Origin of the sequence: Bacillus multifaciens, assembly GCF_030756675.1 — a bacterium.
GTDB lineage: Bacteria > Bacillota > Bacilli > Bacillales > Bacillaceae_G > Bacillus_A > Bacillus_A multifaciens.
The window spans coordinates 57672-173014 of the sequence record NZ_JAVBXD010000003.1; the positions used below are offsets into that span (position 1 = coordinate 57672).

At 35.1% G+C, this 115343-nt stretch carries 103 protein-coding genes, 5 pseudogenes and 4 other annotated features (2 of these 112 cut by a window edge); of the genes and pseudogenes, 56 read left to right on the forward strand and 52 right to left on the reverse strand.

The window, feature by feature from the left end; translation table 11 throughout:
• Both Q9306_RS03350 and Q9306_RS03355 read left to right on the forward strand, forming a co-directional pair.
• Window positions 1-88, forward strand: partial view of an ABC transporter ATP-binding protein gene (locus Q9306_RS03350; protein ID WP_306195274.1) — the final stretch only. The gene continues 848 nt to the left of window position 1, outside the view; only the last 88 of its 936 coding nucleotides appear in the window; its start codon lies off the left edge, out of view; its stop codon occupies window positions 86-88.
• Between the two features lie 327 nt (window positions 89-415).
• A complete protein-coding gene (locus tag Q9306_RS03355) occupies window positions 416-2056 on the forward strand; it encodes a peptide ABC transporter substrate-binding protein (RefSeq protein WP_306195276.1) in 1641 nt (546 codons plus the stop codon).
• Window positions 2057-2099: 43 nt separating this feature from the next.
• Here Q9306_RS03355 and Q9306_RS03360 read toward each other — a convergent pair whose 3' ends face one another.
• Window positions 2100-2303, reverse strand: a complete 204-nt coding sequence (locus tag Q9306_RS03360) for a hypothetical protein (protein WP_035437230.1) — start codon at window positions 2301-2303, stop codon at window positions 2100-2102.
• A 417-nt stretch (window positions 2304-2720) separates the two neighbouring features.
• On the opposite strand from Q9306_RS03360, the gene spx reads away from it, so the two are divergent.
• Complete coding sequence (gene spx / locus Q9306_RS03365) at window positions 2721-3116, forward strand: transcriptional regulator Spx (protein ID WP_020059817.1); 396 nt, start codon at window positions 2721-2723, stop codon at window positions 3114-3116.
• Window positions 3117-3406: 290 nt separating this feature from the next.
• Here the strand turns inward: spx and Q9306_RS03370 are convergent, their stop codons facing one another.
• Window positions 3407-4075, reverse strand: a complete 669-nt coding sequence (locus tag Q9306_RS03370) for a TerC family protein (RefSeq protein WP_306195279.1) — start codon at window positions 4073-4075, stop codon at window positions 3407-3409.
• A gap of 474 nt (window positions 4076-4549) precedes the next feature.
• On the opposite strand from Q9306_RS03370, the gene mecA reads away from it, so the two are divergent.
• From mecA to pepF, 4 genes are all read left to right on the forward strand, one after another.
• On the forward strand, window positions 4550-5221 hold the full coding sequence (gene mecA / locus Q9306_RS03375; RefSeq protein WP_306195281.1) for an adaptor protein MecA: 672 nt from the start codon (window positions 4550-4552) through the stop codon (window positions 5219-5221).
• A 75-nt stretch (window positions 5222-5296) separates the two neighbouring features.
• Window positions 5297-6841 carry a cardiolipin synthase gene (cls, locus tag Q9306_RS03380; RefSeq protein WP_306195283.1) on the forward strand — a complete coding sequence of 515 codons (1545 nt, stop codon included), beginning with the start codon at window positions 5297-5299 and terminating at the stop codon, window positions 6839-6841.
• A gap of 210 nt (window positions 6842-7051) precedes the next feature.
• Window positions 7052-8293, forward strand: coding sequence for a competence protein CoiA (locus Q9306_RS03385; RefSeq protein WP_306195285.1), 1242 nt, complete (start codon window positions 7052-7054; stop codon window positions 8291-8293).
• 46 nt (window positions 8294-8339) lie between these two features.
• Window positions 8340-10166 carry an oligoendopeptidase F gene (pepF, locus tag Q9306_RS03390; RefSeq protein WP_306195288.1) on the forward strand — a complete coding sequence of 609 codons (1827 nt, stop codon included), beginning with the start codon at window positions 8340-8342 and terminating at the stop codon, window positions 10164-10166.
• Between the two features lie 277 nt (window positions 10167-10443).
• Here pepF and Q9306_RS03395 read toward each other — a convergent pair whose 3' ends face one another.
• From Q9306_RS03395 to Q9306_RS03410, 4 genes are all read right to left on the reverse strand, one after another.
• Complete coding sequence (locus Q9306_RS03395; RefSeq protein ID WP_306195290.1) at window positions 10444-10617, reverse strand: hypothetical protein; 174 nt, start codon at window positions 10615-10617, stop codon at window positions 10444-10446.
• 229 nt (window positions 10618-10846) lie between these two features.
• Window positions 10847-11740, reverse strand: coding sequence for a ClpXP adapter SpxH family protein (locus tag Q9306_RS03400; protein ID WP_306195292.1), 894 nt, complete (start codon window positions 11738-11740; stop codon window positions 10847-10849).
• Entirely contained in the window at window positions 11740-12135 is a 396-nt protein-coding gene (locus Q9306_RS03405) for a globin domain-containing protein (RefSeq protein WP_098306218.1), read from the reverse strand. The genes Q9306_RS03400 and Q9306_RS03405 overlap by 1 nt, the downstream gene beginning before the upstream one ends.
• A 328-nt stretch (window positions 12136-12463) precedes the next feature.
• Entirely contained in the window at window positions 12464-13042 is a 579-nt protein-coding gene (locus Q9306_RS03410) for a CYTH domain-containing protein (protein WP_306195294.1), read from the reverse strand.
• 145 nt (window positions 13043-13187) lie between these two features.
• On the opposite strand from Q9306_RS03410, the gene Q9306_RS03415 reads away from it, so the two are divergent.
• The 4 genes from Q9306_RS03415 (at window position 13188) to Q9306_RS03430 (ending at window position 16260) form a co-directional block, all read left to right on the forward strand.
• On the forward strand, window positions 13188-13559 hold the full coding sequence (locus tag Q9306_RS03415) for a UPF0738 family protein (protein ID WP_306195296.1): 372 nt from the start codon (window positions 13188-13190) through the stop codon (window positions 13557-13559).
• 53 nt (window positions 13560-13612) lie between these two features.
• Complete coding sequence (gene yjbM / locus Q9306_RS03420; protein ID WP_306195298.1) at window positions 13613-14248, forward strand: GTP diphosphokinase; 636 nt, start codon at window positions 13613-13615, stop codon at window positions 14246-14248.
• A 21-nt stretch (window positions 14249-14269) separates the two neighbouring features.
• On the forward strand, window positions 14270-15067 hold the full coding sequence (locus Q9306_RS03425; RefSeq protein ID WP_020059803.1) for an NAD kinase: 798 nt from the start codon (window positions 14270-14272) through the stop codon (window positions 15065-15067).
• 305 nt (window positions 15068-15372) lie between these two features.
• The gene (locus tag Q9306_RS03430; RefSeq protein ID WP_306195301.1) at window positions 15373-16260 is read left to right on the forward strand and encodes an RluA family pseudouridine synthase; all 888 of its coding nucleotides are present in this window, start codon (window positions 15373-15375) and stop codon (window positions 16258-16260) included.
• A 274-nt stretch (window positions 16261-16534) separates the two neighbouring features.
• On the opposite strand, the gene Q9306_RS03435 is transcribed toward Q9306_RS03430, so the two are convergent.
• The 4 genes and pseudogenes from Q9306_RS03435 to Q9306_RS03450 form a co-directional block, all read right to left on the reverse strand.
• Entirely contained in the window at window positions 16535-16840 is a 306-nt protein-coding gene (locus Q9306_RS03435) for a monooxygenase (protein WP_306195303.1), read from the reverse strand.
• 253 nt (window positions 16841-17093) lie between these two features.
• Window positions 17094-17237: pseudogene (locus Q9306_RS03440) on the reverse strand (tyrosine-type recombinase/integrase); the annotation flags it as partial.
• A gap of 244 nt (window positions 17238-17481) precedes the next feature.
• Window positions 17482-18222 (reverse strand): bis(5'-nucleosyl)-tetraphosphatase PrpE, encoded by a 741-nt coding sequence (prpE, locus tag Q9306_RS03445; protein WP_306195305.1) that lies wholly within the window; start codon window positions 18220-18222, stop codon window positions 17482-17484.
• Window positions 18223-18299: 77 nt separating this feature from the next.
• Entirely contained in the window at window positions 18300-19463 is a 1164-nt protein-coding gene (locus Q9306_RS03450) for an FtsW/RodA/SpoVE family cell cycle protein (protein ID WP_306195307.1), read from the reverse strand.
• Window positions 19464-19733: 270 nt separating this feature from the next.
• On the opposite strand from Q9306_RS03450, the gene Q9306_RS03455 reads away from it, so the two are divergent.
• From Q9306_RS03455 to Q9306_RS03470, 4 genes are all read left to right on the forward strand, one after another.
• The gene (locus Q9306_RS03455; protein ID WP_306195309.1) at window positions 19734-21395 is read left to right on the forward strand and encodes a glycosyltransferase family 4 protein; all 1662 of its coding nucleotides are present in this window, start codon (window positions 19734-19736) and stop codon (window positions 21393-21395) included.
• Between the two features lie 47 nt (window positions 21396-21442).
• Window positions 21443-22225, forward strand: a complete 783-nt coding sequence (locus Q9306_RS03460) for an FkbM family methyltransferase (RefSeq protein ID WP_306195310.1) — start codon at window positions 21443-21445, stop codon at window positions 22223-22225.
• A gap of 96 nt (window positions 22226-22321) precedes the next feature.
• A complete protein-coding gene (fabI, locus tag Q9306_RS03465) occupies window positions 22322-23098 on the forward strand; it encodes an enoyl-ACP reductase FabI (RefSeq protein ID WP_306195312.1) in 777 nt (258 codons plus the stop codon).
• 404 nt (window positions 23099-23502) lie between these two features.
• Entirely contained in the window at window positions 23503-24162 is a 660-nt protein-coding gene (locus tag Q9306_RS03470) for a hypothetical protein (protein ID WP_306195314.1), read from the forward strand.
• Window positions 24163-24262: 100 nt separating this feature from the next.
• Here the strand turns inward: Q9306_RS03470 and Q9306_RS03475 are convergent, their stop codons facing one another.
• The 4 genes from Q9306_RS03475 to Q9306_RS03490 form a co-directional block, all read right to left on the reverse strand.
• The gene (locus Q9306_RS03475) at window positions 24263-25555 is read right to left on the reverse strand and encodes a glycosyltransferase (RefSeq protein WP_306195316.1); all 1293 of its coding nucleotides are present in this window, start codon (window positions 25553-25555) and stop codon (window positions 24263-24265) included.
• Between the two features lie 282 nt (window positions 25556-25837).
• Entirely contained in the window at window positions 25838-26455 is a 618-nt protein-coding gene (locus Q9306_RS03480) for a sulfotransferase family 2 domain-containing protein (RefSeq protein WP_306195318.1), read from the reverse strand.
• Window positions 26456-26489: 34 nt separating this feature from the next.
• Entirely contained in the window at window positions 26490-27095 is a 606-nt protein-coding gene (locus Q9306_RS03485; protein WP_306195320.1) for a hypothetical protein, read from the reverse strand.
• Window positions 27096-27204: 109 nt separating this feature from the next.
• On the reverse strand, window positions 27205-28050 hold the full coding sequence (locus Q9306_RS03490; protein WP_306195322.1) for a DUF7164 domain-containing protein: 846 nt from the start codon (window positions 28048-28050) through the stop codon (window positions 27205-27207).
• Window positions 28051-28488: 438 nt separating this feature from the next.
• Here Q9306_RS03490 and Q9306_RS03495 point away from each other — a divergent pair, with 438 nt between their 5' ends.
• Window positions 28489-29235 carry a sulfotransferase family protein gene (locus Q9306_RS03495; RefSeq protein ID WP_306195324.1) on the forward strand — a complete coding sequence of 249 codons (747 nt, stop codon included), beginning with the start codon at window positions 28489-28491 and terminating at the stop codon, window positions 29233-29235.
• A gap of 282 nt (window positions 29236-29517) precedes the next feature.
• Here Q9306_RS03495 and cysC read toward each other — a convergent pair whose 3' ends face one another.
• Window positions 29518-30123, reverse strand: coding sequence for an adenylyl-sulfate kinase (cysC, locus tag Q9306_RS03500; RefSeq protein WP_306195326.1), 606 nt, complete (start codon window positions 30121-30123; stop codon window positions 29518-29520).
• A 3-nt stretch (window positions 30124-30126) separates the two neighbouring features.
• Window positions 30127-31263, reverse strand: coding sequence for a sulfate adenylyltransferase (sat, locus tag Q9306_RS03505; protein ID WP_306195328.1), 1137 nt, complete (start codon window positions 31261-31263; stop codon window positions 30127-30129).
• Window positions 31264-31358: 95 nt separating this feature from the next.
• Between sat and Q9306_RS03510 the strand changes: the two genes are divergently transcribed.
• Complete coding sequence (locus Q9306_RS03510) at window positions 31359-32120, forward strand: sulfite exporter TauE/SafE family protein (protein WP_306195330.1); 762 nt, start codon at window positions 31359-31361, stop codon at window positions 32118-32120.
• Between the two features lie 179 nt (window positions 32121-32299).
• Here the strand turns inward: Q9306_RS03510 and Q9306_RS03515 are convergent, their stop codons facing one another.
• Window positions 32300-33022 (reverse strand): hypothetical protein, encoded by a 723-nt coding sequence (locus Q9306_RS03515; RefSeq protein WP_306195332.1) that lies wholly within the window; start codon window positions 33020-33022, stop codon window positions 32300-32302.
• A 139-nt stretch (window positions 33023-33161) separates the two neighbouring features.
• Between Q9306_RS03515 and Q9306_RS03520 the strand changes: the two genes are divergently transcribed.
• The 4 genes from Q9306_RS03520 to Q9306_RS03535 all read left to right on the forward strand — a co-directional run bounded on the left by Q9306_RS03520 (window position 33162) and on the right by Q9306_RS03535 (window position 36699).
• Window positions 33162-33563 (forward strand): hypothetical protein, encoded by a 402-nt coding sequence (locus Q9306_RS03520; protein WP_306195334.1) that lies wholly within the window; start codon window positions 33162-33164, stop codon window positions 33561-33563.
• 326 nt (window positions 33564-33889) lie between these two features.
• Complete coding sequence (locus Q9306_RS03525; RefSeq protein ID WP_306195336.1) at window positions 33890-34375, forward strand: hypothetical protein; 486 nt, start codon at window positions 33890-33892, stop codon at window positions 34373-34375.
• 635 nt (window positions 34376-35010) lie between these two features.
• Complete coding sequence (locus Q9306_RS03530; RefSeq protein WP_306195338.1) at window positions 35011-35922, forward strand: NAD-dependent epimerase/dehydratase family protein; 912 nt, start codon at window positions 35011-35013, stop codon at window positions 35920-35922.
• A gap of 150 nt (window positions 35923-36072) precedes the next feature.
• The gene (locus tag Q9306_RS03535) at window positions 36073-36699 is read left to right on the forward strand and encodes a CotO family spore coat protein (protein ID WP_306195340.1); all 627 of its coding nucleotides are present in this window, start codon (window positions 36073-36075) and stop codon (window positions 36697-36699) included.
• 53 nt (window positions 36700-36752) lie between these two features.
• Here the strand turns inward: Q9306_RS03535 and Q9306_RS03540 are convergent, their stop codons facing one another.
• Window positions 36753-37205 carry a CotY/CotZ family spore coat protein gene (locus Q9306_RS03540; RefSeq protein WP_306195342.1) on the reverse strand — a complete coding sequence of 151 codons (453 nt, stop codon included), beginning with the start codon at window positions 37203-37205 and terminating at the stop codon, window positions 36753-36755.
• 135 nt (window positions 37206-37340) lie between these two features.
• Here Q9306_RS03540 and Q9306_RS03545 point away from each other — a divergent pair, with 135 nt between their 5' ends.
• Complete coding sequence (locus Q9306_RS03545) at window positions 37341-37700, forward strand: DUF1360 domain-containing protein (RefSeq protein WP_306195344.1); 360 nt, start codon at window positions 37341-37343, stop codon at window positions 37698-37700.
• Between the two features lie 64 nt (window positions 37701-37764).
• Window positions 37765-37956, forward strand: coding sequence for a cytochrome C oxidase subunit III (locus Q9306_RS03550; protein ID WP_306195346.1), 192 nt, complete (start codon window positions 37765-37767; stop codon window positions 37954-37956).
• 121 nt (window positions 37957-38077) lie between these two features.
• Here the strand turns inward: Q9306_RS03550 and Q9306_RS03555 are convergent, their stop codons facing one another.
• Complete coding sequence (locus Q9306_RS03555) at window positions 38078-40135, reverse strand: ATP-dependent helicase (RefSeq protein ID WP_306195348.1); 2058 nt, start codon at window positions 40133-40135, stop codon at window positions 38078-38080.
• Window positions 40136-40359: 224 nt separating this feature from the next.
• Here Q9306_RS03555 and Q9306_RS03560 point away from each other — a divergent pair, with 224 nt between their 5' ends.
• On the forward strand, window positions 40360-40644 hold the full coding sequence (locus Q9306_RS03560) for a hypothetical protein (RefSeq protein WP_306195350.1): 285 nt from the start codon (window positions 40360-40362) through the stop codon (window positions 40642-40644).
• Between the two features lie 50 nt (window positions 40645-40694).
• On the opposite strand, the gene Q9306_RS03565 is transcribed toward Q9306_RS03560, so the two are convergent.
• The 3 genes from Q9306_RS03565 to Q9306_RS03575 all read right to left on the reverse strand — a co-directional run bounded on the left by Q9306_RS03565 (window position 40695) and on the right by Q9306_RS03575 (window position 42459).
• Window positions 40695-41117: a GNAT family N-acetyltransferase gene (locus Q9306_RS03565; protein WP_306195352.1), complete on the reverse strand. Its 423-nt coding sequence runs from the start codon at window positions 41115-41117 to the stop codon at window positions 40695-40697.
• A gap of 1 nt (window position 41118) precedes the next feature.
• Window positions 41119-41637: a YjcG family protein gene (locus Q9306_RS03570; protein WP_306195354.1), complete on the reverse strand. Its 519-nt coding sequence runs from the start codon at window positions 41635-41637 to the stop codon at window positions 41119-41121.
• 90 nt (window positions 41638-41727) lie between these two features.
• On the reverse strand, window positions 41728-42459 hold the full coding sequence (locus tag Q9306_RS03575; RefSeq protein ID WP_306195356.1) for an alpha/beta hydrolase: 732 nt from the start codon (window positions 42457-42459) through the stop codon (window positions 41728-41730).
• Window positions 42460-42915: 456 nt separating this feature from the next.
• Here Q9306_RS03575 and Q9306_RS03580 point away from each other — a divergent pair, with 456 nt between their 5' ends.
• Window positions 42916-43827 (forward strand): DMT family transporter, encoded by a 912-nt coding sequence (locus Q9306_RS03580; protein ID WP_306195358.1) that lies wholly within the window; start codon window positions 42916-42918, stop codon window positions 43825-43827.
• A 46-nt stretch (window positions 43828-43873) separates the two neighbouring features.
• On the opposite strand, the gene Q9306_RS03585 is transcribed toward Q9306_RS03580, so the two are convergent.
• Both Q9306_RS03585 and putP read right to left on the reverse strand, forming a co-directional pair.
• The gene (locus Q9306_RS03585; RefSeq protein ID WP_306195360.1) at window positions 43874-44251 is read right to left on the reverse strand and encodes an Ig-like domain-containing protein; all 378 of its coding nucleotides are present in this window, start codon (window positions 44249-44251) and stop codon (window positions 43874-43876) included.
• Window positions 44252-44412: 161 nt separating this feature from the next.
• Window positions 44413-45876 carry a sodium/proline symporter PutP gene (gene putP, locus Q9306_RS03590; protein ID WP_306195362.1) on the reverse strand — a complete coding sequence of 488 codons (1464 nt, stop codon included), beginning with the start codon at window positions 45874-45876 and terminating at the stop codon, window positions 44413-44415.
• A 303-nt stretch (window positions 45877-46179) separates the two neighbouring features.
• Window positions 46180-46418: a binding site (T-box leader), on the forward strand.
• Window positions 46419-46460: 42 nt separating this feature from the next.
• Window positions 46461-46695: a binding site (T-box leader), on the forward strand.
• Between the two features lie 51 nt (window positions 46696-46746).
• Between putP and trpE the strand changes: the two genes are divergently transcribed.
• Genes trpE through trpA form a run of 7 tightly spaced genes read left to right on the forward strand, consistent with a single transcriptional unit; the run spans window position 46747 to window position 53084 of the window.
• Window positions 46747-48165 carry an anthranilate synthase component I gene (gene trpE / locus Q9306_RS03595; protein WP_306195364.1) on the forward strand — a complete coding sequence of 473 codons (1419 nt, stop codon included), beginning with the start codon at window positions 46747-46749 and terminating at the stop codon, window positions 48163-48165.
• A complete protein-coding gene (locus Q9306_RS03600) occupies window positions 48162-48749 on the forward strand; it encodes an anthranilate synthase component II (protein WP_306195367.1) in 588 nt (195 codons plus the stop codon). The genes trpE and Q9306_RS03600 overlap by 4 nt, the downstream gene beginning before the upstream one ends.
• Window positions 48746-49771 carry an anthranilate phosphoribosyltransferase gene (gene trpD, locus Q9306_RS03605; protein ID WP_306195370.1) on the forward strand — a complete coding sequence of 342 codons (1026 nt, stop codon included), beginning with the start codon at window positions 48746-48748 and terminating at the stop codon, window positions 49769-49771. The genes Q9306_RS03600 and trpD overlap by 4 nt, the downstream gene beginning before the upstream one ends.
• On the forward strand, window positions 49772-50533 hold the full coding sequence (gene trpC / locus Q9306_RS03610) for an indole-3-glycerol phosphate synthase TrpC (protein ID WP_306195373.1): 762 nt from the start codon (window positions 49772-49774) through the stop codon (window positions 50531-50533).
• Window positions 50530-51132 (forward strand): phosphoribosylanthranilate isomerase, encoded by a 603-nt coding sequence (locus Q9306_RS03615; RefSeq protein ID WP_306195375.1) that lies wholly within the window; start codon window positions 50530-50532, stop codon window positions 51130-51132. Before trpC ends, Q9306_RS03615 begins: the two co-directional genes overlap by 4 nt.
• A gap of 2 nt (window positions 51133-51134) precedes the next feature.
• A complete protein-coding gene (gene trpB / locus Q9306_RS03620; RefSeq protein ID WP_306195377.1) occupies window positions 51135-52328 on the forward strand; it encodes a tryptophan synthase subunit beta in 1194 nt (397 codons plus the stop codon).
• Window positions 52329-52331: 3 nt separating this feature from the next.
• Window positions 52332-53084, forward strand: a complete 753-nt coding sequence (trpA, locus tag Q9306_RS03625; protein WP_306195379.1) for a tryptophan synthase subunit alpha — start codon at window positions 52332-52334, stop codon at window positions 53082-53084.
• Between the two features lie 208 nt (window positions 53085-53292).
• On the opposite strand, the gene Q9306_RS03630 is transcribed toward trpA, so the two are convergent.
• Entirely contained in the window at window positions 53293-53850 is a 558-nt protein-coding gene (locus Q9306_RS03630) for a DUF4240 domain-containing protein (protein ID WP_306195381.1), read from the reverse strand.
• Between the two features lie 455 nt (window positions 53851-54305).
• Here Q9306_RS03630 and Q9306_RS03635 point away from each other — a divergent pair, with 455 nt between their 5' ends.
• Window positions 54306-55802 (forward strand): L-lactate permease, encoded by a 1497-nt coding sequence (locus Q9306_RS03635; RefSeq protein ID WP_306195382.1) that lies wholly within the window; start codon window positions 54306-54308, stop codon window positions 55800-55802.
• A gap of 118 nt (window positions 55803-55920) precedes the next feature.
• On the opposite strand, the gene Q9306_RS03640 is transcribed toward Q9306_RS03635, so the two are convergent.
• Window positions 55921-57606: an MFS transporter gene (locus Q9306_RS03640; RefSeq protein WP_306195385.1), complete on the reverse strand. Its 1686-nt coding sequence runs from the start codon at window positions 57604-57606 to the stop codon at window positions 55921-55923.
• Between the two features lie 357 nt (window positions 57607-57963).
• On the opposite strand from Q9306_RS03640, the gene Q9306_RS03645 reads away from it, so the two are divergent.
• Both Q9306_RS03645 and Q9306_RS03650 read left to right on the forward strand, forming a co-directional pair.
• Window positions 57964-59034 (forward strand): ArsR/SmtB family transcription factor, encoded by a 1071-nt coding sequence (locus Q9306_RS03645; protein ID WP_306195386.1) that lies wholly within the window; start codon window positions 57964-57966, stop codon window positions 59032-59034.
• A 193-nt stretch (window positions 59035-59227) separates the two neighbouring features.
• Window positions 59228-60562 (forward strand): FAD-dependent oxidoreductase, encoded by a 1335-nt coding sequence (locus Q9306_RS03650; RefSeq protein WP_306195388.1) that lies wholly within the window; start codon window positions 59228-59230, stop codon window positions 60560-60562.
• Window positions 60563-60632: 70 nt separating this feature from the next.
• Here the strand turns inward: Q9306_RS03650 and Q9306_RS03655 are convergent, their stop codons facing one another.
• The 6 genes from Q9306_RS03655 to Q9306_RS03680 all read right to left on the reverse strand — a co-directional run bounded on the left by Q9306_RS03655 (window position 60633) and on the right by Q9306_RS03680 (window position 68822).
• Entirely contained in the window at window positions 60633-61196 is a 564-nt protein-coding gene (locus tag Q9306_RS03655) for a DUF2441 domain-containing protein (RefSeq protein WP_489670927.1), read from the reverse strand.
• Window positions 61197-61301: 105 nt separating this feature from the next.
• The gene (locus Q9306_RS03660) at window positions 61302-62132 is read right to left on the reverse strand and encodes a hypothetical protein (RefSeq protein ID WP_306195393.1); all 831 of its coding nucleotides are present in this window, start codon (window positions 62130-62132) and stop codon (window positions 61302-61304) included.
• A 277-nt stretch (window positions 62133-62409) separates the two neighbouring features.
• Window positions 62410-63663, reverse strand: a complete 1254-nt coding sequence (gene odhB / locus Q9306_RS03665; RefSeq protein WP_306195395.1) for a 2-oxoglutarate dehydrogenase complex dihydrolipoyllysine-residue succinyltransferase — start codon at window positions 63661-63663, stop codon at window positions 62410-62412.
• A 109-nt stretch (window positions 63664-63772) separates the two neighbouring features.
• A complete protein-coding gene (locus tag Q9306_RS03670) occupies window positions 63773-66628 on the reverse strand; it encodes a 2-oxoglutarate dehydrogenase E1 component (RefSeq protein ID WP_306195397.1) in 2856 nt (951 codons plus the stop codon).
• 789 nt (window positions 66629-67417) lie between these two features.
• Entirely contained in the window at window positions 67418-67810 is a 393-nt protein-coding gene (locus tag Q9306_RS03675) for a RidA family protein (protein ID WP_306195399.1), read from the reverse strand.
• A gap of 124 nt (window positions 67811-67934) precedes the next feature.
• Window positions 67935-68822, reverse strand: coding sequence for a DMT family transporter (locus tag Q9306_RS03680; RefSeq protein ID WP_306195401.1), 888 nt, complete (start codon window positions 68820-68822; stop codon window positions 67935-67937).
• A 382-nt stretch (window positions 68823-69204) separates the two neighbouring features.
• Window positions 69205-69434, forward strand: a binding site (T-box leader).
• Between the two features lie 46 nt (window positions 69435-69480).
• Window positions 69481-69708: a binding site (T-box leader), on the forward strand.
• Between the two features lie 102 nt (window positions 69709-69810).
• On the opposite strand from Q9306_RS03680, the gene Q9306_RS03685 reads away from it, so the two are divergent.
• Window positions 69811-71139, forward strand: coding sequence for an amino acid permease (locus Q9306_RS03685; RefSeq protein ID WP_306195403.1), 1329 nt, complete (start codon window positions 69811-69813; stop codon window positions 71137-71139).
• Window positions 71140-71340: 201 nt separating this feature from the next.
• Complete coding sequence (locus Q9306_RS03690; RefSeq protein WP_306195404.1) at window positions 71341-71994, forward strand: YdeI/OmpD-associated family protein; 654 nt, start codon at window positions 71341-71343, stop codon at window positions 71992-71994.
• 317 nt (window positions 71995-72311) lie between these two features.
• On the opposite strand, the gene Q9306_RS03695 is transcribed toward Q9306_RS03690, so the two are convergent.
• The 3 genes from Q9306_RS03695 to Q9306_RS03705 are packed head-to-tail and all read right to left on the reverse strand — an operon-like array spanning window position 72312 to window position 73652.
• Complete coding sequence (locus Q9306_RS03695) at window positions 72312-72839, reverse strand: permease (RefSeq protein ID WP_306195406.1); 528 nt, start codon at window positions 72837-72839, stop codon at window positions 72312-72314.
• Window positions 72836-73318: a hypothetical protein gene (locus tag Q9306_RS03700; RefSeq protein ID WP_306195408.1), complete on the reverse strand. Its 483-nt coding sequence runs from the start codon at window positions 73316-73318 to the stop codon at window positions 72836-72838. Before Q9306_RS03700 ends, Q9306_RS03695 begins: the two co-directional genes overlap by 4 nt.
• Window positions 73311-73652: a PadR family transcriptional regulator gene (locus tag Q9306_RS03705; RefSeq protein WP_098915760.1), complete on the reverse strand. Its 342-nt coding sequence runs from the start codon at window positions 73650-73652 to the stop codon at window positions 73311-73313. The genes Q9306_RS03700 and Q9306_RS03705 overlap by 8 nt, the downstream gene beginning before the upstream one ends.
• A 413-nt stretch (window positions 73653-74065) precedes the next feature.
• Here Q9306_RS03705 and Q9306_RS03710 point away from each other — a divergent pair, with 413 nt between their 5' ends.
• Entirely contained in the window at window positions 74066-74455 is a 390-nt protein-coding gene (locus Q9306_RS03710; RefSeq protein WP_306195410.1) for a hypothetical protein, read from the forward strand.
• A gap of 281 nt (window positions 74456-74736) precedes the next feature.
• On the opposite strand, the gene Q9306_RS03715 is transcribed toward Q9306_RS03710, so the two are convergent.
• From Q9306_RS03715 to Q9306_RS03740, 6 genes are all read right to left on the reverse strand, one after another.
• Window positions 74737-75174 (reverse strand): BclA C-terminal domain-containing protein, encoded by a 438-nt coding sequence (locus Q9306_RS03715; RefSeq protein WP_306195412.1) that lies wholly within the window; start codon window positions 75172-75174, stop codon window positions 74737-74739.
• A gap of 371 nt (window positions 75175-75545) precedes the next feature.
• Window positions 75546-76016 (reverse strand): hypothetical protein, encoded by a 471-nt coding sequence (locus Q9306_RS03720; protein ID WP_306195414.1) that lies wholly within the window; start codon window positions 76014-76016, stop codon window positions 75546-75548.
• 269 nt (window positions 76017-76285) lie between these two features.
• The gene (locus Q9306_RS03725; protein ID WP_306195415.1) at window positions 76286-78919 is read right to left on the reverse strand and encodes an ABC transporter permease; all 2634 of its coding nucleotides are present in this window, start codon (window positions 78917-78919) and stop codon (window positions 76286-76288) included.
• Window positions 78907-79608 carry an ABC transporter ATP-binding protein gene (locus tag Q9306_RS03730; RefSeq protein WP_306195417.1) on the reverse strand — a complete coding sequence of 234 codons (702 nt, stop codon included), beginning with the start codon at window positions 79606-79608 and terminating at the stop codon, window positions 78907-78909. Before Q9306_RS03730 ends, Q9306_RS03725 begins: the two co-directional genes overlap by 13 nt.
• Before the next feature lie 390 nt (window positions 79609-79998).
• Window positions 79999-80622 carry an NDxxF motif lipoprotein gene (locus tag Q9306_RS03735; RefSeq protein WP_306195419.1) on the reverse strand — a complete coding sequence of 208 codons (624 nt, stop codon included), beginning with the start codon at window positions 80620-80622 and terminating at the stop codon, window positions 79999-80001.
• Between the two features lie 18 nt (window positions 80623-80640).
• The gene (locus Q9306_RS03740; RefSeq protein ID WP_306195421.1) at window positions 80641-81579 is read right to left on the reverse strand and encodes a phosphotransferase enzyme family protein; all 939 of its coding nucleotides are present in this window, start codon (window positions 81577-81579) and stop codon (window positions 80641-80643) included.
• Between the two features lie 633 nt (window positions 81580-82212).
• On the opposite strand from Q9306_RS03740, the pseudogene Q9306_RS03745 reads away from it, so the two are divergent.
• The 6 genes and pseudogenes from Q9306_RS03745 to Q9306_RS03770 all read left to right on the forward strand — a co-directional run.
• Window positions 82213-82875, forward strand: a pseudogene (locus Q9306_RS03745) (site-specific integrase); the annotation flags it as partial.
• 852 nt (window positions 82876-83727) lie between these two features.
• Window positions 83728-84159, forward strand: coding sequence for a hypothetical protein (locus Q9306_RS03750; RefSeq protein ID WP_306195423.1), 432 nt, complete (start codon window positions 83728-83730; stop codon window positions 84157-84159).
• Window positions 84160-84175: 16 nt separating this feature from the next.
• The gene (locus Q9306_RS03755; RefSeq protein WP_306195425.1) at window positions 84176-85282 is read left to right on the forward strand and encodes a 3'-5' exonuclease; all 1107 of its coding nucleotides are present in this window, start codon (window positions 84176-84178) and stop codon (window positions 85280-85282) included.
• A gap of 317 nt (window positions 85283-85599) precedes the next feature.
• Window positions 85600-86664 (forward strand): SIR2 family protein, encoded by a 1065-nt coding sequence (locus tag Q9306_RS03760; RefSeq protein ID WP_306195427.1) that lies wholly within the window; start codon window positions 85600-85602, stop codon window positions 86662-86664.
• A gap of 1 nt (window position 86665) precedes the next feature.
• Window positions 86666-88411: an ATP-binding protein gene (locus tag Q9306_RS03765; protein ID WP_306195429.1), complete on the forward strand. Its 1746-nt coding sequence runs from the start codon at window positions 86666-86668 to the stop codon at window positions 88409-88411.
• A 501-nt stretch (window positions 88412-88912) separates the two neighbouring features.
• A complete protein-coding gene (locus Q9306_RS03770) occupies window positions 88913-89710 on the forward strand; it encodes a hypothetical protein (RefSeq protein ID WP_306195431.1) in 798 nt (265 codons plus the stop codon).
• Window positions 89711-89792: 82 nt separating this feature from the next.
• Here the strand turns inward: Q9306_RS03770 and Q9306_RS03775 are convergent.
• Window positions 89793-90160, reverse strand: a pseudogene (locus tag Q9306_RS03775) (recombinase family protein); the annotation flags it as partial.
• 22 nt (window positions 90161-90182) lie between these two features.
• Window positions 90183-91325: pseudogene (locus Q9306_RS24550) on the reverse strand (IS3 family transposase).
• Between the two features lie 165 nt (window positions 91326-91490).
• Between Q9306_RS24550 and Q9306_RS03795 the strand changes: the two are divergent.
• Both Q9306_RS03795 and Q9306_RS03800 read left to right on the forward strand, forming a co-directional pair.
• Window positions 91491-91997, forward strand: a complete 507-nt coding sequence (locus Q9306_RS03795) for a JAB domain-containing protein (RefSeq protein WP_306195437.1) — start codon at window positions 91491-91493, stop codon at window positions 91995-91997.
• Between the two features lie 48 nt (window positions 91998-92045).
• Window positions 92046-92351: a DUF960 family protein gene (locus Q9306_RS03800; RefSeq protein WP_306195439.1), complete on the forward strand. Its 306-nt coding sequence runs from the start codon at window positions 92046-92048 to the stop codon at window positions 92349-92351.
• Window positions 92352-92684: 333 nt separating this feature from the next.
• Here Q9306_RS03800 and Q9306_RS03805 read toward each other — a convergent pair whose 3' ends face one another.
• Together Q9306_RS03805 and Q9306_RS03810 are read right to left on the reverse strand one after the other, a co-directional pair.
• Window positions 92685-93740 carry a hypothetical protein gene (locus Q9306_RS03805; RefSeq protein WP_306195441.1) on the reverse strand — a complete coding sequence of 352 codons (1056 nt, stop codon included), beginning with the start codon at window positions 93738-93740 and terminating at the stop codon, window positions 92685-92687.
• Between the two features lie 319 nt (window positions 93741-94059).
• Complete coding sequence (locus Q9306_RS03810; RefSeq protein WP_306195443.1) at window positions 94060-96012, reverse strand: P-loop NTPase family protein; 1953 nt, start codon at window positions 96010-96012, stop codon at window positions 94060-94062.
• A gap of 637 nt (window positions 96013-96649) precedes the next feature.
• On the opposite strand from Q9306_RS03810, the gene Q9306_RS03815 reads away from it, so the two are divergent.
• The 9 genes and pseudogenes from Q9306_RS03815 (at window position 96650) to Q9306_RS03855 (ending at window position 106142) form a co-directional block, all read left to right on the forward strand.
• On the forward strand, window positions 96650-97108 hold the full coding sequence (locus tag Q9306_RS03815; RefSeq protein ID WP_306195445.1) for a hypothetical protein: 459 nt from the start codon (window positions 96650-96652) through the stop codon (window positions 97106-97108).
• 111 nt (window positions 97109-97219) lie between these two features.
• The gene (locus Q9306_RS03820) at window positions 97220-97432 is read left to right on the forward strand and encodes a helix-turn-helix domain-containing protein (RefSeq protein WP_306195447.1); all 213 of its coding nucleotides are present in this window, start codon (window positions 97220-97222) and stop codon (window positions 97430-97432) included.
• A gap of 63 nt (window positions 97433-97495) precedes the next feature.
• Window positions 97496-98656, forward strand: a complete 1161-nt coding sequence (locus tag Q9306_RS03825) for a site-specific integrase (protein ID WP_306195449.1) — start codon at window positions 97496-97498, stop codon at window positions 98654-98656.
• 597 nt (window positions 98657-99253) lie between these two features.
• Window positions 99254-100105: pseudogene (locus Q9306_RS03830) on the forward strand (bifunctional 3-deoxy-7-phosphoheptulonate synthase/chorismate mutase); the annotation flags it as partial.
• A gap of 26 nt (window positions 100106-100131) precedes the next feature.
• The gene (gene aroC / locus Q9306_RS03835) at window positions 100132-101304 is read left to right on the forward strand and encodes a chorismate synthase (RefSeq protein ID WP_306195453.1); all 1173 of its coding nucleotides are present in this window, start codon (window positions 100132-100134) and stop codon (window positions 101302-101304) included.
• Complete coding sequence (gene aroB / locus Q9306_RS03840; RefSeq protein WP_306195455.1) at window positions 101304-102395, forward strand: 3-dehydroquinate synthase; 1092 nt, start codon at window positions 101304-101306, stop codon at window positions 102393-102395. Before aroC ends, aroB begins: the two co-directional genes overlap by 1 nt.
• A gap of 16 nt (window positions 102396-102411) precedes the next feature.
• Entirely contained in the window at window positions 102412-103698 is a 1287-nt protein-coding gene (aroA, locus tag Q9306_RS03845; RefSeq protein WP_306195457.1) for a 3-phosphoshikimate 1-carboxyvinyltransferase, read from the forward strand.
• 254 nt (window positions 103699-103952) lie between these two features.
• Entirely contained in the window at window positions 103953-105170 is a 1218-nt protein-coding gene (locus tag Q9306_RS03850; RefSeq protein ID WP_306195459.1) for an MFS transporter, read from the forward strand.
• Window positions 105171-105197: 27 nt separating this feature from the next.
• The gene (locus Q9306_RS03855) at window positions 105198-106142 is read left to right on the forward strand and encodes an aldo/keto reductase (RefSeq protein ID WP_306195461.1); all 945 of its coding nucleotides are present in this window, start codon (window positions 105198-105200) and stop codon (window positions 106140-106142) included.
• 177 nt (window positions 106143-106319) lie between these two features.
• On the opposite strand, the gene Q9306_RS03860 is transcribed toward Q9306_RS03855, so the two are convergent.
• Window positions 106320-106760 carry a MarR family winged helix-turn-helix transcriptional regulator gene (locus Q9306_RS03860; protein WP_306195463.1) on the reverse strand — a complete coding sequence of 147 codons (441 nt, stop codon included), beginning with the start codon at window positions 106758-106760 and terminating at the stop codon, window positions 106320-106322.
• Window positions 106761-107425: 665 nt separating this feature from the next.
• On the opposite strand from Q9306_RS03860, the gene Q9306_RS03865 reads away from it, so the two are divergent.
• Window positions 107426-107683 carry an ArsR/SmtB family transcription factor gene (locus Q9306_RS03865; RefSeq protein WP_306195465.1) on the forward strand — a complete coding sequence of 86 codons (258 nt, stop codon included), beginning with the start codon at window positions 107426-107428 and terminating at the stop codon, window positions 107681-107683.
• Between the two features lie 6 nt (window positions 107684-107689).
• Here Q9306_RS03865 and Q9306_RS03870 read toward each other — a convergent pair whose 3' ends face one another.
• The 6 genes from Q9306_RS03870 to Q9306_RS03895 all read right to left on the reverse strand — a co-directional run.
• The gene (locus Q9306_RS03870; RefSeq protein WP_306195467.1) at window positions 107690-108895 is read right to left on the reverse strand and encodes an MFS transporter; all 1206 of its coding nucleotides are present in this window, start codon (window positions 108893-108895) and stop codon (window positions 107690-107692) included.
• A gap of 96 nt (window positions 108896-108991) precedes the next feature.
• On the reverse strand, window positions 108992-109885 hold the full coding sequence (gene rfbA, locus Q9306_RS03875; protein WP_306195469.1) for a glucose-1-phosphate thymidylyltransferase RfbA: 894 nt from the start codon (window positions 109883-109885) through the stop codon (window positions 108992-108994).
• A gap of 11 nt (window positions 109886-109896) precedes the next feature.
• The gene (gene rfbB / locus Q9306_RS03880) at window positions 109897-110943 is read right to left on the reverse strand and encodes a dTDP-glucose 4,6-dehydratase (RefSeq protein WP_306195471.1); all 1047 of its coding nucleotides are present in this window, start codon (window positions 110941-110943) and stop codon (window positions 109897-109899) included.
• Window positions 110944-111039: 96 nt separating this feature from the next.
• Window positions 111040-113283, reverse strand: coding sequence for a prenyltransferase/squalene oxidase repeat-containing protein (locus Q9306_RS03885; protein ID WP_306195473.1), 2244 nt, complete (start codon window positions 113281-113283; stop codon window positions 111040-111042).
• A 21-nt stretch (window positions 113284-113304) separates the two neighbouring features.
• Window positions 113305-114546, reverse strand: a complete 1242-nt coding sequence (locus Q9306_RS03890) for a glycosyltransferase (protein ID WP_306195475.1) — start codon at window positions 114544-114546, stop codon at window positions 113305-113307.
• Window positions 114543-115343: the 3' portion of an acyltransferase gene (locus tag Q9306_RS03895; RefSeq protein WP_306195477.1), read on the reverse strand. 258 nt of this gene lie beyond the right edge of the window; only the last 801 of its 1059 coding nucleotides appear in the window; the start codon falls outside the window, past its right edge — the gene reads right to left on this strand; it ends in the stop codon at window positions 114543-114545. Before Q9306_RS03895 ends, Q9306_RS03890 begins: the two co-directional genes overlap by 4 nt.

Here is a 115343-nt window from a genome sequence, read left to right on the forward strand (position 1 = left end):
AGTGCCGCAAATGCGTGAAGTTCGCCCAGGACATTTCGTTCTTTGCTCAGAAGCTGAGTATAAAAAATATAAAGAAATCTACCAATAAGAGAAACCGAGCACATGGACAATGTGCTCGGTTTTTTCGTTTTTATAAAAGCGAAGAGAGAAACGTCGTATTTTGCACAAAATATATATCATAAAAATCTTCTAATTATATTCAGATAATTTAAATAAGTTAAAGAATAGCAAAAATCAGTAAATATATTGATTTTAAATGAAAAAGAAGGAATAAAATGTTAACAGAAAATTTTTATAAAATAGAAAAATAAATATACAAATAATCAATTTGTATGTATAATATGAATTGTTAGAACTTATTTACTTTTTGTTATTTTCAATGAAAGGTCTAACATTTTGGAGGAGGGTATAATATATGAAGAAAAAGGTGCCGGTGCTATTAGCATCAACATTGACAGTAAGCATGATTCTAGGGGGATGCGGATATTCAAAAGATGATTCGCAAGCGAAAGCAAAAGGGGACACAAGTAGTGCGAAGCAGGTAATCAACATGATTGAAACAACGGAGCTTCCAACGATGGATACAACATTAACAACAGATGCAGCATCTTCAAGCGTAATGAACAATGCAATGGAAGGATTATATCGTCTTGGAAAAGATCAAAAATTAGTTACCGGTGTAGCTGAGTCATATGAAAAATCAGAAGATGGAAAGAAATATACGTTTAAATTACGTAAAGATGCTAAATGGTCAAACGGAGACCCTGTAACAGCAAAAGATTTTGTGTATTCTTGGCAACGAGCAGTAAATCCAGATACAGCTGCGAAATCTGCTTACATAATGTTTGATGTGAAGAATGCAGAGAAGATCAATATGAAACAATTGCCAGTAGATCAATTAGGTGTAAAGGCAGTTGATGATTATACATTCGAAGTAGAATTAGACAATCCAGTTCCGTATTTTGTAAATTTAACAGTATATCCGTTGTTCTTCCCACTTAATGAAAAATATGTGAAAGAACAAGGTCAGAAGCATGGATTAGAAGCGAATACAACATTATATAATGGTCCATTTGTATTAAGTGAATGGAAACATGAGCAAAGCTACCAATTAAAGAAAAATCCATCTTATTGGGATAATAAAAAAGTTAAATTAGAGGAAATCAACTATAATATCGTAAAAGAAGTAGGAACAGCGGTAAATTTATATGAAACAAAAGCAGTTGACCGTGTTCTTTTATCGGCAGAATTTGTAGATAAATATAGAAAAGATAGCGGTTTTAAAACGACAAGTGATCCAACAGTATTTTTCTTACGTTTAAATGAAAAGAATCCAGCTTTAGCAAATAAAAATATCCGTAAAGCGATTTCTTTAGGGTTTGAGCGCAACGGTATGATCAATACATTGTTGAATAACGGTTCAAAAGCAGCTGGCGGCTTAGTTCCAGCAGACTTTGTTAAGAATACTGACGGAAAAGATTTCCGTAAAGAAAATGGGAATCTTGTAAAAGTGGATCTGAAAGAAGCGAAAAAGTATTGGGAAGCTGGTAAAAAAGAACTTGGAAAAGACACAATTGAATTAACGTTATTAAACTCTGATACAGAATTAGCGAAGAAAATTAGTGAGTTTTTAAAAGGTGAATTAGAAAAGAATTTACCAGGCTTAAAACTAAATGTAAAAACACAACCATTTGCACAAGTGTTAAAATTAGAGAGCAGCGGTGATTACGATATCTCATATAGCGGTTGGGGACCAGACTACCCAGATGCAATGACATTCCTTGATTTATTTGTAACAAACGGTGCACAAAATAAAATGGGTTATTCAAATGCTCAATATGATGAACTGATTAAAAAGGCTAAGAAAGAAGGATCTGATATAAAAGGACGTTGGAATGATCTGTCGAAAGCAGAAAAAATCTTATTCGATGATGCGGCGATTGCACCAATCTATCAACGTGGAAGAGCATTTTTACAGCGTGAAACAATAAACGATCTTTACATCAATAAATATGGCCCAGAGCTAAGCTTTAAGTGGGCTTCTGTAGGAAAATAATACGCATTAAAAAAGAAGCAGGATTCGAGTCCTGCTTCTTTTTCTAATACGTATGTTTCTTATAAATTCCTTTACCGCCAACTTGATTCCAGCCAGTTTGCACTTCAGCAGATTTATTTACGAATTTCATCTTGTCTTTGCGGCCAAACAATTTTTCGCCAATCCCATTTGTAATAATCCCAATAGTTGCGGTGATCCCAATGACTAATGCTGCAACGATTACAAAATCAAGAAAAAAAGCTCCCATATGTAATCCCCCTTTGCATAAGTATATTTCTATTGTATGTTGGAAAAGGCAAAAAAAAAAGAATTGTTCGATAAAAAGATTGTATTTGCAGAAATTATATAGACAGTTGGAAAGTAGTTTGATAAAATAAATTAAGAACAAATGTTCTTTCGTTCTCTTATATACATATATTTCTTACAAAATGCACATCTTTTGCATAACTTTTATGTATATTATGAAGAAAAATTGTTGTATATTTCTGTTCTGTTCTATTGTATAATGATTTATAGAAGTTACTTATTTAAAATAATTATTTTTTTAGAGAAGTTCGTTATGTTTAGATAAGTAATTATGAGTAATACAAAATTTGTTTGAGTATAATTACTAAAATGTGGAATAGTACAGAATTTGTACTTTTATAAGGAGAGTGAGTAATGTATGGTAACACTATATAGTTCTCCAAGTTGTACGTCTTGTAGAAAAGCGAAATTATGGCTAGAGGAAAACCATATTCCTTATACAGAACGTAATATTTTCTCTGATCCATTATCGATTGAGGAAATTAAAGAGATTTTACGTATGACGGAAAGCGGAACAGATGAGATTATTTCAACTCGTTCTAAAGTTTTTCAAGAATTAAATATTAATTTAGAATCTTTACCTCTTCAAGATTTATATAAGCTTATTCGTGATTACCCAGGTATTCTTCGTCGTCCTATTATCATTGATGAAAAACGCCTGCAAGTTGGTTATAACGAAGATGAAATTCGTCGTTTCTTACCACGAACAGTGAGAACGTTCCAATTGCGAGAAGCACAGCGCCTTGTAAATTAATATAATATGACAAAGGAACTAATTCCCACTCCTGCTTTAGCAAGAATGTGCGAATTAGTTCCTTTTCGTTTTGTACGGAGGAGATACTGTATATAAATCTCGCTACTGTGTAGAAGAAACATGCCCTGCACTCGCTGTCTCTTTTTGTTTTAAATCCTGCCCGTGGCAGAAAAAGGCCCTGACCGCTGCTATGCATGGCCAGGTGCTCTCATCCCCACAAAAAGAAAAAGGTTTTTTCTTTGTATTTATTGCAGACATCCAAAGTCTGCTCATAATCAGTGAGTAATCGTTCAAGTATTTCGCAGCTTTACTTGGTTTACAACAATTCCAACTAGTAGCACAGTAATCATAAAAAGAAAGGGAATGCTTGCCGTGAAAAGTGGTTTTGTCTCGAAAAATGATCTAAGATTTTCTTCATGCATTACCATGCGACCGGCTGTGTAAGCTAAGATGGCAGCCCCGATATAAACGAGAAGAGGAAATCTTTCCATGCATAATAAAATAAGCTTACTTCCCCAAATAATAATAGGAATAGAAATGAGTAAACCGATAATAACTAATGTAATATTTCCGTGAGAAGCTCCTGCGATTGCCAGTACATTATCAAATCCCATAACAAGATCTGCAAAAACGATTGTTCGTACAGCTTGGAATAATGTTGTTTTTGCTTTAATACTAGAAAGATTATGGCTGTTATCTGTAAGAAGATTGATTGCAATGAAAGTAAGTAAAATGCCGCCTACTAATTGCAAAAAGGGAATGTTAAGCAAGTAAACGGCCATTATTGTGAGTAGGATACGTAATATGATGGCTAAACCAGTGCCTAAAACAATCGCTTTATTCCGTTCTGCTTCTGGTAAGTTTCGACTAGCGAGTGCAATGACAATGGCGTTATCGCCGCCTAATACAACATCGATACCAACGATGATAAAGATGGATGTGAGAAAGTCTAAATCCATTCAATTTGCCTCCATTTACTCAGTCCCAATAGGAAGAAAAATCATCTATCAGGAGCGGATTTGTTTTCATTCGCGTCATATGTAAGAGAAGTAGTTGTTTATGTATCGTAAGCTTGTTTCGTTTACATCATATGCAGGAAAAAAGAATATAGGACAATCATTTCCAGCGATAGCATGTCCAATATTTTTTTTGAAATAAGAAGAGGGGAATCCAATTTAACTTTTCAACGCTATTAGTTGCTCCTATGCATGGCTAGAAGCATTCGCCTAACTAAAAAAAGCGTTTTTTTCAATTTGCACATATATATTGAATGAGAAATTAGGTAAATGACTGTTTTTTTGGCAAATAAGGTGATTTTATTTCCATTCTGGCGCATCTTATCATAAAATGAGAGTACAAGATTCTAACTTTTTTTGTAATATGATTGGGGAGTCCCTTCATAACCATTCCAAATAGGAAGGGAGAGGTGCATTATGGATATTGAAAGAGTTAATGATCATACGATGAAATTTTATATCTCGTACATTGATATAGAAGACCGTGGATTTAACCGTGAAGACATTTGGTATAATCGCGATAAAAGTGAACAATTATTTTGGGAAATGATGGATGAAGCGCGTGACCATGATGACTTTTTTATAGATGGGCCGCTTTGGATTCAAGTGCAGGCGCTTGAAAAAGGAATTGAGGTACTTGTAACGAAAGCGCAGCTTTCAAAAGACGGACAAAAATTAGAATTACCAATTGGCCTTGATAAGATAATCGATATTCCTTTAGATGAACGAATTGAATCGTTATTTGAGCAGGAATTAGAAGAAGAAGCAGAAGCCATTTTTAACGAAGATGGTACATTCGGTTTTTTAATTAAATTTGCCGACTTTGAGCATGTGATTTCATTAAGTCATCGACTTATATTTGAAGAGATAAAAGATGAATTATATTCATTTGAAGACCGCTATTATGTATATGTCGAGTTTGATGAGGTCGTGCACGATGAAGAGGAGATTGACCGTATTTTAAGCGTGATCTTAGAATATGGAGAGGAATCCGCTTTAACAATTCATCGTGTCCGTGAATATGGAAAGCAAATTGTTGCTGAAAGGGCACTTGAAACAATTCGTCATCATTTTTCTCCTGGAATGTAGGCCGATTTCCTTATAATGAAATCGGCTTTTTAAATGCATATATACGAACAGTGATTGTAAGTAAGGGGGCCTTATATGAAAAATACGTTGAAGCTATTGTTCTTTTTAATTGGTTTATTTACGGTATTTATTTCGCTGCGTCTATTTATTGATGTAACATTTTATTCAGATGTAATTGGCATTAAAGATATTTCATTTTTAGGCATTTTAAGTGTTTTATTTACAATATCAGGTTTTTTAATTGGTTTTGTCATTTTTTTAGAAAATCGTCATCCATCGAAAACATTAACTTGGTTAATGGTGCTTGGCATTTTTCCGGTAGTTGGTTTTTTTGCATATCTTCTGTTTGGACAAAATTTTCGACGGAAACGAATGTTTCAAAAGAAAGCGCTTTTAGACGAGCAAGCATTTTTACAATATAAAGGGCATGAATACAATCAAAATCGTATATTGAAAAAGCATGGCCATCAAGAATTATTATTTCGTTTAGCTGATCGTTTAGGGGCATTGAATATTTCCTTTCATACGGAAACGAAAGTATTAACAAATGGAAAAGAGACATTTGAAGCTATTTTAGACGGATTGAAAAAGGCAAAACATCATATTCATATGGAATATTATATTGTGCGTGATGATAAAATTGGCACAAAAATTAAGGACATCCTTATCCAAAAAGCAAAAGAGGGTGTGGTCGTTCGATTTTTATATGATGCTGTAGGGAGTTTTAAACTTTCAAACACATATATTGAGGAATTGAACAATGCCGGTGTTGAAATGGTCCCATTTTTTCCTGTGCGTTTTCCGATTTTAAATGACAAAATTAACTATCGAAATCACCGGAAAATTATTGTTGTTGACGGAAATGAAGGGTTTGTGGGTGGTTTAAACATTGGTGACGAGTATTTAGGAGAAAATAAATATTTTGGTTTTTGGCGAGACACTCATTTATATTTACGAGGCGAAGCAGTGCGAAGTTTACAACTTATCTTTTTACAGGATTGGTTTTATATGACAGGGGAGGCTGTATTAACTCCTGATTATTTACAGGCGGATGTTGTAAAAGGGGAAGAACAGGGCGGAGTGCAGCTCGTTGCAGGCGGGCCTGATAATAAGTGGGAAACGATTAAGCATTTATATTTTGCGATGATTGCCTCGGCGCGAAAATCAATTTGGATTGCAACGCCGTATTTTATCCCCGATGATGATATTTTATCAGCATTAAAAGTAGCGGCCTTAGCAGGTATTGATGTTCGCTTGTTAATGCCGAGTAAACCGGATAAGAGGACTGTATTTTATGCGTCTCGCTCTTATTTTCCCGAATTGTTAGAGGCAGGCGTTAAAATACACGAATATGAAAAAGGTTTTTTACACAGCAAAGTTGTGATTGTTGATTCTGACTTAGCGTCAATTGGAACAGCAAATATGGATATGAGAAGTTTTCATTTGAATTTTGAGGTGAATGCTTTTTTATATGATACAAACAGTATTCGCAAACTTGTGACCGATTTTGAAGAGGATTTACAGGTGTCGAATGAAATTCATCTCGATCGTTTTAATAAACGCCGTCTTGTGATGCGAATTGTAGAATCGACATATCGTTTATTATCTCCGTTACTTTAAAGACTCATGGGAATGAGTCTTTTTTGTATCCTGCTACTTTAGGGCAGTAAATTTAGGTATTTCACGCTGGGAAACTGCCCGTAAGAGCCCGATTGGTGAGAGCTTTCCTCCAGTAGGGAAAGTCGCCTACTGAAAGGAAGTTTCACTTGATCTAGGCAGGAACTCGCCCGTCGTTGTCGAATAGTCCATACGGAAGAAAGGAGTGATTCTATGTTTGTTGCAAAGAGAGAAACTGGAGAAGAAATCCATCTTCTTCAAGGATGGAAGGAAAAGCAACTGATGATGCTACGGAAGAATGAGCGCTTTTTCTGTCCCATTTGTCACTTTGAAGTACAGTTGAAATTAGGAAAACAAAAACAGTGGCATTTTGCTCATAAGAAATCACATAGCTGTAAAGTTGAGTTTGAAAATGAATCGGCGTATCACTTGCGGGGGAAAGAGCAGTTATACAGATGGTTTCAGTCGCAAGTTTGTTCGATAAACATAGAGCACTATTTACCGGCGATTCAGCAGCGGCCTGATTTGTTTGTAACAATCGGAAATCGGCAAATTGCAATTGAATATCAATGCGCAAGTTTATCAGCAGAACAGTTGTTAAAACGAACGGAAGGGTATTGGAAAGAAGGGATTCAAATATTATGGATTTTAGGAGGGAATCAACTCAAACGTCATGGAGCATATTGGCTGTCGCTTTCCTCTTTTCATTCTTGCTGTGTGCAATATCACTCCAATCCATATCTCCTCTATTTTTGCCCCGATGCAAAAGCTTTTTTCAAATGTAATCTTCTTTTACCTTTTTCCTCGTCTATCGTTTTTTCACATGCAATATATTTTCCTCTTCAGATCACTACATTCAAAAATCTTCTTACAACATCACCGATTTCCATTGAACGTTTAGAAAAAGAGTGGATGAATAAAAAACAGCGCTTCCGAGCAAATAGCATTCATATGTGGAAGCAGGGCGAGCGCTCTTTTTTAGAGCTTCTTTATGAAAATCGCATATCCATTTCTTGTTTTCCTGCTGAGATCGGCGTTCCGTTACCATCGCTATTGGCATTTCGTACCCATTCTTTCATATGGCAAGCTTATATTTTAATTGAGCTAATCGGCAAATTTGCGGTAGGAGAATATTTTTCATTGCATACTGTTTTTCGGTATGTTGATCGGCATCAGGGGATTCGGAGACGCTTGCTGCCATATTTTCCAGAAATATTTTGGCAGCAAGCAGTGAGAGAATATATGCAATTTTTATGTGTAATTGGGGAAATTGAGCAAGTAGATGTATACAAATATCGAAAAATACGTTGTTTTATTATTCCTAAAACGGAAGAAGAAGTGCGGAATTTTGATTGCTTATTTTTAACGGAAGCTCTTAAGCTAATGGAAGCAAAGTACAACATGAGTGAAGCGAAAACGGATATAATAGAAAGGTACCCAGAAGGAATTACATAAGAAGAATCGAATTGTACTAGGAGATAGGAATAAGGAGGGTTTACAAATGACTGAACAAAAAACAGTAAAAGCATTGCCAGCACGTAGTGAAATTGAAGTAGAAAATACGTGGCGCTTAGAAGATATTTTCCAAACAGATGCAGAGTGGGAAACGGAATTTCAGGCGGTGAAAGAACTATTACCAAAGCTGACGGAATTTAAAGGGAAACTTGGAGAGTCAGCAAATGCATTGCTAGAGACACTGCAATATGAAGATGAAATATCAATGCGTCTTGGTAAATTGTATACATACGCACATATGCGCTATGACCAAGATACAACAAATTCATCTTATCAAGCATTAAATGACCGTGCGACAAGTTTGTATTCGCAAGTATCAAGTAGTATGGCTTACATTGTGCCAGAAATTTTAACCATTGCAGAAGAAACGTTGCAATCATTTTTACAAGAGAATAAAGAACTAAAGGTATATGAGCATGCATTAGAAGAAATTACGCGTCAGCGTCCTCACGTATTATCAGAGGCAGAAGAAGCGTTATTAGCGCAAGCTTCTGAGGTTATGAGTGCATCTAGTAATACATTTGGTATTCTAAATAACGCAGACTTGAAATTCCCATCGATTCAAGATGAAAATGGGGAAGAGGTTGAAGTGACGCACGGACGTTATATTCAATTTTTAGAAAGTGATGATCCTCGTGTTCGTCATGATGCGTTCCATGCAGTTTATGAAACGTATGGAAAGTATAAGAATACATTTGCGAGCACATTAAATGGTGCGATTAAACGAAATAATTTTTATGCGAACGTTCGTAAATATGATTCTGCTCGCCAAGCGGCACTAAGCAATAATAATATTCCAGAGTCTGTATATGATCAGCTTGTGGAAACAGTAAATGAAAACTTACATTTATTACACCGTTACATTGATATTCGAAAACGAGCACTCGGATTAGATGAATTGCACATGTATGACTTATACACACCGCTCGTACCAGAAGTGAAAATGAACGTCACATATAAAGAAGCGCAAGATATGCTTTTACAATCATTAGATGTACTTGGAGACGAGTATGTTGAAATCTTAAAAGAAGCGTATGAAAATCGCTGGGTAGATGTATATGAAAATAAAGGGAAACGAAGCGGTGCTTATTCATCTGGTGCTTATGGAACAAATCCATATGTATTAATGAACTGGCATGACAATGTAAATAATTTATTTACGCTTGCGCACGAGTTTGGCCATTCTGTGCATAGTTACTATACAAGAAAAACGCAGCCTTACGTGTATGGCGATTATTCAATTTTCGTTGCGGAGGTAGCGTCTACATGTAATGAGGCACTTCTCAATGATTATTTATTAAAAACGACTGATGATAAGAAAAAGCGCCTATACTTATTAAATCATTATTTAGAAGGGTTCCGTGGTACGGTATTCCGTCAAACAATGTTTGCTGAGTTTGAACATGTGATTCATCAAAAAGTGCAAGAAGGTCATGCAGTAACGCCAGATATGTTAACGGACATTTACTATGAGCTAAATAAAAAGTATTTTGGTGATAGCTTAGTGATTGATAAAGAAATTGGTTTAGAGTGGTCCCGTATTCCACATTTCTATTACAATTATTATGTATATCAATATGCAACGGGCTTCAGTGCAGCAACGGCTTTATCAAAACAAATTTTAGAAGAAGGTCAGCCAGCTGTAGAACGTTACATTAATGAGTTCTTAAAAGCAGGAAGCTCTGACTATCCAATTGAAGTATTGAAAAAAGCAGGTGTTGATATGACGTCATCAGAGCCTGTCAAGGAAGCAATGCAAGTATTTGAAGAGAAATTAAATGAATTAGAAGCACTTCTATTTGAAGAGAAGTAGGAAGAAAACGAGAGTCGCATGACTCTCGTTTCTGTTTTATATAAATACCAATTGAAAAAATGACATAAAAAACCTTTTCTTTTTCGGTGGGCGAGAGCATCTGGCCGCGCATAGAAACGGTTAGGGCCTTTTCCTGCCACATGCAAAGATTAAAACAAAAGGAGAAAGCAAGATAAATTAATATAACAACCCCTGATGTTCCCACAAAAAGTTTCACTTTATATAAATGCTTCTTTTTCTTTGTGTATTGGAATCAAATATTTGGCTTGTTTTTTGTTTAAAAACCTTTAAAACGTTTTTGGTTATTAAAATATGATACAACTAACACGATTGCTCCAAATAAAAGAGGCAGTGATAAAATAAGCGGAAACACTTGTAATAATGAGAGAACATATAAACAAAAAAACAGAAAAATAATACAGAGAAGTAATAAAAAATAGGATTTTTTCAATGGAAACCCTCCTAAAAAGACTCTTTGTATATTGTATTCTAAAATGAAAACGTTTAGAATGTGACAGAAATGTGAAATTCGACAAAAAAGGTTGTCAATTAAGGTCGAATCTTGTAATATAATAAACGTGAACGAATTCACATACAAACATATACCCCTTTGTTTGAACGTGAAATTTCTCCCATCCCCTTTAATATTTTTATAAGCCGTAAAGAAAACGACCTAGTGTTTACACTAGGTCGTTTTCCTTTGTAATCCATTGCCAATAACGTTCTCGTTTTATATCAATCATGCGCACTTTCCTCTTTAATAACAACTTTTTCATTTCTCGTTCTGCTTCGTTTTCAGAGTAATTATAAATAAAAGCAATTTCTTTTGTTGACATAAACTGAACATGCTCTAGGAATCGTTCTAGAGGAGGCAGAGGCTGCGGCTCGATGTCTTCTTTCACAATTTCTTTTAATACTTGTACGTATACATCGTAATGATAAATCCCGCCAATTTTAATTCCTTCTTCGTTTGAATTCGCATGAAAGAACACGAGAGAAGGAATTTCTGTAATGTGCATTTCATTCGTAAATTTTAAATCACATTGAAATGCTTTTGCTGCACTTACAGAATATAAATCTTGTTTGAATTCTTCCGCATCAATTCCACTTTGCATTGCACATGTGAGCAGCGTATCTAACGTTGGTTTCGCTATATTTTCAAGTAATATAGACTCTTGTAGTTTTCGTAAAAATTTCGAACCTGCTTTTCGACCTTGTAATTCTGCTGCTTTAATTGCAATTGAAGTGATATACGGAGTTGATGCGCCGCCGTGTGTATATACTTTTCCGTCACAAGAAAACCCTTGTAAACTTGTTGTTTTCTCCCACACAAATCGAATATTAGCAGGTTTATTCCATTTGTGTGATGGGGAAATAGCCCCTTCTACTTTACCAGTAACGATGTGACGGAGTGAAAAGTATTTTCCATATTCGAGCCATAATTTCATCATTAATGGCTCAATTTCCCAACAATCTTTACAGAGTGGATCAATAAATAAATAGGCTTCTACAGACTTAGGCTCACAGTTTGAAGGAGAGCCTGGGACAGTATACTTTGTTTCCTGTTTATCCATTAAGCTTCACCTGTTTCAGGAGTATTAACCATATGCTGTGCAGTTAATGTCAAACGTTCGAATACAAAGTCACGAATTGGTCCATGTACATCAGTATCATCCATTGCTTGCTCCATACATGAGAGCCAGGCTTTTGCCCGCTTTGGTGTAATTTCGAATGGTAGATGACGAGCGCGTAACATTGGATGACCATGCTCTTCTGTATAAAGGCTAGGTCCACCTAAATATTGCGTTAAAAATTGTTTTTGCTTCCTAGCAGTTTCTGTTAAATCGTCTGGGAAGATGGGAGATAAGTCAGGGTGTTTACTGACATAGGAATAAAATGTATCGACTAATTTTGCAATGCCTTGTTCACCGCCAATTGCTTCAAATGGTGTCGTTGGTTGCTTGTTCATCCTTGTAACTCCTTTTTCCATCAAATATATATCTATCCTCGCTATTATTTGTAGTAAGACAAAGAGATAGGCAAGAGATAATGTAAGGCGATTGGTGAGGGCTAACCTCTTGTGAGGAAAAACATCTCACAAGAGGAAGTTTCACTTTATCCCGCTCAAACGGGCAGTAAATGTAAGTATCTTAAGATGAAAAACTGCCCGTAAGAACCCGATTGGTTTAACTAACCTTCAGTAGGAAAAGGCGCCTACCGAAGGAAGTTTCACTTTATTGTAGCAACGGATTGTTATGAAGGGCAAATAAATAGCTCTTAATCAATCCTTTGCTAGTTTATTGTTCTTTTTGCTCTTTGGCAAGAAAAAAGCGTTGTACTTTATTTTTTGTAGGCCTAATTGGGATGTTATGCTCCTTTAAGAAAGAAGAAAATGCTGCTTGTCCAGCCTGCTCATCGCTTACTTCATATTCGATTTCATAATCATCATGCTCGTAATAAAAACTATGATCGAATACGAGTGTACCAACTTCAAATGTTGTTTCTGCCCGTTCTGTTGTTAAGCTTCCCATATACTGCAGTGAAGAAACAGGAATTTGGAGTTTTTTTAATTGCTTAGAGACGGCACCGTTGATTAATGTATTTGTTTCCATCATTTTGTTTGCTTCTTCTTCAGTTAAAGTTTGATGTGTCTCTAACAAGCCAATTTCTGCGGGCTGTTTTAGTGTTAGCGTATATGTATTGTTTTTATAACGAATACGAAGGGCAGCGCCGGCGTTTTTTAATGAAAATGCTGGTGTTTCGAAATAATGATTCACTTGTTTTGCAAATGTTGTAATGGAAAATGCGTGACATAAAGAATGGAATTCCTCTTTTGTAACTATATTTTTAAACTCAATTTCGATTTCTTGTTTCATATGTACGCTCCTTTATATGAAATATCTGTTACTCATTATCGCCTTTTCCTAAATTTCAATCAATGTTTTATTTGTTTCAGTGTATGTTATGTTACAATGAAAGTGTTGATTATGACAGGAAGTATGATTATGGAGGAGTTAAAGTATGCAAAATAAAATTCAAGTTAAGAGCGTAGAAAACAGAGAGAATGCTCTTATTTTTTGTGCGGAAAATACAGAGCTATGTGTAGATGGATTAAAAGCACGCAGCCATGTACTTGTGGATTCAGATAATTTATCATTTTTATATATTTTAGAGAATGAAACAGACTTTATTTACGTAAGCATCCCGCATACGTATTGGGTAGAAGTAAAAGAGGCAATGAAGAGTGATAAAACGATGCATGTTCGTATTCAAGACGTTGAAATTGAGTTAGAACAAATGAAAGAAGAATTAGAGTATTTGATTGGAAATATTGAAGGAAATGCAAATTACGGTGAGGAGCTCGTAAATGAAGTAGAAAGAGTGTTTCTATAAAGGCATACTTTCAGTGAGATAAAAGAAACTGATTTGTTTTGGTGGTGGTTACATTGGATCGGAATTGGGAAGAATTTTTAGCTCCTTATCATCAAGCTGTAGGGGAATTAAAAGTAAAATTAAAAGGAATGCGTTCTCAGTTTGAAATGTTGGCCGAACATTCGCCGATTGAGTTTGTAACAGGTAGAGTCAAATCTGTTGCAAGTATTATTGATAAAGCAGAAAAACGAAACATTTCGCTTAGTCGTTTGCAAGAAGAGATGCAAGACATTGCGGGTCTTCGGATGATGTGTCAATTTGTTGACGATATTAAGCCGGTTATGGAGTTTTTACGTAAACGTAACGATTTTGAAATTGTAGAGGAACGCGATTACGTGACGCAAAAGAAAGAAAGTGGATATCGCTCCTATCACGTTGTTATTAGTTACCCAGTGCAAACGATTCGCGGAGAGAAAAAGGTGTTAGTTGAAATCCAAATTCGCACGTTAGCAATGAATTTTTGGGCAACAATCGAGCATTCTTTAAATTATAAATATCGTGGACGTTTTCCAGAAGATATTAAAGTGCGTTTGCAGCGCGCAGCTGAAGCAGCTTACTTATTAGACGAAGAGATGTCTTCGATTCGTCTTGAAATTAAAGAAGCACAAAAGATTTTTTCGCGCAAGAAAGAATCAAAGGAAACAGAATAATAAACTAAAGGGTGTTGGGCGATGAAGTTTGCAATTATGTCAAAGGGAGATCAATCATCAAATGCGCTTATGAGTACGATGATAGAGTACTTATGTGATTTTAAATTTACAATGGATGAAAATGAGCCAGATATTGTAATTTCCGTTGGGGGAGATGGAACGCTGCTGCATGCGTTTCATCGCTACCAGAATCGGTTAGATAAAACAGCATTTGTCGGGGTGCATACCGGGCATTTAGGGTTTTATGCAGATTGGTTACCGACAGAAGTTGAGAAGCTTGTCATTGCGATTGCGAAAACGCCTTTTCAAGTTGTTGAATATCCATTATTAGAGGTCATTATTCGTTATATGAATGGGAATAAAGAATCGCAATATTTAGCGCTAAATGAAGCAACAGTAAAAAGCAGTGAAGGAACGCTTGTTATGGATGTAGAAATTCGCGGTGAATATTTTGAAACATTCCGCGGAGATGGTCTCTGCATTTCAACGCCTTCTGGTAGTACTGCGTATAATAAAGCGCTAGGCGGTGCGATTATTCACCCGTCTTTGGAAGCGATTCAAATTACGGAAATGGCGTCTATTAATAATCGTGTTTTCCGTACTGTTGGTTCTCCGCTTGTATTACCGAAGCATCATACATGTGTGTTAAGACCAGTTACTGGAATGAACTTGCAAATTACAATTGATCATTTATCGATGGTGCATCAAGATGTCAAATCGATTCAATACCGAGTGGCAGATCAAAGAGTTCGATTTGTTAGGTTTCGCCCATTCCCATTCTGGAAGCGAGTGCGCGATTCATTTGTTGCCGATCAGTAAGGGAAAACTTATAGCAGCGGGTGTTTTTTCCGCTGCTATATCAATATAAACTGAAAAAACAACACAAAACCCCTTTCTTTTTAAGGGGGGGACGAGAGCATCTGGCCAGGCATACAAGCGGTCAGGGCCTTTTTCTGCTACATGCAAAAATGAAAACAAAGGGAAAAAGCAAGTGTGGTTTCCTTTGTTTCCACGAGGCAGCGGCTTAGAAGTTGAAACATGTAGTTAGCCCGGCTCATTAGGTTCATACGGGCGTTTTTGCATTGTGAACACACCATTAGAGAGGGTTAGAAAGAGCTATGCAATTGAGAAGGTTTACGTTAACGTGGTGTATAACAAAAGCTGATGAAGGAATACTGATTCGAGAATTTTTGAAAGCGAAAGGTATTTCAAAAGCAGCGTTAACTGATATAAAATTTCATGGCGGTGCGATTGAAGTGAATGAACATCATGTAAATGTGCGTCATGTTTTGCAAGAAGGTGAAAAGTTAGCAGTATGTTTCCCGCCTGAGCAAAGAAGTGAAGGGATGTTAAGTGAGAATATCCCTCTTTCCGTTGTGTATGAAGATGATTCGGTCCTTGTTATTAATAAAAGACCTTATATGTCAACAATTCCGTCAAGAGAGCATCCAAGCGGAAGTGTAGCAAATGCTCTTTTGCATTATTATGATCAGCAAAATCTTGCCAGTACCGTACATATCGTTACTAGGCTTGACCGAGATACATCCGGTTTAATGTTAATTGCCAAAAATCGTTTTATTCATCATTTGTTATCGAAGCAACATCAGCAAAAACAAGTGAAAAGAACATACGAAGCGATAGTTCATGGAATGATAGTAGAGGATAGCGGAACAATTGACGCTCCAATTGCACGAAAGGATGATAGTATTATTGAGCGCATCGTGCGCGGGGATGGACAGCGAGCTGTGACTCATTTTCATGTGCAAAAAAGATGGAAAGATAAAACGCATGTCGCACTTCAATTAGAAACAGGGCGTACGCATCAAATTAGAGTACATATGGCGCATCTTGGTCATGCGTTACTTGGTGATGATTTGTACGGCGGGAAAACGGATGAAATAAAGCGACAAGCACTGCATAGCACAAATTTAACATTTTATCACCCGATATTAGAAAAGCAGTTTACATTTCATGCGGAGTTGCCTGATGATATGAAAAAGCTGATGGAATAAAGGATTATCAAGACCTAAATTAAAAAAAGATAAATAAATTAAAGGAGATTACATATTTTATATGACTAATATGTAATCTCCTTTCTTCTTCCTGTTTTATTTAAAAAATGTTTTAGACTATAGAAAAAAGAATTAGACTGAAAAGTTGTTTTCTGTACGTGAAAGCACTTTTTACTAACATAAAGTATAGTAAAACCTTTAATAGTCCCTTCAGCATCCTTTATTACGGGTAGTGACAACTCCGCTGATCCTACACCTATTTAAAGACTTAAAATTATTTAATAAATCCACGATTCAATTTTGTTAATGGTTCATTGATATCGAAAAATTTAACTCGAATTCCAGTCACGCCAAACGATTCAAGGCGCTTTTTATGCATTTCAGCATACTTTTCAGCATCTTTTTTTGTTTCAAATACATAGATGCCTCCGGCTTCTTTTGTCTCTTTATTTTCAGTCCAAATCTTCCAATAGAAGCCTTCTTCTTTATTAATGCTTTGTGCTACTTCTAGAAACCCTTTTGACATTTCATCTCCAAATACACCATCAAAAGGAAAATCAACTTGTAATAAACATGCCATCTTTAACTATCTCCAATCATATTAATCAATTCCTATTCAATATACCATATTGGGTATATTATTTTTTTCAATTCTAACATGGAAAAAAACTAAAAGTCTAATCATGTGCTTATGTTTAAAAAAGGGGTACCGCCACATCGCTATCAAGCTAAGATTTTAAAGTACCACCAAAACGAAAATTTTGTGGTTTTTATAGCATCGAAATTCATTTTTATCTTTTTGCGGCAATTCGTTCTGTTAAGTTGATGGGCATGTATGGTGACCCCCTATTAGGTCTTTTCCCTGTTTTATCTAAATACTTTATATATTTCATAACTGGCATAACGGGGAATCCTTCTTGATCCAGTAATATGTATCTTTTGCTGTTATTCTCTAAGACAACCTCTTGCACCCTCATAGCACTTCACCCCTAAAAAATATTAATGCTCGGTCTAAATACCTCACTAAGCCTCCCGCTATGGGCTACGTCCCCCGCCTAAAGTATATATACTTTTCTGAACATTGTATACATACTGAACTATATTTTCAATATCTGTATAACTAATCTAATATGTATAAGAAAAGAGGATATATGCTCATATATTGAACATAATACCCTCTTCTTAGTTTAGTCTATTTAATAAAGGTTCCATCAGCTTTTTTTAGTCAATAGAGCGAAATTTCTCAGGTACAAACGGCATCGAAGAAGGAACAGAAACGGTCTCCATTTCTGGATAACGAAGTCCGGTTAATTTTCCGCCAAATACAGATCCAGTATCTATATTTACCGTATGATTGACGAAGCGAGGTTCTTGTACTGGTGTATGTCCATATACAATCCAAGCCTCCCCTGTATAATGCTTCGCCCAGTCACGGCGGACAGGAGAGCCGTCAGGGTGCTTTTCACCTGTAATATCACCGTATAAAACGAAAGTTTGCACTTTTTTATCGCTACGTCCGATATAATCTTGGCGAATACCAGCGTGGCAAACAACGAGTTTGCCGTTATCTAGTACGTGATAGAGCGGTGATTGTTCGTAAAGGTCAATAAACTTTTTCTGGATCATCTTTTGATCGCGTGTGTTTAATGCCTCGTATTCTGCAACTGTAGTCTCTAGGCCGTGTGTTACTTGTACCTTACGCCCAAGAAAGTAACGATATAATTTATTACAATGATTCCCTGGGGCATAATATGCTTCTTTTCTATGTATGACAAGCTCCCATACAATTTCGATCATTCGCAGAGAATGAGGGCCGCGATCAGTAATATCGCCTACGAAAGCAAGCTGTCGTTTTTGCGGATGAACAGGTAAACCGCTATCCCATGTATAACCAAGCTGTTTTGTTAATGATGTAAATTCCTCTAAACAGCCGTGAATATCGCCAATAACATCATACTTCATATGAGATTACCTCCTCTTTTTTTGATTAGTATACCGCTAAGAGGGTAAGAAAAAAACCATATCCACTTGGATATGGTTTAATCAAACATAAATTTCTTCGTTCGTGACTGTACGTTTAGAATGAAGCCGATCGCAATCATATAGGTAACCAAGGAACTACCACCGTAGCTTAAAAGCGGTAAAGTGATACCGGTAATAGGAAGTAGTCCAATTGTCATGCCGATATTTTGGAATACTTGGAATGTAAACATCCCGATTGTTCCTGCGCATATATAACTGCCGTATGGATCATTACTTTCTAACGCAATGTGAATCATACGATAGATCAGTAGGAAGTATAGTGAAATAACGACGCTTCCTCCTAAAAATCCGAACTTCTCAGCGATATTTGTAAAAATAAAGTCTGTATGAGGTTCAGGGAAGTATACTTGTCCATTTCCCCAGCCTTTTCCGTACAATTCACCTGATCCGGTTGCTAAAAGAGACTGGGTTAACTGATAACCTTGTGTTGGGTATTCATAAGGTGCTAACCAACCATAGAAACGATCTAATTGGTACTCTTGTAAAATATGTGCTTTGAAGAATGCTGTGTGTGCAAAGTAAATATACACAAGAAGTGCGCCAACTCCAACGACAATGCCAGCTAAACCGAAAATAAAGCGCCAGCGAATCCCGGATACTAAAATCATAGCAGCAAGCATTGCTGAGATTACCATCGTATTTCCTAAATCCGGTTCTTTTGCAATTAATAATAGCGGTGGTAAACTTGCTGCAAATATTTTTCCAAGCAAGAGCAAATCTTCGTGCGGTGTTCGGATTGGATATTTCTCATTATGGTCTACAATCAGACGGCTAACAACAAGAATTAAAAAGATTTTCATGACTTCAGAAGGTTGGAAATTACCAAGGCCTGCTGGTAATGAATACCAAGCGGTTGCCCCTTTAATCGTTTGAGCACCAGGAATATGAAACTCAAGTCCAAGAAGAAGAACCATGGCAAATCCATATAAATACCAGCAAATTTGCTTGTAACGATCAAAGTCGATGACCATAACAGCAGCAATCGCAATAACTCCAATGACATACCATTGAATTTGTTTAGCCACGAAGTTAACCTTTTGTAAATTTGGTGGTAAGGACGGTTGTGCACTTGCAATAGCAAAACAACTTACGGTAGCAATTGCTAGTACAATCAGTATTAAAACGTAATCTATTTGATATCGAGAATTTTTATCTTTCACCGTACTGTATTCCTTTCTATTACTCATTGTTATTAAAAAAGACACTATTACCATCTTAGCTGATTTTTTGGTGTTTGCAAATATGTTGTTTACATTTAGGGAGGGGAATGTCAGATGAGGAAGTTACAAAATAATGGAATTTGGCAGGGGAAGTAAACTTTACAAAAAAAATCGTGTCTGAAACAACGATGAAATTTGGAGCATATAGGGATTATGTTATGAATAGAATGACATAGGCATAGTGGATTCATGCCAAAAGGGGGGACTACGGTGCCGAGTTCTTTTTATCAAGCAATTCCAGATCTATTAGAGCATATTATCGTAGAAGAACCTATGTCGATTTTAGATGTTGGGGCAGGGTTTGGAAAGTACGGGTTACTTCTAAGGGAAGCACTGGATGTGCCGTATGAGAGATATCATAAACAGGAATGGCAAGTTGTAATTGATGGTATTGAAGTATTTGCAGATTATAGAAATCCGATTCATGAACATATATATAATCATATGTATTATGATAATGTTTTTCGAAAAATAGATGATTTGAAAGAATATGATGTGATTTTACTTGCTGATGTTATACAACATTTTACGAAAGAGGAAGGAATACGTTTATTAAAACAATTACTTCATCATACAAATAAAGCGCTAGTTGTCTCAACCCCAATCTATCCTTCACATCAACTTGCATATAAAGGAAATTCTTTTGAAATACATAAAAGTAGATGGACAATTATGGATTTTCAAGACTTTGATTTCTCTTGTAAAGAATTACCGATAGGCGGAAATGGCTCGCAAATTATGAAATTATATCCTAAAAAAATGGGAGAGAATAAAGGAATAGAATTAGATCGGTACATAACAAAGGAGATAGAATATCAAGAAAAGAAGCTTTGTATCACGTATGTACTGCCGCATAAAAATCTTACAGGCGGATTAAAGATGTTAATTAGTCAAATGGAATGGCTGAAAAAAAGAGGCCATACTGTGCAAGGGATTCTTCGTTCTAACAATTCGAATAGCTCCATATTTCATGAGCATATGCAGATTGAAATAGATAAAGAGATTCATATTGATTGGAATGAATCTTACGTTCCGTATGTATTGGGATCAGATGTAGTTGTTGCTGGCTGGTGGCAGCAAATTGCAGAGCTTCAATATGCGATGCTACCAACTTTATATTGGGAACAAGGACATGAATGTTTATTTGGAGATATGCCTTTTCCTCTGTCCGATGTGACAGCAATTCGCAATCATATGCATGCGAGTTATCGAGGAAATATATTTTTATTTGCTGTATCTGATTTTGTCGCACGCGTTTTATGGGGAAAATTTGATCGGAAAGCTCCTGTAATCACCAATGGAATTGATTTGACTACATTTTATCCAACTAAAAAGGAGAAAAACAGAAATACCATTTTAGTTGTTGGTAATCCGTATTTGAAATTTAAAGGAGCAGAGGTTGCGATAGAAGCGCTTGAACATGTGCAGCGTAAAGGAATACCTTTTCAAGTGAAATGGGTCATGCCGTATTATATGGATTTGAAGTCCTCGTTATTTTCGATTGAATATGTGATGAATCCAGATCGAACCGAGCTCGCGAAGCAATTTCGCGAAGCAGATGTATTATTATTTCCTTCCTACTATGAAGGATTTGGACTACCGCCGCTAGAAGCAATGGCTTCAGGAACGCCTGTTATTTGTACGAAGTGCGGAGGAGTAGAGATGTATGCAAAACATCTCCACAATGCGTTGCTGTATGAACCGCGCGATATAGAAGGATTAGGAAGAGGCATAATTGAGGTGCTTACAAATAAAGCGATGAGAATGAGCTTAATTGATAAAGGGTTGGAAACAGCCGGCCAATTTGCTTATGAAGCAAAAATGGAATTGCTAGAAAAATATATACGAAAAGTGGCGTCTTACTCGTATTGATAACGTTTTGCGTGTGAAAAAGTGAGTGGAAGGGGAGATTGAACGATATGTTCGGTACATATATCGGGGATGACAAGATGTTAATTAAAATGAGTTACTGCGGCTTTTTAATGATTTCATCTAAAGATCTTAGCTTAATGCCTTCTTTAGTTACGACAGGAGCAATTGAGCCTTTACTCACAAAATTTTTTATTCAGGAAGTAAAACCAGGCAATACAATTGTAGATATTGGAGCGAATGTCGGCTATTTTACCATATTAGCTGGTTACTTAGTTGGAACACACGGAAAAGTTATCGGATATGAGGCAAATCCTACTGTTTATGAAATGTTGCAAGATAATATCGCCATGAATTGGATTACAACGCAAACGAAGCTTTATAACAAAGCGGTGTATTCAGAAGAAAAAGCGTTAAGTTTTCGTTCTTCGAATAAATTTCACGGTGATTCCTCTACACATTTTAGGCCCGAAAATGAAAATCGTGTAGAGGATTATACGATAATTGATGTAGAAGGTGTTACACTTGATCAAGAATTACGGGATATCCCGCAAATTGATTTATTAAAAATAGATATTGAAGGCGGAGAGTATCACGCCTTTTTAGGAATGATGGAGCTCATTAAACAAAAGAAAATAAAACGAATTGTATTTGAGTGGAATGTCGTTATGCTTGGGGAAGATAAAGACCCGTTTTTTAGACTATTACAAGAAATTCAGGAGAAACATGGTGGTTCATTTCACATCTTAGATCAAGAAGGAAGACCGGTTCAAGTAGCGCTTGAAGCGATCACATATTATGAATTTTATCCGTATGGCCTCATACAGTTTTAGGTATTTTTATTTTGCCTTCTTGATTATTTATGATATTATGAAAATAGTATCAGGTACTAACAACTACTGTTATTTGAAAAATAGGAGGATAAATATATGGATCTTCTCAATGTAAAAGGAAAAAATATCGTTGTAATGGGTGTTGCGAACCAACGAAGCATCGCTTGGGGAATTGCTCGTTCATTACATAGTGCAGGAGCAAACTTAATTTTCACATACGCTGGTGAACGCTTAGAAAAGAATGTACGTGATTTAGCAGAATCATTAGAAGGACAAAAATCACTTGTATTACCATGTGATGTAACAAATGATGAAGATATCGCAAGCTGCTTCCAAACAATTAAGGAAGAAGTTGGTGTTATTCATGGACTAGCTCACTGTATTGCATTCGCGGACCGCGATGATTTAAAAGGTGAGTTCGTTGATACATCTCGTAATGGTTTCTTATTAGCACAAAATATTAGCTCATTCTCTTTAACAGCTGTATCAAAAGCAGCAAAAGAAGTAATGACAGAGGGCGGCAGCATTGTTACATTAACGTACCTTGGCGGCGAACGCGTTGTATCAAACTACAACGTAATGGGCGTTGCAAAAGCATCATTAGAAGCAAGCGTAAAATATTTAGCGAACGACTTAGGAAAGCATAATATTCGTGTTAACGCTGTTTCAGCAGGACCAATTCGCACATTATCTGCAAAAGGTGTTGGCGACTTTAACAGCATCTTAAAACAAATTGAAGAACGCGCTCCACTTCGTCGTAACGTAACGCAAGAAGAAGTAGGGAACACAGCGTTATTCTTATTCAGTGACCTAGCAAGCGGTGTGACTGGTGAGAATATTCATGTGGATTCTGGCTATCATATTTTAGGTTAGTACGAAAAGATAAATTAACTATATTTAAAATAAAAAGCCCACTTGAATTGTAAAAAATACGATTCAAGTGGGCTTTTTAAGTGTAAAGTTTATAGGAAACGATACAAAGAGCAGTAGAGTTTATTAAATATGAGGCAGATTTAATAATAATGTTCGCAACTCCCGTATTGTGAAAATAGACTATAGAGTTACAGTAACCCATTGAAATTCTTTAACATACCTTAAAACATACAAACAATAAGATTTAAAAAGTCATCACAAATCTTCAACTCAATTACAGAAATGATTGGCGGATCCATTTAGTTACATCAAGGCTTATCCGCCTATTTGCATGCCCATACAACAACAATGATAATGACATAAAGTAATATAGTACCGAAATTTAAGTGAAGGAGGTGCTCGAAATGAATGGTTTGTGTAATCAATTATGTAACTTAAAACCAGGAACTGAGGTTGATTTTTTATTAAGAGGAGCCTCTAGAACAACCACCCTGACTTTTATAAATTTTGATCCTGAGAATGGGTGTATTACAGGGAAAGATTGTAATGGAGCTATTAGAACATTAAGTTGTCATTGTATTTGTGCGTTTTCACCCCGTATTCCTCGGGAAGAATTGTGTTGTAAAATTATAGTGGAGCATAAGACGCAACTGGTGCCTCCTGCAAAAAGGGGAACTGCCTGTGCCACTAAAACGGTAGTAGCTAACATTGAAAAGGTATGCCCGGAAGTGGTTGTTATTTGCGGTGTGATTCATAAAACCATAACCTATACGGCCGTAATAGATGGTTGCGAGGTTCCGAACCATGTAATTAAAGACGATGTCCCATTTCAATGTCTGATTGAACAAAATGATAACAAGAAAGGGGATGATCAATGCGGTATTATTCAACAGGATGGCATCAAGGAAGGGGATCAATTCCGTATTATCCAACAGGGGATTTTGTGCGAGGTTTTTGCGCATGAAGCGAATTTTGGTGGACAGGATCATTCAGTCGCCTTTAAGTTTGTAGAAAAAGATATTGTTAAGGTATGTATTGAAAAAGTAAGAAAAACCAACTATTGAGAGAAACCCCCATCAGTATTCGACTGATGGGGGTTTTATTTTGCTTTACGGGGTAGAATCAGCAACTGAACGACGAAGTGTAACAGCGAAAGATTAGCACTTAAAAGGGCTGCAACATAGGTTTTAGTTGATTAAACCATATCCACTGAGGGCTATAACGTTGTCTTGCCATTGTTTTTGCATGGATTACGTGATTTTCACGCATTAGATTGGTAATAATTTCTGCATGTTCTTTCAAATATGCTTCCTCGGAAGGATGGTATGTTTCGGCGGTATTATACCCAAAATTTCTTGCATCCCACTTCATAAAGTAGGAATTCAACGCTTTTCCAATTTCCTCCAAAGCTGGGACTCTTTCATTTAATACAATGAAATTCCCCTTACTTGCCGCCTCTAACACGGTTAATCCAAACGACTCAGAAAAAGAAGGACATATAAAAAGATTAGAAAGGGAAAATAATTCTAAAACACCCTTTCTAGGAAAGCCATTTTTAAAAGCTTTCATATCTGAAGTAAAAAACATATCATTATGCTCTAAACCGAATGCCGTACCTTGTGCCTGAATTAAAGCTTTATATTGTTTAGTCCCAATATCCGCGCTTGGAAAATCACAAAATATGACTTTCACCGTCTTTTCGCAGTTTTTCTTAATGGCTCCGCATAACGATGCGACTTTTTCAAATTTCTTTCCAGGTGTCAGTCTCCCCGGATAAATGACAAGTATATCAGGGGACATGAAGTCAACTTCCTGTCCGAGCAGCTTGACTTCATCGCTCATGTAATTTAACAAATCAAGGCTGTTATTGACTGCTCGGCAGTTCCCTTCTGGAGTATTATACTGTTTGGAGAGCGCAGAAAGTCCTGATTGGGTAGGATAGACATATAAAGTATTAGGCATGGGCGTAAACCTTGCTGAAAATGGCCATTTAGGATTTGAGGGACGATTCACAGGAGCAGAATGTGTAAAAGCGATAAATTTGACATGCGGCAGCTTTTCTTGTGCCTTTCTCACCGCAACATTGTGGAGTAAATGCCAGCCTTGATAATGAATATCATGCATAATACAGGCATCTACATCAGATAATTTTGTTACTAAATCATCCGCAATCACATCCACTTCCTGATAAAAAGTATCATGTACTTTTCCACTGGCCTGTGTATAGTCTCTCCAATGTATTTGATTGCCGTTGAGATGATTAACCACTTTTCTCCATTCAATCCGTTCATCTAAGAAAATTCCGTGCCGCGCATCATCAAGCGGACAACTTTCACTTACAAGCATGACTGGCTGATTATGATCATCCAACAACATCCTTATTTGTTCCGCTACAACATTTACTAATGAGTACGTACTATCTAAACCATTAAACATTGTTAGAAGCGCAACTTTCATTCGTCAAGCCCCCTTTTACAAACCCGTTGTTAAAAATATCTACCTTAGAATTTATATGAACTTTTAACAAAATTATACTCTCGTTTGATTTTTGTTCTTACTGTCAGTAGCGTTTAGCGTTTAAGATACATAGATAAGAAAAGGTCTGCAAACGGCTATCCAGACATCCTAAATCATCCCTCAAATTTTCTAGATGGATATATATAAGAAGTTCACAGGAGGAAATTCTTAATCAAACTGAACGATCAGTTAGCATTATTATTCAGTTTGACTAAAAAAGCTTCAATATTCATATCCGAGTAAATCAATTTCTTTTTTATAATAATGTTGGATTAATTCTTTTTGTTGTTCGTTGTAAACCGTTCTATAATGCTGATGATTTTTCCTGAAGTTACCTTTTGCCCTAGGTAACCAGCCATCAAAAGGTAAACCAATTTTATTACAGATCATCTTCAAATCATTCTCTAAATTTTCATATTTTCCAATATAGTCGACGGCTAACTGATCATGAATCGTATATCTAGGAAAATTATATGAACGCAGGAACTCCGATGATTTTAAAAAATCATCGAAAGTAACAGTGGCCGGATTGCTTCTATAGTGATAAAGCGATATGACTTTGTCCCACGGATTTCTATCAAAGCAAAACTTATAATATGAGTTCCATATTTCCTCTCCTATTAAATTCTTAACCTGTTTTGCCCTAATATGATTATAAAATTTACCTTGATAATTTTGTGGTTGTTTTCCAAATTCAGCCCTAATTTTCTCATCAGCAGGACTTATCGGAGTAATGATATCTTTATCGCCGCAATATCTTGACAATGAAATTTCGATACTGGTGCCGGCGGTTTTTTTCGTTTTTAAAAAGATAAATTTATGTTCATGAGATATAATCATTTTTCTTGACTAACCTCCTTTACTGTTCGAGAGATTACGTGGTTTTATATTCGTATAAATCACAAAAATTTTCCAACTCTAATACGATATCCTTATTACAATTTTCTTTTATAAAGGAGAACGTTAGAGCAGGATGATTTCTTGCATTTACTTTCTTCTCTATTTTTTCAACTGGTAATAATGACTCTTTATTCTCAAATCGTTTTAGAAAATAAAATAATTTTTCTTCTGGATTTTTATCGATGCAAACTTTTAGATTAGGTCTTTGCAGTTCTATTTTTTTATACCAATCAAGAACACTTTTTACAGCCACCTCTACCCTATTTAAACCTTCCAAATTCAGATGTTTTTTACGGTAATCTAAACTTATCCTAGATGGATTTTCTGTAAAATAACTGCTACTTATAATATCAACAGGATGTCTCAAATTCATTATAATGTAGTCAAAGGTGAAATTTTTCCGGTTAAGAGTATGGTCAGTATATACTTGATAATCATCCACTACAAACATCCAACTGCTAATTCCATCCCTGCCCATAATTTCATGTCCAATGTGATACCCAAATTGCCGAAATAGTTTCACCATAAATGCAGTACCACTTCTTGGATGTCCTAAAACTAAAAATTTTTTATTTTCCATTTAAATTCAGCCTTTCATAAGTAACTTATTAACCAAAAGAAATTAGATTCTTCTTTTCTAATATTCTTTAGGCTATTTGAAGTAATGTAAGTTTTTGGAATACGCTTGATTATTGAATATGGAAAAATTGCTTCGACTTTAAAGCTATAAACAAGCAGTAATCTCTAATTCTATTTATATCTAAATTATCGGTACTTAAATCATCATATTTTCCCGCTGTAAATTGAAACTTAGAAAACATATTATTTGTATGCCAGCAGTGTATGTGCGGATGATTATCGATTGATTCGGATGAGGCACTACCATAATCAAGTTTTTTTTGGTCTATTGTAATTTGATCTACAAAATGGTTAGCTGCAATTTCACAACCGTACATTGATGCAACCCCCCGATACCAGCTAGGCCATTTTCCCTCATCACCCTTAAATTCTTCTGTCAAAATATGTGCTGTAATAGTTGTCGCGAGTTTACAAACTTCCCTTACCAACGAGGCATTACCGTAATGAGTTGATCCTAGATTATGGAGTCCTTGATGGCGCAAATGAAATTGTGATGAGATTCTTTTTAGGTTGGAGCGTGTTTTTTCATCGTTTACATAACCGCCTCGTCCTACAGTATAGAGGGCAGGGTAAAAAGAATTCCATGCGGGTGTTAAAAATGTGTCCGCATCGGTTCTCAGAATATAATCGTAATTGTTTAAAAAAGCTGCTTGCTCTCCAGCTAAACAACTAATTGAATTAATAAATCGATAACGGAGGAATTCAGGAGGATTACTGGCTAACTCACACTCAACTTTTATACAGTCATCTGGAATTTTTTTCAAAGCTTCCTTTGTTCCAAATACAACAAGATCAGTATCATTTGACTGTATATATTTTAGAGAGGTATATAAGCACCCCAATTGAAGCAATAAATGCTTATTGTCCTCTACAAACACTACAACAGCTCTTCGCATTTCACACACCCTTTTTAAATTAATGTACAGAGGAGATATAGCTAGAAACAACCTAAAGATTATTACGTTTCAAAATGTTACTAATATTATTTATATGAAGATGGAAATGGAAGGGTGTAAAAATTAGATAGAAATTCCATTTCCATAAACAAAACCTAGATTTTGCATTTGAAAGCTAATTTTCGCTGTTACTTATGGTAAGGTTTCCTCTAATCGTTTTCATAACGGAAGTGAAGAAAAATGAACAAACAACCTATCGAACACTAAAAATATATTCGCATATAATGTTATCGTATATATTCGTCAACTATAGAAGCGTATCGGCATCATCCTCAATAAAGAATAATCTAATATATCAACTACACCTTTCATTTTTTTATATCGGAATGTAAATTTGATGTTTTTTTGGTATAACAAAAAAATCATAGGGGGAAAATCGTGGACTCGAAAAAATTTGTATTCATTTGTGGTTTACACCGGAGTGGCACGACCATTTTATCTAAATTACTTAGGGAACATGATGAAATAAGTGGTTTCCGTAATACTGGTTCTCCGATGGATGAGGGACAACATTTGCAAACAGTATTCCCGCCGGCAAAGAGATATGGCGGACCGGGTATTTTCGCTTTTGACAATGCTTCTTATTTGGACGAACATTCCAATATCATTACACCAGAAAACAAAAAGAAATTATTTTTTGAATGGGGAAAACATTGGGATTTGTCCAAACCTATCTTGTTAGAAAAATCACCTCCAAATATAATTAGAACCCGCTTTCTACAGGAGATGTTTCCTAACTCCTATTTTCTTATAATTAAAAGACATCCTGTCGCTGTTTCTTTAGCTACAAATGCTTTTTCAGGGAGAAATATTGAATTGGAAAAGTTAATTGATCATTGGATTTTATGCCATAAGCAGCTGGAAAAAGATCTACCACTACTAAAAAACACCATTATAATTAAATATGAGGAATTAGCGGCTAATCCAGAAAATATATTACATTCAATATCTAATTTTATTCAATGTAACCCTATCGACGTTGCACTTCCAATCAATTCAAACACGAATGAGAAGTACTTAAAAAAGTGGATGGCATTACCCGCTACTAAAAGAGCTAATATAGTGAATAAGTATGAAAGGGACATAAATGCTTTTGGATATAGCTTTAAAGAATTTTTTAAATAGACACTAAAAGCTGTTTTTACTGTAGATTTACAATTCCTTTAAACCATGATTTCCTGGGTTTCTCATAACAGTTCATTTTCTAGATGCTGACGAGGAAGTACGTTTTTGTGTTTCCTTGTCAGCATCTTTCTATATTATTCAAAGGAAATATAGAAAACCTGCATCTAGCTATTCACAGTAAACGTTTTAACTCTGAGTTCGTACCCTTAATAAAATTAGATAGAGTGCGAATTCAGAGTTAAAATAAAATCAACAATAAACTTTATTTCATTAAACAAAATACTAAATATATCCCTTATCCAACAAATAGCGAATGATTTGATCTGTACAATTGTCTATTGCCACACTCTCGGTATTGACCGTTATTTCAGGAGAAACTGGGGCTTCATAGGGTGAGGAGATACCGGTAAAATCGGTAATCTCACCCTTTCTTGCTTTTTTATATAAGCCCTTTGGGTCTCGTGTCTCACAAACTTCTAACGAACATTTTGTATATATTTCAATAAACTCTTCCTCTTCTAAAAGATCTCTTACTTTCTGACGATCTTCTGTATATGGAGAAATAAAAGCGGAAAGGACAATGATTCCACTATCAACAAATAGTTTCGCTACTTCACCAATGCGTCTTATATTTTCTTTTCGATCTTCCTCACGAAAACCTAAATCTTTGTTTAACCCGTGTCTCATATTATCTCCATCTAATAAATAAGTAGAAATCCCAAGAGAATGCAGCCTTTCTTCCACTTTATTCGCTAAGGTTGACTTGCCGGATCCTGATAATCCTGTAAACCATAGAACACAACTTTTTTGGCCGTGTAATTTCTGACGGTTTTCTTTTGTTATGACCGTTTGGTGCCAAATGATATTCTCTTTTTTTTGTTTATCCACGTGTTATTCCTCCAAACTTAGTCCTTTTATTAAGGCATCGATTACTTCGGGACGGCTGAATTCCATCGGAGGTCTTTCCCCGTTTCTTAACATTTCTCTCACTTTTGTTCCGGACAAAATGAATCGATCCGTTTCATCATGAGGGCATGTCTTTAAAGACGCCATCGCATGACATTTTTTACAATAAAAACTGTGTTCAAAAAAGAGCGGAACGATTTGTAATTCATCTTCTTTAAAACGGTTAAAAATGAATTGAGCATCATAAGTACCATAATAACTTCCGACTCCGGCATGATCGCGGCCGACAATAAAATGAGTGCAGCCGTAATTTTTTCTTACAAGCGCATGGAAGACGGCTTCTCGAGGTCCTGCATAACGCATGGGAGCTGGAAAAGCGGCTAACATCGTATATTTTTCAGGATAATAATGCTCGATTAACACTTCATAACTGTTCATTCGAATATGTTGCGGGATATCATCTTTTTTCGTCTCGCCGACTAATGGATGAATCAAAAGGCCATCGACTGTTTCAAGAGCTGATTTTTGAATATACTCATGGGCGCGATGAATAGGGTTGCGTGTCTGAAAACCAACAACCTTTCTCCATCTTCGTTTATCAAACTCTGCTCTAGTATCTATTGGATCCAAATCATACTTTTCAGCCACTTTTCTATTCGGACGTTTTATCATCGTAATCTTACCACCTACATAAATCCCTGAATGGTCATAAAGCTTTGCCACTCCGGGATGGTTGTGATCAGTCGTTCCATAAACATATTCAGCCTCTACTTTTTGATCCGCTGCATATATTTCTTCAATTTCAATCACTCCATAAACGTTGTTGTCATGAATAAGTTTCACTTTGGAACCACAGTGGATGGATTGTGCTTCTCCAGTAGAAATCGATAATGTAATAGGCAGTGTCCAAACCAAACCACTCTGTAAGCGCATATGATAAAGTACGTTTTCATAATCCTCTTTCCCCATGAAACCTTGAAGAGGACTAAATGCACCAATAGCTATACATTCTAGATTTGCAAGAGTAAACTCATCTATTTCGATTTGCTGCTCAATATCATCTACATTCAAATCGGGATTAAAACGATTGATTAATTGACCGCCGTGGGGGGATATTGCCATTGTTAAACATCACCTCTATTAGTAGTTAAAATCGATTATCTCTATAGAGTATGATGCTTTTAAAAAAATGATTAGACACTTGAGGTGAATAAGAAATGAGTATTGAATTTGTTTTTATCGGATTGCTGGTCGGATGGCTCGTTGGAATGACAGGGGTCGGTGGAGCTTCTTTGCTTACCCCATTATTGATTTTTATGGGCATTCATCCAACGATCGCTATCGGCACGGACTTTGCCTATAATTCAATTACAAAAATGGTTGGGACCATCCAACACATAAGGCAAAAAACAGTTCATTTTCAATTGGTGAAATACTTAGCCATCGGGAGTATACCATCTGCTGTTACGGCTAATATAGTATTTTATTTATTTTTAGCTGACTACTATAATAAAGAGTTTGTGATGCTCTTGCTTGGTTCTATTCTAATGATTGTTTCCATCATTACATTGATTCAAATGACTTTTGGTCGTCATTCAGTTAACCGTTGGAAAGAAAAGCCATTAGAAGAAAAGCGGCATTTGACCATCCTGGCGGGAGTCATCATCGGAGCCGTCGTAGGAATCACTTCGGTTGGATCAGGAAGCCTTTTTGCATTGTTTATCTTATATGTTTATAATATGAAATCTTCCGAATTAGTTGGTACAGATATCACTCATGCTTTTTTGCTTACTTCCGTTTCAGGCCTCTTGATGGCAGGATTTGGACACATCGATTATTTATTAGTGGGCAATCTTCTATGCGGATCCATTCCAGGAGCGATCATTGGCAGTAAACTTACAACAAAGATGCCGTCGAAATATATACGTATTGTCATGATTGTAATCATTTTTATTAGTGGAATGAAACTTGTTTTTTAGAGTGGAACACTTTTTAATGAAAGAAATAATCATGAAGGATAAAATAAAAGATTCATAGTGATGAATACATCCAAACCATTATTATTGTAAAGACATACTATGATTGGGAAACTGAGAAAATGCGATAAAGATTGTTTTTTCTTTTTTGCATTTAATTTTATTAAAAAGGAGTGTAAAATTTATATGACAGTAGTTGCTGTTATTACGGGAGATGGGCCATGTCCAGGTTCCCAACCTTTACAAGCGACCGTTACAGTAAACATCATAACTAGCGGACCAAATACCGGGTGCGCAGAAATTGTAGTAGCCAATAGTCCGAGTCCGCTGAGCACAGGTTTTGTAGGTTCTTTATGTTTAATTGTGACTAATCCTGGACCATTTACCCAGGTATCCGGTCCAGGACCAGAAGGCCCTCTAAGTGGAGGGAATTGTCCTGGAGGTTGTCTTCCGAATTCTAGTATTGTACAAAGGTTTACAGGGCCAGCGCAAAGAATTAATCCGGGTGAGTCGGGAACATTTATCATTTGTTCCACTACACCGTTTACGGAGGCACAGTTCCAAAGCGTTGGATTACATTTCCAAGGCATCCAGGGCTGTCCTTCAGGAAATGATAGTATTTGTTTAAGTGCCTTTTTTACTGGAGCTACAACATCAACAACAACATCGACGACTACTTCTACAACAACAACATCGACAACTACTTCTACAACATCGACATCGACAACTACTTCTACGACATCGACATCGACAACTACTTCTACAACATCGACATCGACAACTACTTCTACAACATCGACATCGACATCGACAACTACTTCTACAACAACAACATCGACAACTACTTCTACAACATCGACATCGACAACTACTTCTACAACATCAACATCAACAACTACTTCCACTACAACATCAACAACATCAACAACATCAACAACAACTGTATGTCCAATTCCAAACCCGCAAACTTGCTGTCAAGAAGCTGTTGAATTTAAAACACAGCTTGTTCCACCTGCATTAGTTGGAGGTTTCTTTAAAACTGAGGTGTTTTTCTCGCAAGCACCTGTTATTGAAGATGTTTGCCCTGAAAAAGTGATCATTTGCGGCACACTAACGAAAAAAATTACGTTTATATCGGTGGATGATCAAGGAAACCAATGTTTGAAAGTCATTTGTGACGAAAGAGCATTCCAATGTATCATTGACCGTGATGATGCAAACGAAGGAGAACGAGACCTTTTCGAAGTTTGCGGATTTGCCGTTTTATGTGAAGGTGCACCAAGACCACAGAACTTCGGAACACGCCCGGGACCGGGAGGACAAGGAACTGTCGAAGTGTTCTGGAAAATTACTGAAAAAGATATCGTCAAGGTGTGTATTAGAAAGAATAATTGCGACGTTTGTAATCCAATCCCACAATGTCCTCCAACCTCATTTTCTGACTAGTCTCTTTAAGTGAGCAATACGAAAACGCAGAGACCTCTCGACTCTTTATGATTCTTGAGGTCTTTTTTTTGCAAGGACAGAATAAATCTTTGATTGCCAGTTTATACACCATCATGAACAAGATAGGATAGATATCTATGACTTTCGGATAAGACCATTAAATTAATAGGCGAATGCATATTGTTTCTTTTTACAGCTGATTCTCGGCAACTACCTATACTGAATTGTCTGGTTTCACATATTGTATTTTAGCACAGTAGATTATTATCATACTTATTTTTTCCTGATTCCTTTGTCCCATACTCACAATATAAGGAGGAATAAAAATGGATGGATGTCCAATTGCGAATCCTCGAACTTGCTGTCAAGAAGCCGTTGAATTTAAAACACAGCTCGTTCCACCGGCATTAGCTGCGGATGGCGTTACAACTAAGGTGTTTTTCACGCAAGTACCTGTTGTTGAAGATGTTTGCCCTGAAAAAGTGATCATTTGCGGCACATTAGCGAAAAAAATTATGTTCACGGCTGTGGATGAACAAGGAAATCAATGTCCAAAAGTTATTTGTGACGAAAGAGCATTCCAATGTATTATTGACCGTGATGATGCAAACGAAGGAGACTATTTCGAAGTTTGCGGATTTGCCGTTTTATGCGAAGGTACGCCAAGACCACAAAATTTCGGAACACGCCCAGGACCGAACGGCCAAGGCACTGTCGATGTATTCTGGAAAGTTCTTGAAAAAGACATTGTCAAGGTGTGTATTAGAAAGAATGATTGCGACGATTGTCATCCAATCTCACCTTGTGACTAGTCTCTCTAAGTGAGCGATATGACGTCGTATAGACCTCTCGACTCTTTATGATTCTTGAGGTCTTTTTATATGCAAAGACAGAACAAAGCTTTGATTGCCAGTTTAAGAACCATCATGAACAAGACGATATGACATCTGTGACTTTTGGATAAGGCTATTAAATTGGCAGGTAAACAAATAAAAGAAGGAAAAAATCAACCGTTATTATACAGTCATCATTCGGATTTATATAAACTCTTGCGTCATATGCAGAAAAGTGTGGTTGTGAAATAGATAGAACAAACTGCTGAAACACAGGAAAACGAAAGTATTATTGTTTGTTAGCTGCTTTAAGCCGATAAACTATAGAGCATACTGTGGAAAAAGTTTACATAAATTGTAACAATATTGATTTTATCCCGCACTAACGGGCAGTAAGACTCCTACCTCAAGATTGTGAGAAAACAAAGAAGATAGGTGGGAGATAACTGCCCGTAAGAGCCCGATTAGTTCAACTAACCATCAGTGGGGGATGAAGAAAACCCCCACTGATGGAAGTTTCACTTTATAGAAATGATAACTTCATTAATTAAAAAAACAGAGATTTTTACTTGTCTAATATGTAAGGAAATATAGTTTTTGGGGAGGGTAAATATTTGAAAGTTTTAGTCACAGGCGGGGCAGGCTTTATTGGTTCACATATTGTTGAATTCTTATTGGAAAACAATATAGAGACAGTAGTTGTTGATAATTTAGTTAGCGGTCATAAGCATCATATTCCATCGGGAGTTGCTTTTTATCATTCTGATATACGAAATCCTGATATTGATAAAATTTTTATGACAGAAAAACCAGACTTTGTAATACATCAAGCGGCGCAGGTGTCTGTGCAGGAATCTGTAAAACAGCCACTCTACGATTGTAGTGAAAATATCATGGCGACTGTAAATATTCTACAATCTTGTCTAAAGCATAACGTGAAAAAAATTATCCATGCATCAACTGCTGCTGTATACGGTAATCCTAAATATTTACCTATTGATGAGAATCATGATCTTAATCCTGTATCATTTTATGGTTTATCGAAATGGACTAGTGAAACTTATATTCAATTATTCGCAAAGCTCTCGGGTTTAAAGTATACAATTCTTAGATATTCCAATGTTTATGGCGCAAGGCAGGATGCAAATGGGGAAGCTGGTGTTATTTCTATTTTTATTGACCGATTATTAAAGAATGAGAGTCCAATTATATATGGTGACGGAAATCAAACAAGAGATTTTATCTTTGTTAAAGATGTAGCATATGCTAACTTTTTGTCTCTTAGGAATGCTGACAATCAAATATGTAATATTAGTTCGCATCAACAAACTTCAGTCAATGAACTGCTGGATATAATCTATAGCTTAATGACAGTAGAAAATAAAAGAATATACAAAGAGGAAAGACCAGGGGATATTGTCCATAGCTATCTATTAAATAATAAAGCTAGAAAATACTTAAATTGGAATCCGAAGTTTTCATTACTTCAAGGATTGGAAGAGACGATTTCCTTCTTCCGTAATTAGGGATTTTCTTAGTTTTTAATCCTCTTGTTTATAAAAAATAGGGAATGTACCTTATGTAAATAGATAAAGAATAGATTTTTAATGAAACTTCTCCGCTCTGTATGAATATAACTGTAATAACGTACGTTTCAGTAAAGAGGGGGATTGGGGATGGCGACCAAACAAATAAAGGAAGGGGAAAATCAACCGTTATTATATACTCAACATTTGGATCTATATAAACTTCAGCCCCGTATGCAGCGGAGTGTGATTGTGAAACAGACAGAACAAACCGGTGTAACGGAGGAGAACGAAAAAAAATATGCTGAAAATAGAGAACAGACTCACCATCTTATAGAAGAGGTAAACGTGGTTGATCAACATAACATGCAAACGGATGTAACAGAGGAGAACGAAAAAAAATATGTTGAAAATAAGGAACAGACTCACCATCTTATAGAAGAGGTAAACGTGGTTGGCCAACATAACATACAAACGGATGTAACAGAAGAGACTCAGCAAAAACAAATTGATGAACAATTTGTAGAATCTTCTAATATCACATGGCAAAATAAATCGTTTAAAGATATGAATAACGAAGAGAAAGTTTATTTCTTATTAAATCGACCACATTATATATCAAATGTGAAATGTATTGTGAAAACAGAAAAAGCCTCTTATGTAGGGGTTATTACTTCTTATGAGAATAAGGTGCTGCAAATGGTGGTACCAAGCCACATTGGGGACTTTCTTTTGAACATAGAAGATATTATATCGATTCGCATGGCGGGATTATAATGTGGAAAAGGTGGTAGGATTCCTACCACCTCAATAGTTTTTTTGTTTACATATTATACGCCTGAAACGTGTGTGTCACGTAAGCATTGAATTGCACAGAAACAATTTAAATCAACAGTTACAATAGAATTTGTTGCATGTAGTGCAGCGTTGGGATGGTTTAAGAAGACACAAACTGGCTCTTCACAATCTTTTGGGTCTGGATTGTGTACTTCTAATGCACGTAATACTGCACAGCAGTCGTCTACACTTTCTACACGGAAAATGCTCGAAAAGCATTTCTTATCGTGACCAGAAGCAATAAATACCCGAAATGGATCTCCTTCGCTAGTAAATAAGACAAATGGGCGTGTATTTGCGAGTCTAGCTCCTTGATGTGCACCGAGAAATGGCACGTCACATCCTGTTGGGCATGTGCTTGTTGCACAATCTTGTAATTCATTGATGAAGTTTACAACATCACATACACAATTGATGTTAATCTTCTTGTCATCATTGTTACCCATTCTTTTCACTCCTTATCATAAGTTTTGATTACACTAATAGAATATTGAATGCGAGGTAAATCGGTTACTGCTCCCAAGTTGTTTTTTTCAAAGGATAAGCCTGTATTTATCTGAAAAGAAAAGGGGATGGGGAACTTGTTTTTTGAGAGTTGGCTTATGTTCTTTATTTTTTCGTGTGCGGTATTTCGGTTAACGCGCCTTTTGGTCTTTGATAAGATTACATCTTTTATACGTGCGCCTTTTATTGAAGAAATACAGGTTACAGAAGATGATGGTTCGGTTTCAACGTATATGAAAATAAAAGAAGCAGGTTTACGTAAATTTTTTGGGGAATTGTTAAGTTGCTATTGGTGTACAGGAATATGGGTGAGCGCTCTATTGCTTTTATGTTATGAATGGATTCCGAAAGTAGCAGAGCCTATTATTTTGTTGTTAGCAGTTGCTGGGGCTGCAGCGATTATTGAAACGATTGTAATTCGATGGCTGAATGAGTGAGAAATGGAGGCACGAAACAGACAGGTTGTTCATATAGTAAAGAGAGTGTTAAAAAATAGAGGAGATGTTTGCCATGGCGAAGTATCAGCAACCAAATCCGTATAATAATCTTGAACATTGGTATCAAATGCAGCAACAGCAACAAGGGCAGCAGGAAGAGCAACAACAAGGGCAGCAACAAGAGCAGCAACTGGAACAGCAAGGATATGTGAAGAAAAACGGTTGTAACTGTGGTGGGAAGAAAAATAGGTATTAATAAATAATGAAACATGTAAATAATGAGTCTGCTTTTGAACAAAAAGTACCCTGTTTTATCCTTTGGGTAAGAAAAAACAGGGTATTTTTTGTTTTACTTCAGGAAAGCTTTAAGTCATCTGTTATTTTGTTTTTTGTAAGTCATCCCTCGTCAAAAATAAAAATCTCGAAACATCAAGTTTTTTTCCTCTAAAAAACTGCGGAGAAGAAATGTATAATTCTTCTTTTGCTCGCGTAATTGCCACGTATGCTAAGCGTCGTTCTTCTTCTAATGCCTCGGAGGAATCGGTGACGCGGTCGTTTACATCTTTTAATGATGAAGAATGTGGTAATATTCCATCACTTGCACCGAGTAAGAAAACGCATGGAAATTCAAGGCCTTTGGCGTTATGAATTGACATAAGCGAGACAGCATCTTGCTGGGCTCTTGTTTTTAAGGCTTCCATTTCTTTTTGATTTTGTATTGCTGTGTTTACAAAGTCTAAATATGCTGGAATGTCGGAAAAGCGATTTGCAGATTCAATGAGTTCTTCAAGCATTTCTTCTTGTATTTCTTTTTGCATTGTAAAAGAAGAACGGTCATTACTTTGCAGATATTCTAAATATTGTCCTTTTCCTTTAATAATTTCTTTTAATGCATTTTTCGGTTCAAGTTCTTTAATAAATTTTAGAAAATCAATACGATCATTGATTTTCTTTACTTGGAACGACTTTAAATTTGGATTCAGTAAAAGGAAATGTAAAAGGGAAGGGAAACGTCCTTCACCGTATTTCCATTGTTCTCGTTCGATAAATGATATACATTCATCGCGTCCAATATACATCGTTGGCAAAATGCTTGCGAGCGATTCTAACCGAAATGGTTCAAAGGCCAACCGTAGTTGATCTAATACCGGTTTAATAAGCGAGTGTTCATAAAATGATTGGCTTGCTCCGTATTTGACGAACGGGATTTTATGAATTGTAAGCTGGTCGAGTAAGGAGCGGCTTACAGAATGTGTTCGGTATAATAAGCAAAAGTCTGTATAGCGCCTTTCACCGCTTGCTACCTTATCTTGAATCAGTTGCAGTATTTGATTTGCTTCATCCAATGTTGTTGCTGGTCTTGAATAAAACGGCTGCACGCCTTCTTCGTGAATGGAGTACAGTTCTTTGTTAAATCGTTCTTGATTTAGCTTAATGACTTCATTACCAAGGCCAACAATAAATGGGTTCGATCGATAATTTGTATTTAAAGTAATAATAGTTGTATCATCAAATTCTTTTGGAAAAGAAAGGATAATTTGATGACTGGCTCCGCGCCAGCCGTAGATCGCTTGATCATCGTCACCCGCGATAAATAAGTTGTTTTGCGGTGCTGCTAATAATTTTACAATTTCATACTGAGCGTATGATGTATCTTGAAATTCATCGACTTCAATATATTGAAAGCGACCTTGCAATTGCGTTAATAAAGCGGCATTATTTTCTAACAAATAGAACGTTTCAAGTAAAATATCATCAAAATCTAAATAGCCATGACTTTGTTTTACGTCTTCATAACGTTGGTACACTTCTTGAAATTCACGTTCCACAGGTGTTTTAGCTTGGACATCTTTCGGTCTATTTAATTTATTTTTTTCAAGTGAAATCATTGCTAGCATACTTTCCGCATCATAGTCATCTTTTAAACGAAGTTCTTTTAAAATTTTCTTTATAATAATTTGTTTATGCTTTTCGTTTGCTAAAATTTGTTGGTTGTATCCTTGGCTGCGAAGTAACTTTAAGAACACAGAATGGAATGTTCCAGCAACAAGATATTGGCTCGCTGCACGTGTCATACCAGGTAATGTTGCTACGCGGCTTCGAATTTCTTCTGCTGCTTTTTGTGTAAAGGTAAGCAGCAATATGTTGCGCGGGTGAACACCTTTTACATTGACTAAATAGCCAACGCGCGTTGTTAAGACAGACGTTTTTCCGCTGCCAGCTCCAGCTAATGTAAGAACGGGCCCTTCAGTCTGACGAACAGCTTCTAATTGCTTTTCATTTAAATATATTCCTTGTTTTTCAAGAGCGCGAAAATAAGTAACATCCGCATCATTTTGCTGAACTAAGTCGGTAGATGTTTTCGGGATATGATAAGTTGCGCGAGGAATATTCGAATGTGTTAATGATTTTTGCGAAAAATTTTCCTTAGTCATAATTTCACCTTCAATAAGTAGCATCAACTTATAACTTTAGCGGAAGATAGGGGAAATGGCAATGTAAAAAGTAGGGGAGTGATGTGATTTCGTTTGGGGTATAGAAATTAAAAACCTCTCTAAAAACTTCTCTTCTTTAGATGGGCGAGAGGAACTAGCCATGCATAGTAGCGGTCAGTGCCAATTTCTGCCCCGTGCGATGTTAAAACAAAGGGAGGAAACGAGTGGAGGTCAATTTTGTTTGCCGAAGCCGTGATGTATATGCCGAAAAACAAGAGGAACTGGCCATACGTAGAAACGGTCAGTACCAATTTCTGCCCCGTGCGATGTTAAAACGAAGGGAGGAAACGAGTGGAGGTCAATTTTTGTTTGCCGAAGCCGTGTCCCGTCAGTTCCGCTTCCTTATTAGAAGTCATAAAGACTTTCCTCCTTATTTCAAAACTCTGTTCCCATTTGATGCTTATGAAATAAAGTTAGTAATTATTATTGTTATCGCAAGAATAGTTTGATTCCGGGTCCACCATACATAAAAAAGAAGCGCCAAACAAGGCGCTTCTTTTTATAGATCTTTTATCATGACAACATGCGGGATATCAGCTTCCATAAATACATCAGAAGTTGTTTTATATCCAAGCTTATGATAAAACGGCTCAGCATGTGTTTGTGCATGTAGTTTCAGCTTTGGAAGAGATTCTTCTTTCGCAAGAACTTCTAATGCGTCCATGATCATCTTACCAGCCCCTTTTTGGCGGTGAGATGATAAGACACAAATGCGTTCCATTTTCCCGATACCATCGACGATGCGAAAGCGTCCAGCGCCAACTGGAATATCTTGATCGTATAGTACAACGTGTTTTGCAGCTTGATCAAATTCGTCGTATTCCTCTTCGGCTGCAACCTTTTGCTCATCGACAAACACTTGTTTACGAACGGAAAAGGCATCTTTTAGCTGTTTTTCATTTTGTACGACTGTAATTTGCAAATTAATGTTGCCCCTTTTCTAAATGGAATGTTTCGTATACTGTCCATGTTCCATTTTCTAATTGATATAGTAAATGGAAACGATCGATTGGTTGCTCATAATAGAAATCTTTCATCTTTAAGCGACCTAAAACATCCGCATGCTCTGCGTCTGATAATTGTTGTCCAATTGTAAGGTGCGGCACAAAAGTATATTCGCGATCTTGTGTGAATATACCGCTATGCATTTCTTCGTTTAGGAATGTTAATTCAGGTGTTTTTTCCACTTTAAAATAAATAACGTTATTTACAGGTGCAAATGAGCTAACTTTTCCAACATGTAATGTAAACGTATTTGTTTTATTGGCAATTGTATGAAGCTCTTGCACAATCGTTTCTAATTTTTCATCAGCTACTTCGAAAGGTGCTTTTAATGTAACGTGTGGTGGAACTAATGCATAATGTGGATCATAACGCTTACGCAGACCGTTTGCTTTATCTTGAATCATTTTTGATGGAAAAATTACAATACCTAGTTTCATCTCTAAATTCCTCCCCTTGTCTGAACGTAGTTTGTATGAAAAAAGAACTCTTTGTTTATTATATCAGATAATTCTGAATGATACTGTATATTATTTTAGCGCTAGCATATGAGAAAACGCATGTGGTAAGTTTTTTTGCCAATATTTCCATGTGTGATTGCCATTAAACTCTTCATAATAAGTTGTAAATCCTCTTTCAGTAAGAAGAGAATGTAGCTCACGGTTTGGCGCTACAAAATCGGAAATATTACCATCTGTTGTTTTTACAGCTGTTTCTTCTGTCCCGATGATGTGATATAAATCTAAGGCGTGCGGCTCTGTAAAGACTTTAGTACGCTCTAATACAGATTCATTTACAAATGGCGACTGCATAATTACTTTTCCGAATGTATGCGGATACATAAGTGCTGTCATAAATGAAACCGTACCGCCTAAAGAATCTCCGATTAAAACGCGGCCTTTACCCATTTGATATGTTGGGTACTGCTCATCTAAATATGGAACGAGTTCATGAGCTAAAAAGCGAATGTACATGTCATTTTGTGAGCCGTTTGGATGATATTTTTCTTTGCGATCGTTTACATTCTTATATGGAATACCAACAATAATCGTCCGATCAATTTCCTCTGTTTCGCGAAGTGACTCTATAACGCGATGTGCTTTTCCAAGTTGAAAATAATCTCTGCCATCTTGTGCAATAACAATGGTGTGCTTATGAAGCGGTGTAAAATTTGCTGGTAAATAAACGAGAAGCGTTAGTTCTTCTTGCAATGATTTGCTGTAAAATGTAAGTTCTTCAATTTTTCCTATTGTTTGTGTCATCGTGTAATCTCCCCTAAGTAAAAAGTTACTACAACTTTATTTTAGCATAAGAATGAGAAGAATCTAAAAAATTAGTATTCAGTATTAGAAGAAAAGGCTATAATGAAATGAGAATTTTGCTTATATAAATACAAATTGAAAAAACGTAACTACTCAGTCACTCTATGAAAAACCGATAGAAAAGCATTTTTTTAAGTGGTCGAGAGGGACTGGCTATGTATAGTAGCGGTCAGGTCCTTTTCCTGCACGTGCAAGGTTTGAAAACAAAAGTAGCCAATAAGTGCAGGCTCCTTTTGTGTTTGCATGACAGCGGTCTATATGCCCAAAAATGAATTTATAAGTAATAGAGAGACACATCTTCACTAGAATCATACCCTTTTCTAAATCTCTAAAAGGTATAGGTGAGCAGTTACTTTTTTTCTGCATAGCAGCAATTTATAAATGAGGAGACAGCATATGAAGCAGCAGAAATCTATAGCACTGCCGTTAGCGATTTCGATTATCACGATTTCATTTGCGGCTATATTTGTAAAAATGTCTACAGCACCATCTTCTATTTTAAGTATGTATCGTTTATGGATTATTGTGATTATTATGCTTCCGATTGTTTGGAAGAAAAGAGAGGAATTTACGAGAATTCAGAAGAAGGACTGGGGATTTTTAATTGGATCTGGATTCTTTTTAGCACTGCATTTTCTTCTCTGGTTTGCATCGTTAAAATTTACAACAGTTGCAAGTTCTACGATTATTTTAGCATTGCAGCCACTCGTATCCCTCATTGGCGGATTTTTCTTATTTAAAGAAAGAACGACACTCATGGCACTTGCAACAATGGGAATTGCAATTATTGGTGTAGGGTGTATTGGATGGGGAGATTTAGGACTGAGCAGAGAAGCAGTCTTAGGCGACATACTATCATTTTTGAGTGTAATTGCAGTGGTTGGCTATTTATTTATTGGACAAACGACAGTGAAAAAAGTATCGCATTGGATTTATAGTTTTACTGTCTTTACATTTGCAGCTGTATTTTTAAGTATATATAACATGATGTTGCAAATTCCATTTACAGGGTATTCATCATGGGATTGGACTGTATTTTTCTTACTTGCAACTGTACCGACTGCATCTCAAATGATTAATAATTGGTTATTGAATTATGTAAATGCAACAACCATTTCTATGAGTATTTTAGGCGAGCCTGTCGGTGCGATGATTCTTGCCTTCTTTTTACTCGGTGAAAAATTAAATTCTATACAAGTAGTCGGAAGCATTCTTGTATTATGTGGTGTGTGTATCTTTTTATTACAACAACAAAAGCGACCGTATAAAGAATCTGTAGAAGGCATGGTATATACGCAAGAGACGTAAAGAAGGGAGATTAGCCATCAGCGAGGAGCTGGTGGCTAGTTGAATTTCATTTCGGTTTTATGATATAGGGCTGAACGTGGACAGTACATAGATCGCGGAATTTTCCTTCTGCGGTTGTAGCAATAATAACGGCTCGTCCAGCCTGTTTTCCTATTACAGTTGCTTTCTGGTTTTCAGTATGAATCTCTACAATATGAGGGTTCGTGCACGTCCAAATGATCTCTTGGTTACTTGCCTGTGAAGGAAGGACAGCAGCAGTAAGTTCTGCACGTTGCCCAGTTTTTAGTTTTAACTTAGCTTTCTGCAGTTGTATACCGATGACCGGCACAATAGAAGGAACAATGGTAATATGAGGAAGATCAGTTTGCAGTGCAGCACATGAAGAAGAGATAAGGTGTTTTTGTGACTGAAATGGTGATTGCATATAAGGTGTCCTCCTTCTTTATAATGTTCTTAGTTATACTATATACAAAGAATGTTAGAAATAATTTAAGGTAATATAAAGAATTTGTTAATTTACAGAAAATTCAGTACAAACGTAAAAAAATGCCTGCTTCTGTATCATAGAAGCAGGCATTTTTTTGATTAAGAAGCTATTTTTTTAAACTCGTCAAATTCTTTTTGAACACTTTCTGATTGCTTTGTTAATAGGCTTACAATAATAATAGCGAGTAAGCTTACAGCAAAACCAGGAATCATTTCATATAACATATCTTTTAAAAACTTAAATTGTGTCCACGTAATAACTGTTGTAGCACCGGCGATCATCCCAGCAAGAGCGCCCCATTTCGTCATTCGTTTCCAGTACAAGCTTAATAAAATAACTGGTCCAAATGAAGAACCGAAACCTGCCCAAGCGTAACCAACAAGTGCTAGAATTGTGTCATTTTGTTTAAAGGCAAGTCCGCTTGATACTAGAGCGATGACTAGAACGGCCATACGTCCTACAAAAACAAGTTCGCGGTCCGTTGCCGAGCGGCGGAAAAATGTTCGGTATAAATCTTCTGTTATAGCACTTGAAGTAACAAGAAGCTGCGAAGAAATAGTACTCATAATTGCCGCTAAAATGGCAGCTAATAAGAATCCAGTAATGAGCGGATGGAATAAAATATTTCCAAGCTCAAGGAAAATCGTTTCTGGGTCTGCTAATTTCATCCCCTTGTCAGCATAATAAGCAATTCCAATGAGTCCAGTAAACATTGCGCCGACAATAGAGAAAATCATCCAGCTCATTCCGATGCGGCGAGCGCTTTTTAACTCTTTTACAGATGAAATTGCCATAAAGCGCACGATAATATGAGGTTGTCCAACATAACCAAGACCCCAAGCAAATAAAGAAATAATGCCGAGTACAGAAGTACCTTTAAAAATATTTAATAGCGTTGGATCGACAGATTGAATCGTATGAAATGCTGATCCAAGACCATTTACATGCATAATTGTTACGACTGGAACTAAAACGAGTGCAACGACCATAATAATTCCTTGTACGAAGTCTGTCCAACTTACAGCTAAGAAACCACCAAATAACGTATATGCTACGACAACAGCTGCAACGATGAAAAGTCCTGTATGATAGTCCATTCCAAATGTATTACGGAATAAAACAGCGCCTGACACTAATCCAGAAGCTACATAAAATGTGAAAAAGATTAAAATAACAAGTCCGGAAACTAGACGTAGCATATGAGATTTATCATGGAAGCGATGTTCCAAAAATTCTGGGATTGTAATTGAATTGTTTGCAAGTTCAGAGTAGGTACGTAAGCGAGGAGCGACGTATAGCCAGTTTGCATATGCGCCGAGTGTTAAACCGATCGCAATCCAACTGCTGCTCAGACCTGTTGCAAACATCGCACCGGGTAATCCCATTAATAGCCAGCCGCTCATATCAGCAGCGCCTGCACTAAGTGCTGTTACTGCGGGGCCTAATGTACGCCCGCCAAGCATATAGTCAGTTAAATTAGATGTTCGTTTGTAGGCGATATAGCCAATCACTAACATCCCGATCATATAGATCGAAATAGAAATTAAAATCTGTGTGTTCATGTTAGTCCCCTTTCCTAAGTAGTATCTTTTGCTGAGTTACATATTATAATCTAACATGATTATGTATAAAAATCTATCCTCTAAATATGAATTTTCAGAAATATAAGCCTATTTAGAAGATAAAGTATTTTACTAAAATAAAGTTTTTTATTAATGTATAGCTATTTTAATAGAGTATTTATTATTTTTACATAAAAATGAGTCATTTTGTCAATATAATATTTAAGATGGACATAAAAAATATTTTTTAAAAAGTATTGACTTCCAAAAAAAGAAAAGCATATAATGATTTCAAATTTAAAAACGCAAGCGTTGATGAAGAAGAGTACATATTATGGACATGTCAGAGAGCTGATGGTTGGTGCGAATCAGTATGAAAGTAATATGGAATGGGCTTCGGAGCTTCCAAACCGAAACGAAAGAAATAGGCTTTGGCGAAAGGATCTCATCGTTACAAGAGACACGTATTGTATTTCGATACGGAAAAGTGCGTTACTTTTGTAACGAATTAAGGTGGCACCACGGGAGTACCCGTCCTTTTTATAGGATGAGTACTCCCTTTTTGTATACAAAAAAATGAATAGGATAAATCGATGAGTAAGAAAAGTACGTATATTGGAGACGTTTCAGAGAGCTGGGGATAGGTGAGAGCCCGGTGCGGTGTCATATGCGGAATGGGCTTACGAGAGGTGTGCTGAACTGTAAGTAGGCAACCCGGGTTCCGCCGTTACAAGGATAGGATATAAGATTGTATCTGAAAAAGCGGGATGCTTTGCATCCAACAAGAGGTGGTACCGCGGTAAATTTATCGTCCTCTGCATATTTCCATATGCAGGGGACTTTTTTATTTTAGATAAAGAGGTGACAGTGATGATAACGAAAGATCAATTTATCATACAAAAAAAGCAAGGAAAGACCTTTCTTATGATTCAAGAAGAAGAAGGAGATAGCGTGACACCGATTACGTTATATCGCCGGATGAAAGGTGAGAAAAAATTTCTACTGGAAAGCTCACAGCTTCATCAAGATAAAGGACGTTATTCTTATTTAGGATGTGATCCTTACGGAGAAATCAAAAGTATTGGCAAGGAAGTAGAAATTAAGATAAATGGCGCGACGGAAAAGGTAAACGGAAACGTATTAAAAGAGCTAGAAAATGTTCTTGCAGTAGAGAAAATGGAGAGCCAATTCCCATTTTGCGGAGGTGCGGTTGGCTATATTGGGTATGATGTGATTCGGCAATACGAAGAGATTGGAGAGATGCTCTCTGACCCTTTGGATATTCCAGAAGTACATGTGCTGCTATACCGCATGTTCGTTGTATACGATCATTTAAGGCAAAAGCTATCATTTGTGTATGTCTATCGCAGCGGTGATACAGATTCGTATGAAGAGGTTTATGAACAACTGCAAACCTATAAACAAAAATTGTTGCAGGAATCAGAGGAACAGGTAGAAGGGCCTAGTGCTCCCTTATCATTTACATCTTCTGTAACAAAAGAAAGGTTTCACAAAATGGTTGAGCAGGCAAAGGAATATATTCGGGCCGGGGATATTTTTCAAGTTGTGTTATCGCAGCGTTTGCAAAGTGATTTTACAGGAAATCCATTTGCATTATATCGCCGTCTTCGCACAGCTAATCCATCTCCTTATATGTTTTATATTGATTTTCAAGATTACATCGTACTTGGTTCTTCGCCGGAAAGCTTACTTTCTGTACGAGATGAAAAGGTGATGACAAATCCAATTGCCGGAACAAGGCCGCGCGGAAACACAAAAGAAGAGGATGAAAAGGTAGCGAAAGAACTGCTTGCAAACGAGAAAGAACGGGCAGAACATATAATGCTTGTTGATTTAGGAAGAAATGATATTGGACGGGTGAGTGAGATCGGTTCCGTTCAACTAGATAAATATATGAAAATCGAGAAATATTCACATGTCATGCATATTGTATCTGAAGTTTCCGGAACATTGCGAAAATATATGAATTGTTTTGATGCATTAGCACACTGTTTACCAGCAGGCACTGTATCAGGAGCTCCCAAAATTAGAGCAATGGAAATGATAAACGAATTAGAAACAGAAAAACGAAATGTATACGCAGGAGCAGTTGGGTATATTTCATTTTCAGGCAATATGGATATGGCACTTGCGATCCGAACGATGGTTGTGAAAGATAAGAAAGCGTATGTACAGGCGGGCGCTGGCGTTGTGTATGATTCGAACCCTGCTGCTGAATATGAAGAAACACTAAATAAAGCAAAAGCGCTCTTGGAGGTAATGAAATGATTGTCTTAATTGATAACTATGATTCATTCACATATAACTTGTATCAATTGCTAGGCCATCACACGGAACAAATTGTTGTAGTGCGTAACGATGAAGTGACAATTAAGGAACTAACGGATATGAAGCCAAGTGCAATTATACTTTCGCCAGGGCCCGGAAGACCGGAAGATGCGGGAATCTGTATGGAAGTTATTCAACATTTTTATCAAACAGTTCCGATTCTCGGTATTTGTCTAGGACATCAAGCAATTGTTACTGCTTTTGGCGGAGAAGTTGTGCGAGCAGAACAGATTAAACATGGGAAAACATCGCTTGTAAAACATAATGGTATATCGATATTCTCCTATGTAAAACAACCGCTAACAGCGATGCGTTATCATTCGCTCGTAGCGAAGCAGCACAATCTTCCGAGTTGTTTTGATGTATTAGCAACCGCGATGGATGACGGAGAAATCATGGCCATTCGTCATCATTACTATCCGCTTTTTGGATTACAGTTTCATCCAGAATCCATTGCAACTGAAGAAGGCGATACATTAATATGTGCATTTTTATCGAATGTGAAAGAGGGAGAGAGAGTATGAACGGTTATCTTCGGAAATTAGTAGAGAGGCAAGATTTAACGGAACAAGAAATGTATGAAGCGGGGATTAGCTTATTAAGCGAAGATATTTTAGAAAGTGAGATTGCAGCCTTTTTAGCATTGTTAAAGGCAAAGGGGGAGACGGCAGATGAAATATACGGCCTTGTGCGCGCCCTTCGTGAAAAAGCATTGCCGTTTTCGAATCATATTGCAAATGCGATGGACAATTGCGGAACAGGCGGGGACGGGGCACAAACATTTAATGTGAGTACAACATCAGCTTTCGTACTTGCCGGTGCCGGCGTAAAGGTTGCGAAACATGGAAACCGCGCCGTTTCTAGTAAAACGGGAAGTGCAGATTTATTAGAGGAGCTCGGCGTGAACATTGCATGTTCGCCAAAGCATATTGATCATTTGTTAGAGAACGTCGGTATCGCTTTTCTATTTGCACCGGCAATGCATCCAGCACTGCGCCGCATTATGAAAGTAAGAAAAGAATTAAACGTTCCAACAATCTTTAACTTAATTGGGCCACTTACAAATCCAATCGACTTAGAAACACAGTTCGTCGGTATTTACAAACGGGAGATGTTATTTCCAGTAGCAGAAGTCTTGCAAAAGCTTGGCAGAAAAAGAGCGATTGTTGTAAATGGCAGTGGATTTTTAGATGAAGCATCTTTGCAAGGAGTGAACCACGTAGCGATTTTAAAAGATAACAACATTATGGAAGTGAGTATTTCCCCGGAAGAATATGGATTTTCACAAGTGAAAAACGAAGCGATTCGAGGCGGAGATGCAAAGGAAAATGCCAACATTACATTACATGTGTTGCAGGGAGGAGATAGCGTATACCGCGAGACAGTGTTATTAAATAGCGGGCTTGCTCTGTTTGCAAACGGAAAGGCGAGGACAATTGAAGAGGGCATTCGCTTAGCAGCTCATAGTATTGATTCAGGAAAGGCGCTGGAGAAATTACAACTCTTAATTGCTGAAAGTAACAAAAAACTAGAGAGGGTGAACTAAATGGAAACGATTTTAACGAAAATTATCGAGCAAAAAAAGAAAGAAGTAGCAGCGTTATATGAAACATATATCCCAGAAAAGAAAAAACGTACATCCTATTCTCTTGTAGAAGCATTGCAGCAATTTACCGTCATTGCAGAAATAAAACGTGCTTCACCGTCTAAAGGAGATCTTAACTTACAAGTTGATGTTGCGAAACAAGCGGGGCTCTATGAGACAAATGGTGCCGGAGCAATCTCTGTTTTAACAGATGGTCACTTTTTTAAGGGCTCGTTTCACGATTTAGAAACAGTAAGAAATCAAGTGAATATACCGCTTTTATGTAAAGATTTTATTATAGATAAAATCCAAATTGACCGGGCATATGATGCGGGAGCTAATCTCATTTTATTGATTGTTGCTGCATTATCAAAAGAAGAATTATTTGCGCTATATGCGTATGTAAAAGAGCTCGGCTTAGAAGCGATTGTAGAGATTCATAATGAAGAGGAGCTAGAAATAGCGTTAGAGCTTAGTCCAGATGTCATCGGAGTAAATAATCGGAATTTAAAAACATTTGAAGTCGATTTACGTACAACGGAACAGCTTGGGAAACGATTAAATGAACAAAACGTACTTTGGATTAGTGAGAGCGGTATTCATACGAAAGAAGATATTACACGTGTGAAGCAAGCCGGAGCAAAAGGAATTCTTGTTGGAGAAGCGTTTATGACAGCCTCGTCTGTTGGGGACTTTTTTCAATCACTGCAGGTGACGAAATGAAAGTAAAGATCTGCGGGATTACCGATATAAAAGCGGCAACAATCGCTTGTGAATACGGGGCAGATGCTATTGGCTTTGTATTTGCGGAAAGTAAACGGAAAATCACTCCCGAACAAGCAAAGCAAATTATCGAAGAGCTTCCAGAGAATGTAATGAAAGTTGGCGTTTTCGTAAATGAGTCAATGGAAGTAATTGAGAACATTGCAACGTATTGTGGTTTAACGCATGTACAACTGCATGGGGATGAACAAAACTATCATATTAAAAGATTGAATGTTCCGTCTATAAAGGCTGTTGGTGTAAGTTCGAGCGAAGATATAGAACGAGCAGCGGAATATGAAACGGATTTTATATTATTTGATAGTCCGAAAGAACAGTTTCATGGCGGAAATGGTAAAACATTTTCATGGGAGTTATTACGATCAAATCCAATTGAACAAAGGTGCATATTAGCCGGCGGATTAAATCTTGAGAATATTACAGAAGCGATTGAAATGGTGCGGCCATATATGGTTGATGTGAGCAGCGGCGTAGAAACAAACGGCAAAAAAGATATCGAGAAAATAAAACAATTTATCACAAAAGCGAAGGAGTGTTAACTATGCAATATGTATATCCAGATGAAAAAGGTCATTACGGTATGTACGGAGGACGTTATGTCCCAGAAACGTTAATGCAGTCTGTTTTAGAATTAGAAGAAGCGTATAAAGAAGCAATGCAAGATGAATCATTTCAAAAGCAATTACAGCATTATTTACAAACGTATGTCGGTAGAGAAACACCGCTTTATTTCGCAGAAAATCTGACGAAGTATTGCGGCGGCGCAAAAATTTATTTAAAACGCGAAGATTTAAACCATACAGGAGCTCATAAAATTAACAATACAATTGGGCAGGCGCTCCTTGCTGTGCGAATGGGCAAGGAGAAAGTTGTCGCTGAAACAGGAGCTGGCCAGCACGGCGTTGCGACAGCGACAGTATGCGCGTTGCTTGGCTTAGAATGCGTCATCTTTATGGGAGAAGAGGATGTGAAGCGTCAAAAATTAAATGTCTTTCGAATGGAACTGTTAGGTGCAAAAGTGGAAAGCGTGGCAGCAGGGAGCGGAACGCTAAAAGATGCAGTAAACGAGGCGCTTCGCTACTGGGTTGCACATGTACATGATACACACTATGTGATGGGATCTGTTCTTGGACCGCATCCGTTTCCGCAAATGGTACGCGATTTCCAAAGTGTGATCGGCAAGGAAACGAAGAAGCAATATGAAGCGTTAGAGGGGAATTTACCAGAAGCAGTCGTCGCTTGCATTGGCGGCGGCAGTAATGCAATGGGAATGTTTTATCCATTTGTACAAGATGAAGAAGTTGCGCTTTACGGCGTAGAAGCAGCAGGCAAGGGAATTCATACAGAGAAGCATGCCGCAACATTAACGAAAGGAAGCGTCGGTGTGTTGCACGGATCGATGATGTATATTTTGCAAAATGAAGAAGGGCAAATTCAAGAAGCACACTCCATTTCAGCAGGGCTTGATTACCCGGGAGTTGGTCCGGAACATAGCTTATTAAAAGACATTGGCCGTGTATCGTATCATTCTATTACAGATGAAGAAGCACTGCATGCGTTTCAATTGTTAACGAAGCAAGAGGGGATAATCCCAGCATTAGAAAGCTCACATGCTGTAGCGTATGCACTGAAACTAGCACCTACTATGAAAAGTGATGAAGGGCTTGTGATTTGTTTATCAGGACGCGGCGATAAAGATGTGGAAAGTATAAAACGTTATATGGAAGAGGTGTAAGGAATGGGAGTAGAAAGAATAAGTGAAGCATTTCAAAATGGAAAAAAAGCATTCATTCCGTACGTAATGGGCGGAGATGGCGATTTACAAGAACAAATTCGTTTTTTAGACGAATCCGGGGCAAGTATTGTTGAAATTGGTATTCCGTTTTCTGATCCAGTTGCAGACGGACCAACGATTCAAAGGGCCGGAAAACGAGCGTTGGAAAACGGAACAACGGTAGAAGGGATTTTCCAAGTATTGGAGGAAGTGAGGGAGGAAGTACAAATTCCATTTGTGCTCATGACCTATTTAAATCCTATTCTAGCGTTCGGGAAAGAACGCTTTACCCGGCGCTGCATTGAAGCAGGCGTCGATGGGATTATCGTGCCAGATCTTCCGTATGAAGAACAAGATATTATTGCACCGCTGTTATGTGATGCAAATATTGCACTTATTCCGCTTGTAACAGTAACGAGCCCGGTAGAACGAATTCAAAAGATTACAAGTGAATCACAAGGATTTGTATATGCCGTCACAGTAGCAGGTGTAACGGGAGTGCGCCGCGATTTCACACAAGAATTACACACCTACTTAGAAAAGGTGAAAGCACATGTGCAGCTTCCGGTTGTTGCTGGTTTTGGTATATCGAAGGCGGAGCAAATAGAAGAAATGACTCGAGTATGCGACGGAGTAGTTGTCGGAAGTAAGGTAATTGAGTTGTTAGAGAATGAAAAACGAAATGAAATTCGTGAGCTTATTGCTGCGGTGAAATAAAGGAGTTAACTCCCTAAGGTGCACACTGGGTGTCGAGCGTTGTCGAAGGGTCTTTAAATCGTGTCGAAGCGCCGATATATTAAAAAAAACGGTCGATATATTCTGAAAATCGCCGATATATTCTAAAAAATAGTCGATATATGAGTGGGCATAAAAGAAGGAGCTGATTCAAAAGACATATACGTCTCTTTTGAGTCAGCTCCATATATTAACCTAATGGATTTTCACCAAAATGTTTCCAAAGTTTTGGAAAGCGCTCAGCTAATTCGTCCTCATCTTCTTCCCAGTCAAATTCGATGTCTTGTTCAAATGCTTCATAACCTTTCTCATCAAGGAACGATGAAAATTTGTTCCATATTTCATTATCCCACTCTGTATCTCCTGTTTCTTTTAGGCAGAACGCTTCAAATCCAGTACTTAACATTTCCTCAAGTTCTGGAATGAGTTCTTTCTCTTCATAATAAGCAGGAATTAAGCTTGCTAGATTTTCAGGGTTTTGCACAGCGGATTCAAACGTTTCTCGTCCACATGCGATGAGCCAACCTCGAAAGTAATCAAATGAATCATCGGAACATCCACCTAAAATAATATAAGCAGCTGCCCATAAAGAGGAAGTGTAGGATTGCTCTAAAGCAGCTTGGAGATGCATTTCATAATCTGCAATCTCATCTGCGGACTTTACAGCTAATTGCTCAACTAACCACTCAACTGTTTCGTCTTTTGAATTCATGTCTGAAATGAGCTGCCAAAATTGTTCTTGGTTCATTGCTATCACTCCTCTAAAAAAGGTGTTTTTTGTAGTGTACCATGTTTTGAATAGTTCATCAGATAAAGAATCGAAAAAAAATGACATAAAATAAATTGAATATTCCGCCTTATGTTATATAATATGTTTTAACATATAAGTAGCCGCAATGCAGAACAAAACATAACCGCTACTGGCTTTCTCTTTTTGTTTTAGGAAAAACCTGACTGCTGCTATGCATGGTAGATGCTTTTTGCCTATCTATATGAATCCATTTTGATTTTCCGACATATAGATTGCTGCTATGCAGAAAAAAAGGAGCTTCCACTCGCTTTCTCTCTTTGTTTAAACTTCGCATGTGGCAGAAAAAGGCCCTGACCGCTCCTATGCATGGCCAGATGCTCTCGCCCGTATAAAAAGAAAAGGGTTTTATAACGATTTTTTTAATTGTACCTTACAAGAAATGAGATGATGGTATGACAGTATTATTAGCTCTTATTCCAATCATGATGATTTTTATTTGTTTATTTGTCTTCAAGCAAACATCACTGAAAGCATCGATAATTTCTTATGTTGTCTGCAGCGGAATTGTTTTACTATCACCGATGTTTCGCTTGCAAATGGGGGAGGTTGCCCATGCCACAGTGAAAGGCGGTTTAATTTGTTTTATCGTTGGATATGTTTTGTTTTTTGGCATTTTTTTATTTCACCTTATGAATAAAATGGGGTATATCGATCAAGTTGCACGCTTTATGGAACATGTTACACATGACCGTTTACTGCAAATGCTCCTGATGTGTTTTGGGATTTGTCCTCTAATTGAATCGGTAAGTGGATTTGGAATTGGATTTATGGTGGCTGCTCCTATTTTTCTTTCGCTCGGTTACAAGCCGTTTCAAGCTGTTTTGCTTTCATTTATCGGTTTATTAGCAAGCTCATGGGGCGCAATGGCAACAGGAACAATTATTGGCTCAGGGCTGATTGATATGCCTTTAGTACAACTTGGCTCTGGTACAGCAATGTTAAGTGTGCCAATCTTTGCGTATTTTATCATTCTTTCATTATATATAGTCGGCGGCTTTGCAGCAGTAAGGCAAAAATGGAAAGAAGCGACTGGTTTTTTTCTATTATTTTCTCTATCCATCTACTTGTCTAGTACATATGTAAGTGTTGAATTAGCAGGAATTTTAAGTGCAATTGTTACGATAACATTTGGCTTTATCATTATTAAAATGACAGCAAAGCAGCAGAAGGAAGTGTATTCGGAACATGCCGCTGCGAAGCAGCAAGAAGTTTCTATTCTAAAAATAATTAGCCCGTATTTATTTTTGACAGTCTGCATCTTGCTTTCTCGTCTGATTCCGTCGTTTCATAGTGCACTGCAATCATATGCTGTTATTAACTTGCCATCTTATTCTTACAAACTTGAATTGTTGTATTCGCCAGGATTTTGGCTTGGCGTTACATGTTTATTTACCATAATTTTTTTCCGAGTTCCTTCTATTATAATAAGGCAATCATTATTGCAAACAGTGAAACAGTGGATACCATTTGCAATTACAACGACAATGTTTATTGCCATTTCAGAACTAATGAGTGCAGCAGGGATGCACGCTTTATTAGCAGAAGCAGCTGGTCATATGTTTGGAACGATGTTTGTTTTCGCCTCGCCGTTTATCGGTGGTATAGGAGGTTTTTTAACGGGAAGTAATGCTGGATCAAATGCGATGTTTATGAAACTGCAAATGCAAACAGCACAGAACGTGGGACTTCCATGGCAGTTCGTGACAACCGTGCAAAATACAAGTTCTTCCTTTGCGACAATTGCGTGTCCATCACGAATTACGCTTGGTGCGTATTTATGTAACATTCCATTTCGGGAGAATGAGTTGCTGAAGAAGACAACGATGATGATTTTTGGAGCTGTGTTGATTGTGGTGGGAGAGGTTTTCGTGTGGCATCTAATATTATAACAATAATGTTATACAAAAAATAAAAAGGTACTTACTTTCAACAATTTGAGAGAATAAGTACCTTTTTATTAAGGGAATATACTTTTGTAGTCACGTCAGAAAGATGAAAATGTAATTATTATAATTTGTAAACTTTATATTTTCTTTTTGGATTAATATCACTAAATAATGAAGTTATAATTCCAAAGAAACTTAAGATTCCTGCTAAAATGAAAGTATTACTAAAGGCTTTATTTATACTGTTGCTAAAAGTTTCGGAAACTTCCTTGGAAATTTTTAATGACTCATTTTTTTGTTGATTAAATTGCTTCTTAATTTCTGCGTGGTATGATTCTGGACTTTTTTGAAGAGCCACATCTTCAGCAGATTTGATTTTATCAGTAACCAAAGAAGTTGAGGAAGGAGAGACTTTGGCATTTGTTTTTAGATTTGAGATAATCTCATCTTTAACTTCAGTCTTTAAGATTTTACTACTATTTACGATTTCAATACTCTCATTTTTAGCTACTGAAACTTGATTATTAATGTTGATAGTCAAAATAGTAGTTAATAATGCTATTCCTAAAGATTGGCCAACGGACCGCATCATATTAATTGTTCCAGAGGCGATCCCTACCTTGTTTTCCGATATTTGTCTAATCGAAGAACCCATAGCTGGTCCTATTACCATTCCTAACGATAGTCCTGTTAAGCATAATAACAAGATAACATAATATAAAGAGGAATTGTACTTTACAGTAGCATATAAAAAAGTAGAAATACACATTCCTAGCATTCCGACGAACGTGAATTTTACACTTCCTAATTTATCCGAAAACTTCCCGGAAATAATCGAGGTGAACATTGAGCTAAAAGCCAGAGATGAAATGATTAATCCTGATTTCATTGAAGGAAAATTCATCATATTTGTTAGAAAAAGTGTCACTAATAAAGTACCACTTGTCAAACTTAAACCTAAAATAAACAGTGTTAATGAGCTAAAGGTAAACGTTCTTATTTTCAAAAAGCTTAATGGAAAAATAGGTTCGGATACTCGTTTTTCAATAAATAAAAATAACAAAAATGTTATTAAGAAAGTCATGAGTAATAGAATAATAGGTTGTGATGACCAACCTAGTTCACTAGCTTTAGCAAATGCAAAGGTTAAGCAAAATAATGAAATAGATAGAGTGATACTGCCTAGATAATCAATTTTTCTAGATGCATGATTGTCATATGTTTCTCTTAAGTAAATAATTGCTAGTGCTAAAGTAATAATGCCGATTGGTACATTTACAAAAAAGATTGATTGCCAACTAAATAGGTCTGATAAAATTCCACCTAAAACAGGTCCAAGAGCAGATGCAAATCCAGAAACCGCTCCCCAAATGCCAATGATTAGTCCTTTTTTATTTTTATCAACAATATCGATAGCCATAGGCATAGTGACTGGAACTATAAATGAGGCGGTTACACCTTGAAGTATTCTAAAAGTTACTAATGATTGTATGGAGTTACTAATTCCACATAATAGAGAAGTTAGAGTGAAAGCGGCTAAACCAATGACAAAGACTCTTTTTCTTCCAAACTGATCGGCTAACTTAGATGCTGAGATTAACAAAATCCCAAATGCTAAGTTATACCCTGTAGTGACCCAACTTACTTCTGATAAATCAACAGAAAAATGCGTCAGGATATTTGGAATTGCTATGTTTACAATAGTAGTGTCCATCAGAGCCATGAATGAAGCTAATAGGAGTGATAGAAGTGCGAATTTTCTTTTTGTGATTGTATCATATTTTTCTTGTGCTTTTATTTGTTGCATATTCTTCCCCTCTTTTCATTTATGTCTAATATAATTTTAGATGAATATCTAAAATTAACAGGATAAATTTAACATGTTTTTAGATATTGGTCAACATGTTAAGTGGGGAATTCGGATAATTTTTAAAGTTATTATAAAACATTTGATTGGTAAACTTCGGGAATGATAAAATTAATTTTAGATAGATATCTAAAATTGAATGAAGAGTATTGCAGAAAAAGGAGAAATTCTTGAATTATCAACGTTGGAGCTAAAATAACTATGTAATTTAGATCCTATTATTTGCCCAGGTCATGATGAAACGGTTACTATTGAGGCACTAAAATTATAAAAAGATAAAATATGGAGGATACTTATTTGCAAAATATTCGATTTGGAATACCGCTTGATTTTTATGATAAGACAACAGCTATATTATTTTTTAAGCACAATGAGTTTTATAGGGATTTATTTCACAAAATGGGATATGATCTAGATTTTGAATACATTAACTTAGTAAAAAAAATAGAAAAAATTCAATCTTTAGATGCTGAATTTGTAGATTTCTATTTCTCCAGTGTTACTTCATATGAGGAAGTAACAAACGGAAATATATTCTGTATTGCAACAACTCTTATAAAAACTAAAGATATATTCAATAAGGATTCAAGTGAAATATATCGTTTAATGAATAAAATGAACGAGGATTCTATTCGTTTAAATATTATCGCTACAGTAAAGCATCTAACAAATAAGAAAGATGGATTTGAAGCTGATCAATACTACTTAGAAGAGAATCATTTTTATGATTTATTGTCCGATTCATTCGTAACATCTAATAGCAAATGGAGTATTTTGCAGACCTTCAAAAATCCTCACAACACAGTGATGAATTATGTTAATAAAATGCAGGAAATAGATAATGATTTGACTAATGCATTTTTAGAACTAAAAAATAGGGACTACGTATGGTTTGAGAAGATAAAAAAGCTCCCTCAATCATATTTTATAAAGATAATTGAGGGATTGAAAGGGACTGAATACTTTAAAAATCATGTGATTAACATATTTCCAACTATTACTCCATATCTACTGTCTGTTTCGAAAGAGGAGAATAATATTTATCTTGGAATTGGTATAGGGTCTGAACAACTTTTTGTGGAAAATAGGAAAAATGATGATTTGGATAATCTCCAGGAAATATTGAAAACGCTAGCTGATGGTAGCAAATTATCAATATTATTACTTTTAAAAGATAAAAAACTTTATGCAGGTGAGCTAGCAAAAGAATTGGGTTTATCTAATGCTACTATTTCTCATCATATGAGAATTATGGTTATACAAGGATTAGTTAAGAGTGAAAGGATACAGAATAAGACTTATTATTACTTGAATAAGAAATATTTATCTGAAGTAATAGGGAAATTGAATAGCCTTTTCTTACTATAACTATTGATGAAGGAAATAAGCTTAGCTATCGTTAAATGGAATATAAATTAATATGATTGTCAGTTTAAAATGGAACGTTTTCTTTTTGGTATGTGAATATACGTAAAGAATTGCACCTGTTAAAAATGGACAAAATTATTACTGGTAATAGAGTAGTAATACAAGCAATCATTTTTGGAAAAGGAGTGATAAGATGAAATACATTATTATAGGCGGAGATGCAGCTGGAATGAGTGCCGCTATGCAAATTGTCCGTAATGATCAAGAAGCAAATGTAATCACTTTAGAAAAAGGCGAATTCTATTCATATGCGCAGTGCGGTCTTCCTTATGCGATTAGTGGAATCATTGCTTCTACTGAAAAGTTAATTGCTAGAAGCGTTGATACGTTTCGGGATACATATCATATTGATGCGAAAGTGAATCATGAAGTGACACGTGTAGATCCAGCGAGTAAGAAAGTATATGGCATACATACGCAAACATCAGAACCATTCGAATTCGAATATGATCGTTTATTAATTGCAACGGGAGTGCGTCCAGTGATGCCGAACTGGAAAGGCAGTGATTTGCAAGGCGTTCATCTATTAAAAACGATCCCGGATGCAGAGAAAATTATGGAGACGCTTCAGAATAAGAAGGTTGAACATGTTACCATTATTGGCGGCGGGGCAATCGGTATAGAAATGGCAGAAACATTTGTCGAGCTTGGGAAAAAGGTTCGTATGATTGAGCGGAATCAACATGTAGGTACCGTTTTTGATGAGGACATGGCAGCATACATTCATGAAGAAGCAACAAAACATAACATTGAAATTCTTACAAATGAAAATGTGAAATCATTTCAAGGAAAAGAGCAAGTTGAGTTTGTGGAAACAGACAAAGGAATGTTTGAAACAGATCTTGTTTTAGTATCCGTTGGAGTGAAACCGAACACTGATTTTTTAGAAGGAACAGAGATCATCAAAAATCAAAAAGGTGCTATTCAAGTTAACGCTTATATGCAAACAAATATAGAGGACATTTATGCGGCAGGAGACTGTGCTACGCAGTATCATATTATAAAAGAAAAACATGACCATATTCCGCTTGGAACAACAGCAAACAAACAAGGAAGAATTGCTGGACTAAACATGGTGAATAAACGAAGAGCGTTTAAAGGGATTGTCGGAACAGCGGTTATGAAATTCATGGACATAACATTAGGACGAACGGGTTTAAATGAAAAAGAAGCAGAGCAATTACAAGTACCATATGACATTGTAAAAATAGATTCGACAAACATAGCAGGATATTATCCAAGTAAGAAACCACTTCACGTGAAATTATTGTATCGCAAGGACACGAAACAACTGCTAGGCGGACAAGTAATTGGTGAGCAAGGCGTAGATAAGCGAATAGATGTACTGGCGATGGCATTGTTTCATAAAATGACGATTCATGATTTAGAAGACGTGGACTTAAGTTACTCTCCGCCATACAACAGTGTATGGGATCCGTTGCAGCAAGCAGCGAGAAGAGGGGAATAAAGTGAAATTTCCATCAGTTGGGTTTTATACCCAGCTGATGGAAAAGCAATATATACGACTTTTCTAGTATTTAAGCCGAGAAATCATGAATAATTTCTACCACTTCAATTGTTCCGTTAATCAAAAGCTCAGGAAGTTCATTTGTTACATTACCCTTCCAATACTCTTTAGCTTGTTCAATTTTTTGAGAAAAAGGAGCCCCATCTTCCTTTGGTAAAAGGTTTCCATCACCTTCAAAAGAATTTCCGATAACTCGAAGTTTAACAATCTGCAAAACATTCCGATTGTAAGAATCAAATAATTCTTTCCATTTCAAAGCATCTTCATAGTTTTTCGCAGCGTATAAGCAAGACAATCTTGAAGGATACTCAGGATATTCTTGTAATCTAACCATTTCTACTATTACTTCTCTAATTGCTCTAATTGTTTGGTCTACATATTTAATAGTTACTTCTGTATTTTCTTTATTCAAGTTCAAGCCTTCATTTGTATCATGACCTTGTAAAATCTGAATGAAGTCTTCACCTTTAGAATTCAATTGTTCTCTCTCAAAAAAGAAGCGATATAAGGTATTGTTTTCGTTCTTGTTAAAGGTAATAATCTGTCCAAGACTCATTTTTTTTCTAGTAACAATATGATAAACATATAGTTCATTTTTTTCATGATCTGCCTTCTATTGGTTATACCGTTTCATACACCATATTATACCAACGAAGGGATGGGAGAAGGGGGAAACTGTCTATCTATATTTTCGTTTCATTCGATAAAGAATATAACTTATCACCACAGTAATACAAGAAAATAAAATAGCGATGCTAGAAAAAGCAAGAAAGTAAGCATTATACTTTGCTATATTTGCGATCATTGCGTGACTATCAAAATGAAAAATACCTCCTATAACGTTGAAGAGAAATAGGAACAAGAAAATTGTAATCAGTCCATCTAATGCACCTTGTATGTCAGGCTTACTTAAAGCAATATGTGTAGAGATGCAAATTGCTAAGATCAGAAAGAGCCAGAAATAAGGATTAAATAGATTACTAATCGTAAAAATGCTTTTCAATAATAGGACCGAAGAGAGAACAGTGTGTTTGATCATATCACTCATAGCGCCGTCTGGTTGAATATTTGTTTCAACACCATTCATAAATACTGAGTATGAGCGGGGGATAAGGCAATACATTAAGCCAACTAACGCGGCAATCCCTGAAAAAATAGGAGCAATACCAATAAAGAAATTACCTATTTTTTGATAGATACTTTTCGGATTATATTCGTGCTGTACATATCCTAAATATCCGTTACTCGTATTCGTTGGAAACCATTGAATACCCACGATTTTATGCCCAAATAAGACGCACATAAAGGCATGCCCAAATTCGTGAATAGGTGTTCCAATCCATGAAGTGAAGAGGAAGCCATTTCTTCCAAAAGCTCTTGTCCAATATGTTCGCGAACGATTCTCTAAATAGCCTAATAGAAATCCAACGACAATAATCCACCCTACTAATGAAGCTAACTGGATACAGGTTGTCATAAGCGTTGTAAAAAAGAAGTTTCCTAATTCCATTTTGTCACCTTTTCTATATAAATCAAAATTTAAAAAACGACATAAAAACCATTCTTTTTCGATGGGCGAGAGTATCTGGCCGCGCGTAGAAGCCATGTTGTATTTTGCATAGCAGTAACTTATATGTCGAAAAATTAAAATGGATTCATATATATTTTTTATAAGTAGTAGATTACATGAATTTCTTGGCAGCAGTCTACTATTATTTTTGTTATGGAAGTAGAAATGAAGAAAACCCTCTTGCAAATGCAAGAGGGTTCTTCGGTTTTTAAAAGAATCAACCTTCTAATAATAATGATTTTGGATCTTCAAGCATTTCTTTAACTGCAACAAGGAAGCTAACAGCCTCTTTTCCGTCTACGATGCGGTGGTCGTAAGATAGAGCAAGGTACATCATTGGACGATTTTCCATGCGTTCTGCATCAATCGCAACTGGGCGTACTTGGATTTTATGCATACCAAGGATACCAACTTGTGGGCTGTTTAGGATTGGTGTTGACATAAGAGAGCCGAACACGCCACCGTTTGTAATTGTAAATGTACCACCTTGTAGTTCTTTTAAAGTAAGTTTGTTATCACGAGCTTTTTTACCAAGATTTCTAATTTCGCTCTCAATTTCAGCGAAGTTCATTTGGTTTGCATCACGTACAACAGGAACAACTAATCCGTCCGGAGCTGCTACAGCGATTCCGATATCATAGAATTTCTTAATGATAAGCTCATCACCTTGAATTTCAGCATTTAATAATGGGAATTGTTTTAATGCTGCTACAACTGCTTTTGTGAAGAATGACATGAAGCCAAGACGAACATCATGTTTCTTTTCGAACGCATCTTTACGCTCTTTACGTAATTCCATGATAGCTGTCATATCAACTTCGTTAAATGTTGTTAACATTGCAGACGTTTGCTGAACTTCTACAAGACGATTTGCAATTGTTTGACGGCGGCGGGACATTTTTACGCGCTCAACTGGTTTTTCAAACTCAGTTTTTGCAGCTGGTTTTGGACTTTGTTTTTCTTGTTTTGGCTCTGCTTTCGGCGCAGTAGCATGTGCTTGTACGTCATGTGGTCTAACGCGGCCAAGTGGATCAGTGCTCCGTACTTCGTTTAAGTCGATTCCTAATTCACGTGCCATTTTTCTAGCAGCAGGTGAAGCGATCGGACGGTCCGTATTTGGAAGACCTTGCATCGGTGCTGTATTTGGCGCTGGAGCCTCAGCCTCAGCCTCAGCTTTTGGTGCTTCCGCAACTTCTTGTTTTGGTGCCGGGGCAGGTGTACTTACTGCTGCCGCTCCGTTTGCATCTAAAACTGCGATAACATCGCCGATTTCAACTGTATCTCCAGGTTCCCCTAGTAATTTTGATACAATACCTGAATCTTCTGCAATGATTTCTACATTGACTTTATCTGTTTCAAGCTCAACAACGCTTGCGCCTTTCTCAACTTTATCACCTACGTTGATAAGCCATTGTGAAATAGTTCCTTCTGTAATAGATTCTGCAAGCTCAGGTACTTTAATTTCGATCATTTTAAATGTCCTCCCCTATTTTGCCTAACAATTGATTTAATATAGTTGTATAAATAATCTTCTCTAACCATGAATGGGGGAGACCCCCATCCGCAGGAAGTTAACAGTATTACTTATTGTGAACAAATTCTTGTTCTTGTTGTAATTTGAAATTGATATTAAGCGTTTGATTAATAATCAATTCTTGTTCTTTTCTATGAACATGAGGATCGCCGCCTGATGGACTTGAACGGTCTGGACGTCCAATATAGTTCACTTTCACTTTGCCTGTAGCAAGTTCGAATAGAATTGGTGCGATATAATGCCATGCGCCCATATTTCTTGGTTCTTCTTGTACCCATACGATTTCTTCCAAGTTCTCAAAACGCTCAGCGATCGCTTGGATTTTCTCAGTAGAGAATGGATATAACTGTTCAACGCGAACGATATGCACTTCATCAAGTGTATGTTCTTTCTTATTCGATTCAACATCTACTGCTAAATCGATTGCCATCTTACCTGTCGTTAATACGAGACGCTTCACTTTGCTTGGTTTTGTTCCAAGGTTTGGCTCTTCTACAACTGTTTGGAAGCTGCCTTCACTTAACTCAGAAGCAGGTGAAGATGTAAGTGGATGACGTAACAAGCTCTTTGGCGTCATAATTACTAACGGTCTTACATAATCAGTTCTAAGACTTGCTGCTTGGCGGCGCAGGATATGGAAATATTGCGCTGCACTTGTTAAGTTTGCAACTGTCCAGTTATTTTCTGCAGCAAGCTGTAAGAAACGTTCTGGACGAGCGCTGGAATGCTCAGGACCTTGCCCTTCATAACCGTGAGGAAGAAGTAAAACAAGACCAGATTTTTGACCCCATTTTGCTCTTCCTGCTGAAACGAATTGGTCAAACAATGCTTGCGCTGTGTTTGAGAAGTCTCCGTATTGTGCTTCCCACATTGTTAACGTTTCAGGAGAAAATACGTTATAGCCATACTCAAATCCTACAACAGCAGCTTCAGAAAGCGGACTATTATGAACCGCGAAAGAAGCGCGTGCTTGTGGCAGACGGTGCATTGGCGAATACGTTTCGTTCGTTTCTGTATCATGTAACACAACGTGGCGCTGTGCGAATGTACCGCGCTCTGAATCCTGTCCTGTCAGACGGATTGGCGTACCATCTTGTAAAATTGATGCAAACGCTAACGCTTCGGCATTTGCCCATTCTAGTTTACCGCCATCCTTAAATGCGTTCTCACGGCGTTCAAGGATTTTCTTTAATTTTGGATATACGTTAAAACCTTCTGGCCACTCAAGAAGACTTGTATTTAATTCTTGAAGTGTTTCTAATGGAACACCTGTCATCATTTGTGGAATTCCATTTGCAACTACTTCTGGAACTTCAACATTCGCAGATACTTCTTTTTTATCTGAAGAAACTTGATTGTATTCAGCTTTCAAATGCTCTTGAATAAATTGAGTAATTGTTTCTACTTCTTCAGCATTTAGAATGCCTTTTGTCTGTAACTCTTCAGCATATAAAGCTCTTACAGTCGGATGCTTGCTAACCTTTTTGTATACTTTCGGTTGTGTAACTGCTGGATCATCCATTTCATTATGACCAAAGCGGCGATATCCGATTAAGTCAATTAGGAAATCCTTTTTGAATAGCGTACGGTACTCAAAAGCAAGAGTAGCTGCAATCAGACAAGCTTCAGGATCATCAGCATTTACGTGTACAATCGGAATATCAAAGCCTTTCGCAAGGTCACTTGAATATCTTGTAGAGCGAGAATCATAACTATCAGTTGTAAATCCGACTGCGTTATTCGCAATCACATGAATTGTTCCGCCAGTTTGATAACCTTTCAGTCTGCTTAAGTTCAGCGTCTCAGGTACGATACCTTGACCCGGGAACGCAGCATCACCGTGTACTAAAATTGCGAAAGATTTAGAAACATCTTGCGTTGGATAACCTGCTTGTTCGCGATTTTCCTGAGCAGCACGTGCAAATCCTTCTACAACTGGATCTACAAATTCAAGGTGACTTGGGTTGTTTGCTAAAGTAACTCGTGTAAGAGCTTCTCCAGATCCAACCAATTGCTCTTTACCTAAGTGATACTTCACATCGCCAGTCCAGCCGATATTATTCTTATCAGTGCCCTGCATCGGTGCTGAATGTTTAAATTCAGTGAACATGTGACTATATGGTTTTTCTAATGTATGAGCGAGTACGCTAAGACGTCCGCGGTGAGCCATCCCGATCATAATATCTTTCACGCCGCCCTTAGCGCCTTCAGCAACCATTTCATCCAGCATAGGAACTAGCATATCAACGCCTTCGATAGAAAAGCGTTTTTGACCAACAAATGTCTTATGCAAAAATTGTTCGAAACCTTCAACTGCTGTCAATCGTTTTAAAACAGCAATGCGTTTTTCATTTGATAGTGGGTGATACAAGGAAGTTGATTCCACCATTTGTTGCAGCCATGCACGCTCTTCACTATCTTGAACATGAGCGAACTCATAAGCTAATGATTTTGAATAAATCTCTTTTAATCTATTAACAGCATCAAACGCTGTTTGTACATCCGCAGGTGCATCCGCCCAAACCATTTTCGCTGAAATCGCTTTCAAATCGTTTTCGCCTAGTCCCTCTAAAGAAAACTGCCCATCCACTTTTTCCTCCAGCGGATTAATATGTGCAGAAAGGTGACCATAAGCACGAATATTTTCTAAAACCTTTGCTATTTTTAGAACTTTTTCTATATCTGTATTGTTTTGGGAAGAAAAATGAGAGCCGCTAGTAGTCCCCGCTGTATAATCTGCATGAAAAGGAGGAGCACCCCATCTTGCGAAAAGCTCTTCTAATTCTGGATCAACAGAACCTTCCCCGGCTACAAAACGATCGTACTGTTCAATGACATAGCCAAGGTTAGGACCATGGAACTTAGCCCAAGGGCTGTTTGTATTTGTATTCTTCGTCGTCATTTGACAAAACCTCCTACTCGTTAGAACCAGTAACGAGTGCAATTCATTTTATATTCTTATGTTATTACGATAATTTACATAATACAAAACGTTATTACTTATCTGTTTTGTAAAAAAACATTCACAATTACTTATCACCCAGAAATTTACTATGATTACCAAGTAAAACTTTTACAATAAAACCATTAAAAATAGTATGGTAAGTTTATTCTAGGGATAAAATGGAAATAAAATAACTGTCTATAAAATATATAGAAAATTACGAATGTTCAAGTAAAAACGTTTTAAATTATGTATATTACAATAATAAGCGCTTTCAAAAATATTATACAACAATATCACAGTGGATAATAGGAAAAAAGATAAAATTGTGAATTTAATATGAATTCCGTTTATTAAGAGGGAAGATAATAGAGTAGAAGGGAGCTTTTCTTAGGAAATAAAAGATAGAATGGTATTTCTTACTATATTTTATATATTCTTGTTGTAAATGGATTGATACTATTTTAATAGAAGCATTCAAAATAGAAGAAAAATAGTTTTCGTATTAAAAAATGGATGAAACAAGTATTAGAAGTTGTATTGGGTGACAAAAAATAATACTATGTTTGAGGGTATTTTCTAACGAAGATGGAAAAAAGATTTGCCGTTTAAAATTAGAAGTGGATTGTACAATACGGCCGCATTATGCAATGCTAGGTTCCCTTATCCTGTTGTAGCTTATGAAAACAAGATAAGGGGATTCACATTGGAACATACTTAGCTTATCTCACATATCATTCGGAAAGCTTAGATTATTTCCTTGCATGCCCAAGCGTCAATCTCAACTTTAAAGGAAGGAGCCGCTAGTGCGACAACATAAATCATTGTCGTACAAGGGAGGTGACCATCAAGGAAATCATTTATGACTTTCTTTCTTTGATCAGAGTCAATTTCTGCAGCACAATAAAACACTAGCTTTGTCAAATCTTGAATATTCATATTAGCAGCTTCAAGATTTTTTCGGATATTGTCTAGTGCTAACTTCAGTTGTTCTACTGGATTTTCAGGTACAGTTCCATCTACTTTCATACCTAATTGTCCAGATAATGTTAGCCATTTGTTGGGTCCAGTTACTTCAATTTGATGTACATAAGGGGCTACTGGTGAGTGAATGTTTTCTGGATTTCTAGAGATTTTCATAGAATCAATCCTTTTTTATTATATTTTGATTAATCATTTTCAATGATGTTTGGAACACAGGCGAATCAGGAGTAAGGATTTTCTCCTTGCTCCTGTTTGCTTTTGAATGAATAAGTACATTCATTTATTCTATATGTCTTTTAAAATTTAGTTTTAATAAGCTCTTAAAGTCCAGTTCAGCAATTAATACACTTAATAAGATGAGTGTTGCACCTAAGTAACCTTTCAATGTGAGAGTTTCACCTGTAAAAAAGAAAGCGAAACCTGCAGAAAACACAGGTTCTAATGAAAAAATAAGGCCTGCATGAGTAGGAGTCGTATGTTGCTGCGCGATGACTTGGACAATGAAAGCCATTGCTGTACAAAATATGCTTAATACTAAAATGGAAAACCATGATTCAAGAGTGTTAGGAAGTTTTGGGGTTTCCATAAACATGGAGAAAATGATACTAAATAGGCCAACAAAACCGAGCTGTAACACGCCAAGAGCAATGGAATTCACATGCTTAGTCATAGTTCCAGTAACGATGATATGAACGGCATAAAATAAAGCGCATAAAATGCATAAGATATCACCGTAACCTATTTTAAATTCACTACTTAATGTTAATAGTCCGATTCCTACTATCGTTAAAACGATTGCCAATACAACCTTTTTTTCAGGCCGTTGTTTTAAAAAGATAGATGATAATATCGGAATGAATATGACGGTGAGACTCATTAAGAAACCAGCATTCGAAACAGTTGTATACTTTGTACCAAAAGTTGCACAAACATAAACGATAAATAAAATAGAAGCTAATATAAACGCATATTTTACAGTTTGAAAATTAATTTTGATTAAATGCTTGTAAAATACGATTCCTGATAAAAGAAAAGCAATGATAAAACGTAATGCGATTAAATTATATTCTTCTATGTAAGTGAGTCCAACTTTTGTAAGTAGGATGGAAGCACCCCAAAAAAATGTAACTAGTAGTAGCATTAAATCAGCTTTTAATTGTAGTTTCATCTTTATTTCCTCGTTAGCTATAAATTATTTTGTAATTTTCAAGAACATGATTCTAAGAAATTATTAAACTATGATACCTTGAAAATAAAACGAAAAAGTCAGCTATTAACCTCCAATCTTTTTTATTTATAATTCAATACACTCTTATTATTATTCATTTTAATATCAATTCTGAATATTTAAAACAAAAATCTTCTATGGAAATATAACATGACCTATCATAATGGGGAATTGTTTCTTCACGGATTCGTGGTTCTTTTCATTTCGTAAAACATACTTAAATAAGTATTGCGAAAAACTATTGACAGAATATTAATGCAACCTCTATAATACAAAACATACTTATTAAAGAAACGTAATTACGTCATATAAATTGAAATATAATCGAGCAATGAAGGGAATTTAAGTAGTGCTTATCTCACTGTTTTAGAGAGCTGATGGAAGGTGCAAATCAGTACAAAGATAAGGATGAATTTCGATCCCGGAGCTTCTTTTTCGAAGTAAAGGAAGACCTTTATGAGGGAAAGACGGTCAAATATGAGATCGTTATCAAAGTCAAGAGGCAGACTTAGTCTGCAATTAGGGTGGTACCGCGATATATTCGTCCCTACTGATACAATCAGTAGGGACTTTTTTATTATATAGAAAACATAATATTGGATATGCAATGAAAGGAATATAGTAATACTTATTTCCCTGTTTCAGAGAGCTGATGGAAGGTGTGAATCAGTACATAAATAAGTGTGAATTTCAATCCTGGAGCTTCTTTTTTGAAATAAAGGGCGACTTTTATGGAGGGAAAGACGGTCAATAGATCGTTAACAAAATGAAGAGGCAGACGTCAGTTTGCAATTAGGGTGGTACCGCGGTGTAAATCGTCCCTGTCATGTAGGACAGGGACGATTTTTTTTATTAAAAGAAAAACTACAATTGATCTTATAAAATCTTTTGTGAAATTAAAATCTTATATAAATGAGAGGAGAACATCATGGAATTACAAAAAAAGTTACTGCCACGGCATGTCCGTTTGATGGCACTAGGAGGAGCAATCGGCACAGGTATATTTAAAGGAACTTCTGAAACAGTATCAATAGCGGGGCCAGCAGTTATTTTTTCTTATCTGTTTGCAGGATTATTGCTTCTTGTTGTCATGAGTGCAATCGCAGAGATGGCGATCGCTTATCCTGGGATGAATATGAAAGGATTTATTCGTAAAGCATTTGGATCAAACGTATCGTTTGTGGTTGGATGGATGTACTGTTTCATGTTATTAGTTGTATGCGTCATTGAAGTAATCGCTGCAGGAAGCTTTCTGCAATATTGGTTTCCTTCCATGTCTTTATGGTCTTTAAGCTTTATAAGTGCAATTTTCATTGTGGCTATTAATTTTATGAATGTAAAGCATTACGGCGAATTTGAATTTTGGTTTGCTGGAATTAAAATTACGATGATTGTTCTATTCCTTATTTTAGGCGGAGCTATTTTATTCGGAGTAATTCCAAGTAATGAAACACACTATATGCAAAACTACGTACAGCATCAAGGATTCTTCCCGCATGGCTGGACAGGAGTATTTTCAGCATTATTAATCGTTATTTTTTCTTACGGTGGTTCCGAACTAATCGGATTGACTGTAACGGAAATGAAGGATACAGAGAAAGTATTGCCTAAAGTGATTAAAGGAGTATTTTGGAGAATCGTATTATTCTACACACTTCCAATCCTGATCATTTGCGGATTAATTCCATGGAATGAAATTGGCAACCAAGCAAGCCCATTCGTGCAAGTGTTATCGGCAGTTGGCTTTAAAGGAGCAGCTCATATTATGAACTTCGTCCTTATAACAGCTGTTTTATCCGCAGCAAACTCTGGTATTTACGGATGCACACGTATGCTGCATTCCTTAGCGGCAGAAGGAGAGGCGCCAAAACAGTTCTCATATGTTGCCAAGAACGGTGTTCCAGTATATAGCGTGATCTTGAGCTCTATCGTTCTTATTAGTGGGACATTTGTCGCATACTTTTCACCTGACCGTGTGTTTGGGTATTTAATGGCAATTCCAGGATTTACAGTATCAGTGGTGTGGACATGTATATGTTTAGCACAGCTGAAGCTTCGCAAAACTTATACAAAGTTGCCGCATTTTAAAGTATGGGGATTTCCATATGCAACTTTATTTACTGCAATCACATTAAGTATTTGCTGCGTGGCATTTACATTCAGCGATCAAAATAGAGCGAGTATTTTTGTTTGTTTAGGCATTTTAATTATCTTAATTCTATGTTCAGTTTTTGTATGCAAAAAGAAAAAAGTATAGTAATACTACATTTTTAAGATAGAGGCAGACTGTTGTAAGGTCTGCCTTTTTAGTTTAAGAAAGTATACGTGACCATTTTTACAGACATTTTTCTTTCATTAAGGTACACTTTACTAGGACTTCAACTATAGTTACTAAATAATTAGGTGCAATGATAAGTGGAACGTAAATAATAATAAATTAAAAATGAAGGAGCTTGTCATGACAATTATCGATAAATTAAAACTAACGAAATTCAAAAACATGGTCGTAATCAATCAACCAAGCGACTACAACATCTTTACGGAAAAAAAAACGACTCTTTCAAAAGAGCATGATGCGATTTTCATTTTTGTAGAAACGCTTGATGAAATGGTTACACATACACAATCAATTCTAAACAATGACCAACTTTTACTTGAAAAAGGCTACATATTTTTCGCATACCCGAAAAAAGGGAATAAGCGCTATGAGACCTATATTCACAGAGATGAAATGTTTCCAGCAATGAACGTTGGAGAGGATGGATATATAGGGAGTAGCGATATCAAGTTCGCCCGTATGGTAAGCATGGATGACGTTTTCACTGTTGTCGGCCTAAAACGTGAAAAAAAGAAAGCAAAGAAAACAGCAGCGGTCAGCCAATGCGTTGCAGATTATGAGAACAATGTGAAAGACGTGGAAGCATTACTAGCTGCTCATCCAAACGAACTGAAGTTTTACCAAAGCTTAACCCCTGGATATCAAAAAGACTGGGCACGTCACATCTTCTCGGCAAAGCAACAACAAACACGCGACAAGCGATATCAACAAATGGTTGACATCCTTTCACAAGGGTATAAAACACTTGATTTATTTCGTAAAAAGAAGAAATAAAGTAAAACGATCATCAGTGGGGATTTTCTTCATTCTCCATTGATGGAAATCGTACAGCACCGCCAAACTGTAAGACGTAGGAGCGCGATATTGTTTCTTTTTATGATTAATTTCTGCGTCCGATCTTTCAGTGTATTTTTAGATATTACTTTTGCGACAAGTCAAGCATACGAAGGAAAGGAGCACCCAAATACGGACGCTCTTTTTGCTTATCTTAACATGGTGGTTTATAAAGTGTTTTTGATCAAATGTTATTTAAAAGCTATAGCTACAAAAGGATTTGGGATTGAGGTGCATAAAGATTTATTGATCTAAATCTAAATTCCTTCCGTTATATCATACTTTAACAATTGTCGTTGGTCGTAAAACTTCTCATAAATAATACCCATTAAATAGAAAAATATTAGACCAAAACAAATGTGAATGAGTGTAAATTTAGCTCCAAATGAAGCAAATTCATACACCATAACAGGTAATTTTGCAGTTGTCCAAACTCCTAAAAAAAATACAATGTATCGTATGCTCGCTCCTTTTTTTAATAAAAGTGCCGCGATTGGAAAAGCAACATAGAGGGGACCAGCTGCTATTCCTCCTAATAATAGGGAAAACAAGATGCCATAGATGCCAGATTTTTTCCCCATATATTTAATTAATGTTTCTTTCTTCACCCACTGGTCAAGCAACCCTACGAATATTAAGACAGGGGGAAGTAGAAACAGCATATCTAAAATACTTTTTCCTGTTAATTGAAGTGCGTTCCATCCTAGCGATTGGTTTATAAAAGTCAATATAATGAGTCCCAATAGTAAAATGAAAAAGAAACGATATCTTCTTAATTCACTCATGCCATCACCACCCAAATAATATACGAGAATATGAGAGACATTAACAATGCAGATGCATTACGAGAATAAGCAAAACTTCGCCCAAATATCTTTTGTTCCATCGGTAAAGTTGTGATTCCTACTGACATTAATGTAGACATTAATGCCGCAACTTGAGGGAGGCCCGCACCATTTTGGACTAATGTATTTCCAAGAGGAAACACAATAAAGCTTGGAATGAGTGCAACAGAGCCGATTATTGCTGAATAAACAATACCGATGAATCCAGATTTTTCACCAATGATGGAAGAAATGAAGGAAGGTGTTAATATAGAGAGTGATAGTCCAACGAACAGCATAATCGATAACATAGAAGGGATAAGATTACGAAACATGTTCCATGACTTTAATAGAGCATCTTTTGTTTTACTTCGATCTTTTATAAAAGAAATACTGGTAAGAATAATAGCTATTGTGTAAAGGATAGTACCATTAATCATGATTATACCCCTTCCATTTTTCATATTTATTTAAGAAAAATGATAAATTCTTAATTTTTTCTTCAATATCTATTTGAAAATCCTCTAATGTTCTTTTTCCAACTGTAGTAATTTTGTACATTTTTATCGGCTTATCTTGATCAGATGTATCCAAATAAGACTCAACAGCACCCTCTTTTTCTAATTTCTTTAGTGTGCGATAGATGATGGCACTATCAATTGGATTGACGGGAAGCTCTTCTTCACATTTCTGCAGAAGTTTTCCTCCATAGCTATCTCCCTCTGTTAAAAACAGCAAAAGAAATGCACCTGTATGTCTCCCTGTATGTTTCATAAAATATCTAACCTCCTGAATGAAATGTAAAAAATATTTCTTGTCATCATAACATTAAACTTATTACTGTTAGTAACATTATACTGTCATTAACAGTAATGTGTTACTGACAGTATAAATTTAATATAATTTCATGTCAATTCAATTCTGAAAATAAACAACATGTTTTTTTATCTTTCTGATAACACGAACTCAATTGCAAATACTACCGAATAATTAACAAAGTCAACAGAAGGGAATGCGATGTCATCTTGGTGAAAAAATGCTAAGAAAAACAAGCGTGATTTAAAGGATAATAGATCACTATAACCTATCATTAACGGTAGTTAACCTGCCTAAGTTTAAAGGAGAATAAGCTCTTTTATTTTTTTGAAGCATAGCATGTAAAAGACTATGAAAAAGTAGGTGAAAATATGCAATTAGGTTCTCAACGTATTATCGGTTTCCCAGGAATGGGCATGGGAATGGGAGGCTCCCCAGGAATGGGTGTGGGAGGTCCCCCAGGCATGGGTATGGGAGGTTCCCCAGGAATGGGTGTGGGAGGTCCCCCAGGTATGGGAATGGGGGGATTTCCAGGCATGGGAATGGGAGGTTTTCCGGGCATGGGAATGGGAGGTTTTCCGGGCATGGGAATGGGAGGTTCCCCAGGTATGGGAATGGGAGGTTTTCCAGGCATGGGAATGGGAGGTTTTCCAGGTATGGGAATGGGAGGATTCCCAGGCATGGGAATGGGAGGTTCCCCAGGCATGGGAATGGGAGGTTCCCCAGGTATGGGTATGGGTGGCTTTCCAGGAATGTTTTAGTCTTGATTTTTAATAATTTATATCTGGATAGATTAGACTGAGTTGCGCAGAAAAGTAAAGATTAAGTAGATTAAATCTAATATGAACTAGGAGAATTGAGTGTAAAATGAAGCAGGAATGAACAAAGCCCCAATCCATTTAAAATAAAAGGATTGAGGCTTTTTGTTTCGTATGATACCGGCTGGCATCGAACCAGCGACATAATAGCTATTTTGTCGCTTTTATATATTTAATACGAAGCACTTTTTTAAGCGTTTATTCTGCTGAACAAATACATTTTATTAGTTAAGCTTCTCAATAGTTAATGATGCAGCATTAACTTTCTGTCCATTTAAAATTGGTAATAACACATCAGTAGTTAATCCTATATTTCTAAGTTGAAGTGTTGAACGTTTAGGTATATGGATAATAGCTTGTCCAGTGAGCATCAGACTCGCACCAGTAACTTGTCTTTGTATTCCATAATTAGTAAGTCGTCCACCTACTAAAGAATCATTTAAAATTAAACCATATACAGAAGTAGAAGCAGGACCATCAATTAATAAGATAAATTCGATTTTATAGTCTCCTGATCTAGGAATGAATAAGGTGTCACTAGGAGGATTAAACACTATATCATTTAATGGACCGTTTCTATTAAACTTTACGTTTTCACCTGATCTGACTCCTATAGGATTGCTACCAACAAGAGTAACGTAACCATAGGCTGGTTTTGGCATGATTATGCACCTCCCTATTTTCACCTTTTACATTGTATGTGATTGAGAGGGAAGTGAGTGTGTGCTTGTCTAGTGAAAGTTAATTATGTATATCATATTTATGAACATTAGTAGTAGTGAGTATTTGAACGAGAATGTGACAATATTCTTCAATGAATAAGTAGACTTAGAAGTGTAATTAATGCAGGTGGAAGCTTGGTAATTGTTTTAATAGATAACTTTTCAAATATTTTTGTTGTTCAATTCTTTCATTGTTAAAATAAAAAAGAACGCCAATTAACGAGAAGGGCGTTCTTTTTTGCTTATTAAATTCTTTTATTGGTAGCTATAATTCCCCCATTCTTGTTAAAAAGGTTCGTTTTTTAATAAAATTATTTAGTTAGCACCGAATAATAAAATTTTGCATCTTGGAATGCGGTATTTAGTTCGATAGAAGTTTTCAACGTAATAAATAATGATATACCTATTAATATAGCAAAAATTGCACCGTCACTTTTAAGCGTTTGTCTGTTCTTCTTGTAGAGAATTAGTACTGTTAAAACAACAAACAACAGGTATGATGCAGTTATTATTATTTCAAATATTTGCTTATTAATATCTTCAACAGCAATTCTAAAATGTTCCAGGTCTTCGGTATTATCACTATTTTCTTGGATAGTAGATAAGTTATCTCGATGACCAATTTTCCAAGTAAAATTGTTTTCTTCTTTTACTACAGTGTATTGATAACTACCAGCTTTTTCTTTACCTATAACAAATGGTGAACTTGCAGATACTTTTGCAACAAGAAAAATAAAAAATGTAATAACTATAGAAAATATTATTAAAAATTTCTTTTTCAAAGCATTTTTCCCCCTGTCAAAGTTAATAATCTTTTAGGGTTATAACAGATATGAAAGGATAAACAGTACTATATCAATGTTTTATCAAATCTATAAAGGGTTAAAGTTTGGGTTTGATACAAAATTACGACGTTCTGCTCCAGAGTAAAAGTAGGCTGAGAGTAGTTATACCAGTGATAGTAGATATAGTTAGCGACGTCGGCTTTGAGACAAAAGTAGTCATGTAGCATATATAGCAAAAAAAGAGGATATTATCGTTAAATTAATACTTATATTTTTTTCATTGCTAGAAAAGGTTTTACACGCACAGCTACTTCTCCAGGAATAAGAGCACCGAGCATCCCTACCGTAATTGGGATAATAATTGTGATAGACATCATTGGCAATGATTCTAGTGGAAAAATGCCATACATTGCATAAACTCCGATGATAGAGAACACTAAACCAAGCAAGCCTGCCAAAAAGCCAAGAAAGGCTCCTTCTAATACGACAAGAAGTCGGACTGAACTGTTCGTCCAACCAATTGACTTTAACACTGAAATTTCTGGTTTACGCTCCGAAATATTTTGCCACAGCATTTCAGCAGTTGTTACAACCGCTACACAAATTGCAATACCCATCGTAATATAATGCGTGCTATCTACCTTCATGGCTACATACTGACCGAGCCATGACGTATATAGAATCCCCTTTAGACGAAAGGTTACAAATAAGTAAAAGGAGAGTAGTGTCGTCGGTAATGCAATAGATAGAATAGATAATATATTTCGCTGCCATTTTGCCAATACTTGATTTCCAACCATCATGAATATGTTCGTTGTACGCATCCATCGTTTTGTTTTTGTGGAAATTTCTCCTTGGCGCATCGTCTCGTAGGGTGTGATTTTTGTTAACAAAAAGGCTGGAATTAAGGTGCCAAGTAGGTAAATTAATATACTACAAATTGCAATCAGTAATAACTTCCCAATCAGAAATGTTCCCGTTTGCACATACATGACGCCTTCTACAACACAAGAAACTAGGATGACAATACTACATAAAATTGTAGATTCAAAAAACAGCATCTTTATCAAATGCTTTGCTTGCCAGCCAAGGGCTAACAATACTGCCATTTCTTTGCGCCTTGCGAGCAAAGAAACTATATTTGTCGCTAGAACATACAAAATCGCAACGCCAATTAAGACAATCAATACCCCAGAATATCCAAGGGTTGTTTCTTTTAAAATTGTAATCGCAGCTCCTAAGTTAATCCAAGGTTGCTCCATCCATCCAAGTGTTTTTCCTTCTTTTTTTACCTCTATTAGAACAGGCTGCGGTGAAGATCCGCGCGTAATATCTGTTACAAGTCCTGTATCTTCTTCAATCTGTTTTGCTACTGCTTCTAGCTTTTTTTGCGAACTTTCGTTGAAACTTTCAACACCTTTCACTTTCAAGCGAATCGTAGAAATAGCACTATCACCCATCACCATTTGGGCTGCTTGAATCGTCGTCAGCATATTCGGTGGATTCGTGAGCAATCCAGCAGGGTGACCAATTCCTGTAATGTCCTGCGCAGGATTGATTGGGAGGCTATTCTCATCTAATACTAAACTTGCTTTGGCTGGCCGATACGTTTCAAGTGGGAGCTCATTTAATGGATCCTTCGAAACAGATAGTTTACTAGGATTATAAAAGCCAACAACTCGGTACATAATTGCAGGAAACGTACGCTCTTTATTCGTATCGACCGTATGTTTAGCAAGTTCTATTGCCCGAAATCCACTCTTTGGTATGTAACCATCTATCATATCGTCTTGCATTTTACTAAGTGGGTGTTCTTCAATTTGAAAAGCCTTTTCCCACTGTTCTTGGTAAGGACTTTTTGTTTCTTTGTAAGACAACGGTGTTGGCTTAAAGACGATATGAGATCCCTCGAACACCTTAGCATTCTTTTTTGAATCCACTTGACTCGTTGATCCTGTCTCTGGATTTACTCCAAATATAGAACTGTAATATACTTCTTCTACTTCTTTACTTGTTGTCGAGGTTTCTTCAATTTGTTTCCCTTTGGCTTGTGCTAAAGAGGAATCATCTTCTTTTCTGTCTTTGGCAGATTTTATTTGTTCGATTGTTTTTTGTTGCTGTTCTTTCGTTTCAAACGGAAGAGACAACTTTTCCAATGTCGTTGTTTGTTTATTATTGCTAAAGCTATCTTTGTTTACGATGATAGGAATCTCGATGTGATCTTGCATTTCAGTTCGTCTTAACAATTTTGGCGCATCTTCTTTATCAAAATAGCGACTTTGAGGTAGAGAAGCTGTTACTTTATCTAAGCCAACAAGTTTCGCTTCTTGTTCAGGATCTATTCCGACAATTAACATCGGATCAGAGAATCCTTTTCCACGATCATATACCTTATCACATGTAAATTGTACCTCTGTTGTTTCTTTTCCTTGAATACAATAGTCCGTCGATTCATTCATAACAGTTTGTTGTAAACCATTATTTTGAGCCGTCTTCGTACGGACACGATATATCCCTGGTTCTAACTTAGGTTCATTACTTTCATTTTCCCACACAGCTCCGATATACCCATAACCCATTACCGCGATAGGAGCTGCCACATCAATTTCTTGCATCTTTTGAATCGTTTCATATTGTGCCTGCGTAATCCCGCCCGCAATTCCGTTTAAATAGTTTGGTTCTAATAAATTTTGAACGTCGTTCTTTGTTCCAGCTGGACGTACTACAATATCATACGCACTCGACCATTTTTTTCCTAAGGTTTCTTCAACTGTTCCTTGATTCGTCTCTGTTAACCCTAATAAATAATTCAATCCAGAACTCATTAAAAGCACACCAATTAACAAGAGAAGAAAGCGCTCTTTTTGTCGTTTCCAGTTATTCCATATTAAGCGAAGCACGGCACTTCCCCCTGACTGTCACGGATGATATAACCATCTTTCATTTCAATCACCCGATCCGCCTCCGCAGCTAAGCTTAAGTCATGCGTGACAAATAATACACTACAGCCTTTTACTTTATTTAGCTGCTGGATCAACTCGAAAACAATTTTGCCGTTCTCTGTATCCAAATTTCCTGTCGGTTCATCAGCTAGAATCCAACTCGGTTCGTTCACTAATGCCCGAGCAATCGCAACACGCTGTTGTTGTCCTCCAGATAATTGGGACGGTAAGGCATGTAATTTATTAGCTAAGCCCACTTGTTCTAACAATTGAATAGCACGTTCCTTCTTAGCAAACGAAACACTTCGTGAAAACAAAGGAGCCATTACATTTTCAAGCGCAGTTAACGTCGGCAGCAAATAAAATTGTTGGAAAATAAAACCGATCTCCTCAAAACGAAAATTAGCAAGTTGTTTCGCATTCATTTTTGTAATGTCTTGATCTCCATACAAAATCTCCCCCGCTGTTGGTTGATCTAATGTGCCAATTAAACTTAATAAAGTAGATTTCCCTGATCCTGAAGGTCCAACAATGGAAGTAAACTTCTTTTTTTCAATGGTTAAGTTTAAATGATGTAATACCGGCGTTATAATGCCATCTCCTGTAAATTGTTTTTGAACGTTTTTGAGCTGAATAGATTGGTTCATATAATACTTCCTTTCTATGTTAAATGGGTTTAATAGACAATTTTTATAATATTCTACAAAATAATGGAAAAACCTTTGCGATTCGACTTTTATCAAGTTACATTCTAAAATAAGCAATTTGAAACTTGTCGAAACTAATGTTTTTGAATGGGAGAGTTAAAGTTGTTCGTAGAGAGGTATAGGTAATACAGGATTAGGAGAAATAACATTCTGCACTTTGTGTTCTCTACCTATTCACAATAATGTGGAGGATTAGCTAAGAGATGATAAAGAAAAGTTAATTGTATGGAATGAGTGAGGGGCACTGATTAAAATTTCGCTTAATAGTCATTCCACAAAAAATCCCCTTCAAAGTAGTCTTTTTTTAGTGACCACTTTGAAGGGGATATATTATTGTTGATTGAAATATGTAGTTTTAATATTTTTTTCGTTCAAAAACTTTTCGATTTCTTTTTGCTTCCTTCCATTAACTTTAGTAAAGCGCTTTGTAAAAGAAAAATCTGTCTTTAACAAGTTACCATTTTGCGAGAGTTTGTCTATTTCCTGTTGCATCTCTAATAAAAGTGCCGTAGTAGATGAAACATATTCATAGATTTCCTTTGAAGGTTTTTGATAATCATCAGGTATATTATTATTACTAATAAAATCATGGAAATTTGTATCATTTTTTTTCGCTAGATCCATTAGTTTTTGTAATTTTTCTCGATCGGATTCAGTAGCATTCTCATCAGAAATTGTTGAAGAAAGTGGAACGATATTTTCAGATAACTCCCAACTATAATCTAAATAATTTTTTATACTTTGTTTCATTTCATCTTCATTAATATTTTCATTCTTTTTTTGAGAGTCGAATATATTTTCTGGAATTTTAATAGTAACATCCTTAATAGATTGTACATCATTTAATTTATCATATCGTGCATCGTTTGCTTCATTAGATTGTGTATCATGTGAACAAGCAGACATAAATACAATAGTGAGCGACATGGATAGATATAAAACATGCTTTTTCATTTTAATCTCCTTAAATGGTTAAATATTCAGAATAGAGTAATTGTGTTCAATCCTTATTCTAAAGTGGTTCATTATTCGTATTTGTTCTTCAGTTAACCTCTCCTTATTCCAGTACATATGCATTAAGTTATATTCGAATATTTCCTTTAATTTAATAAATAGAGAAAGTTTCTCTAACATCTCTGGAGATATATCATTTTCCTCTTGATATCCGTCGATTATTGCTTTCGTAATAGAACGCCCATAGTCAACTATGTTGCCGTTCCCTACAAACGAATATTCCAACGCACTATATATTGGAACAGCTAAATCAAATATATAATAATGTTTTTCACAATCTTGAAAATCAACCATTGTCAATTTCGAATCACTATCTACTAATATGTTTTCTAGCCATAAATCCCCGTGTAGTAAACCATATGTTGAATGACATTTTGGCAAATTTTTAATTGTAGATAAAACATTATGTGCAATTTCTCTAATAGTGCTTTCTTCTTTAGGGATATATTTATAAAAATCATATTCCTCGTTATCATGCCAATCGTTGATATATTTAGTCGGCGTTATACTTTCAAATTTCTTTGATAAACGATGTAATCTACCAATTTGCCGACCTAATTCTTTTAATACATCGGCGTTCCATTGACTTCTTGGTAAGTGTACACCAGAAGCTGCATTATATAAAACAGTTAAAACGTTCTTATCAAGTGTTATCCTTTCTACTAAATTACCGTTTAAAGAAGAAATGGCAGGCGGGACACCAAATCCTTCATTATATAAAAAGTTTGTATATTTAACCTCTTCTAACTGTTCATCATATGTTTTATAGTTCGTTATTCTAGCGAAGAAGTTACCTTGTTCTGCAGTACACCGAAACATTTCATTTGTTACGGGTTCGACTTTAATAACATTCACTGGATATATTTCGTTAAGTAATTTAAGTATCTTTTGTTCCATATACGTTTTAATTCCTCCAATTCAATATAGATAATGACTTCCTTATAAAACTAGCTTGTTTCATGAGTTTTATAATAAGGTAATTCTTCTAGTTTCAAAAAACCCCCTTCGTACTTAATAGTATATCGAATGTGGGTAATTTTTCCATAAAATATTTACAAAATATGCTGTATATTTTGTAAGTACTAGACCAGCCAATATATAGATCCTCGTACCCTGTGCTACTCTCATGCCTCACGCATATGTGTTGAGTTTTGATTTATAGTTTCCATAAAAAAGGTGTCATAACCTAAGTGCTACGGAACTGTTTAGCACAAGAAGGATAATAGATAAAAATATCCAATCCTTAAAGAGAATGGTAAAATTTAGAAAATATTATAAAGAATTTAGGTGTTAAATTTATTGAAAACATTATTTGGTATATTTCTTTTTCTATTGGGAAGCTTTTTGATTAGTTTAACAGTTAATAGTCTTGGAGACATAGGCAACACCCTAATGAAAATAATAGGAATTGTATGTGTTGCATTAGGTATCAGAACAGCAATAAAAAAGAATAAAAAATGAAACTAAACTCAATTACTCAAGAACAGGACTGTCAATAGATGGTCTTTTTTTCGCTTTAAGTGTCATAACTTAATAGATTTAGAGCTAATTCCTAAAAATGTTGCAGCTAAGACTAAATTGCCTAAAGCTGATAAGGAAGAATTAACGGTTTGGAACGAGCAGGAAGTACAGTTGTTTTTGAAAGCTGCACAGGATAGTAGATATTCTATTGTCTTTTATATGGGTCTTGTGACTGGAATGCGGTTAGGCTTGCGGTGGAAAGATGTTGATTTAGAAAAGGGATTTGACTATTATCCAAACGTTAAGTCATGACGGGAAGACGTTTTTGCTTGGAGGAAAGACGAAAGCAAGTTTAAGAAAGATACTACTACCTGCATCAACAATAGCAAAGCTAAAGAAACATAGAGTAGTCGTATTGAAAGAGAAGCTGAGTCAAGGTAGGAATACCAAGACAATGACTTGGTGGTGTGTACTCCTTCTGGAACACCAATTAATCCTGCTACTGTTAGAAGAAGTTTAAACGCTTTGATTCAGAAAGCAGCTGTGCCAAAGATTAGGTTTCATGATTTACGTCATCCGCATGCAACTCCACTACTAGCTAAAGGTGTGAATGTGAAGGTGATTTCTGAGAGGTTAGGACATAGTAACATCAAAATCACATTAGACACTTACTCACATGTATTGCCAACAATGCAAGAAGCTGCAGTTAACAAAATAGAAGAGATTTTGTAGGGGATGTGACCACTGGCTCTGTACAGTGCGAAAGCAAGCAAATAAAAACCGTATCAAACCTTAATTTGACACGGTTTTTGTACTTATGATCCCGACGGGGTTCGAACCAGCGACCTCCACCCTGTCAAGATAAGAAACGTATATTTTACGTTTCGATAATATCGAGCGTAAAGTTAGTAGTATCAAGGGTTTACAAGGTATTCTATATTTTCTTGTGCAAATCCTGTAACGTAGAAAAATGAAATTTCTTGACCAGAATCTTGACCAGTTTTTAATGAATCATTATAAGGGCAAAATGAGTTTTGTATTAAAGTGTAGATACTGCATTGTTAGATACCACTGTTGTATATCTTACAATAAGAATAGCCTATATAAAGGAAGTTAAACCACTTTATAAGAACGTGTAATACATCCTAATTAATGATAGCGGAGGTTGAATTCCATTCTTGAGGCACCAAAAGAATATATAGGTTATATATATCTTGAGAAGAAGTCTTTTTTGTCGAAAACTCCTAAATAAAGTATTAATTTGGTATAATTAAAAGGAAAAAATAGTAAGCTAGTTTTATAATAAAAACATGGGAGAATACATTGTAGTAGAAAGAAGAAAATGGCTAAGCAGGACTCATTCTTAAATTAATAGTTTTTCAGATATGGTCCGGAAATATTAGTAATAGGAACTTTTAAGTCAGTTTTTTAATTCTATATAACAAAATCCTCATATAAAGATTTTTCTTTGAACACTATATTCGTTAGATAGTTATAGAATTTTTTAAAGATGAAAATTATATTAACTTTACAATTTTAAATTTTAGTATCGAATGTACATATATCTGTAAAGGGGGAACTATTATGTTGCAGGAAAGAATTAATGAATTGGAAAGTGGTATTTTAACTATTGATAGGGATAAAGTTTATGTAATGGGTTTTAATAACGAAAAGATGTTAATGTCTTTTTTTAATAATAACAAAAAAAACTGGAGTTTTATTGGACTATATGATTCTCATAAACTGGATTTTAATAATATTAAAAATAACGCTCTGATTATTGTTATGAAGGATGGAAAAGAGATAGGGAAATATCAATATATTCCAGTGTATAAAGGCACAATTAAATATGATAACAAAGATGGGAAAAGCACTTCCGTGACATTTACTATCAGAAAAAGTATATATAGCAAACATTATCACTTTTTAAGCGAAAAAATGCCTCAAGTTTTCGAAAGTAAAGAATTTGTTACAACCTATTTAAGAGAAGAATTTGGAGCAAGTATAGATTTTTAATTATGGGGGTTGAATCATGGAAAATATGATTTTAGTTGATATCGAAACAGGAGGATTTGATGTAGATTCAGGAATTCTGGAAGTTGCTTTACTTGTTGTGGAGAATGGTGAAATTGTTAAGGAAGTGCATCTGGCTGAAATAGAAGACCCGTCTTCTATTCATTTGGGTATGGGCGAAGGGTATGCTGATATTTCTGAAGATTACACAAAAAAAGAGTCCTTCAAGAGTGTATTGGCTCAATATGATTATCCAATTGTTGCCCATAACGTATCTTTTGATAGAAAATTTTTGGTTTATTACGGATGGTTAGAGGATGAGTATGAATGTTATGATTCAATTCGAGCTATTAAATACGCTAATCCTAATTTATTCTCTTATTCTTTAGGGTACTTAGTATCATTTTATGAATTAGATCAACCACTGAATCATATTGCCTTAGATGATGTAAAAGCACTTTTTGAAGTTATTAAACGAGCAACTCCTACTACTTGGATACCTCTGTATAAAGTGAAACCGAAACAGTTAAATCATTTCGTTGAATCCATTGCAAGAATAGAAGGAGAAAGCACTATTTTTCAAGGGAAGACAATTGTTTTCACAGGAGCGAGCCCATTTCCTAGAACCCTTATGAAGGAGATTGCATCAAAGTGTGGGGCAAAAGTAACTGGAAGCGTATCTTCAAAAACGGATTATTTGATTTGTGGTGAAGGTCCTGGAAGTAAATTGGATAAAGCAAGAGAGTTAGATATTGAAGTTCGGACGGATGTATGGTTCCTTGATGCTGTCTCAGAGGACATTAACTTAAATAATGTTTCGATTGAAAGAAATCAAATTCCAATTCAAAATAGTTCCATTGAAGGTTCAAATACGTCATTCCAGAAACGAGAAGAATTTAAAGATAAAATTGTTAATATTGCATGTATGCCAACTAGGATTCAATCTCAAGTAGAGAGAGTTCTTCTGAATTATATGGAGGTTAGGGGAATAAACAAAGGCTCGAATGGATACAAGGTTGATTTAATTATTTATGCTGATGAAGGTGACTATGTACTTTTAGAAAAGGCGGAACAGATGAATATTCAAACAATTGCACTTTCTAAATTCAACAAAATGATTTTGTGAATTTACATATTGGTTTTAAAAATAATACCTTTAATTACACTAACAAAGGAGTTAGGTCGAGAAGGAGTTTTTGAAAAAATAGCCTGTATCTAAGGTTGCTCAGTTATCTTAGATATAGGCGTATGTGGTCTTAAAGTAAAGTTATGATGTTTGTAAGAAAGATGCGAAGTTTTTAATGAAGTTGCGATGCTTTATCTCTACAATCAAAGAATTCTAAATGGGTTTTGATCAAACTTTTTTATAAGAGTAAACATTAATGTATAATATTTACAAATCGTCAAAATATTTAAGTTTTTTAAATAGGAGAGGTTGGACTAATGGATGATAGTTTAAAAGACCAATTTTATAGAGAAGTACAATCTTTTTTTAGCAGTAATACAGTCTTAGTTGTAGGATCTGGACTTTCATGCGCAGAAGGATTGCCTGGAATGTGGGGGTTAGCCGCCGAGCTAATAAAAAAGGTACCAGAAGAACTTCAAGAAAACAGCCAGAAGAAATGGGATAATATAAAAAATGATTTACTAAATAACGAGGGTCTGATTAAAGACGATGCAAATTTGGAGGCAACACTGTTAAAATATCCGCCTAACGAAGATATAGAAGTAGCGATACGTAAAATCACCACAAATTATATAAAAGAAGAGGAACGTCAAGTGATACATAAGACGATTATTGGTGAGAAAAGATTGCGTTTTTCGAGCTTTATCAAAAGGTTTAGAATACCGGAAACTGGATTGGTTGTAATATGCACTAATTACGATAGATTAATAGAGATTGCATGTGAAGTTGAAGGTATACCAGTGGATAATTTATTTTACGGAAAAAACATCTCAGAATTAAATGAGAAAAAGAGCCAGATGAGTTTTTGCGAAAGAATAGAAAGAAACGGGAAAATAGTGAGAAAAGTTTTTACTAAAAAAGTTTTAATATACAAGCCACATGGATGTCTAAATTGGTATTGGTCTAACGGTAAACCTATTAACTCAGCCTTTGATTTAAATATTGAAAGGCTAATCATAACGCCAGGCGCAAATAAATATAGAAATGGGTATGATACTCCTTTTGATATCCATAGGGCAAAAGCAAATTCAGCTATTGATACAGCTTCAAAATTTATTATTATTGGATATGGTTTCAATGATGAACATTTAGAAACACATTTAAAACAACGGATTTTGAATGGTATTCCAACTCTAGTATTGACAAGAAGTTTGAGTGACAATACAAAAAAAATTATTGAAGGTAAAGGAAATATAATCGCTCTTTCATACTTTAAAAGTGAAGAAATTTCAGGAACTGAAATTCTTTATAAAAACAATATTTACCGAATAAACGGAGTTCACTTGTGGGATATTGAAAAATTAAATGAGGCGGTGTTTTAATATGGAAACTACAATTTTGAATTTAACAACTGAAAATAAGGTAGGAAAGATTATTAGTGTTGACACATCTAACATTATTGTTAATGTGGATAACCCTGAAATTATGACCAAATTAAGCATCGGCCACATAATGGCTGTAAAAGGTAATTTTGAACATGAATTATTGATATGCCTAATAGAGAAGGTTACACGTTCTCAGCTTGAAATGATAGTTATGGATGAAATAGAAGAGGAGGATATGGAAACAAGCACAAATGATTTAATTAGAGCTACTCTGATCGGAACATTCAAAAGTGTGGATGGCACCAAACGTAATGTTTTCAAGAGGGGGGTAAACCTTTTTCCAAATGTTGACGGTGAATGTTATTTAGTGAATGGTGATAATTTGCAACGTTTTATGAATATTTTAGATAAAGAAGTTGAACAAAGTCAGAAACTTATAGTTGGAAATTTTGCAAACGATACAAATTCTCTAGCAATACTAGATGGTGATAAGCTTTTTCAGAGACATGCCAGTATTCTTGGAAGTACAGGTTCAGGGAAAAGTTGGTGTGTAGCAACAATTCTTGAGAAAGCAAGTGAATTAAAATATCCTAATATAATTGTTTTTGATATGCATGGAGAGTATTCTTCGTTAACAAGGAAAGAAAGTAAAATTGCAGAAGGATTTAAAATAGCTGGTGCTGGTGACTTAGATAGCGAAGATCCCAATTTAATATATTTACCGTTTTGGTTGTTAAACCGTGAAGAGATACTATCAACTATCTTGGATAGAAGTGACAGCAATGCTCCAAATCAATCTTCCAGATTTACGGCTCATTTAAAAACTTTAAAATTAGCTAGTATAGAAAAAGAAGATGATGAAAATGTAAAAAAATCATTTACAGTAGATTCGCCTATCCCTTATTCGATAATCGAATTAATAGCATTGCTTAAGGAAGATGATATAGGTATGAAACTAGGTGCCAATAACAGGGAAGTAAAAGGAGATTGGAACGGAAAGCTTACACGTTTTATTTCAAGATTAGAGACTAAGGTTGAAGATAAAAGATATGCATTTTTATATAATCCTAAAGAAGAATGTAATACCTATGATTGGTTAAATACCTTTATTTCAAAATTACTCTGTATGAACAAGGATAGTAAAGGAATAAAGATTATTGATTTCTCTGAAGTTCCGTCTGATATCTTGCCCATTGTTACAGGTACATTAGCGAGAATATTATATGATGTTCAATTTTGGATGAAAAATAATAAAAGGACTCCTTTTACTTTACTTTGCGATGAGGCGCATCTATATTTACCGGTAAAAGATGATGCTGATTCAGTTCAAAAACAAGCTCTTTATAACTTTGAGAGAATTGCAAAAGAGGGGCGTAAATATGGAGTTTCTTTATTTGTTGTAAGTCAAAGGCCATCAGATGTAAGTAGAACAATATTGAGTCAATGTAATAATTTTATTGTGTTACGCTTAACAAATGATCGAGATCAGGGTGTCGTTAAAAACTTAGTGCCGGATTCTCTAAAAGGTGTGACTGATTGTTTACCTATATTAGATGTTGGAGAAGCTCTTATTTTAGGAGATGCAATTTTGTTGCCGAATAGAATTAAATTACATGAACCTAAATTGAAACCAGAAAGTAATACAGTTGATTTTTGGAAAAAATGGAATGAGGTTGAGCCTGAACAAAGAGAATTAGTTAAAGCTATTAGAAATATGAGAGCACAGTCTAGAATAGATGATTAAAAAGTTCAATTTTAAATGTTATCCTAAGTTTAAAGTGAATTAAAGATGATGAATGAAAAGCTCTAATAAAAATAGAGTTTTTCATTTTTTTATTGCACTAATGAAGATAATCGGACGTCACCTTTACCGCTACCTTTATGTAGCTTTAAAATAAAGTTTGATCAGAAATACCTCGCAAACCCGTATTTTATTTAAAAATCATTTAAATTCTTTAATTGAAAAGGAATGAAACGGTACAACTTTATTTCAAATAAACAATTACCCTCTCATCTGGAAGTGGTTGTACCGCAGAAAGCATTAAAAGATAGGAAAATACTTACCTATACATAGAACACCGCAGGTACATTATGTATATGCGATGTTCTATTTTAAAATGAAAAGTAAATAATTTGACTTTGACTATATTTGATCACATACTCATATTAGAAAATATTGGTATGAATTATAATTGCACTTAGAACAAATTACGGAATACATAAATTATAAAAGGGAGTAGATTAAATGGAAGAAGTTAAAAGATTAACACCTAAAAAAGAAGTTTTGAGAGAATTATATTTAAAATCTGGTAACCAATGCGCTTTTCCTGATTGTCATCGGTCAATCTTAAACGATAAGGGATTACTGATTGGAGAGATATGCCATATAGAAGCAGCTATGGAAGGCGGAGAAAGGTTTAATTCCAATCAAACTAATGAAGACCGGAGAACCTTTAGCAATTTAATACTATTATGCCATGAGCATCATCTTGAAACAAATGATGTAGAAAAATTCCCAGTAGAACGTATAAAAGCAATAAAAAAAGCGCATGAACAAAGATATGGTGATGTAGCAGATAAGTTATTAAGCTCAATTGCTGATAAAACCGAACAACAAGAATATGAATATTGCACTTCATTAGTGAATATGAACCAAGTTTTAGACTGGGGAAACAGCATAGAAGATCTTTTGGAAGTTGTACCTCTATTCAATAAGTTAATTGATATATTAAGAGTTTTATCACCAGATACTCGATCACTTTTTGGCATAATGGTTAAAAGGGCAGAGGGCTCGGTAATCAATTTAGTAGAAATGTCGCAAGTAACGGGGCTCAGCCATAACCGCATAGCCGAGCATGCACGGACTTTAATTAAATATGACTTAATTACAGAACCATATGAAGATGACTACGGAATACCTGTTGCCGAATTTGCACAGTATAATCTTTGGGATATGTGGGCGCAGATTAAGTCATACTCTGATATCTCGGGCATTACCTTAGTGGAGCTAATTGATGAAATGAACTTTTCATTATTAGATTAGATCTAAACACAATTATGTTATGCTATATATTGCAGCCACTTTTAACGACAGCAATCGTTTGAGTGGTTTTTTATTGTTTATATCAATGTATTTTATTTTCTCTTGCTTTTGAAAAAGTTGCTTCATAGTCCTTACCTACTCGATAAAAACGGGTCTTTTTCATATTACACATTTTCATTGCTTGTATTGCTGTAATATTATCAACTCTCCATAAACGTACGCTTCATAAAATTCTTCTGGAATCTCTTTTGGCTTTCTTCCTAAGAGTCTACCTTCTTTTCTTGCTAATTCAATTCCTTGCTTTTGTCGAGTTTTTATCTTTAAGCGTTCTTCTTCTGCAAGCCAGGACAATATTTGTAAAACTAGATCTGTAATTAAGCTGCCTAAACTATCTTTATATTTTGTTGTATCTAATAATGGCATATCTAAAACCTGGATTTGAGTCAATATTTTGGACACAAAAAAGTTAAATCTAAGCTACTTTTTTAGTTAAATCTTCTATTGATTGGGGAGTTTTATAACCAATGCTACTATGAATCCTCTTGTGGTTATATCATCCCTCGATGTATTGAAATAATGCTAAGTTTGCTTGTTCAAATGTGACATATTTTGTACGATATACTTCTTCTTTCTTTAAAATGGCATGAAATGACTCGATACAAGCGTTATCATACGGACAACCTTTCTTACTGAAAGAAGGTTTGATTTTATAACTCGCGAGTAAGGTTTGAAATTCCTGACTTGTATATTGAGTTCCTAAGTCAGTATGTAGAATGAAGCCTTCTGATGGTTTCTGTGTATAGTAAGCGTTTTCTAACGCTTTTACCACGAGATTTGTTGTCATATTTCGTGAAAATGAATATCCAACAATTTTTTTTGAATACAAATCCATCACAGATGCAAGGTAACACCAACCATCTTTTTGCGTGTGAATATAGGTAATATCCGCTACTCATTTTTCATTTATTGTTGTTGTAGAGAAGTCCTGTTCTAATAGATTTGTCCGTTCTTCTACAGTTGATTTTGATGAATGTGGTTTGTATTTTTCCAAGATAATGGAACGAATACTTTCTTTTTTCATGAGCCGTTGTACACGCTTTATACTGACTTGTACACCTTGTTCTAATAGTGTTTGATGAATCTTAGGTGCACCGTAACGCTTTTCGCTATCTTGATGAATTTGTTTAATTTTTTGGGTTAATTCTTTATTTTCACGACTACACTTTGACTCTGTTTTGTGCTGAGATTGATAGTAAGAACTTCTCACTATCCCAAGAGTTTGGCACATCATATGAACAGAGTGCGTTTCTTTTTGACAATCAATAAATTGATGTAATTTTGTATCTTTTATTTTCTCGCGAATATGGCCATAGCCCTTTTAAAAATTTCATTTTCTTCTTTTAGACGAAGCATTTCTTTTTTTCATTCGTTTTAGATCTTCTAGTGTTATTTCATCTTCATCAACTGATGTGATGGGAGAATATATTTTAATCCATGTATAAACGGTTACTTCTGATACGCCATACTCGCTGCTTAATTGTTTGACAGGTTGTCCTGAATGATATAATTCAACAACCATTTTTTTTAACTCTTCATTAAATTTCTTATTTGTCATGCGGACACTTCCTCCTTGAAACCCATTGTAAGGATTACAGAGAAGATAACAAGTATACGGTAAACTCCAATTTAATAAATATATATTATTTATATGAATTAATAGAAAAAGGGTTGCTTTTCAGATGAAGAGCAGCCCTTTTTCTTATGACTGGAGGAATAAAAAATGGTATATCGTGAGAGTAGAGCAGGAAAGCAAGGAGTATTAGAATCGTCTGTTGGTATGAATCAACCAGCAAAACGAGTGGACATCGTCACACTAAAAATGGTCAAAGAAAGTAGTCTTCTTTATAAAGAAAGAAGAATTAAATCTCCACAAGATGCAAGTTCTTTGTTTAAGCAATTTTTAGAGGGGGCTGATCGAGAGTATTTTATTGTACTTTGCCTTGATACTAAAAATCAGCCCACTGCTATCAATATTTGTCATATTGGTAGTTTAAATTCTAGTATCGTACATCCAAGGGAGGTGCTGAAGCCAGCAATTATTTCAAATGCAGCTTCAATTATTGTTGCGCATAATCATCCTAGTAATGATCCCACTCCAAGCAGAGAAGATCTTGAAGTAACAAAACGGCTTGCTGAAGCTGGAAAAGTTGTAGGTATAGATGTGTTAGATCACCTTATTGTTTGTGAGGAGAGTTTTATTTCACTGAAAGAAAAAGGGCATATGTAAGAAGAAATATAACTTGCTTATGTTATTAAAAAAGAAGGAAGGATATATATGTTTGATGTAAATCAGAGGCGTTATGTTACAACAGCCGTACAGAATATAATTCCACTAGAATTACAACAATTTTTATGGCTTATTATTGATTGTCGAAAAGCTGCTGGTGATCGACTGGACTACTTGCAAGTATTTGAGTTGCGATCAGATCATGAACATCAACTTGTCTGTAATACACAGAAGTATCCGCCAGTGCAATTAGAGTACAAATTTAAGTTAGATTCTAAGGAGGTGGTTACTTGTAAAGTATGGGTGATAGATAATGGGAAATATGCAACTATGCTTTTACCATCAGATTATTAATAAGATACAACATTAAAAGTGGAGGTGAACAGGATGTGTTCTAAACCAAGTGAGGTTGCAATTGAAGTGTTAAAAATTATTCTACACATAATTGGTACGAAAGATAAGTGAATAGACATGTTATAAATGTGTTTTCTGTAATTACGAGTGAAAAACTAATTCTAACATTAGACTTTATTTTGAAAACATGAAAAATATAATAATGGAAAAGTAGACGATAACAGCACGAAAGAGTAAAAAATGAGCATTTAGAAAGAACTAAAATAACGATTGTTTTTCTAGTGATTTTTATTTCCTTCATGAATGATATCGTCTTTTATTAGAGAGGAGTGATTAGAGTGAAATACAAGATGTTTCTTCTTCATCTAATCTCTCCTCAATTTTATCATGTAAGTTTTCGAGATAGGAAATCTCCCAATCTGACGGTAATGTAACTGGATTTATTCCTAGATTTCTTAATAGATTAATTCGTTTACTAAACGTATCTGCTGCCTTATGAATATCCTTTCCTTGTATATAGCTATTCTTTGCCATAACAATACTGCCGCATTTATCAATCAATCTCAATATCATTTTTAATGACATTTGCATATGTCCAGTGTCTACCTTTTGATTTACTAGTTCTATAGCATTCTCCAATGTGTAATAGTCACCTTTTCCCACAATGTGCTTATAAAACTTCATAATTTCCTTTTTGCAACGTTGCTGATTCAATACATCAATGACAAATTCATCGCTGTCTCTGACTTGGGTCTCGAAGCGTAAAATCCCCTTAGTCTCTGAAAAATCTAAAAAGTTCTTATTTTTTTGCGCTTCTTTAAGTAGTAGAGTCTCATATCTGTTATACCAGTTGACTGTTTTACGCGCAGACATCAAGTACACATTAGTTTTAGAATTCCAATATTTTTGATTTTGTTTATTGTCAAGAAAATAGTCAGGTATATTTCCCTTTTTGAATAAGAACAAATATTTAGGTATTAAATTTTCATCAACATTCAAATCTAGTGCTGCTTCAATTCTCTTCGCTTTCCATTCAAAGAAATCGGGAACGTGTAATGATAATATATCTTTAAGCACATAATTAAAATGAGTTTGAACGGTTTTAAATTCTGATAATTTTGTCACTCTATAATAACCATTGGGGTCGATCAATAATTGAGGGCGTAATCTAATTTCAATAGATCTGTATCCCCACTTATTACTCCTTAGTCGGATTTCCTGAAATCCATATCTGGATAGTGCGTTAGAAATGTAAGCACCCTTATCCACAGAATCCTTGCGAAGTTGGTGAGAAGTTTTATACTTTTTTAAATAAGCTTGCAATTGTTTAAAGATGTTATTATACTCGGATTTCGTCAGTTTATAACTTATATACATCATATCAATCATATAACAATACCTCACTCAAACCCCAATAATCGCGGTATGTCGTATCGTACAGACATGCTTAGCGGAGGGGGTATATTATTTAAGTCAAAGTAATGTTATAGAACAATTAAAAAAGTAAATAGTGTTTTTGACTGTTTCTATCATAGAATGATTTTATTTTTCCACTTATTGTTGATGGATACGTGAGTACATGTTTAGGTTGAAGATTGGGATATTCCTTAAGCTCATTGGTTTTGAAAATAGCCATCCTATTTTAGAACCAACTCTCCATTAGATATTTTAAAAATATTCATAGGAAGGAGAATCAGTTACGTAAAGATCATCGTTTAAAGTTAATTTCTTCCCCATTGAGAATGAAGGTGAGTCCCTTTTTCCTTTTTCCTCTCTTATAATTTTGTCTATCATAAACTTCTGTATCATAAGCAGAAGCGTCTAAATCCAATTTTGGATTTAATTGTTGTACAATATCCGTAATTTCAGGTATTTTATCTGCATAAAAATCGATTACCCTACCTTTGCCTTCCTTATTATCAGAAATTATTTGATATGGTTTTGTTACATTGTTAGTATTTTGATATGTTTGAACCCTAATATAACCAAGTGACGATAATAATTTTCCTAATGTCTTACTTTGATGATTGAACAGAGGGACGAAGTTTTCCTGCCTGCGTAAATAATCATCCATAAATTGTAGTACTGAAGCCCATTGAAGCTTTAAACTGTTTTTATTCGTGTCCAATATACCATAGATGTTTCGATCGTTATTTAATTTTGCTCCATAAATAGGATCCATTGTGTCAATAACCTTAATCTTTTCTTCTATCAGTAATTTTTTTAGCACATCTATAAATTGCTCAACAAGAGGAGGAAGAACAACCTTTTTTTGTTCTATTAATACTGTCATTAGTATTTCTCGAGCTTTGTTACAGTGTTCTATATATTGCTCTGGTGTAATAAACCCCATCTCCTTTCCATAAGTCATATAGAAATTAAAAGCTATAATCATGTGAGTGATACTATCAACTACTCGAGCGTGTACAGTTACATCTAATTCTCTTCTCAATTTAACAAAATCGTAATGATAATCGTCTAATAAATTGTTATTCAGCTTAGCTGCCAACCATCTTAAGTAATTCTTTATACTTGTTTGCAAGTAAAGACCATTTTTGTACTTTGTAAATTTTTCTACTCGTTCTTTTTCAAAATTATTTTCAGTGGAATTGAAAATATTGTCCATTTTAACGCGTATGAGTCTTGCTGCGGTTGAATGATTCTTTTCGTTCATATCTATAAACTTTTCACCAGTAAATAATACCATGCCCTTAGGAACCACTTCGCTATCTAAGGAATTGGATTTATCACTTAGAGCGCGAATTATACTTTCAACCTTTGCCATCGTATTGCTTTCGTCATTTTTATTTTTAGATGTACCAAAATCATCCAAAATCAACACACAATCTTTATAAGCTAAACTAGCTTTTTTTATAGTATTTTTAAATGCATCGACACGTAACATATTTGTTTTATCGAATACTTTAGAAAATAACTCTGCTATACTTGTTTTCCCAGTTCCAGACCTACCGTAAATCCACAGAGAAAAATTAGTGCTTAGATCTTTAGTCTGGGTTAAAGGTGTCGTAAGCAATGAGGTTAACAGGAAACATAAAAGTGAGTAAGTAAGTTTATGGTCACATAGATCGAGCATTTCCAAAGTGTGTTTGAATGCCTCTTCCTCGGAGAGATTCGGATTAGCTAACAGATCAAATCCTTGTACCGATGTCTGGGTTTGTAATTTATTTTCTAGTGTAGATGGATACGATCCGTTTGAATATAGGTATACCCATTTATTGTTATAGACGTTCCAACCAATTGAATCGAATTCTATTGATTTATTTGCTTGCTTTGAAAGAAGGTACACAAGGTCTAATATTAACTCGAAATTTTCTTGTTTTTTGGAATATATCTTACAGAAGGGATTCCAATTTTCTATCCATTTTTTGTTATTGAGGTTTTTCGTCAAAATCTCAATTCTCGGGAGTCTTTCTTCTCCTTTTATAACGCCTTCAAAAATATACTTATATCCTTCGTAAGAATCATTCGATTCTTTACAAACAATGTGAGTTAGAATCGGTAAAAAATTGCAAACTTTATTTTGTTTTCCGTTTTTAGTAACGAGTAAATCACCCTCTTCGCTTATTTCGTATTCATTATCAGCAAGCGTTTTTTTGAAGGAAATGGGAAGGTTTAAAAGTTTTAATTGATTTCGATTCATTAAATTTATCTCCTTTTATTAAAAAATATGTGAAAATATGAAGTTTTTCGATTATTTTGTTCATATTTTCATTTATTTCGTTACATAAAATATAAAACAAAATAAAGAAGAAGGATACAACATAATAAAAAATAATTAACCATAAACAATAGAGTAATAGTGAATTAAAATATTTCAGCTATACATTACAACGTTGGAATTTGAAGAAAGGGAGTAGGTGTAACATATGGTTTAAAATTATGATGATGTAGTTACTGTTGAAGAGTAGATAGAAATATTAGATATAGAAAGAAACAAGGCATACGAATTACTAGAGTATGTTCTTGCTAAAGTGAAAATTCAGATAGAAGAATATAAGTAACAAAATGAATATCTTTGGGTTAATAAACGGAGAGGAATAGTCGCTGTTTTAATTTCTTGTAAAATGAGGGAATATGAGATGGACGGAACAGGCAAAATTATTAAAACAAATAGTGTAACATTATAGTGGATGAATAAAGGCTTACAAAGGCTAGAAAAAAATTCTTTGAAAGCTGCACAATAATGAGAGTGATAAAGAGATGGTTGCTACGCTTTGTAGAAAAAACATCTCTTTTTTTGTTTTTAATAAGCCATAAAATACGACGAGGTGATTAAATTGAATACGATTGATGTTTTATATATTAAAAATATGGTAGTTAAGCGAATAAATGTACTGTTAAAAGATGTGAAAAACAGTGACGAATTGAATAGGAAGTTATGTAATTATGTGATCGGGTTAGGAAGAAAATTCGGATATGAAGGAGCAAGGATGAAACTGGAAAACTATGCTGTGAACAAAAGTGGTTATATTGACGTGATATGGATGAATGAGTTGGGACATATTGAATGGGCAATATCAATTGATGGAGGTTTGCGTAAAAAATCGATTGCTAAATTGAAAGCAGTTCATACCGAAAATAAATTGTGGTTATATTATGGGAATTCAAAGAAACTAAGAAAATTTATAGAGAAAAATGATCCAAATGGTGACATTACGGTTATACATTTGGGTAATTTTAGAAAGGAAATAAGGAATAAAGATGTTTCCAAAAATACATTGGATAAAGCTTTTTAATATGAAATAACGAGAGATAATCACATTTGATTTTCCATAAACATTTAAGTAAAGATACATTTTCTAGATATATATTATAAGTTTGAACGTTAAGAAAAGAGGTGATTGGCTGTGTTTGAGAATTATGATGATGTTGTACACTTAGAAGATTTAATGGAAATGTTAGACATTGGACGAAATAAAGCATACGAATTATTACAATCAGGAAAAGTTAAATCATTTAAAATTGGAAAGTCGTATCGAATTCCTAAGGTGTGTATTCAACAATATGTGCTTTCTAAAGTGAACATGAAAATAGAAGAGTACATGGGAAATAGTTATTAACCTTTCAAGCAGCGATGAAATTGTCGCTGCTTTTTTACTTGTACATTTAGGAGAGTGAAGATAATGGCAGGCAGAACAGTAAAGAAAGATCAAAATACAAAGAAATGGTATTTTATTTTAACACATGGAAAAAAAGAAGACGGTAAACCAAGACAATTTAAAAAGAGAGGATTTAAAACAAAGCAAGAAGCGCACAAAGCAATGTTAGAGTTAGAACAATCACTAACATTGGGAACATATATACAGCCAAATAAAATTCTCTATAAAGAATATTTGTTAGAGCGATTTTTAGAAGATAAAATGACAAAGGTTAAGAAGCAAACTTTGAATACGTATAGATGGATTGTTGAGAAACACATTATTCCAGCAATAGGGGATGTGGAATTAACGAAACTTAGTCCGATGATAATACAAGGATTATACAACAAGCTAACGAAAGAAAAAGCTTTGTCGGATGAAAATATTCAAAAAGTACATACGTTAATCAACGATTCATTGAAAAAAGCTGAAAGATGGGGACTAATAGCTCGTAATCCTGCTGCTCTTGTAGATCGGCCAAAAGCAGTAAAGAAAGAGATAACAGTATGGAATGTAGAAGAGGTAAGGCAGTTCTTGAAGTATGCTAAAAAGAGTGGAAGATACTATATAGCATTTTTACTAGCTTTAACAACAGGAATGAGACAAGGGGAAATACTGGGACTTCGTTGGAAAGATGTAGATTTTGAAAACAGATGTGTGCGTATTACTCAAACACTTAGTAGTGATGGGAAAGAGTTGTTGCCTTATACGAAAACAAAATCAGGTTCACGAACAATTGATTTACCAGAAGAAACGGCTATATCCTTAAAAAGGCACTGGCTATTTATAAGTGGCGAAAGAGAAGAAAATAGTTCTTATAAGAATTTAGATTTAGTAGTATGTACAGAATTTGGTACACCTACTCATAAAAGTAATATTCGTAGAGTCTTTAAATCTATCATTAAAAAAGCGGATATCCCTAAAATTCGATTTCACGATATGAGGCATACTCATGCGACATTGTTGTTACTACAAGGAGTAAATCCTAAAATTGTATCGGAACGGTTGGGGCATGCTGATGTTAGGATTACCTTGGATACATATAGTCATCTTTTGCCGAGTATGCAGAAAGATACAGCAATTAAATTTGGCGAAATGTTGTTTGGTGAGGATGATAAGTATCGTGTAGAAATCAATTTAGATTAAATTTATATAATTTCGTTTAAAAGAATTACTATGCTAGAATCCTTCTCCTTGGCTAGTAAATGTTTTATGTTTTTCTTTATAAAAAATATCAGAAATAGGGGAGAAGGATTAACTTTAAGATAAAAGCGGTGAATAAAAATCAAACAGAGGTGGAGCAAACAGCATAAGTTTAAAGAAACAATTATTTGAATTTAGATATTAGAGCAGAATATACTTATAGATTTCTTAAGTTTTGTATTTATCGTTTATGGAAAGTTTATTTTTTTAGTTGATGGGTATGCAGGTAGCGCCACATTTCATTAAGCTAAGAGAAGTTTATACAATTAACGATGTTCACGAACAATAAAGTTGTTTGAATTGCATTGTAATTAAAGGAGTTATGTAAGTTCCATGTCTCTATTAAATGATTTTTATAATCCATTTAAGTGAGAAACCTTAATAATTTTAAATATTGTCCTTAACTATAGATTCAAGACAAAAATAAGTGAGAAATGATAATTTTATTATAGAGGATTTATAACAATATGATATTCAATGTATTATAGCAAAAATAAATTTATTAATTTGTAAGAAAGGGGCAGATCTATGCTGAAAGCTATTGAAGATGAAAAGTTGAGTAAGAAGAATGCTCTTTTAGTTTCACGTGATGCGAAATTGAAAAATACAATCGTGAATATTAAGGGAGAAAGAATTGGTGATGGATGTCCACACTTTATTATGGGGCCATGTGCTGTTGAAAGTTATGAACAAGTAAGAGCAGTAGCTGAAAATATGGTAAATAAGGGATTAACACTTATGCGTGGAGGTGCATATAAACCTCGTACTTCTCCTTATGATTTTCAAGGATTAGGGCTTGAAGGATTAAAAATATTAAAGACTGTGGGAATGGAATTTAATCTAGGTGTAATAAGTGAAATCTTAAGTGTTGAACATCTTGAACCTGCATTAGATTATATAGATGTTATTCAAGTTGGCGCTCGCAATATGCAGAATTTTGAGTTATTAAAAGCTGTTGGAAGAATCAATAAACCAGTCTTATTAAAGCGAGGATTATGTGCAACTATTGAAGAGTTTAAATATGCTGCAGAGTACATTTTATCTCAAGGAAATGAAAATGTTATCCTATGTGAACGTGGAATAAGAACTTATGGAAGAGCTACCCGTAATACACTGGATATTACAGCTGTACCGATTTTAAAACAAGAAACTCATTTACCAGTTGTTGTAGATATAACTCACTCAACAGGTAGAAGAGATCTGCTTTCCCCTGTTGCAAAGGCTGCTATAGCAGTAGGCGCAGATGGGATTATGGCTGAAGTACATCCAGATCCATCTAATGCATTATCAGATTCTAAGCAGCAAATGGATTTTAGTCAATTTGGAGAATTTATGAATGATATTCAATCTTTTGTTAATGCGCTTAAAACTGAAAATAAGATATTAGTATAAATTATAAAAAGAAATAGGTGTTTTTAATGAGATATTTGACAGCTGGTGAATCTCATGGTCGACAATTAACAACAATCATAGAAGGTATTCCTTCTGGTTTGTTTTTAACTGCAGAAGATATTAATCATGATTTATTTCGTAGACAACAGGGATATGGGCGTGGCCGTAGAATGCAGATTGAAACTGATCAAGTTCAAATCTTAAGTGGTGTAAGGCAAGGATATACTATTGGGTCTCCCATCACTCTTGTAGTTAAAAATAAGGATTGGAGACATTGGGAAAAGATTATGGGAAGCGAACCCATTACTAATATAGAAAAAGCTGAAATGAAGCGAACAATTTCTCGACCACGTCCAGGTCATGCAGATTTAAATGGTGCTATTAAATATGGTCATCGTGATATGAGAAATGTATTAGAAAGATCATCGGCCAGAGAAACCACTGTTCGTGTTGCAGCTGGTGCAATTGCTAAAAAAATTTTATCTGATTTGAATATTAAAGTTTATGGGCATGTAGTAGGAATTGGGGGGATTAAAGCTCAAATTCCTCAAAATATAACAATCGATGAATTAGCGCCAATTACAGAATCCTCACCAGTTAGATGCTTTGATAAAAAAGCTGAACAAAAAATGATAGAAGCAATTGATGATGCAAAGAAAAATGGGGATTCGATTGGTGGAATAGTAGAAATAATTGTTGAAGGGGTGCCAATTGGTTTAGGAAGCTATGTACAGTATGATCGAAAACTTGATGCAAAAATAGCAGCTGCAATTCTTAGTATTAATGCATTTAAAGGCGTAGAATTTGGAGTTGGATTTGAATGTGCTAGTCTTTTGGGAAGTCAAGTTCATGATGAAATCAGTTGGAAACAAGGAATAGGATATACAAGAAACTCAAATCGTTTGGGTGGATTTGAAGGTGGAATGACAACAGGAATGCCTATTATTATCAGAGGGGTTATGAAGCCTATTCCAACTTTATATAAACCATTACAAAGTGTTGATATAGACTCAAAAGAATCCTTTGAAGCGAGTATTGAGCGTTCTGATAGTTGCGCTGTACCTGCAGCAAGTGTAGTAGCGGAAGCGGTTGTTGCATGGGAAATCGCCAAGGAAATTGTAATGCAATTTGGTCAAGATCGTATGGATTTAATTGCTGAGAATATGAAGAACGCATATTTATACTCACGAGATTTTTAATGTATCTTACTCAAATTCAAACATCTTCTAAGATGTATCCATTATTCTTAGGTAAATCTATTATTCCGCAATTGCCTTTAGTGATTAGACAGGTAAAACCAAATGTATCAAAAATTATGATAATAACTGATCAACAAGTAGATGTAATGTATGGTATGAAATTAACAAGCTTATTATCCAAATCTTTTTCAATTTGTAAATATGTTATGCCAAAAGGTGAAAAGTCTAAGAATTTTATGGAGTTTTATAAATGTCTCACATTCGCTTTGGAACAAAAACTCGATCGTCAATCGCTCATCATTGCATTGGGAGGTGGAGTTGTTGGGGACTTAGCTGGATTTGTTGCAGCATCTTATATGAGAGGTATATCTTGGATTCAAGTTCCGACAACATTGTTAGCGCATGATAGTGCTGTAGGAGGGAAAGTAGCAATTAATCATCCGTTAGGAAAAAATTTGATTGGTGCTTTTTATCAACCAGATGCAGTTCTTTATGATATTGATTTTTTATACACTTTACCAAAAAAAGAATTAAAATCTGGTTTTGCTGAATTAATTAAGCACGCACTTATTAGTAAGGATTCATTTTATGAATGGTTGAAGAATAATGTGTGTTCAATAGATGATTTAAAGGAAGACACATTAGCATATGCCATTCGGAAAGGTATTGAAATAAAAGCAAGTATTATCAAAGAAGATGAAAAAGAAAATGACATTCGAACTTACTTGAACTTTGGGCATACACTAGGTCATGCTATCGAAGCAGAAAAAGGGTATGGAGAAATTAGTCATGGGGAAGCAGTAGTTATTGGGATGGTTTTTGCATTAAGGATTGGTAGAGAAATGCAAATTAGCGATATTAATATAGATGAATTAGAACAATGGCTGACGTACCTTGGCTATAATACACGTATTTGTCCTTCCTTATCATCTAATAGGCTGATAGAGAGAATGAAACAAGATAAAAAAAATAAAAGTAATCAAATACATATGGTAATTTTAAAAAATGTTGGCTCTCCGATGATGATGAATGTAGACGAAAGTATTATCTCTACTGTATTGAAAGCTAGTTCACAAATTGTTGAAAGATAGTTGGAGTGATTTAAAGATGACAGTACATCTAAGGAAAGTAAATAAAGGATTAAAAGGTCAAATTACAGTTCCAGGTGATAAATCTATCTCACATAGAGCTATAATTTTAGGATCTATCGCTCTAGGCAAAACAACAATTGCAGGATTTCTTCCAGGAAATGATTGTTTGAGTACTATCGAATGTTTTAAAAACCTTGGAGTAGATATAAAACAACATAATGATTTTGTAGAGATTAATGGAAAAGGAATTACAGGATTAACAGAACCAAATTGTATTTTAAATGTTGGTAATTCTGGTACTACCATTAGATTATTGATGGGGGTATTATCACATACTAATTTTTATACATCTCTTACAGGTGATGAATCTATATGTAAGCGTCCTATGGATAGAGTTGTACATCCATTAAAACAAATGGGAACAAATATTGATGGACGTGTACATGGAAGATATGCGCCTTTAAGTATTAGAGGAGGTGACTTGAAAGGACAAATACATCGTTTAAATGTTGCGAGCGCACAAGTGAAATCTGCAATTCTACTAGCTGGTTTGTTTGCAACAGGAGGAACCACCGTTGTGGAACCTTATCAATCTAGGGATCATACGGAAAGAATGTTAAAGAAATTTGGTGTAAAAATCAATAGAGATGGACTTAGAATTTCTCTTTTAGGCAATCAAAAACTTATAGGTACAAATATAATAGTACCGGGTGATATTTCATCAGCTGCGTTTTTAATAGTAGCAGCTACAATTATACCTAACAGTAAAATTATTATAAAAAATGTTGGACTAAATCCAACAAGAACAGGCGTTATTGATGTTTTAAAACAAATGGGTGCTAATATAAAAATAATGAATTATAGGGAAGCAGAAGAGCCGTATGGTGATATCATTGTAACAGCTTCTTCACTTAGCGGAACAACTATTAGCGGTGACTTAATCCCTAAATTAATTGATGAAATTCCTATTATCGCTTTAGCTGCTACACAGGCAAAAGGAAAAACTATCATAAAGGATGCAGAAGAGCTTAAAGTAAAAGAATCAAATCGAATTGATACAGTAGTAAAACAGTTGAAGCAAATGGGTGCTCATATTACAGCAATTGAAGATGGAATGATTATAAATGGCAAGACAAATTTAATAGGAACAGATGTTGATTGTTACAAGGATCATAGAATTGGTATGATGCTAAGTGTTGCGGCCTTATTATCCGAAGGTGATACTACAATTAAAAATAGTGACTGTATAAATATATCTTATCCAAACTTTTTAAAAGATTTGGCCTTTCTATCTGGAAAGTAGGATATATACTTTATGAGTATGAAATATTATTATAGCATGTAGTTTAATATTTACCTAAAATACGCTAACGGATGGAAGGTTCGTATAAAAAAAGTTTGATTCTTGAAATATCTAGAATTGAACTACATATACTCGTAAATTTAAAACCAATAATAATAATCCAAAAGTTTACTTGTTTGACACTATGTGGATAAAATGATATAAATTTATTTGCATGCGCATGCAAATAAATTAGATGGGTGGGTAGGTATGATATGAGTACATTAGACTCAAATTTAAAAACACGTTTAGCACTTACCTCATTAATGATTAGTACTTTTGCAATTGGAACTACTGAATTCATTATTATGGGGATTCTTCCAGATGTAGCAAGGGACTTGGATGTGAGTATTAGTTCTGCTGGTTTACTAGTAACTGGTTATGCAATAGGGGTAGCGATAGGAGCGCCACTACTTACTGCTTTAACAGGAAAAATGTCGCGTAAAACTTTATTGCAGCTGCTTATGTTGTTGTTTGTAATAGGGAATACATTATGTGCCATCGCTCCAACATATGAATTTCTTTTAGTTTCTAGAATCTTAGCAGCTTTTGCTCATGGAACATTTTTTGGGGTAGGATCTGTTGTAGCTTCAAGGTTAGTTCCCCCAGAGAAACAGTCCAGTGCTGTTGCGATGATTTTTACAGGAGTATCTGTTGCTAATATCATAGGGGTTCCTTTAGGTACTTTTGTTGGTCAAAGTCTAGGTTGGAGAGCATCTTTTTGGATTATTAGTGTATTAGGTGTTTTTGCAATACTATTTATCACTAAATTTATTCCACAAATTCCCGTGACTTCTGCTCCAAGTTTTCGTCAAGAAATTCGAGTGCTTAAAAAGCCACAAGTTCAACTGACTTTATTAATGACCATTCTTAGTTTTGTAGGTGTTTTTGCAGCATTTACTTATATTGCGCCAATTCTGACAGATATTACAAAATTTAGTCCTAGTGCCATTACACCAATTCTCCTATTGTATGGGGTGGGATTAACAATAGGGAACACAGTAGCTGGTAGACTGTCAGATAGGAAGCTTATGCCTACTGTTGTTGGAATGCTTATTTTATTAACAGTTGTTATGGGAAGTTTCTACGTAACTAGTGAGTATAAAGTTTGGGCTGTCGTCACTGTATTTTTATGGGGATTTGCTTCATTTGGGCATGTACCAGGTTTACAAATGCGAATAATTGCTAAAGCAAAAGGAGCACCTAATATTGCATCTTCTTTAAATATCAGTGCATTTAATTTAGGAATTGCTTTAGGATCCTTTGTGGGGGGAGTGGTAATTAACACTAGTTTAGGTTTAAAGGCTATTCCACTAGTGGCTGCGATTCTAACTATGCTATGTATTGTCTTTGTGTTAGCAGGGTGGTTGTTTGATGGTAAAGAAAAAAAACAAAGTCAAATCATTGAAGACAAAAAATTAAAAAATGCCTAAAAAATTAATGGAAAAGAGGTTTTTTATATGAATTTTTCTCAATTAAAGAAAACAAATATTAAAATTTCCGCAATCGGTTTTGGAACAAATGCAGTTGGAGGACACAATCTTTTTACAAATATTGATGAAGAGCAAGGGAAAAAAATGATTGAGGAAGCAATGAGTGCAGGAGTAACCTTCTTTGATACAGCGGATGCTTATGGTTTTGGACGTTCTGAAGAGATTTTAGGAGAAACTATTAGACATAAACGTTCTGAATTGGTTATTGCAACTAAAGGTGGGATTGAAAAGTTAAATGATGGGTCAACAAGAATTAATAATTCGCCTGAGTATATGAGAAAAGCGGTCGAAGATAGTTTAAAACGTTTAAAAACAGATTACCTTGACCTATATTATCTTCATTTCCCAGACCCAACTGTTCCACTTTCTGAATCAATTGGAGAGCTTTCTCGTTTAAAGGAAGAAGGTAAGATTAGAGCAATTGGGGTTTCTAATGTTACGTTAGAACAATTAAAAATGGCAAATTATGATAATGATATTTCAGCTGTACAATGTCCATATAACATGTTAGACCGATCTGTGGAAAAAGATTTATTACCTTACTGTATACAAAATGAGATTTCTTATATTCCATATGGACCACTTGCATTTGGAATTTTAGGCGGAAAGTATACAAAAGATTTTGTTCTAGATAGAGAAGATTGGCGAAATGATATAAGTCTTTTTAAACCAGAAATATATCAAGAGAATTTGTTGAAAATTGAGAAATTGAAAGAGGTTGCGTTAGAAAAAGATACGAGTCTTTCAAATCTTGCACTTTCATGGTTACTTGCTCAAGAAGGGGTTGATGCAGTAATTCCAGGTGGCAAAAGACCAGAACAAGTACGCCAAAATACGGCAGCAAGTAATGTTAAATTAAATAAGGACGATCTTATGAAAATCGAAGGTATTTTAGAAGCAGTTAAAATGTAAAAAACTCAAGAAGAGCCAACTAGTATAAACTAGTTGGCTCTTTATTTTAAAGTTTATTAATATTGTATTTTAGATAATAGTAATATAAAAGCTTGAATTTATATATATTTTGTAATTACAGTAAGGTAAATATGAAAGTAATTATGAGGAAATAAAATAGAATGAATAAAGTATTTTTTATTTAGTAGGATAATGCTTCATCAAAGGATTTAGAGATGAGAGTAGTACTGTCATCTCTTGAGAAATATCGGACTTAATTAAAAGTTGAAGCAATGTATTTTGGTAAAATGTTATTATTTCATCTATTTGTTCCTGACCTAATGTAGTTAATTTAATATATACCCCTCTTTGATCAGTCTCACAAATGTGTCGTTCAACCAGGCTATGCTCTAAGCGAGAAACAAGTCTAGATACTGCACTTTGACTAAGACTAACAGCATCAGCAATGTACTGGATACGCATTTTTTTCTCAGGCTGTTCTGATAGTAGCCAAAGTACATTAAATTCATTTATAGATAATTTATATTTCGATTGAAGATGTACATCTAACTCATTATTAATTGTTATGTATGTTCGGGAAAGGGTGTTCCAATTTTTTATAATGTTTAGTGTCTCCATAAGATATTCACCACATTTCTTTCAAAATTGTTTAGCGAGATAAACAAAGTAATTAGTAAGTTTGTTATAGGAAATAAATAGTTTAAATAATAGAAGCATAAGATCTTTGGTTTTAGTATTTAAAGTTTGTAATAAATATATAAAGTATTACAGAAATCAACACTCTCATGGTTAAAGCTGTAAGCCCCCTAACGTGAGAGGGGTAAAGGCACTGTCCCTTTCTCGTATCGTAACGTGTAGGATTGCGGTGTACCATTGCTAGCATTGTGTACTACGATACAATGATTATGGTGATTTTTCGTATATTTTCAGAGCGTATTGTTCTTGACGATAAATGTCGTTTTGTGAATGAAGTGAATTTGCTCGTGCAATCCCCCATATGGTCTCCATTTTTTCAATGAACCCATAGGCGTTTTTGAGGTTTGTGTTTGTCTATAGGGCTATGATACCATTTCAAATGCTTGATGTACAGAACGTACCTTCGAGGTGTTCTTTGTAAATTTCATTCGACCGTATTTTTATCTCAGGTTTAACATTTTTTGAAATCTATCTCCCATTTCTACACTTGTATATAAGAAATAAAGGGATGAGGTTGTAAGGCTAAAAATATGACTTTTTAGCAACACGTAGAACAATAATTTTATTAATGAAATAGAGGTGGTTAAATGCATATCTCTATTCACTCTAATAAGACAGATTTTACTTTAGACCAAATACTGTATACCTTAAGCGATCATAATAGGTTATCCATTGTTTGTAAATTAAGTCAAATTGAAGAGATGACTTGTAGTAAGAAAAATATTCTAATTGCTAAGTCAACACTCTCTCAACATATTAAAGTGCTAAGAGAGGCAGGGATCATTAATGTATGTCCAAAAGGAAGGCAAAGATATTTATCTTTAAGAAAAGAAGAAGTATGTTGATATATATCAACATACTTCTTCTTTTCTTTTTCTTTGTTTTAAATTTGAATCAGTCTGTTTATTAAACACACCACTTGTAATAAAGAGTATCATGGATAATAAAAACATGGTGGATGTAAAAAAACCTATTGCAGCAAATCCGCCATATGAGGCATATAGCATTCCACCAACATATCCACTAACAGTTGTACCACTATACATAACAGCATTAGATAAGGAAGCGATGGTTCCGCGTGCTGTAGAAGATAAGGACTGTAAAAGACTCATTAATAGAGGGAAGATCATTCCTGTAATTAAAAACATTAATAAAAATGTTACTTCCACCATAATAATATTTGGTAAGAATGCTAAGATACTATAAAAAATACTTAAGATAATTAATCCATAAATAAGAGATTTGAATTGACCAACTTTTTGTATAACCTTAGCGCCTAATAAACTCCCTAAAGTATTTCCTAATCCTAATATTAGCATCGCTGTTCCAACTTGAGATACGCTAAAATGATAATCATCAGATAACCATGTTCCTAAAAACGAAAATGCGCAAAAGTTTCCTAATTGAAAGATAAAATATGCCATAAAAGTCTTTCTCGCTTTAGATGCGCCAAGAAGATTTTGATAACTTTTAATTATAGATGATTTACCATTTTGGGATTTTTTATTGACCGGATTTATACTAGGAATTGTCCAAATCAATGGAATTAATAAAAGTGTTGAAAAAATAGATATTACAAAAAATGGTGTATTCCAATTGGTTGATGCTAAATAACTTCCAATAGGAATACCTAGCATTTGAGAAACAGACAAGCCTGCTGTTGCAATACCCATACCTTGGAGAACTTTATTAGGTGGTAATAATATTGGTATGGATGCCCAAACTTGTGGAGTTAAGAATGCTGCACTGACGCCAGATAAAAATCTAAATACGAGCATTGACTCGAAAGTAGATGCTGTACCACATAAAAATGTAAAAATTGAGAATGATAGTAGTCCAAAAATCATAATCTTTTTACGATTAAATCCGTCCGAAATAGGACCAGCGATTAATGCAAACAGTGCATATCCTAATGCATAAGAACTTACCAACCATCCTGATAAATCTACCGTAATATCGTATTTTTCTCGTAAAATAGGAAGTAATGGAGAGATGAGAAAAGTGTCAGTTCCAATAATAAACATAATTAAAAAGAATACAGGCATAAATTTTTTCATACATACACTTCCTTAATTTTTTTCAAGTTAAAACAACAACCAAGATCCTAGTTTGAAGAAAATGGTTGTTGTTTTAATTAATATGGAATTGAATTTTTATAAAAGTACAGGAACTTTGATTATTTCATTTTGAATTAATTGCTTAATATATAGTTGATAGGTACTATTAGGCATGTTATCAATTGATTTTTCTAATTCACTTAGGGAAATATAGCCCATACGGTATGCAATTTCTTCAATACAAGCAATTTTATATCCTTGTCTTTGTTCAATGGTACCAACATAGTTACTAGCTGCTAGTAGGCTCAGGGGAGTTCCTGTATCTAGCCAAGCGCTTCCTCGGCCAATAATATCAACTTTTAATTTATTTTGTTTTAGGTATTCTATGTTAATATCAGTAATTTCTAATTCTCCACGTGCAGAAGGTTGTAATTTTTTTGCAATCTCAATTACGTGATTATCGTAGAAATAGATACCTGGTACAGCATAATTTGATTTTGGTTTAACTGGTTTTTCTTCTAAACCTTTCACCATGAAATTTTCATCAAATTCTACAACACCATAACGTTCTGGATCATTTACACGGTACCCAAAAATAATTGCACCTTCATCAATCTGAGAACAATTTTTTAAAGTAGTAGAAAATCCATCACCATAGAAAATATTGTCACCTAAGATTAAACATACGTTATCATTTCCAATAAACTCCTCAGCCAATAAGAAAGCTTGTGCAATTCCAGCAGGTTTTTCTTGAATTTGATAAGTAATAGAAATTCCAAGGTGTGAACCATCACCTAATAATTTTTTGTATAATTCAATGTCATGAGGTGTAGAGATAAGCATAATATCTCGAATTCCTGCTAACATCAATGTAGAAAGGGGATAATAAATCATAGGTTTATCATATACACACATTAAATGTTTACTTGCTACATTTGTTAGGGGATACAGTCTTGTACCATTACCACCAGCCAAAAGAATTCCTTTCATTTTAAATCCTCCTATCGATTGATATAATTTTTATTAATCCAATTTTGATATTCATCTTTCGTTATACTTTTGAGCCATTGTTCATTTTCTAGATACCACTTTACGGTCTTATGTAAACCAGTGTCAAAAGTTTCTGTTGGAAACCACCCTAGTTCGTTTTGGATTTTAGTAGGGTCAATGGCATAACGATAATCATGTCCTGGGCGATCTTTTACATAGATAATTAAATTTAAATATTTTTGGACATCCTCACCAGTATAGTTACTAATGACTTGGCATAAGGATTTAACAACTTCTAAATTATTACGTTCGTTATTACCACCAATATTATATGTTTCTCCGCGCTTTCCGTTTTCAATAACAGTCCAAATAGCTTCGCAATGATCTATAACATATAGCCAATCTCGTACATTTTCTCCTTTACCATAAATCGGGACAATTTCCCCCTTTAATAAATTTTGAATTACAAGGGGAATGAGTTTTTCTGGAAATTGAAGTGGGCCATAGTTGTTAGAGCAATTCGTTATTGTAATTGGTAAATCATATGTATGATAATAAGCTCTAACTAAGTGATCACTACTAGCCTTGGATGCTGAATATGGACTGTTTGGAGAGTAGGGGGTTTTTTCTGTGAAAAAACCATCTTTTCCTAAAGTACCAAACACTTCATCTGTACTAACATGATGAAATAATTTGTCTTCAAAATATGACCAATATTTACGACACATCTCTAATAAATTAAATGTACCAATAATATTTGTTTCAATGAATTTTTTAGGACCAGTAATACTGCGATCCACATGACTTTCTGCAGCGAAATGAACAACTCTATCTGGTTGAAATTCCTTGAAAACTTGTTCTATTTCTTCTGAATTGGCAATATCTATTTGTCTAAAATGATAATTTTGATGGTTTTCAACTTTTTCTAGACTTTTTAAGTTACCTGCATAAGTTAAATTATCGATGTTTATAAAAGTATGTTCTGGAAATTTGGGTACAAAATGATTTAAGAAGTTTGAACCTATAAAACCAGCTCCACCTGTTATTAAATAAATCATAAGTCCTCCTAGTTGGTTCATATATTTTTTAATTCAGGTAACATCTTAGAAAAATAGGATGTTACCTGAATTCTGTTTAAAACTTGTTTTGTATTATCATGTAATAATAGCAACCCAATAAGGATTTAGGGCTCGTTCTAACATATAAGATGCTTGAATACTAATGAATCCTTCATCTGTTGTATCTGAAGGAGTTCCTTCTACACGAGAGAATCCACCATCTGGACCTTGATGATTAGCAATCCATTCTTTACATTTTTCTACATCTGGTGGTAACTCTCCTAACATGTAAAGGGCAGCGATAGCACAGTAGCTTCCTACGAAACTCATTGTGTCAGAATGCTCTGGTTTATATAAAAATCCTCCATGTTTTGTTTGACAATTTTGTAACCATTCAATAGTTTTATCACTATTAGGTGGCTGTTTACCTAAAGCTACTAATGTACCAACCGCTCTAAAAGTAGAGAATGTATCTGAGATAGATCCAGGTTGAACTGCATATGATCCATTTTCTTTCTGACAAGCACATACATACGCTATACAGTCATCTACATTATTAGGTTCTGCTCCTAGGACATGAAGAGCTAGCACTCCTAAATTTGTATGCCATACATCACTTGGAAATCCTGGTGCGTTTCCAAATCCGCCATCTGAATTTTGGCAACTTTTTAGATAAGCAATACATTTTTCTTTGTTAGGAATAGGTTGTTTTGTAATGAAAGCAGAAATAATTACACAGTATGTTGTAAACACTTCACTTGGATGGCTTGGCTGTTCACCAAATCCACCATCTGGATTTTGACTAGAGAAAATACTATCAGTTAGTAATTTTATTTGATCGATTTCGATATCAAGTACTGCTAAGTCAGAAAGCACATGCATAGCAGAGAAATTTTGATTTGATGTATCTGATCTAAAGCCTAGCGGAGAACGATAAGCAGTTAGGCCATAAGCCGGACCAGCTTTTGTTGAACGAGACCACTCAAGATATTTAGGAATATTGAGCTTTAAGTCTTTCACTGGTTTAGCAATTGTAGTTAAATCGTGTTTAATAGGTGTTTTTTCTAACTGAATTGGTTGATATCGTACTTCTTCTGCTAATTCAAAAACATCAACATGGCTCTTCTTGGCTAATGATAGCGAGAATAATATTAATGCTTGTGTTTTTGCCTGCTTTTGGTGTAATGGAACATAAGCAGTGTTGCCAGCATGAAAAGCACCTGGTGTATGCTGTGGAACCATTATATGACGAATAAGTGGTGCAGTTGGATCAAGTGGTGTAGAAAAGAAGTTTCCTTGTCCAAGGAAAACACCGCCGTTATTTCGATCTACAAATTTATGAATTTCTTGTGCCAAATCTTTGATAACTGTTTGATAGTTCTTTTCAGTATGCAAACGTAATTGAGAAATTGCTAATAATAATAAGCCATGATCTGAAATGAGTTTAACGGGAAATGGTGAAAAATCGTTATTATAGTATGCTTGAACAGCTTCTACTTTTACCATTCCATCAATGTTTGCTTTATTCCAATACCCACCTAAGGAAGGATGTTTCATATATTTTAAAATGAATTCAAGCATGCTTTCTGCAAAAGAAATTAAACTATTGTCATTGATTAAATACTGAACTTTAGTAATAGCATAAATTGCAAGAGACATAGATTCTGTTTGTTTACCAGCTGATTTCCATGGTTTACCGTCTCCGGATAACATTGTATAAGCTCCACCATATTCAGAATCAATAAAATTACGCAATTCATTAATGGTTTCTATCAATAAATTAAAATATTGCATATTTTTAGAAAGGGAGTAAGCCTTTTCTAAAGCTAAAATAGTATAAGATACAGTTTTTAAATCTCTTCTATAATCAATGATTTCTTTCCAATCACGAGAGAGACGACGCGGAAAACCATTCTTAATATAATAAATACCACAAGAATCCAATACCTTATAACCTTCATCTAATAAAGATTTATCGTTAAGAATATCTGCAGATTCTAATAACGCCCACGCTGCTAAGCCTTGTATTGCTGGTGTTCTTACCCACCCTGGTCCGTGAGGTTGCCAGAATCGATCTGTTAATTCAATAAATCCGATATGTTCTTTATCCTTCATATATTCAAACACATTTACAAGCTTGCTAATTTCATTTTGTAAGTTTTCTTTATCTAGAGACTGGCAAAGAGCAATAATGCTAAGTGCTTGATCTTCTAATTGTTTGTCATCACAAATAATCTCTTTTTCTCCATCAAGGGCTGTGAAAAAGCCATTGTATTCACTATCTCTTAAACTATCAGTTAAGAATCTTTTTAACGAATGATTTATCATTGTTTGTGTCATTAAATCGTCATCCTTTCATCATCATTTAGAATGTGATAAGTTTTTGTCTTTTGCTTTTGATAGTACATTTAAAATGAGGGTAGCTGCCTCTAAAGCTCCATTGGAATTTGGAGCAATTTTTTCATAATTTTTAAGTAAAGTAGTAACTTCTTCTTTATTTTGTATTAAACTATCTACTTTTTGAGTTAATTGCTGGACATTACCTCCATAATTAGTTTCAAATCCAAGTTTCTGTAAGCGTTCATAAGCTTCTGCTTCATGATATTCTTTGTAAGATGCTAAGCAGAAAATTGCAGGAACTTTCAGGCTCGCTACTTCGGTAATGGTAATCCACCCTGGATGCGCAAGTAATACAGAAGCTTCTTGTAATAATGGAATCCAATTTGGTAAATAAGGAATAGAATGAATGCCATCTGGTACATCCATCTCACTTCTTCCCAAAAGTACCATCTCTAAATCTTTATGTTTAAGTTTTAGATTTGAAAATAATTTAATAAATGCATCTAATAATAATTTTTTGTTTTCTTCAAACATTGTTGTGCCACTCACAGTTGCTACAATGATAGGGCCGTTTCCTAATCCTAATTCTTTACGAATGTTATTATCATATGGATGGCTTGGACGAATCATTGGTCCAACAAAATGTGCTTTTTGATTCTGTAAATATTGTTCCATTAGACTGTCCTGATCCATCTCTCCAACATAAGGTTTATCAGTTAGAATTAAGTCTACATCTTTACACATTTGACCAAAAAGTTGGTTTAATGTTTGACGAGCTTGATTCATTTCATCTGGTGAAATTTTAAAACCACCTTCAGATAATTTTTCATTTGATACATCAACAAGTGTAAAGTTGTAACGTTCAGTTACAAATACATTTTTTATGTTAAGATTAATTGCTGCCAAAGTAGCATTAATATTGTAATCACTAACTACAATATTAGGTCTATATTCATTAAATAAGTTCATATATTTTAGTATTTTGTTTCCATTATAGAAAGTGTCTACAAAATAGTCTTTAATCATAGTATTCCAGTCAAGGTTTTCTGATAGATGGGATTTGTTGGAATAATTAATTACGTCATTTGGATTAAAATTTACAACTTTGACCCCAATTTCTTCAAACATGGATGTAAACACGTTTTGAAGTGAGGCTAAAAATACTACAATTTCTTCATCAGATTGTTTCTTTAGTTCTCTTGCAATTGCATACATTCTCATGTTATGTCCAGTACCAGTTGGATTTGGAACAAGTGCGATCATAAATAAATTTCCTCCTTTGTTAAATGCCCATGATGTATTTCTTTAGGTCCTACATTCTTAAGAATGTAGGAGTTTGGTTGAATTATTGCATTGTCACCAATGGTAACTCCTCCTAAAATGAATGCACCATCCCCTATAATTACATTTTTCCCAATAGTTACAGGCGAGAATAACATAGGCAATGAGAGATAGTGGTAATTATGACTAGTTGTAACAATATGAACATTTTTTCCTATCCTAGTTTCATTACCGATACTAATCTTTCCGCCACCTTCAAGAATTGAGAAATCTCCTATTTGGACATTAGTTCCCAATGAAATTCCACCATTAGTTATTGCATTATTTTTTGAATCTGTAATATTTTTTCCGATAGCTATAACATAATCTCCAAATGATGCATAATTTTCTATAGTAAAAGTTGCATCTAAGAAGCATTTTTCTCCAAATGATAAGGAGGGTGGCAATTCTAAAGATTTTTTTATAGATTGTTTAGTTTTTCTGCTATTTATTAAATCATTGTATTCTAATATTTCTGTTATTTCCTTTTCTGTATGTTCTAGTAACTGTTTCTTTTTATGCTTTAAAAAACTCGTAAATTCTGGTTTTTTATCCTTTATAAACTCTCTCTTTTTTAATACTTTAGCAGGGCGTCCGATGACAATGGAATATGGCGGTACATCCTCAAGAACAATAGAACCAGCTCCAATTACACTGCCTTTTCCAATGGAAATTCCATCGGAAATTATAGCTTGTGCTCCAATCCATGTTTGTGGACCAATATAAACTTTCTTACCGGT

Bases quoted from the DNA above. Each gene is read 5' to 3' on its own strand.
- Q9306_RS03570 (WP_306195354.1), bottom strand. From the start codon at position 41,637: ATGAAACTAGGTATTGTAATTTTTCCATCAAAAATGATTCAAGATAAA.
- spx (WP_020059817.1), top strand. From the start codon at position 2,721: ATGGTAACACTATATAGTTCTCCAAGTTGTACGTCTTGTAGAAAAGCG.
- Q9306_RS03400 (WP_306195292.1), bottom strand. From the start codon at position 11,740: ATGGATAAACAGGAAACAAAGTATACTGTCCCAGGCTCTCCTTCAAAC.
- Q9306_RS03535 (WP_306195340.1), top strand. From the start codon at position 36,073: ATGGCGACCAAACAAATAAAGGAAGGGGAAAATCAACCGTTATTATAT.
- Q9306_RS03360 (WP_035437230.1), bottom strand. From the start codon at position 2,303: ATGGGAGCTTTTTTTCTTGATTTTGTAATCGTTGCAGCATTAGTCATT.
- Q9306_RS03600 (WP_306195367.1), top strand. From the start codon at position 48,162: ATGATTGTCTTAATTGATAACTATGATTCATTCACATATAACTTGTAT.
- prpE (WP_306195305.1), bottom strand. From the start codon at position 18,222: ATGAAGTATGATGTTATTGGCGATATTCACGGCTGTTTAGAGGAATTT.
- Q9306_RS03740 (WP_306195421.1), bottom strand. From the start codon at position 81,579: ATGGAACAAAAGATACTTAAATTACTTAACGAAATATATCCAGTGAAT.
- Q9306_RS03575 (WP_306195356.1), bottom strand. From the start codon at position 42,459: ATGACACAAACAATAGGAAAAATTGAAGAACTTACATTTTACAGCAAA.
- odhB (WP_306195395.1), bottom strand. From the start codon at position 63,663: ATGATCGAAATTAAAGTACCTGAGCTTGCAGAATCTATTACAGAAGGA.
- pepF (WP_306195288.1), top strand. From the start codon at position 8,340: ATGACTGAACAAAAAACAGTAAAAGCATTGCCAGCACGTAGTGAAATT.
- Q9306_RS03460 (WP_306195310.1), top strand. From the start codon at position 21,443: ATGTTCGGTACATATATCGGGGATGACAAGATGTTAATTAAAATGAGT.
- Q9306_RS03635 (WP_306195382.1), top strand. From the start codon at position 54,306: ATGACAGTATTATTAGCTCTTATTCCAATCATGATGATTTTTATTTGT.
- Q9306_RS03770 (WP_306195431.1), top strand. From the start codon at position 88,913: ATGGAAGAAGTTAAAAGATTAACACCTAAAAAAGAAGTTTTGAGAGAA.
- Q9306_RS03415 (WP_306195296.1), top strand. From the start codon at position 13,188: ATGCAAAATAAAATTCAAGTTAAGAGCGTAGAAAACAGAGAGAATGCT.
- Q9306_RS03675 (WP_306195399.1), bottom strand. From the start codon at position 67,810: ATGAAAATCTCTAGAAATCCAGAAAACATTCACTCACCAGTAGCCCCT.
- Q9306_RS03710 (WP_306195410.1), top strand. From the start codon at position 74,066: ATGCAATTAGGTTCTCAACGTATTATCGGTTTCCCAGGAATGGGCATG.
- Q9306_RS03475 (WP_306195316.1), bottom strand. From the start codon at position 25,555: ATGAAAGTTGCGCTTCTAACAATGTTTAATGGTTTAGATAGTACGTAC.
- Q9306_RS03805 (WP_306195441.1), bottom strand. From the start codon at position 93,740: ATGATTGATATGATGTATATAAGTTATAAACTGACGAAATCCGAGTAT.
- Q9306_RS03585 (WP_306195360.1), bottom strand. From the start codon at position 44,251: ATGCAATCACCATTTCAGTCACAAAAACACCTTATCTCTTCTTCATGT.
- Q9306_RS03640 (WP_306195385.1), bottom strand. From the start codon at position 57,606: ATGCAACAAATAAAAGCACAAGAAAAATATGATACAATCACAAAAAGA.
- Q9306_RS03680 (WP_306195401.1), bottom strand. From the start codon at position 68,822: ATGAAACTACAATTAAAAGCTGATTTAATGCTACTACTAGTTACATTT.
- Q9306_RS03385 (WP_306195285.1), top strand. From the start codon at position 7,052: ATGTTTGTTGCAAAGAGAGAAACTGGAGAAGAAATCCATCTTCTTCAA.
- Q9306_RS03525 (WP_306195336.1), top strand. From the start codon at position 33,890: ATGGATGGATGTCCAATTGCGAATCCTCGAACTTGCTGTCAAGAAGCC.
- Q9306_RS03885 (WP_306195473.1), bottom strand. From the start codon at position 113,283: ATGACACAAACAATGATAAATCATTCGTTAAAAAGATTCTTAACTGAT.
- Q9306_RS03580 (WP_306195358.1), top strand. From the start codon at position 42,916: ATGAAGCAGCAGAAATCTATAGCACTGCCGTTAGCGATTTCGATTATC.
- Q9306_RS03870 (WP_306195467.1), bottom strand. From the start codon at position 108,895: ATGAAAAAATTTATGCCTGTATTCTTTTTAATTATGTTTATTATTGGA.
- Q9306_RS03685 (WP_306195403.1), top strand. From the start codon at position 69,811: ATGGAATTACAAAAAAAGTTACTGCCACGGCATGTCCGTTTGATGGCA.
- Q9306_RS03550 (WP_306195346.1), top strand. From the start codon at position 37,765: ATGTTTGCCATGGCGAAGTATCAGCAACCAAATCCGTATAATAATCTT.
- cls (WP_306195283.1), top strand. From the start codon at position 5,297: ATGAAAAATACGTTGAAGCTATTGTTCTTTTTAATTGGTTTATTTACG.
- Q9306_RS03855 (WP_306195461.1), top strand. From the start codon at position 105,198: ATGAATTTTTCTCAATTAAAGAAAACAAATATTAAAATTTCCGCAATC.
- sat (WP_306195328.1), bottom strand. From the start codon at position 31,263: ATGGCAATATCCCCCCACGGCGGTCAATTAATCAATCGTTTTAATCCC.
- Q9306_RS03860 (WP_306195463.1), bottom strand. From the start codon at position 106,760: ATGGAGACACTAAACATTATAAAAAATTGGAACACCCTTTCCCGAACA.
- Q9306_RS03850 (WP_306195459.1), top strand. From the start codon at position 103,953: ATGAGTACATTAGACTCAAATTTAAAAACACGTTTAGCACTTACCTCA.
- trpE (WP_306195364.1), top strand. From the start codon at position 46,747: ATGATAACGAAAGATCAATTTATCATACAAAAAAAGCAAGGAAAGACC.
- fabI (WP_306195312.1), top strand. From the start codon at position 22,322: ATGGATCTTCTCAATGTAAAAGGAAAAAATATCGTTGTAATGGGTGTT.
- Q9306_RS03355 (WP_306195276.1), top strand. From the start codon at position 416: ATGAAGAAAAAGGTGCCGGTGCTATTAGCATCAACATTGACAGTAAGC.
- Q9306_RS03470 (WP_306195314.1), top strand. From the start codon at position 23,503: ATGAATGGTTTGTGTAATCAATTATGTAACTTAAAACCAGGAACTGAG.
- Q9306_RS03810 (WP_306195443.1), bottom strand. From the start codon at position 96,012: ATGAATCGAAATCAATTAAAACTTTTAAACCTTCCCATTTCCTTCAAA.
- aroB (WP_306195455.1), top strand. From the start codon at position 101,304: ATGTATCTTACTCAAATTCAAACATCTTCTAAGATGTATCCATTATTC.
- Q9306_RS03800 (WP_306195439.1), top strand. From the start codon at position 92,046: ATGTTTGATGTAAATCAGAGGCGTTATGTTACAACAGCCGTACAGAAT.
- Q9306_RS03755 (WP_306195425.1), top strand. From the start codon at position 84,176: ATGGAAAATATGATTTTAGTTGATATCGAAACAGGAGGATTTGATGTA.
- Q9306_RS03735 (WP_306195419.1), bottom strand. From the start codon at position 80,622: ATGAAAAAGCATGTTTTATATCTATCCATGTCGCTCACTATTGTATTT.
- Q9306_RS03480 (WP_306195318.1), bottom strand. From the start codon at position 26,455: ATGATTATATCTCATGAACATAAATTTATCTTTTTAAAAACGAAAAAA.
- Q9306_RS03510 (WP_306195330.1), top strand. From the start codon at position 31,359: ATGAGTATTGAATTTGTTTTTATCGGATTGCTGGTCGGATGGCTCGTT.
- Q9306_RS03760 (WP_306195427.1), top strand. From the start codon at position 85,600: ATGGATGATAGTTTAAAAGACCAATTTTATAGAGAAGTACAATCTTTT.
- Q9306_RS03370 (WP_306195279.1), bottom strand. From the start codon at position 4,075: ATGGATTTAGACTTTCTCACATCCATCTTTATCATCGTTGGTATCGAT.
- Q9306_RS03690 (WP_306195404.1), top strand. From the start codon at position 71,341: ATGACAATTATCGATAAATTAAAACTAACGAAATTCAAAAACATGGTC.
- Q9306_RS03890 (WP_306195475.1), bottom strand. From the start codon at position 114,546: ATGATCGCACTTGTTCCAAATCCAACTGGTACTGGACATAACATGAGA.
- Q9306_RS03555 (WP_306195348.1), bottom strand. From the start codon at position 40,135: ATGACTAAGGAAAATTTTTCGCAAAAATCATTAACACATTCGAATATT.
- Q9306_RS03700 (WP_306195408.1), bottom strand. From the start codon at position 73,318: ATGATTAATGGTACTATCCTTTACACAATAGCTATTATTCTTACCAGT.
- rfbA (WP_306195469.1), bottom strand. From the start codon at position 109,885: ATGAAAGGAATTCTTTTGGCTGGTGGTAATGGTACAAGACTGTATCCC.
- aroC (WP_306195453.1), top strand. From the start codon at position 100,132: ATGAGATATTTGACAGCTGGTGAATCTCATGGTCGACAATTAACAACA.
- mecA (WP_306195281.1), top strand. From the start codon at position 4,550: ATGGATATTGAAAGAGTTAATGATCATACGATGAAATTTTATATCTCG.
- Q9306_RS03540 (WP_306195342.1), bottom strand. From the start codon at position 37,205: ATGGGTAACAATGATGACAAGAAGATTAACATCAATTGTGTATGTGAT.
- Q9306_RS03490 (WP_306195322.1), bottom strand. From the start codon at position 28,050: ATGCGAAGAGCTGTTGTAGTGTTTGTAGAGGACAATAAGCATTTATTG.
- trpB (WP_306195377.1), top strand. From the start codon at position 51,135: ATGCAATATGTATATCCAGATGAAAAAGGTCATTACGGTATGTACGGA.
- Q9306_RS03795 (WP_306195437.1), top strand. From the start codon at position 91,491: ATGGTATATCGTGAGAGTAGAGCAGGAAAGCAAGGAGTATTAGAATCG.
- Q9306_RS03825 (WP_306195449.1), top strand. From the start codon at position 97,496: ATGGCAGGCAGAACAGTAAAGAAAGATCAAAATACAAAGAAATGGTAT.
- putP (WP_306195362.1), bottom strand. From the start codon at position 45,876: ATGAACACACAGATTTTAATTTCTATTTCGATCTATATGATCGGGATG.
- Q9306_RS03695 (WP_306195406.1), bottom strand. From the start codon at position 72,839: ATGAGTGAATTAAGAAGATATCGTTTCTTTTTCATTTTACTATTGGGA.
- Q9306_RS03660 (WP_306195393.1), bottom strand. From the start codon at position 62,132: ATGGAATTAGGAAACTTCTTTTTTACAACGCTTATGACAACCTGTATC.
- Q9306_RS03615 (WP_306195375.1), top strand. From the start codon at position 50,530: ATGAAAGTAAAGATCTGCGGGATTACCGATATAAAAGCGGCAACAATC.
- Q9306_RS03765 (WP_306195429.1), top strand. From the start codon at position 86,666: ATGGAAACTACAATTTTGAATTTAACAACTGAAAATAAGGTAGGAAAG.
- Q9306_RS03650 (WP_306195388.1), top strand. From the start codon at position 59,228: ATGAAATACATTATTATAGGCGGAGATGCAGCTGGAATGAGTGCCGCT.
- Q9306_RS03405 (WP_098306218.1), bottom strand. From the start codon at position 12,135: ATGAACAAGCAACCAACGACACCATTTGAAGCAATTGGCGGTGAACAA.
- trpD (WP_306195370.1), top strand. From the start codon at position 48,746: ATGAACGGTTATCTTCGGAAATTAGTAGAGAGGCAAGATTTAACGGAA.
- Q9306_RS03670 (WP_306195397.1), bottom strand. From the start codon at position 66,628: ATGACGACGAAGAATACAAATACAAACAGCCCTTGGGCTAAGTTCCAT.
- Q9306_RS03750 (WP_306195423.1), top strand. From the start codon at position 83,728: ATGTTGCAGGAAAGAATTAATGAATTGGAAAGTGGTATTTTAACTATT.
- Q9306_RS03485 (WP_306195320.1), bottom strand. From the start codon at position 27,095: ATGGAAAATAAAAAATTTTTAGTTTTAGGACATCCAAGAAGTGGTACT.
- Q9306_RS03705 (WP_098915760.1), bottom strand. From the start codon at position 73,652: ATGAAACATACAGGGAGACATACAGGTGCATTTCTTTTGCTGTTTTTA.
- Q9306_RS03410 (WP_306195294.1), bottom strand. From the start codon at position 13,042: ATGAAACAAGAAATCGAAATTGAGTTTAAAAATATAGTTACAAAAGAG.
- Q9306_RS03435 (WP_306195303.1), bottom strand. From the start codon at position 16,840: ATGGCATGTTTATTACAAGTTGATTTTCCTTTTGATGGTGTATTTGGA.
- aroA (WP_306195457.1), top strand. From the start codon at position 102,412: ATGACAGTACATCTAAGGAAAGTAAATAAAGGATTAAAAGGTCAAATT.
- Q9306_RS03630 (WP_306195381.1), bottom strand. From the start codon at position 53,850: ATGAACCAAGAACAATTTTGGCAGCTCATTTCAGACATGAATTCAAAA.
- Q9306_RS03425 (WP_020059803.1), top strand. From the start codon at position 14,270: ATGAAGTTTGCAATTATGTCAAAGGGAGATCAATCATCAAATGCGCTT.
- Q9306_RS03865 (WP_306195465.1), top strand. From the start codon at position 107,426: ATGCATATCTCTATTCACTCTAATAAGACAGATTTTACTTTAGACCAA.
- Q9306_RS03715 (WP_306195412.1), bottom strand. From the start codon at position 75,174: ATGCCAAAACCAGCCTATGGTTACGTTACTCTTGTTGGTAGCAATCCT.
- trpA (WP_306195379.1), top strand. From the start codon at position 52,332: ATGGGAGTAGAAAGAATAAGTGAAGCATTTCAAAATGGAAAAAAAGCA.
- Q9306_RS03730 (WP_306195417.1), bottom strand. From the start codon at position 79,608: ATGAACCAATCTATTCAGCTCAAAAACGTTCAAAAACAATTTACAGGA.
- trpC (WP_306195373.1), top strand. From the start codon at position 49,772: ATGGAAACGATTTTAACGAAAATTATCGAGCAAAAAAAGAAAGAAGTA.
- rfbB (WP_306195471.1), bottom strand. From the start codon at position 110,943: ATGATTTATTTAATAACAGGTGGAGCTGGTTTTATAGGTTCAAACTTC.